This is a genomic window from Gemmatimonadota bacterium (assembly GCA_026387915.1).
GTDB lineage: Bacteria > Gemmatimonadota > Gemmatimonadetes > Gemmatimonadales > Gemmatimonadaceae > Fen-1231.
Genome location: JAPLKS010000009.1, coordinates 172,589 through 287,931, shown reverse-complemented (window position 1 = coordinate 287,931; position 115,343 = coordinate 172,589). Strand labels below are relative to the sequence as shown.

93 protein-coding genes, 4 tRNA genes, 3 rRNA genes and 1 pseudogene (2 of these 101 running past the window's edge) are annotated in these 115,343 nt (G+C 63.8%); 87 read left to right on the top strand and 14 right to left on the bottom strand.

The window, feature by feature from the left end; translation table 11 throughout:
• The 7 genes from NTZ43_05460 to NTZ43_05430 all read left to right on the top strand — a co-directional run.
• Window positions 1-3,016: the 3' portion of a SusC/RagA family TonB-linked outer membrane protein gene (locus tag NTZ43_05460; protein MCX5766654.1), read on the top strand. Its footprint begins 8 nt before the window's first position; 3,016 of the gene's 3,024 nt are visible here — the last part of the coding sequence; its start codon lies beyond the left edge, outside the window; it ends in the stop codon at window positions 3,014-3,016.
• Between the two features lie 35 nt (window positions 3,017-3,051).
• Entirely contained in the window at window positions 3,052-4,350 is a 1,299-nt protein-coding gene (locus NTZ43_05455) for a RagB/SusD family nutrient uptake outer membrane protein (protein ID MCX5766653.1), read from the top strand.
• A 72-nt stretch (window positions 4,351-4,422) separates the two neighbouring features.
• Window positions 4,423-6,315, top strand: coding sequence for a CocE/NonD family hydrolase (locus NTZ43_05450; GenBank protein MCX5766652.1), 1,893 nt, complete (start codon window positions 4,423-4,425; stop codon window positions 6,313-6,315).
• Window positions 6,312-7,892 carry a serine hydrolase gene (locus NTZ43_05445; protein MCX5766651.1) on the top strand — a complete coding sequence of 527 codons (1,581 nt, stop codon included), beginning with the start codon at window positions 6,312-6,314 and terminating at the stop codon, window positions 7,890-7,892. The genes NTZ43_05450 and NTZ43_05445 overlap by 4 nt, the downstream gene beginning before the upstream one ends.
• Before the next feature lie 41 nt (window positions 7,893-7,933).
• On the top strand, window positions 7,934-11,230 hold the full coding sequence (locus tag NTZ43_05440) for a PDZ domain-containing protein (protein ID MCX5766650.1): 3,297 nt from the start codon (window positions 7,934-7,936) through the stop codon (window positions 11,228-11,230).
• Window positions 11,227-12,900: an alpha/beta hydrolase-fold protein gene (locus tag NTZ43_05435; protein MCX5766649.1), complete on the top strand. Its 1,674-nt coding sequence runs from the start codon at window positions 11,227-11,229 to the stop codon at window positions 12,898-12,900. The genes NTZ43_05440 and NTZ43_05435 overlap by 4 nt, the downstream gene beginning before the upstream one ends.
• Before the next feature lie 14 nt (window positions 12,901-12,914).
• Complete coding sequence (locus tag NTZ43_05430; GenBank protein ID MCX5766648.1) at window positions 12,915-13,661, top strand: hypothetical protein; 747 nt, start codon at window positions 12,915-12,917, stop codon at window positions 13,659-13,661.
• A gap of 126 nt (window positions 13,662-13,787) precedes the next feature.
• Here the strand turns inward: NTZ43_05430 and rpsT are convergent, their stop codons facing one another.
• Window positions 13,788-14,021 carry a 30S ribosomal protein S20 gene (gene rpsT, locus NTZ43_05425; GenBank protein MCX5766647.1) on the bottom strand — a complete coding sequence of 78 codons (234 nt, stop codon included), beginning with the start codon at window positions 14,019-14,021 and terminating at the stop codon, window positions 13,788-13,790.
• 223 nt (window positions 14,022-14,244) lie between these two features.
• Between rpsT and NTZ43_05420 the strand changes: the two genes are divergently transcribed.
• The 18 genes from NTZ43_05420 to groL all read left to right on the top strand — a co-directional run bounded on the left by NTZ43_05420 (window position 14,245) and on the right by groL (window position 32,965).
• Window positions 14,245-14,928 (top strand): site-2 protease family protein, encoded by a 684-nt coding sequence (locus NTZ43_05420; protein ID MCX5766646.1) that lies wholly within the window; start codon window positions 14,245-14,247, stop codon window positions 14,926-14,928.
• A complete protein-coding gene (locus NTZ43_05415) occupies window positions 14,925-15,662 on the top strand; it encodes a ScpA family protein (protein MCX5766645.1) in 738 nt (245 codons plus the stop codon). Before NTZ43_05420 ends, NTZ43_05415 begins: the two co-directional genes overlap by 4 nt.
• The gene (gene scpB / locus NTZ43_05410) at window positions 15,637-16,185 is read left to right on the top strand and encodes an SMC-Scp complex subunit ScpB (GenBank protein MCX5766644.1); all 549 of its coding nucleotides are present in this window, start codon (window positions 15,637-15,639) and stop codon (window positions 16,183-16,185) included. The genes NTZ43_05415 and scpB overlap by 26 nt, the downstream gene beginning before the upstream one ends.
• An 11-nt stretch (window positions 16,186-16,196) precedes the next feature.
• A complete protein-coding gene (locus tag NTZ43_05405; GenBank protein ID MCX5766643.1) occupies window positions 16,197-16,910 on the top strand; it encodes a pseudouridine synthase in 714 nt (237 codons plus the stop codon).
• A gap of 75 nt (window positions 16,911-16,985) precedes the next feature.
• The gene (locus tag NTZ43_05400) at window positions 16,986-17,924 is read left to right on the top strand and encodes a MoxR family ATPase (GenBank protein ID MCX5766642.1); all 939 of its coding nucleotides are present in this window, start codon (window positions 16,986-16,988) and stop codon (window positions 17,922-17,924) included.
• On the top strand, window positions 17,921-18,820 hold the full coding sequence (locus tag NTZ43_05395) for a DUF58 domain-containing protein (GenBank protein MCX5766641.1): 900 nt from the start codon (window positions 17,921-17,923) through the stop codon (window positions 18,818-18,820). Before NTZ43_05400 ends, NTZ43_05395 begins: the two co-directional genes overlap by 4 nt.
• On the top strand, window positions 18,817-19,773 hold the full coding sequence (locus NTZ43_05390) for a hypothetical protein (GenBank protein MCX5766640.1): 957 nt from the start codon (window positions 18,817-18,819) through the stop codon (window positions 19,771-19,773). The genes NTZ43_05395 and NTZ43_05390 overlap by 4 nt, the downstream gene beginning before the upstream one ends.
• The gene (locus tag NTZ43_05385) at window positions 19,773-20,762 is read left to right on the top strand and encodes a VWA domain-containing protein (protein MCX5766639.1); all 990 of its coding nucleotides are present in this window, start codon (window positions 19,773-19,775) and stop codon (window positions 20,760-20,762) included. The genes NTZ43_05390 and NTZ43_05385 overlap by 1 nt, the downstream gene beginning before the upstream one ends.
• Window positions 20,759-22,432, top strand: coding sequence for a VWA domain-containing protein (locus NTZ43_05380; protein MCX5766638.1), 1,674 nt, complete (start codon window positions 20,759-20,761; stop codon window positions 22,430-22,432). The genes NTZ43_05385 and NTZ43_05380 overlap by 4 nt, the downstream gene beginning before the upstream one ends.
• Complete coding sequence (locus NTZ43_05375) at window positions 22,429-24,552, top strand: hypothetical protein (protein MCX5766637.1); 2,124 nt, start codon at window positions 22,429-22,431, stop codon at window positions 24,550-24,552. Before NTZ43_05380 ends, NTZ43_05375 begins: the two co-directional genes overlap by 4 nt.
• A 40-nt stretch (window positions 24,553-24,592) precedes the next feature.
• Entirely contained in the window at window positions 24,593-26,350 is a 1,758-nt protein-coding gene (mutL, locus tag NTZ43_05370) for a DNA mismatch repair endonuclease MutL (protein ID MCX5766636.1), read from the top strand.
• Complete coding sequence (gene miaA, locus NTZ43_05365; GenBank protein ID MCX5766635.1) at window positions 26,325-27,248, top strand: tRNA (adenosine(37)-N6)-dimethylallyltransferase MiaA; 924 nt, start codon at window positions 26,325-26,327, stop codon at window positions 27,246-27,248. The genes mutL and miaA overlap by 26 nt, the downstream gene beginning before the upstream one ends.
• Window positions 27,245-28,372: an N-acetyl-alpha-D-glucosaminyl L-malate synthase BshA gene (gene bshA, locus NTZ43_05360; protein ID MCX5766634.1), complete on the top strand. Its 1,128-nt coding sequence runs from the start codon at window positions 27,245-27,247 to the stop codon at window positions 28,370-28,372. Before miaA ends, bshA begins: the two co-directional genes overlap by 4 nt.
• On the top strand, window positions 28,369-29,184 hold the full coding sequence (locus NTZ43_05355) for an undecaprenyl-diphosphate phosphatase (GenBank protein MCX5766633.1): 816 nt from the start codon (window positions 28,369-28,371) through the stop codon (window positions 29,182-29,184). The genes bshA and NTZ43_05355 overlap by 4 nt, the downstream gene beginning before the upstream one ends.
• Window positions 29,177-29,923, top strand: coding sequence for a biotin--[acetyl-CoA-carboxylase] ligase (locus tag NTZ43_05350; protein MCX5766632.1), 747 nt, complete (start codon window positions 29,177-29,179; stop codon window positions 29,921-29,923). Before NTZ43_05355 ends, NTZ43_05350 begins: the two co-directional genes overlap by 8 nt.
• On the top strand, window positions 29,920-30,693 hold the full coding sequence (locus tag NTZ43_05345) for a type III pantothenate kinase (protein MCX5766631.1): 774 nt from the start codon (window positions 29,920-29,922) through the stop codon (window positions 30,691-30,693). The genes NTZ43_05350 and NTZ43_05345 overlap by 4 nt, the downstream gene beginning before the upstream one ends.
• Before the next feature lie 308 nt (window positions 30,694-31,001).
• A complete protein-coding gene (groES, locus tag NTZ43_05340) occupies window positions 31,002-31,304 on the top strand; it encodes a co-chaperone GroES (GenBank protein ID MCX5766630.1) in 303 nt (100 codons plus the stop codon).
• A 26-nt stretch (window positions 31,305-31,330) separates the two neighbouring features.
• Window positions 31,331-32,965 (top strand): chaperonin GroEL, encoded by a 1,635-nt coding sequence (gene groL, locus NTZ43_05335; protein ID MCX5766629.1) that lies wholly within the window; start codon window positions 31,331-31,333, stop codon window positions 32,963-32,965.
• A 235-nt stretch (window positions 32,966-33,200) separates the two neighbouring features.
• Here the strand turns inward: groL and NTZ43_05330 are convergent, their stop codons facing one another.
• The 7 genes from NTZ43_05330 to NTZ43_05300 form a co-directional block, all read right to left on the bottom strand.
• A complete protein-coding gene (locus NTZ43_05330; protein ID MCX5766628.1) occupies window positions 33,201-33,839 on the bottom strand; it encodes a carbonic anhydrase in 639 nt (212 codons plus the stop codon).
• A 74-nt stretch (window positions 33,840-33,913) separates the two neighbouring features.
• Complete coding sequence (locus tag NTZ43_05325) at window positions 33,914-34,255, bottom strand: PilZ domain-containing protein (protein ID MCX5766627.1); 342 nt, start codon at window positions 34,253-34,255, stop codon at window positions 33,914-33,916.
• Window positions 34,256-34,303: 48 nt separating this feature from the next.
• Complete coding sequence (locus tag NTZ43_05320) at window positions 34,304-35,110, bottom strand: MBL fold metallo-hydrolase (GenBank protein ID MCX5766626.1); 807 nt, start codon at window positions 35,108-35,110, stop codon at window positions 34,304-34,306.
• Window positions 35,107-36,309, bottom strand: a complete 1,203-nt coding sequence (locus NTZ43_05315; GenBank protein MCX5766625.1) for a putative sugar nucleotidyl transferase — start codon at window positions 36,307-36,309, stop codon at window positions 35,107-35,109. The genes NTZ43_05320 and NTZ43_05315 overlap by 4 nt, the downstream gene beginning before the upstream one ends.
• Window positions 36,306-37,343, bottom strand: a complete 1,038-nt coding sequence (locus tag NTZ43_05310; protein ID MCX5766624.1) for a sugar phosphate nucleotidyltransferase — start codon at window positions 37,341-37,343, stop codon at window positions 36,306-36,308. Before NTZ43_05310 ends, NTZ43_05315 begins: the two co-directional genes overlap by 4 nt.
• Complete coding sequence (locus tag NTZ43_05305; protein MCX5766623.1) at window positions 37,340-37,729, bottom strand: response regulator; 390 nt, start codon at window positions 37,727-37,729, stop codon at window positions 37,340-37,342. The genes NTZ43_05310 and NTZ43_05305 overlap by 4 nt, the downstream gene beginning before the upstream one ends.
• Before the next feature lie 25 nt (window positions 37,730-37,754).
• Window positions 37,755-38,108 (bottom strand): roadblock/LC7 domain-containing protein, encoded by a 354-nt coding sequence (locus tag NTZ43_05300; protein MCX5766622.1) that lies wholly within the window; start codon window positions 38,106-38,108, stop codon window positions 37,755-37,757.
• Between the two features lie 108 nt (window positions 38,109-38,216).
• Here NTZ43_05300 and NTZ43_05295 point away from each other — a divergent pair, with 108 nt between their 5' ends.
• Genes NTZ43_05295 through gatB form a run of 7 tightly spaced genes read left to right on the top strand, consistent with a single transcriptional unit; the run spans window position 38,217 to window position 46,668 of the window.
• Window positions 38,217-38,816 carry a hypothetical protein gene (locus tag NTZ43_05295; protein ID MCX5766621.1) on the top strand — a complete coding sequence of 200 codons (600 nt, stop codon included), beginning with the start codon at window positions 38,217-38,219 and terminating at the stop codon, window positions 38,814-38,816.
• The gene (gene serS, locus NTZ43_05290) at window positions 38,816-40,090 is read left to right on the top strand and encodes a serine--tRNA ligase (GenBank protein MCX5766620.1); all 1,275 of its coding nucleotides are present in this window, start codon (window positions 38,816-38,818) and stop codon (window positions 40,088-40,090) included. Before NTZ43_05295 ends, serS begins: the two co-directional genes overlap by 1 nt.
• A gap of 3 nt (window positions 40,091-40,093) precedes the next feature.
• A complete protein-coding gene (locus NTZ43_05285; GenBank protein MCX5766619.1) occupies window positions 40,094-41,236 on the top strand; it encodes a HAMP domain-containing sensor histidine kinase in 1,143 nt (380 codons plus the stop codon).
• Window positions 41,233-43,500 (top strand): UvrD-helicase domain-containing protein, encoded by a 2,268-nt coding sequence (locus NTZ43_05280; protein ID MCX5766618.1) that lies wholly within the window; start codon window positions 41,233-41,235, stop codon window positions 43,498-43,500. Before NTZ43_05285 ends, NTZ43_05280 begins: the two co-directional genes overlap by 4 nt.
• Window positions 43,500-43,808 (top strand): aspartyl/glutamyl-tRNA amidotransferase subunit C, encoded by a 309-nt coding sequence (locus NTZ43_05275; GenBank protein MCX5766617.1) that lies wholly within the window; start codon window positions 43,500-43,502, stop codon window positions 43,806-43,808. Before NTZ43_05280 ends, NTZ43_05275 begins: the two co-directional genes overlap by 1 nt.
• Entirely contained in the window at window positions 43,805-45,244 is a 1,440-nt protein-coding gene (gene gatA, locus NTZ43_05270; GenBank protein MCX5766616.1) for an Asp-tRNA(Asn)/Glu-tRNA(Gln) amidotransferase subunit GatA, read from the top strand. The genes NTZ43_05275 and gatA overlap by 4 nt, the downstream gene beginning before the upstream one ends.
• On the top strand, window positions 45,241-46,668 hold the full coding sequence (gatB, locus tag NTZ43_05265) for an Asp-tRNA(Asn)/Glu-tRNA(Gln) amidotransferase subunit GatB (GenBank protein ID MCX5766615.1): 1,428 nt from the start codon (window positions 45,241-45,243) through the stop codon (window positions 46,666-46,668). Before gatA ends, gatB begins: the two co-directional genes overlap by 4 nt.
• On the opposite strand, the gene NTZ43_05260 is transcribed toward gatB, so the two are convergent.
• Entirely contained in the window at window positions 46,641-47,609 is a 969-nt protein-coding gene (locus NTZ43_05260) for a zinc dependent phospholipase C family protein (protein MCX5766614.1), read from the bottom strand. The two genes, gatB and NTZ43_05260, sit on opposite strands and share 28 nt — an antisense overlap.
• Window positions 47,575-48,036, bottom strand: a complete 462-nt coding sequence (locus NTZ43_05255) for a hypothetical protein (protein ID MCX5766613.1) — start codon at window positions 48,034-48,036, stop codon at window positions 47,575-47,577. The genes NTZ43_05260 and NTZ43_05255 overlap by 35 nt, the downstream gene beginning before the upstream one ends.
• A 107-nt stretch (window positions 48,037-48,143) precedes the next feature.
• On the opposite strand from NTZ43_05255, the gene murA reads away from it, so the two are divergent.
• The 18 genes from murA (at window position 48,144) to NTZ43_05165 (ending at window position 66,600) form a co-directional block, all read left to right on the top strand.
• On the top strand, window positions 48,144-49,439 hold the full coding sequence (gene murA, locus NTZ43_05250) for a UDP-N-acetylglucosamine 1-carboxyvinyltransferase (GenBank protein ID MCX5766612.1): 1,296 nt from the start codon (window positions 48,144-48,146) through the stop codon (window positions 49,437-49,439).
• A gap of 5 nt (window positions 49,440-49,444) precedes the next feature.
• On the top strand, window positions 49,445-50,158 hold the full coding sequence (locus NTZ43_05245) for a polyphenol oxidase family protein (protein ID MCX5766611.1): 714 nt from the start codon (window positions 49,445-49,447) through the stop codon (window positions 50,156-50,158).
• Window positions 50,159-50,300: 142 nt separating this feature from the next.
• Entirely contained in the window at window positions 50,301-50,777 is a 477-nt protein-coding gene (locus NTZ43_05240; protein ID MCX5766610.1) for a hypothetical protein, read from the top strand.
• Between the two features lie 9 nt (window positions 50,778-50,786).
• Window positions 50,787-52,127 carry a transcription termination factor NusA gene (gene nusA / locus NTZ43_05235; protein MCX5766609.1) on the top strand — a complete coding sequence of 447 codons (1,341 nt, stop codon included), beginning with the start codon at window positions 50,787-50,789 and terminating at the stop codon, window positions 52,125-52,127.
• Window positions 52,127-52,450 (top strand): ribosomal L7Ae/L30e/S12e/Gadd45 family protein, encoded by a 324-nt coding sequence (locus NTZ43_05230; GenBank protein ID MCX5766608.1) that lies wholly within the window; start codon window positions 52,127-52,129, stop codon window positions 52,448-52,450. The genes nusA and NTZ43_05230 overlap by 1 nt, the downstream gene beginning before the upstream one ends.
• Before the next feature lie 18 nt (window positions 52,451-52,468).
• The gene (infB, locus tag NTZ43_05225; GenBank protein ID MCX5766607.1) at window positions 52,469-55,324 is read left to right on the top strand and encodes a translation initiation factor IF-2; all 2,856 of its coding nucleotides are present in this window, start codon (window positions 52,469-52,471) and stop codon (window positions 55,322-55,324) included.
• Window positions 55,324-55,695 (top strand): 30S ribosome-binding factor RbfA, encoded by a 372-nt coding sequence (gene rbfA, locus NTZ43_05220; protein MCX5766606.1) that lies wholly within the window; start codon window positions 55,324-55,326, stop codon window positions 55,693-55,695. Before infB ends, rbfA begins: the two co-directional genes overlap by 1 nt.
• Window positions 55,655-56,599 carry a tRNA pseudouridine(55) synthase TruB gene (truB, locus tag NTZ43_05215; GenBank protein ID MCX5766605.1) on the top strand — a complete coding sequence of 315 codons (945 nt, stop codon included), beginning with the start codon at window positions 55,655-55,657 and terminating at the stop codon, window positions 56,597-56,599. Before rbfA ends, truB begins: the two co-directional genes overlap by 41 nt.
• Window positions 56,599-57,543 carry a riboflavin biosynthesis protein RibF gene (gene ribF, locus NTZ43_05210; protein MCX5766604.1) on the top strand — a complete coding sequence of 315 codons (945 nt, stop codon included), beginning with the start codon at window positions 56,599-56,601 and terminating at the stop codon, window positions 57,541-57,543. The genes truB and ribF overlap by 1 nt, the downstream gene beginning before the upstream one ends.
• A 108-nt stretch (window positions 57,544-57,651) precedes the next feature.
• The gene (secD, locus tag NTZ43_05205; GenBank protein ID MCX5766603.1) at window positions 57,652-59,295 is read left to right on the top strand and encodes a protein translocase subunit SecD; all 1,644 of its coding nucleotides are present in this window, start codon (window positions 57,652-57,654) and stop codon (window positions 59,293-59,295) included.
• Window positions 59,295-60,215 (top strand): protein translocase subunit SecF, encoded by a 921-nt coding sequence (secF, locus tag NTZ43_05200; protein MCX5766602.1) that lies wholly within the window; start codon window positions 59,295-59,297, stop codon window positions 60,213-60,215. Before secD ends, secF begins: the two co-directional genes overlap by 1 nt.
• Before the next feature lie 96 nt (window positions 60,216-60,311).
• A complete protein-coding gene (locus NTZ43_05195) occupies window positions 60,312-61,088 on the top strand; it encodes a TatD family hydrolase (protein MCX5766601.1) in 777 nt (258 codons plus the stop codon).
• A 12-nt stretch (window positions 61,089-61,100) separates the two neighbouring features.
• Window positions 61,101-61,484 (top strand): RidA family protein, encoded by a 384-nt coding sequence (locus tag NTZ43_05190; GenBank protein MCX5766600.1) that lies wholly within the window; start codon window positions 61,101-61,103, stop codon window positions 61,482-61,484.
• Window positions 61,485-61,491: 7 nt separating this feature from the next.
• Window positions 61,492-62,550, top strand: coding sequence for a selenide, water dikinase SelD (gene selD / locus NTZ43_05185; protein ID MCX5766599.1), 1,059 nt, complete (start codon window positions 61,492-61,494; stop codon window positions 62,548-62,550).
• A gap of 17 nt (window positions 62,551-62,567) precedes the next feature.
• A tRNA-Sec gene (locus NTZ43_05180) sits at window positions 62,568-62,664 on the top strand.
• Window positions 62,665-62,792: 128 nt separating this feature from the next.
• The gene (locus tag NTZ43_05175; GenBank protein ID MCX5766598.1) at window positions 62,793-64,664 is read left to right on the top strand and encodes a PAS domain S-box protein; all 1,872 of its coding nucleotides are present in this window, start codon (window positions 62,793-62,795) and stop codon (window positions 64,662-64,664) included.
• 154 nt (window positions 64,665-64,818) lie between these two features.
• Window positions 64,819-65,685, top strand: coding sequence for a response regulator (locus NTZ43_05170; protein MCX5766597.1), 867 nt, complete (start codon window positions 64,819-64,821; stop codon window positions 65,683-65,685).
• A gap of 276 nt (window positions 65,686-65,961) precedes the next feature.
• Window positions 65,962-66,600 carry a hypothetical protein gene (locus NTZ43_05165; protein MCX5766596.1) on the top strand — a complete coding sequence of 213 codons (639 nt, stop codon included), beginning with the start codon at window positions 65,962-65,964 and terminating at the stop codon, window positions 66,598-66,600.
• On the opposite strand, the gene NTZ43_05160 is transcribed toward NTZ43_05165, so the two are convergent.
• Entirely contained in the window at window positions 66,597-67,361 is a 765-nt protein-coding gene (locus NTZ43_05160; protein MCX5766595.1) for a UDP-2,3-diacylglucosamine diphosphatase, read from the bottom strand. The genes NTZ43_05165 and NTZ43_05160 overlap by 4 nt on opposite strands.
• Window positions 67,362-67,421: 60 nt before the next feature.
• On the opposite strand from NTZ43_05160, the gene NTZ43_05155 reads away from it, so the two are divergent.
• The 7 genes and pseudogenes from NTZ43_05155 to NTZ43_05125 all read left to right on the top strand — a co-directional run bounded on the left by NTZ43_05155 (window position 67,422) and on the right by NTZ43_05125 (window position 74,123).
• Window positions 67,422-67,847 (top strand): thioesterase family protein, encoded by a 426-nt coding sequence (locus tag NTZ43_05155; GenBank protein MCX5766594.1) that lies wholly within the window; start codon window positions 67,422-67,424, stop codon window positions 67,845-67,847.
• A gap of 32 nt (window positions 67,848-67,879) precedes the next feature.
• Window positions 67,880-68,386 carry an LptE family protein gene (locus tag NTZ43_05150; protein ID MCX5766593.1) on the top strand — a complete coding sequence of 169 codons (507 nt, stop codon included), beginning with the start codon at window positions 67,880-67,882 and terminating at the stop codon, window positions 68,384-68,386.
• A complete protein-coding gene (locus tag NTZ43_05145; GenBank protein MCX5766592.1) occupies window positions 68,380-68,733 on the top strand; it encodes a hypothetical protein in 354 nt (117 codons plus the stop codon). Before NTZ43_05150 ends, NTZ43_05145 begins: the two co-directional genes overlap by 7 nt.
• 47 nt (window positions 68,734-68,780) lie before the next feature.
• Window positions 68,781-69,233: pseudogene (rfaE2, locus tag NTZ43_05140) on the top strand (D-glycero-beta-D-manno-heptose 1-phosphate adenylyltransferase).
• Window positions 69,223-69,945, top strand: coding sequence for a ribonuclease PH (gene rph, locus NTZ43_05135; GenBank protein MCX5766591.1), 723 nt, complete (start codon window positions 69,223-69,225; stop codon window positions 69,943-69,945). Before rfaE2 ends, rph begins: the two are co-directional and overlap by 11 nt.
• A 61-nt stretch (window positions 69,946-70,006) precedes the next feature.
• Window positions 70,007-70,708, top strand: coding sequence for a non-canonical purine NTP pyrophosphatase (locus tag NTZ43_05130; GenBank protein MCX5766590.1), 702 nt, complete (start codon window positions 70,007-70,009; stop codon window positions 70,706-70,708).
• 268 nt (window positions 70,709-70,976) lie between these two features.
• A complete protein-coding gene (locus NTZ43_05125) occupies window positions 70,977-74,123 on the top strand; it encodes a glycosyl hydrolase (GenBank protein MCX5766589.1) in 3,147 nt (1,048 codons plus the stop codon).
• Window positions 74,124-74,203: 80 nt separating this feature from the next.
• Here NTZ43_05125 and NTZ43_05120 read toward each other — a convergent pair whose 3' ends face one another.
• Complete coding sequence (locus tag NTZ43_05120) at window positions 74,204-74,980, bottom strand: DUF1028 domain-containing protein (protein ID MCX5766588.1); 777 nt, start codon at window positions 74,978-74,980, stop codon at window positions 74,204-74,206.
• Window positions 74,981-75,215: 235 nt separating this feature from the next.
• On the opposite strand from NTZ43_05120, the gene NTZ43_05115 reads away from it, so the two are divergent.
• The gene (locus NTZ43_05115) at window positions 75,216-76,673 is read left to right on the top strand and encodes an amidohydrolase family protein (protein MCX5766587.1); all 1,458 of its coding nucleotides are present in this window, start codon (window positions 75,216-75,218) and stop codon (window positions 76,671-76,673) included.
• Between the two features lie 37 nt (window positions 76,674-76,710).
• On the opposite strand, the gene NTZ43_05110 is transcribed toward NTZ43_05115, so the two are convergent.
• Window positions 76,711-77,832 (bottom strand): di-heme enzyme, encoded by a 1,122-nt coding sequence (locus NTZ43_05110; GenBank protein MCX5766586.1) that lies wholly within the window; start codon window positions 77,830-77,832, stop codon window positions 76,711-76,713.
• 303 nt (window positions 77,833-78,135) lie between these two features.
• Here NTZ43_05110 and NTZ43_05105 point away from each other — a divergent pair, with 303 nt between their 5' ends.
• From NTZ43_05105 to NTZ43_05025, 17 genes are all read left to right on the top strand, one after another.
• The gene (locus NTZ43_05105; GenBank protein MCX5766585.1) at window positions 78,136-81,102 is read left to right on the top strand and encodes a TonB-dependent receptor; all 2,967 of its coding nucleotides are present in this window, start codon (window positions 78,136-78,138) and stop codon (window positions 81,100-81,102) included.
• 31 nt (window positions 81,103-81,133) lie between these two features.
• Window positions 81,134-82,483: a RagB/SusD family nutrient uptake outer membrane protein gene (locus tag NTZ43_05100; GenBank protein MCX5766584.1), complete on the top strand. Its 1,350-nt coding sequence runs from the start codon at window positions 81,134-81,136 to the stop codon at window positions 82,481-82,483.
• Window positions 82,484-82,570: 87 nt separating this feature from the next.
• Window positions 82,571-83,278: a carboxypeptidase regulatory-like domain-containing protein gene (locus tag NTZ43_05095; protein MCX5766583.1), complete on the top strand. Its 708-nt coding sequence runs from the start codon at window positions 82,571-82,573 to the stop codon at window positions 83,276-83,278.
• Between the two features lie 52 nt (window positions 83,279-83,330).
• Window positions 83,331-85,904 (top strand): prolyl oligopeptidase family serine peptidase, encoded by a 2,574-nt coding sequence (locus tag NTZ43_05090; protein ID MCX5766582.1) that lies wholly within the window; start codon window positions 83,331-83,333, stop codon window positions 85,902-85,904.
• A gap of 59 nt (window positions 85,905-85,963) precedes the next feature.
• The gene (locus NTZ43_05085) at window positions 85,964-88,324 is read left to right on the top strand and encodes a DPP IV N-terminal domain-containing protein (protein ID MCX5766581.1); all 2,361 of its coding nucleotides are present in this window, start codon (window positions 85,964-85,966) and stop codon (window positions 88,322-88,324) included.
• Window positions 88,325-88,421: 97 nt separating this feature from the next.
• Window positions 88,422-88,495 (top strand) — tRNA-Pro (locus NTZ43_05080).
• Window positions 88,496-88,546: 51 nt separating this feature from the next.
• Window positions 88,547-88,620 (top strand) — tRNA-Arg (locus NTZ43_05075).
• A gap of 34 nt (window positions 88,621-88,654) precedes the next feature.
• A tRNA-Lys gene (locus tag NTZ43_05070) sits at window positions 88,655-88,727 on the top strand.
• A gap of 329 nt (window positions 88,728-89,056) precedes the next feature.
• Entirely contained in the window at window positions 89,057-90,370 is a 1,314-nt protein-coding gene (locus NTZ43_05065) for a PAS domain-containing protein (protein ID MCX5766580.1), read from the top strand.
• Window positions 90,371-90,785: 415 nt separating this feature from the next.
• A 16S ribosomal RNA gene (locus NTZ43_05060) occupies window positions 90,786-92,315 on the top strand.
• A 279-nt stretch (window positions 92,316-92,594) separates the two neighbouring features.
• A 23S ribosomal RNA gene (locus tag NTZ43_05055) occupies window positions 92,595-95,543 on the top strand.
• Window positions 95,544-95,692: 149 nt separating this feature from the next.
• Window positions 95,693-95,809: ribosomal RNA gene (gene rrf / locus NTZ43_05050) — 5S ribosomal RNA — on the top strand.
• The 16S, 23S and 5S rRNA genes sit together here, the layout of an rRNA operon.
• Before the next feature lie 152 nt (window positions 95,810-95,961).
• A complete protein-coding gene (gene era, locus NTZ43_05045; protein ID MCX5766579.1) occupies window positions 95,962-96,843 on the top strand; it encodes a GTPase Era in 882 nt (293 codons plus the stop codon).
• A gap of 1 nt (window position 96,844) precedes the next feature.
• The gene (locus NTZ43_05040; GenBank protein ID MCX5766578.1) at window positions 96,845-97,015 is read left to right on the top strand and encodes a Trm112 family protein; all 171 of its coding nucleotides are present in this window, start codon (window positions 96,845-96,847) and stop codon (window positions 97,013-97,015) included.
• A 1-nt stretch (window position 97,016) separates the two neighbouring features.
• Window positions 97,017-97,994 (top strand): PorV/PorQ family protein, encoded by a 978-nt coding sequence (locus NTZ43_05035; GenBank protein ID MCX5766577.1) that lies wholly within the window; start codon window positions 97,017-97,019, stop codon window positions 97,992-97,994.
• 335 nt (window positions 97,995-98,329) lie between these two features.
• Complete coding sequence (locus NTZ43_05030) at window positions 98,330-99,031, top strand: hypothetical protein (GenBank protein ID MCX5766576.1); 702 nt, start codon at window positions 98,330-98,332, stop codon at window positions 99,029-99,031.
• A gap of 85 nt (window positions 99,032-99,116) precedes the next feature.
• A complete protein-coding gene (locus NTZ43_05025) occupies window positions 99,117-100,112 on the top strand; it encodes a diguanylate cyclase (GenBank protein ID MCX5766575.1) in 996 nt (331 codons plus the stop codon).
• Between the two features lie 160 nt (window positions 100,113-100,272).
• Here NTZ43_05025 and NTZ43_05020 read toward each other — a convergent pair whose 3' ends face one another.
• Window positions 100,273-101,028: a hypothetical protein gene (locus tag NTZ43_05020; protein ID MCX5766574.1), complete on the bottom strand. Its 756-nt coding sequence runs from the start codon at window positions 101,026-101,028 to the stop codon at window positions 100,273-100,275.
• A 22-nt stretch (window positions 101,029-101,050) separates the two neighbouring features.
• Between NTZ43_05020 and NTZ43_05015 the strand changes: the two genes are divergently transcribed.
• The 12 genes from NTZ43_05015 to NTZ43_04960 form a co-directional block, all read left to right on the top strand.
• Window positions 101,051-101,314 carry a hypothetical protein gene (locus tag NTZ43_05015; GenBank protein MCX5766573.1) on the top strand — a complete coding sequence of 88 codons (264 nt, stop codon included), beginning with the start codon at window positions 101,051-101,053 and terminating at the stop codon, window positions 101,312-101,314.
• Between the two features lie 125 nt (window positions 101,315-101,439).
• Window positions 101,440-102,541, top strand: a protein-coding gene (prfB, locus tag NTZ43_05010) for a peptide chain release factor 2 (GenBank protein ID MCX5766572.1) whose coding sequence is annotated in 2 segments (ribosomal slippage) — window positions 101,440-101,505 and window positions 101,507-102,541 — 1,101 coding nt in all. Because the reading frame shifts where the segments join, the coding sequence is not laid out codon by codon here.
• 109 nt (window positions 102,542-102,650) lie between these two features.
• Window positions 102,651-104,147 (top strand): lysine--tRNA ligase, encoded by a 1,497-nt coding sequence (gene lysS, locus NTZ43_05005; GenBank protein MCX5766571.1) that lies wholly within the window; start codon window positions 102,651-102,653, stop codon window positions 104,145-104,147.
• The gene (locus NTZ43_05000) at window positions 104,147-105,397 is read left to right on the top strand and encodes an ABC transporter permease (protein ID MCX5766570.1); all 1,251 of its coding nucleotides are present in this window, start codon (window positions 104,147-104,149) and stop codon (window positions 105,395-105,397) included. Before lysS ends, NTZ43_05000 begins: the two co-directional genes overlap by 1 nt.
• A gap of 8 nt (window positions 105,398-105,405) precedes the next feature.
• On the top strand, window positions 105,406-106,158 hold the full coding sequence (locus NTZ43_04995) for an ABC transporter ATP-binding protein (protein MCX5766569.1): 753 nt from the start codon (window positions 105,406-105,408) through the stop codon (window positions 106,156-106,158).
• A complete protein-coding gene (locus NTZ43_04990; GenBank protein MCX5766568.1) occupies window positions 106,159-106,644 on the top strand; it encodes a UvrB/UvrC motif-containing protein in 486 nt (161 codons plus the stop codon).
• Entirely contained in the window at window positions 106,641-107,726 is a 1,086-nt protein-coding gene (locus NTZ43_04985) for a protein arginine kinase (GenBank protein ID MCX5766567.1), read from the top strand. Before NTZ43_04990 ends, NTZ43_04985 begins: the two co-directional genes overlap by 4 nt.
• A gap of 31 nt (window positions 107,727-107,757) precedes the next feature.
• The gene (locus tag NTZ43_04980) at window positions 107,758-110,259 is read left to right on the top strand and encodes an ATP-dependent Clp protease ATP-binding subunit (GenBank protein ID MCX5766566.1); all 2,502 of its coding nucleotides are present in this window, start codon (window positions 107,758-107,760) and stop codon (window positions 110,257-110,259) included.
• 80 nt (window positions 110,260-110,339) lie between these two features.
• Window positions 110,340-112,763, top strand: coding sequence for an outer membrane protein assembly factor BamA (gene bamA / locus NTZ43_04975; protein MCX5766565.1), 2,424 nt, complete (start codon window positions 110,340-110,342; stop codon window positions 112,761-112,763).
• 12 nt (window positions 112,764-112,775) lie between these two features.
• A complete protein-coding gene (locus tag NTZ43_04970) occupies window positions 112,776-113,438 on the top strand; it encodes an OmpH family outer membrane protein (protein MCX5766564.1) in 663 nt (220 codons plus the stop codon).
• A 41-nt stretch (window positions 113,439-113,479) separates the two neighbouring features.
• Entirely contained in the window at window positions 113,480-114,517 is a 1,038-nt protein-coding gene (gene lpxD, locus NTZ43_04965) for a UDP-3-O-(3-hydroxymyristoyl)glucosamine N-acyltransferase (GenBank protein MCX5766563.1), read from the top strand.
• Window positions 114,514-115,343, top strand: the 5' portion of a protein-coding gene (locus tag NTZ43_04960) for a bifunctional UDP-3-O-[3-hydroxymyristoyl] N-acetylglucosamine deacetylase/3-hydroxyacyl-ACP dehydratase (protein MCX5766562.1). Its footprint extends 442 nt past the window's final position; 830 of the gene's 1,272 nt are visible here — the first part of the coding sequence; it begins with the start codon at window positions 114,514-114,516; its stop codon lies off the right edge, out of view. The genes lpxD and NTZ43_04960 overlap by 4 nt, the downstream gene beginning before the upstream one ends.

Sequence of the window (115,343 nt, the reverse complement as noted above, 5' to 3'; positions counted from 1 at the left end):
GATTATTCACCAGTTGTTCCTGCGGAGAGCGTCCCGAGTAGCGTGGATGCTCCTCGGCGTGTTGCAGCTGACGTGGGCGCCCAGCGTCCTGCCGGCTCAGGGCACGGCGGTCGGCGCGATCGCCGGCGTCATTAAGGATGCACGCACGCAGCAACCCATCGCCGGCGCCACGATCGGCGTCGAGGGGACGCTGATTGCGGGCGCGACCGGGACTGACGGCCGCTATCGTCTGGCGAACGTGCCTACGGGCGCGCGTTTTGTGACGGTGCGTCGCATCGGGTACACGGGCACGCGCTCGTCGGTGACCGTTGCTGCCTCGCGTGACGTGACGCTCGACGTCGAGCTGCAGCCGGCCGCGATCTCCCTCGATCAGGTCGTTGTGACCGGTACGGCCGGCGGCGAAACGCGTCGTTCGATCGGCAACTCGGTGGTGACCATCGACGTGTCAGACGCCCTCGGGAAGTCTGTCGCGCCGAGCCTCAGCAACCTCCTCGCGGCGCGCGCGCCTGGCGTGGTGGTGGCGACCGGCACGTCGCGCCTCGGCGCGTCGCAGGCCATTCAAATTCGCGGGCGCTCGAGTTTGTCGCTCGACAACTCTCCGTTGCTTTACGTGGACGGTATTCGCGTGAACAGCGCGACCGGCCTTGGCGTGGGCGCGGGCGGGTTTTCGGCGCAGGGTGGCTCCGTCGGTGGGCGTCTGAACGACATTAACCCCGAAGACATCGAGAGCATCGAAATCATCAAGGGTCCGTCGGCGGCGACCATCTATGGAACCGAAGCCGCCAACGGCGTCATCCAGGTCATCACCAAAAAGGGCGCTGCGGCGGGCAAGGCGCACTGGAACTTCCAGATCAAAGCTGGCTCGCTCGATTTTACCGATGCGGGCAACCGCATCAGGACCAACTATTTCAAGGACGCCACGGGCACGATCATTCCGTGGAATGGCGTCAAGCAGGAAGCGGCGCGCGGCACGCCGCTCTTCAATACGGGCACGACCCGTGATTACACGGCCGCCGTGTCCGGCGGCCGCGACGGCATCTCCTATTATGTGTCCGGCGATTTTGAGAACGACCAGGGCATTGAGGCAAATAACGCGCTCCGTCGATTCACGACGCATGCCAACCTCAATGTGGTGGCGACGCCGGAGCTCGTGCTCGCCACGAGCCTGAACTTTGTCAATCTCAACGCGCACCTCGGCACGGACTTTGGCGCGTCGGCAATGCTCGGCGCCGAAGCGGGGCATTCCTCGCTCTTCCCAGCGGGGCGCGGCTTCTACCCGAACTGGCAGCCTGGCGTCGCGCAGAAGCTGTGGGATAACTCGCAGGCGGTCAATCGCTTCACGGGGAGCGAGACGATTACGCATCATCCGTTCTCGTGGCTCACGCAGCGCCTTGTGGTTGGCCTCGACCAGACGAACGAAGACGATCGCGACCTCGAGCGGTTCGCGACGCCCGATTTGTCGGCTGGGCTTTCCCCGTCAGCGGCGGCCGGACGTATCGCGCAGACGCTGCGGAACTATTCGTATATCACGGGCGATTATTCCAGCACGGCAACGGCCAATATCACGCCGACGATCAGCTCGACGTCGTCGCTCGGTCTTCAGTTCTATCGCACGGAGTTGAACATCAGCACCGCCGGTGGCCTCTCGTTCCCGGCACCGGGCGTCGAGATGATTTCCGCCACCGCAACGCCGATCACGCCGACGCAGAGCTACACGCTGAACACCACGATCGGCGGCTATTTCCAGCAGCGGTTCGGCTGGCGCGATCGCGTCTTTGTCACCGCGGCGGTTCGCGTGGACAACAACAGCGCATTCGGCAGCGGATTCAAGTGGGTCACGTATCCCAAGATTAGTGGGACGTGGGTCGTCAGCGAGGAGTCGTTCTGGAAGGCCAATAAGTGGGTCGACGCGCTGCGTCTGCGTACTGCCTACGGTGAGTCAGGCCGCCAGCCGGCCGCATTCGCGGCCCTCCGCACCTTCACGCCGGTGCAGGGCCCCGGCGGCACGAACGCCGTGACGCCAGGCTCTATCGGCAACTCCGGTCTCAAGCCAGAGCGTGGCAAAGAGTTCGAAGTGGGCATCGAGGGCAGCCTCATGGGGCGGCTCTCTTTCGACCTGACCTATTGGACCAAGAAGACCTTCGACGAAATCGTCGCCCGCGGCATCGCGCCGTCGAGCGGCTTCGCTGGCACGCAGTTCTCCAACTTGGGTCAAGTCGATAACAGCGGCGCCGAGTTGTTGCTGACCTATCAGGCGATGAGCCGCAAGAATGTTGATTGGCAGATCACCTACTCCATCAGCACCAATGGCGACATCATCAAGAGCCTCGGCGGCGTGCCCTCGCTGGTGACCAGCGAGGGGCAGTTCAATGTGATCGGCTATCCGATCGGCGGCTTGTGGTCACGTCGGGTAGTGTCGGCGGACCATGATGCCACGACCGGCTTTGCGACGAATGTCCTGTGTGACGGTGGCCCGGGGAAAGCGTCGGTGGCCTGCGCGACCGCGCCGTTCGTGTATTTGGGTTCACCGACCCCCGCGCGTTCTGGGTCGCTCGGCAACACGCTGACGTTGTACAAGCGTCTGCGTCTGTACGCGTTGGTCGACTTCCGCAGCGGCAACCGTTTGGTGAACGCCGTCGACAAGATTCGCTGCCAGGGACTTGCGGGCGCCGGTTTGTGCGACGTCAACTACAACCCCAAGAACTACCCGGCGACGTATGTGGCGGCGGCGAACATCTCGGCCTACAGCGCCCAGATGGGCGACGCCTTTATTGAGGACGGCTCGTTCGTGAAGTTCCGCGAACTGTCGGCCACGTATTCGTTCCCAGATTGGCTGCCGGGCCTCTCGCGCGCGTCGATGACGCTGGCCGCACGTGAGCTGCACCTCTGGAGCAAGTATTCGGGAATCGATCCTGAGGTCAACTCCGCCAATGCCGCAACGTCGATCACCACCCAAGATCAGGGATTGGTGCCGCCGTTGCAGCGCATTTTGCTCACGCTGAACTACAAGTTCTAACCATGCGCCCACACATCATTCGGAGACTGCGCACGATGACCCGCATCTCGCACCGTTCGCCCGCTCGCCAGGCGCTTGCCCTTGCCGCCGTACTGGGGCTTGGGGCTGCCATGGCGTGCAGTGAACTCACGACTCTTAAGCAGGAAAACCCGGGCCAGCTGTCCGCGTCGACACTGTACGTGCCGGCCAACGCGCAGCTGCTCGTGAACGGCGCGATCGGCGATTTTGAGTGCGCCTTCTCGCGCTACGCCGTTGGGAGCGGTGTCTTAATGGACGAACTCTCCAACGCGATCTCGAGTTCGAATACGTTCGACTATGACCGCCGCACGCTGCCCAGCAACTCGGGGTACGGTACGGCGAGCTGCGCCAGCAGCCTTCAGGTTCCTGGTATCTACACGCCGCTCTCCACCGCACGCGCGTCCGCCGATACCGTCGCAGCGAAACTCGAAGCATGGACTGATGCGCAGGTGACCAATCGTACCAAGCTCATTGGTCAATCCTATGCGTATAGCGGCTATAGCCTCGTGCTGCTCGGCGAGGGGATGTGCTCGGCGGCGATCAACGTCGGACCGGAGATGACGCCGGCGCAGCTCTTTGCCGAAGCGAAAATTCGATTCGACAAGGCGATCACCGCCGCGACGACCGCCGGTGACGCCGCGACGATCAGCCTCGCGACCATGGGACGCGCGCGCACGTTGCAAAACCTTGGGAGCCTGTCGGCTGCGGCGGCCGATGCAGCGAAAATCACGGATGCAAACTACGTCGCCAATATTTCCGTTGATGCGACGAACGCGCGGCGCCAGAATGCGGCCTACGTGACGACCGTGCTGAACTTCTTCTTTACGGTCGATCCGTCGTACCGTGGTCTGACCTTCGGCGGAGTTGCTGATCCCCGGGTTTCCGTGGTGAATAGTGGCAAATTAGGTACGACCGGTGGTGCGGTGTGGCAGGCGAGCAAGTCGCTCACCGCGACGTCGCCCATGGCCATCACGCGCTGGGCGGAGTCGCAGCTCATTCAGGCGGAGAATGCCGTCTCGACCAACAACCTGACGTCGGCCGTGGCATTCATCAACGCCTTGCACACAAAGGCCGGCATCCCGGCGTATGACGGCACGGGGCTCACCTCGGCGCAGGTGTTGGCGCAGGTCATTGAAGAACGTCGTCGCGAGTTCTTCCTTGAGGGACACCGGCTCGGTGACATTCGACGGTACAGTATCGAGCTCAGCCCCGCCTCGGGCACGCTCTTCCCGAACGGCGGTACCTATGGATCGCAGTCCTGTTTCCCTCTGCCAGATGTTGAGCGAGTCAACAATCCCAACTTCGTAAAACCGTAAGTATCGTAAGACGGGCGCGGCGGAAGGACTCGCCGCGCCCGTCTTGCGTTCACCCTTCTGCTCCAGCGACACATGCCTAGGATCCCCGTCGGCGTCGCGCGGTTGGTGTTCGCCGCTCTACTCGCCGTGACCGCCGCCGGCTCCGCCCGCGCGCAGGCTCCAAGCGTTGGCGATACAGTGCCGAACGCCGCCTGGTTCGACCGACGCGAAGTGATGATCCCGATGCGTGACGGAGTCTCGCTCCACACGCTCATCTACACGCCCAAAGCGAACACCACGGATCTCCCCTTTATTCTCACGCGCACGCCGTACGGCATTGCCGGCGCTGGGGGCAGCTTTGCCACCTCCTACGCGGAACTGGCGCGCGAGGGCTACATCTTTGTTTACCAGGACAATCGTGGTCGCTTCACGAGCGAAGGACAGTTCGTGATGCTGCGCCCGCCACGCGACAAGAGCGATCCCAAAGCGGTCGACGAAGCGAGCGACACCTGGGACACCATTGAGTGGTTGCTCAAAAACGTTCCCCACAACAACGGCCGCGTCGGGCAGCTCGGCGTCTCGTATCCGGGTTGGCTCACCGTGATGTCGATGCTCGATCCGCATCCGGCGCTCAAGGCCGTGTCACCGCAGGCCTCACCCGCGTCGATGTTTCTCGGGGACGACTTTCATCATAACGGCGCGTTCCGTCTGAGCTACGGGTTTGAGTATGTCGCCATGATGGAGGCGAGCAAGACGATTACACCGTTCGCCTTCGATCAATACGACAGCTACAAATGGTTTCTCGATCTCGGGCCGCTGTCAAACGTGCCGGCAAAACTCAACGGCTCGCTCCCCACGTGGGGGAACTTTGCGAGCCATCCCAATTTCGACGCCTTCTGGCAGCGCGAGTGGGTGACCAAGTACCTCACCCGCGTGACCGTGCCGACGCTCAGCGTCGCCGGCTGGTGGGACCAAGAAGATTTCTATGGCGCGGTGACCATCTACGAGGCACTCGAGCGCTTCGATACCAATCACCAGAACTATCTCGTGGTGGGCCCGTGGAACCACGGCGGGTGGCGCGGCGCGAGTGGACAGAAGCTCGGTCCCATCGACTTTGGAGCGCCCACGGCGCGCGAGTATCGCTCGAGGATTGAAGCGCCCTGGTTTGCCTACTGGCTCAAGGGGAAGGGAGAACTTCACCTCGCCGAGGCCACGGTGTTCGAGGCCGGCGCGAATGCGTGGCGGTCGTACGAGAGTTGGCCGCTCAAAGCCGGCGTGACGCAGCGGAAGCTGTATTTCGGGCCGGCGGGCGCCCTGTCGTTCAACGCCCCAGCCGCGAGCGCCACGGCCGCGTATGACGAATACATCAGCGACCCCGCGGCGCCCGTGCCGTATCGCGCTCGTCCCATTGTGGCATCGCTTGGCGGCCGCGGCTCGACCTGGTCCACCTGGCTCTCCGACGATCAACGCTTCGTGCAAGACCGCGTGGACGTTGCCGCGTGGGAGACACCCGTTCTCACAGAAGATGTGACGCTCGGCGGATCGATCGCCGCACACCTCTTTGCGTCCACCACCGGCAGCGATGCCGACTGGGTGGTGAAGCTCATTGATGTGCTCCCCGAAGGGAACGCGGCCGACCCGAAGATGGGCGGTTTTCAGTTCATGGTGGCGAACGACGTGTTTCGCGGGCGCTTCCGCGAGAGCTTCGAAAAGCCCAAGGCCCTCGTGCCGGGCGCCGTGAATGAATTCACGATTGACCTGCACACGCAAGCGTATCGGTTCCTGAAGGGGCATCGCATTCGCGTGCAGGTGCAGAGCAGCTGGTTCCCGCTCATTGATCGCAACCCACAGCGCTTCGTGCCCAACATCTTTGAGGCCAAGCCGACTGATTTTATTCGCGCGACGCAACGCATCTGGCGGGCGCCGGGCCGTTCATCCTATGTCGAGTTTCCAGTCGTTTCCAACCGTACCGGAGCCACACCATGATTGCGAGTCGTAAAGTTCCCAGCGGGCGCGCCTGCGCTCGGCTGTTGCACGTGATGATGGTGGCGGTGCTCGTCGCTTCGAGTGCGGGAGCGCAGTCGAAGGCCGACAAGGTCGCCGCGAAGGCCGCGAACAAGGCCGCGCCGAAGGTCGATCTGGTGGCATTCGACGCCCTGGTGGCCAAAGCCGCAAAAGCGTGGAATGTACCGGGGCTTGCCATTGCGATCGTGAAAGACGATTCGCTCGTGTTCGCCAAAGGCTACGGTGTCCTGGAGCGCGGCAAGCCGACGGTGGCCGACGAGCATACCCGCTTTGCCATCGGCTCCACCACCAAGGCCATGACGACTGCGGCGCTGGCCATGTTGGTGGACGAAGGCAAGCTGAAGTGGGACGACCGAGTGATCGACATTCTCCCCGATTTCCGCCTCTATGATCCGTGGGCGACGCGTGAACTCACTGTTCGTGACATCCTCACGCACCGCAGTGGCCTGCCGGGTATTGACCTGCTCTGGTTGCGCGGCGACCTCACGAACGCTGAGATGATCACACGGCTTCGCACGGTGAAGCCGTCGTCATCGTTCCGTTCGAAGTGGGAGTACCACAACGTTGTCTACTCCATTGGTGGCGCGATCGTGGAGAAGCTGTCGGGGATGTCGTGGGACAAATTCGTCAGCACCCGCATCTTTGCGCCGCTCGGCATGCGCGAGTCGATTCCGCTGGTGTCGGGAATCGCCGGGCAGCCGAATGTTGCCGTGCCGCACGGGATGGCGCGCGACAGCGTGCAGGTCGTGCCGGTCCGAAGCACCGACGCCGTCGCATCGGCCGGATCGGTGTGGTCGAGTGTGAGCGATATGTCGCGCTGGATGCGCTTTATGCTCGACAGCGGCCGTGTGGGATCGAATCGGTTGATCGCGCCCGCGACCTTCCGCGAAATCGTCGCGCCGCAAATCCGCGCGCCGATGTCGGAGTATCCCGCGCTGCGGCTCGCCAATCCGAACACCTTTTCCTACGCGCTGGGCTGGTTCGTCCAGGACTATCACGGCTCCACCGTTTGGATGCACACCGGTAGCATCGACGGAATGAGCGCGATCATCGGCCTGATGCCGGACCAGAAGATTGGCGTGTATGTGCTCGCCAATCTTGACCACGCCGAGTTGCGTCACGCGCTGATGTATCAGGGCTTTGATCTCTTCACCGGTGCCGCTTCGCGCGACTGGAGCGGGGAACTCCATACCCTGTTCGACGAAACCGCTCGGGCGCGTCAGGCGGCGGTGGCGTCGGCGGCGGCTGCCCCAACGGCGCCAGCGGTTCCTTCGTTCCCGTTGGAACGCTACGCCGGCACCTATTCGGACTCGACGTACGGCGCGGTCACGGTGACCGTCGCGGACGGCGTGCTCCACGCCAAGTACGGCCCGCTCGATTTTGGTGCGCTCGATCCGGCGCCGCACGATTCCTTCCGTGCGCGCGCAACGGCACGTACGGTCGGTGGTTCGGCGCTCGTGTTTCTCCCCGACGGCGCCGGTGGCGTTGCGTCGGTGCGCGTGTTGGGTGTTGCCTTCCTCAAACAACGGACGAAGTGAACTGGCCTCGGCCAGTCACTCACTTCATTGGAGAATTCTGCATGACTAGCAATACACCAAGGCTCACGCGCGCGCTGCTGATCTTGCTCGCGTCGTTGGTCGTATCACCCGCGTCTGCGCAAGGCACGCGGTTGCTCAGGCACCCCTCCGTGTCCAAGGACGCCGTGGTGTTCGCCCACGGCGGTGACATTTGGGTGTCGGCGCGGTCGGGCGGCGACGCTCGGCGCCTCACCTCGACCGTCGACGTGGAGTCCGAGCCGCACTTTTCGCCAGACGGCGCGCTCGTCGCCTACAGTGCGACGATCAACGGAAATATGGATGTGTATGTCGTGCCAACCGCAGGCGGTGACGCACGCCGCCTCACGTTCCATCCCGGCAACGACAACGTGCGCGGATGGACGCCCGACGGAAAGGCCGTGATTTTCGCCACAGAGCGCACCACGGCGCCGGGATCGTCGTACACGCAGTTGTATCGCGTGCCGGTCGAAGGTGGTCTGCCTACGGCGCTTCCCGTTCCGAGAGCGTGGCACGGGGCGTTGTCACCCGACGCCAAGAGTCTCGCGTACGATGAAATCCCGCAGAACTTCGTGCCGGCGTGGTACGAGGGCAGCCAGTGGCGTCGCTATCGTGGTGGCCGCGTACATCCGATTCGGGTGATGACGCTTGCCGATCACGCGGTCGCGAAGTTGCCGTGGACCGACAGCAATGATCACGATCCCATGTGGATCGGCAACACCATTTACTTCATCTCGGATCGCGATAACGTTTCGAACTTGTTCTCGTATCGCACCGACACCAAAGCCGTGAAGAAGCTCACGAACTTCACGGACTTCGACGTCATGAACGCAAGCGCCGGTCCCGACGCGATTGTGTTCGAGCAGGGCGGGTACGTGCATCTGTTCGACATCGCGAGTGGTCAGGCGCGCCGTCTCGCCATCACGGTGCGGGGCGACATGCCGTGGGCGCGGGCCGGTGTCCGCAATGTGGCGAGCGCCATTCGCACCGCCGCGCTGTCGCAGACCGGTGTACGTGCGGCGTTTGAGTCACGGGGCGACATCTTCACTGTGCCGGCCGACAAGGGCGACGTGCGCAACATCACGCACTCGTCGGGCACGCATGATCGCGGTCCCGCGTGGGCCCCGGATGGTGCTCGTCTCGCGTGGTTCTCTGACGCCACCGGTGAATATCAGCTGATGATCGGCGACCAAGCGGGCCTCACCGCGCCGCGCTCCATCGCGCTGCCCACGTCGGCGTACTTCTCAGAAGCCAACTGGTCCCCGGACGGCAAACAGCTTTCGTTGATTGACAATCATTTGAACCTGTGGACGATGGACGTCGCCTCGGGTCGCTTCACCAAAGTCGATTCCGACACGTACCCAGATCAGGGGCGCGAGATGACGCCGGCGTGGTCGCCGGATTCTCGCTGGCTCACCTACTCGAAGGGCACTGACAGCCACTTCCGCGTGGTCATGCTGTACAGCCTCGCCGAAGGCAAGCCGCACCAGATCACCGACGGCTTGAGCGATGCGATCACACCGGTGTTCGACGCGGGCGGTCGTTATTTGTACTTCCTCGCCAGCACCGACATTGGGCCACGCACCGGCTGGCTCGAAATGAGCTCCATCGATCGGCCTATTCGACGCTCGCTCTACATCACGTTGTTGCGAGCGTCTGATCCATCGCCGTTGCTCCCAGAGCGCGGTGACGAGCCGGTGGTCGCCGCTGCCGAGCCCCGCGCACGTGGCGACAGCGCTGGTGCCGCGGCGCGGCCGAGGGCTGACAGTGCCGCGAGCATTGACCTTGCAAAGATTGACCAGCGGATTCTCGCGCTTGCGACGCCGGCCGGCGATTACTCAGCGTTGACGGCGGGCCCCGCCGGCAGCGTCTTCTACGTCGAAGCGGCCGCACCTGGTGCGCCTGCACGGCTACACAAGTTTGACCTCAAGGCACGCGCGCCCATGCCGTTCATGGATGGCGTACGCAGCTTCGTGGTGAGTGGCGATCGCAAAAAGCTTCTGTACATGAGCGGCGCTGGCGCCGGTGCGCGTTGGGGCGTGGTGGGAACGGCCGCACCGGCCAAGGTGGGGGACGGTGCGCTCGCGCTCGCCGCGATGCAGGTCAATCTCGATCCGCGCGCCGAGTGGGCCAATATCTTCCGCGAAACGTGGCGCATTCAGCGCGAGTATTTCTACGACGCAAAAATGCAGGGCAACGACTGGAACGCCGTCTACGAGCGCTACGCCTCCTGGCTACCGTCGGTGGACCATCGCGAAGACCTCGGCTACCTCATTGCGATGACCGGTGGCGAACTCACCGTTGGTCACTCCTATCTCAGCGGCCCAGGCGATAACGGGGCGACCGCGCCAGTCAACGTGGGACTCCTCGGTGCCGATCTTGCGCTTGAAAACGGGCGCTATCGCATCACGCACATCTATTCGGGTGAGAACTGGAACCCGGAACTCCGCGCGCCGCTCAGTGCGCCCGGCATTGATGTGCGCGAAGGCGACTACCTCCTCGAAGTAAACGGTGTGCCGCTGGCGCCGCCGACCAATCCGTACGCTCCGTTCGAAGGGCTCGCGGGGCGGCAGGTGGTGCTGCGTGTGGCGCGGTCGGCCACCGGTGAGGGGTCGCGTGTGGTGACCGTCGTTCCGATTGCCTCCGAGGAAGGGCTCCGGACACGCGCCTGGATCGAACACAATCGCCACGTGGTGGATTCGTTGTCGAAGGGCGTCCTCGCGTATGTCTGGCTGCCCAACACGGGTGGCCCAGGCTACAGCTACTTCACGCGCTACTTCTTTGCGCAGCAGGACCGTCAGGGCGCGATCATCGACGAGCGGTACAACCACGGCGGTATGGTGGCCGATTACATCGTCAATGAACTCGATCGCAAGGTGATGGGGTGGTTTGCACAGCGCGACGGCAAGGTCGTCACGTCGCCGGCGGCTGGTATCTTCGGGCCGAAGGTGATGCTGATCAACGAGTCGGCGGGGTCGGGTGGCGACGCGCTGCCCTACATGTTCCGCGCGCGCAAGATTGGCACGATGGTTGGCACGCGCACCTGGGGCGGACTCGTCGGGACACTCGGCACCCCGCAGACCATCGACGGTGGCGGCATCACGGCACCGGCACTCGCATTCTACGACACGCTCGGAAAGTGGTCCGTGGAGAACGAGGGCGTCCCACCGGACATTATGGTGGAGAACGGTGCGGCCGAAGAGCTCGCTGGGCGCGATATGCAACTTGAGCGCGCCGTGCAGGTTGCGCTGGAGCAGTTGGCCAAAAATCCAGTGAAGAAAGTCGCACGCCCGGCGCCAATCGACCGGACGCGCAAGCCGTGAGGTTCAGCACAAGCATCGCCGCACTCGCCCTCGGGGCGGGTGCGGCGGGTGCGCAGTCGCCGCGTTTCTCGGTGACGGTACCGGCCTCGGTGCACGCCGGCGCGCTCACCGGTCGCCTCGTGATTGCGATCGCCAAGACAGCACAACCCGAACCGCGGCTCGCGCTTTCACTGCGCGGGCCGCTCGTTGTTGCGGTGGACCTCGAACAGGTCGCGGCGGGGGTGGCGACCGGTGTAGACGCGAAAGCCGTCGGATATCCTGGCGGCCTCGCCACGCTTCCGCCCGGCGACTATTTCGCGCAGGCAGTCGTCAACGTGTACGAGCAGGTGCACCGAAGCGACGGCAAGAATATCTGGCTGCACATGAACGATGGAACGATTGAGTTCTTTAGTGCGGCAGAGGGCAATCTGTATAGCGACGTCGTGCCGATGCACGTCGGCTATGGCGGCGTCATTCGCCTCGACGTCTCACACGTAATTCCGGCGGCGCCAAAGTTGGTGGACACCGACTGGGTGAAGCACGTCACCTTCCAGAGCCCGATGCTCACGAAGTTCTGGGGGCGCCCAATCTTTCTTCACGCCTCGGTACTGCTCCCCAAAGGGTACGCCGAACATCCCAACGTCCGGTATCCGAGTGTGTACGCGCTGGGGCATGGCACCACGCCCTTCTCATTCTCCACGCGTCCGCCGACCCCTCCAGCGGGCGCAGCTGCAGGCCCCGGCCCCGCTGGCGGCATCAATCCAAATACAGGGCTCGAAGGCGGCTACGCGACATACACCGCGTGGAATGGTGACGCCTTTCCGAGAGTGATTGCCATCACCCTTCAGCAGCAAACGCCGTACTTCCCCGATTCATATTCGGTGAACTCCGCCAACAACGGCCCGTACGGCGATGCGGTCACACAAGAGATGATTCCGTTTCTCGAGGAGAAATTCCGCATTCTTCGCGAACCGTGGGCGCGTCATCTCGAGGGTGCCTCCACGAGTGGCTGGCAGACGTTGGCGTTAATGCTCCAACACCCCGACATGTTCGGCGGGGCGTGGGTGCTCCAGCCCGATCCCATTGATTTCACGCGCTATGGCATGGTGAATGCCTATGCCGACTCCAACGCGTTCTCGGTACCGCTCGGTCCCTTCCTCTCCACCGAACGCTATTTCCAGCGAACGGGCGACGGCCAAGGGCTCTACAGCACGCGGCAGCTCAGTTTGTTCGAAGACGTCCTTGGCAGTCACGGGCGTGCCGCCTTTCAGCTCGAAGCGTGGGAGGCCGTGTACGGTCCGGTGGGGGAGGACGGCTATCCCAAGCCGCTCTGGAATAAGCAGACGGGCATTATTGACCACAGCGTCGCGACATACATGCGCGATCACGGGTTCGACCTGCGCGCCTACGCCGAGGCCAACTGGCCAGCGCTCGGACCAAAGGTGCAGGGGAAACTGCACTTCTTTGCCGGCGATATGGACGATTACTGGCTTAATCTGGCCGTTTACAAATTCGAAGAATTCGCCAAGCGAACGACCAATCCTGTGTCCGATGCGGAGTTCACCTATGGGCGCCCTATGAAAGGGCACTCGTGGCACGCGTGGACCTGGGCGCAGTATGTCCGGCTGGTTGGCGAAGCGTTGAAGGCCCACATGCCAACGGGCGAGGAATCGCGCCGCTGGATCTACTGATCAGGAGTAGCCCCATGCAAGACCGGCTCGAGCGGGACGTCAAATTCCTCAAGCGCTATGCCGTCGTCTCGACGTTGGCGATCACGGTGCTCGTGGCCTCCGCGTTTTCGCGTGATGGGGCGGGGCGCCATGAGAAGTTCACGGAGATTGATGTCGAGCGCATCAACGTCGTCGAGCCCGACGGCAACTATCGGATGGTGATCAGCAACCGGCCGCGCTCCATCGGCCCCGTGTACAAGGGCAAGCCGTTCGGCTACGCCGGCGGAGGGCGACCGGGCATCATCTTCTTCAACGATGAAGGCACGGAGAATGGCGGACTCACCTTCCAGGGGCGGAAGCTGCCGAACGGGACGTATCAGGCGTCCACGCATATGTCCTTTGATCAGTTCAATCAGGATCAGGTGCTGAACTTGGACTACGCCGATCAAAACGGGCTGCGTCGCGTGGGATTCTCTATTGCCGACCGCCCCGACCTCGACATCAAGGATTTGGTCGATGAGCGCGACTCGCTCATGCGCATAGCCGACACGGCCGTGCGCTCCGCCGCGGTCCGAAAGTGGGCCTCGCCGCGCAATGGCATCCCGATGGTGGCGCAGCGGCTGTTCCTGGGGCGCGACCCCGCCAAGAGCGCGGTCCTTGACCTGTCGGACCGGTCCGGCAAACCGCGGCTCCGCCTTGCGGTCGATTCGCTTGGCAACGCGAAGGTCGAGTTCCTCGACGCGGCGGGAAAGGTGACCTACCGTATTCCGAGCGCGCCGTAAGTCCGCACCCGGTTCTTGGCTGCGAGTCTCGCGGGCCCCGTGCGGGACACAGGCGGACTGGGGCGGGCAGCAAAAAGGGCCGCGACGTATTCGTCGCGGCCCTTTTGCGGTACAAGCAACCGAAGACTACGCCTTCTTCGCGAGCCTGGACTTGTTGCGCGCGGCAGCGTTCTTGTGGATCAGCCCTTTGCGGGCGGCGCGGTCAAGCAGGGAGGCAGCGGTCTTCAGCTGCTCGGGAGTCGCCTCAGACGACTTGGCGGTCTTCAGCGCGGTGCGCAGCGTGGAACGCTGGGCGCGATTGCGCACGGCGGCCGCGCGCGACTTCCGCATATTTTTTTTCGCGGACGCAATTCTCGGCACGGAACAATCTCTCAAGTAAGGTGATGCCGCGCGATCATCTGGCCGCACAGGCACTAACGTAAAACACGCCCGCACGGAGCACGGACGAGAATCAGAAGCCTACAGCCGGCAGGGGGGAAAGTCAAGGCGCACAACGGTTTTGACTCTCGGTGCCCCCACCCCTAACTTACTGCTCGACTGCCCGAGAGGGCCTCTTTTTTCCGCCGCCGACCCACCGCGCCTTTTGGACAAGTTCCAGCTCTTTCTTCTCGTCGCCCCGGTCCTGCTGTTCTCGATGGTGGCGCACGAGTATGCGCATGGGTACGCCGCGCTCCGGCAGGGGGATAATACCGCCCTGATGCTCGGGCGGCTGACGTGGAACCCCGCCAAGCACATCGATCCGGTGATGACGCTGTTGTTGCCCATCATCACCTATTTCACCATGGGTTTCGCCTTTGGCGGGGCCAAACCGGTGCCCGTCAACCCGCGCCTGTATCGAAACTTCCGCCGAGGCGATATCATCGTGTCATTGGCGGGAATCGTCACCAACTGCCTGCTGGCGGTGGTGCTGGCGGGCTTAGTGTGGCTGTTGGGGCTCGTGGGGCGGGCGCTCCCGGTCCTCAATAATACGGCCTCGCTGTTACAACTGGCTTTTATGTACGGCATCATGATCAACCTGATATTGGCGTCGTTCAACTTGATGCCCATTCCGCCCCTCGACGGTTCGCACGTGATGAAGCATCTGTTGCCGGCTCGGTTGGCGTGGAGCGATCAGCGCGTGTCGGGCTATGGGTTCCTGCTCTTGTTTGCGCTGCTCTCGTTTGGTCGCCCGGTGCTCGACTGGTGGATGACGCCCGTCCACTGGCTCAACGATGCCGCCATTCACACGCTTTCGCCTTACGTGCTGCTTAGCCCCTGGACGTCGTGACCAGCCCAACTGCCACTGCCACCGCTGACGCGGGATTCATGATCGAGCTGTCCGACTTCAACGGACCGCTCGACTTGTTGCTCTCGCTCATCCGCGACGAAAAGATCGACATCTACGACATCCCGATCGCGCACATCTGTCGGCAGTTCCTCGACCGAATCCACGCGCTCGCGCTCAACGAGGCCGCCGAATATCTGGAAATGGCAGCGCGCCTCCTGCGCATCAAGGCGCACATGCTCCTCCCGCGCCGTGAAGGGGAAGACACGTGGGAAGACCCGCGCGCCGAACTGGTGCGACGCCTGCTGGAATACCAACAGATGCGCGAAGTGGTCGACGTGCTCGAACGGCTCGGCGAGGATCGCCGCAACCGTTTTGCCCGCGCCTACTTTGCCGAACTCGCGCCGCCGCCGCAGGCACCGCTGGCGCTCTCACTGGCGGAACTGCTCACGGCCACCGACCGCGTGCTTCGGGCCGCGCGCAAGCCAACGCTGCACGAAGTCATTCCGCGCGCGCTCGACGTGGACGGTGCCATGCTCACCGTTCGTGCCGTGCTCCAACTGCGGGCCATTGCCCGGTGGCGTGATGTCGTGCGCGACGATGCCGAACCGTGGGAAGTGCTCTCCGGCCTCCTGGCCCTGCTCGAACTTGCCAAGCGTAGCGAACTGAAGCTTGCGCAACCCAAACCGTTTGCTGACGTGGAGATTCGACGTGAACTCGCTGGCGAAGCTGCTTGAGGCCGCGCTGTTCGCGAGTCCTCGGCCTATCCCAACCGAAGAACTTGCGACGCTCGACGCCGAGGCCACACCGGCCGCGGTGCAGGCCGCGCTCGAAGAATTGCGTGAGCACTACGACGTGGATGGTCACGGCGTGGAACTCGTGCAGCAGGGCGCCGGCTGGCAGGTGCTAACCCGTCCGGAATACACCGAGGCCATTGAACGCGCGCAGATGGCGGTGCGTCCGGCTCGACTCTCCGGCGCGGCGCTCGAAACGTTGGCGATCATCGCGTATCGGCAGCCGATTGGCCGCGCCGAAATCGCGGAGATTCGCGGCGTGGATGTGGGCGCCATTCTCAAGTCGTTGCTCGAGCGCGGGCTCATTGAAGTAAGCGCGCGCGGTGAAGGCTTGGGTCGCCCGTTGTTGTATGGCACGACCTCGCTCTTTTTGGAACAGTTCGCGCTGCGGCACCTCGAAGAACTGCCGCGCGTGGACGAACTCGCCATCGCGTTGCGCCGGGAGCCGCAAGCGCAACCGCAATGACCGCCGGGACTATGCGCATCCAGCGAGCCTTGGCGCGTGCGGGCATCGCGTCGCGTCGTAAAGCCGAAGAGCTCGTCGCCGCCGGCCGCGTGAGCGTCAATGGCGCCATCGCCCGCACCGGGCAGATCGTGACGCCCACCAAGGACACGATCCTGGTGGACGGCAAAAAGATCTCCGCGCCGCCGCCGGTCAAATGGTATCTGCTCTATAAGCCCTCCGGTGTGCTCACCACCGCGAGCGACCCCGAAGGGCGCGCCACGGTGTTTGATCTCGTGCCGGAGACGCCGGGGCTCACGTACGTGGGGCGGCTCGATTACATGACCGAAGGGCTGCTCCTGATGACCACGGACGGCGACGCCGCCCACGCCCTCACGCATCCGAGTACCGGCGTGGAGCGCACCTATGTGGCGACGGTGCGAGGCAACGCGCCGGCCGCCGTCACACAGGCGCGTCGCGGAATTGCCCTCGACGATGGGGTCGTGGAAATCACGAGCATCACGGCGACCCCGGCCGGCAATCGCACCTGGTCGCTGGAGATTACGCTCACCGAAGGGCGCAACCGCGAAGTCCGTCGCCTCTGCGAGGCGGTTGGCCTCGAAGTACTGCGCTTGATTCGCGTGCAGTTTGGCCCCATCACGCTCGGCAAGCTCGAACCGGGCGAGGTGCGCGCGCTCACGTCGAAAGAACGGCGCCTGCTCGAAGCCATGGCGCAACCCGTGGGGTAGTAGGGAACCGGGTCTCTGTCCACTTCTCTGGATTCTGATGTGACGCAAAAGACGGTTGGTGTGGTTGACCACACGATGATTCAACAGGTACTCGCCCAAGTGGCGCGGCGTGTCGTCGGCCAGGAACAGATGGTCGAACGGCTCCTCATCTCGCTCCTCACGGGCGGGCATGTGTTGCTTGAGGGTGTGCCGGGGCTCGCCAAGACGCTCACGGTGCGCACGCTCGCTGAGGCAGTGAGTACGACGTTCAGCCGCATTCAGTTTACGCCGGACTTGCTCCCCGCCGACGTGGTGGGCACGCAGATTTACGATCAGGGCACCGGCAAGTTCTCGGTGAAGCAGGGGCCCATCTTTGCAAACATCGTGCTCGCCGACGAAATCAACCGCGCGCCGGCCAAAGTGCAGGCGGCGCTGCTGGAGGCGATGCAGGAGCATCAGGTGACCATCGGCGGCACCACCTTTGTGCTCGAGGAACCGTTTCTCGTGCTCGCCACGCAGAATCCGATCGAGCAAGAAGGCACCTATCCGTTGCCGGAAGCGCAGGTCGATCGGTTTATGCTCAAGCTGCGCGTGGATTATCCCACACGCGACGAAGAAAAAGAAATCATGCGTCGGATGGCGAGCGGCGACACGATCACCGTGGAGCACGTGGCCACGCCGGCGCAGATCTTGTCGGCGCGGAAGCATGTGGCGCACCTGTTTCTCGACGAGCGTATTGTGGACTACATCGTCGATCTCGTGGCGGCCACGCGCCGTCCGGCGGAAGCCGGCATCGCGGACCTCACCAATCTTATTGAGTATGGCGCGAGCCCGCGTGCGACGATTGCGCTGGCGCAGGCCGCACGCGCGCACGCGTTCTTGCGCGGTCGCGGGTTCGTCTCGCCCGACGACGTGAAGGCGATGGCGCCTGACGTGCTGCGGCACCGTGTGCTGCTCACGTACGAGGCGGAAGCGGAGAACGTCACGAGCGATCAGGTGGTCGCTCGGGTGCTCGACGCCGTACCGTCGCCGTGAGCGGGGTCTCCCCTGACATCCTCCGGCAGGTCAAGCGCATCGAGCTTCGCACCCGCGGGCTCGTCAACGCGCGCTTTGTCGGCGAGTACCACTCGGTGTTCAAGGGGCAAGGGATGGAGTTCGCGGAGGTGCGCGAATACCAGCCGGGCGACGAAGTGCGCACCATTGACTGGAACGTCAGTGCGCGCATGCGGCGGTTGTACGTCAAACGCTATGTCGAAGAGCGCGAACTCACCGTACTGCTGATTGTAGACTGCTCGGGGTCGAGTCGCTTTGGCACGGGCGCGCGCGATAAGCAGTCGCTCGCGGCCGAGCTCGCGGCGGTGCTCGCGCTCACGGCCACGCGCAACAATGACCGCGTCGGGCTCGTGTTGTGTTCCGATCGCATCGAGCATGTGGTGCCGCCGCGCAAAGGACGGCGCCACGCGCTCCGTTTGGTGCGCGACGTCCTCGCGTGGCCCGCGACCTCGCGCGCGACCAACCTTTCGGTGGCGCTCGACTGGGCGGCGCAGGTACTCACGCATCGCGCCATCGTGTTCGTGATCTCCGATTTCGTGACACCGCCCATCGAGCGGCAACTCAAGCAACTCTCCCAGCGGCACGATCTCGTGGCGGTGGTGATGGACGATCCCGGCGAGCGTGAACTGCCCGACCTCGGCGTGGCGCGCCTCATTGACGCCGAAACGGGGCGTCTGCTGGAGATCGACACAAGTAATGCAGACGTGCGCGAGCGTTATGCTGCCACGCTGGCCGCAGAACGCACCAGTCGCCAATCGTTGCTCCGCCGGCTCGCCGTGGATGAGGTGATCGTGCGCACGGAGGCCGGCTACACGGAACCGTTGCTGCGCTTCTTCCACACGCGCGAAACGCGACTCAAGCGGCGGCGTCGCCGGTGAGTGGCTCGCGCCGGCTGGCGATGGTCCTTACGCTGTTGCTGCCCGCCGGCGCATCGGGGCAAGCCGCCGCGGCGCGCGCTGCACAGGTCACGGCCACAAGTTCGGCAGACACAGTCAGCGCCGGCCAACCGTTTGTCGTGGCGCTACACGTGCGTGCGCCCAAGAGCGCCATCATCAAGTTCCCCGCGTTGCCCGACAGCACCGACGCCATTGAGCCGATGGATCCGCTCTCCACCAACGACACGCCCGACGACGCGCTGCTCGACCGTACCGCGTCGTATCGTGTGGCCGCGTGGGATGTGGGGCGTCGCGTGCCGCACTTCGCTCCGGTTGTGGTCACGGTGGCTGGCGTATCGGTCAGCTACGAGGTGACCGTCCCCGCCGTCTTTGTCCTTGCCACGCTCCCCGCCGACTCCACGCTCCAGATAGCGCGTGATGCGCGCGATCCGATGTCGCTTCCAACGGGGTTGTGGCGCCTGTGGGTTGTGCTCGCAATTGTGGGAGGGCTCAGCTATGCCTACATGCGGCAGCAACGGGTTCGTCCTCCCAACGCACCGAAGGAACCGGATGCTTTTGTGGTAGCCTCCGCGGCGTTTCGCGCGCTCGAAGAACTCGCGCTCGCCGATGCTGGTGAGCACGGACGACACGTCATTGCGCATACGGACGTTCTGCGCACTTATCTCGCGAGACGGTTTCCTGAAGCCGTGGCCTCATTGACGGTGGTGGAGCTCCATCGCGTGCTCGCGCGCGCCGACTTTCCGGTGCTGCCCGAGCGACTCGCCACGCTACTGGATCGCGATGAAGATGTGCGCTTCGCCGAGTCGGTCATCAATCGCGCCGATGCCGTGATGCTTGCCGCCGAAGCCCGCGCGATCGTGCGCGATGTGGAAACGGCGCACGCGGAACGGCAGCGCGTCCGTGAACGGGGGCCGCAGCGCCCCGCGCGTCGCTGATGCGGTTTGGATGGTTTGACTTCGGCGAGCCGCTCTGGCTGCTAGCACTCCTGGTGCTGGCCCTCTGGCTCTGGTGGCGCCGCCGTCGCACGCCGGTCGCGATTTTGTTTTCGCGCGTGGAGGTGCTCGCTACGGGCCCTTCGACGGGGCGGTGGACGGCCCGCGTGTTACTGGCGGCTCGTGTGCTCGCGATTGCCGGCACGGTGATCGCCCTCGCGAGGCCGCGCGCGGGCGCGCGTGTCGAGCAGGTGAGCGGCGACGGCATCAGCATTATGCTGGCGATTGATTTGTCGAGTTCGATGCTGGCAGAAGACTTTCAGCCGCAGAACCGTCTGGAGGTCGCGAAGGATCGCGTGAAGCAATTCATTAGCGGGCGCGTCGTCGATCAAGTCGGGCTCGTCGCGTTCTCGGGCGAGGCGCTGACGCAGGTGCCGCTGACCATCGATTATCCCGTGCTCTTGGCAGCGGTCGACAACTTACAGCCGGGTCAACTCGAAGACGGAACGGCCATCGGCACGGCCATTGCCACCTCGGTGAATCGCCTGCGGGGTGCGCCAGGACGTTCCAAGGTGCTCATCTTGCTCACCGATGGTGTGAACAATCGTGGCACCATCGACCCTCGCACGGCCGCGCAGTCGGCGGCGGCGATGGGCGTGCGCATCTATACGATTGGCGTTGGTACCGAGGGCATGGCGCCGGTGCCAGTGGGGCGCGGTGTCTTTGGCCTGCGCTATGAACTGCGGCCGGTGGAACTCGACGAGCCACTGCTCGAGTACATCGCCACCACGAGCGGCGGGCGATACTTCCGCGCGCGCGACGGCCAGGCGTTGCAGCGCATCTATCAGCAGATCGACCAACTCGAGCGCTCTCCGATTCACGCGAAGCGGTTCGTGCGCTATCGCGAGCTGTTCCGGTGGCCACTGACCATCGCCCTCTTGGCACTCATGCTCGAGATCGGCCTCGTCGCGCTGCGGGGGCCGCTCCCATGAGCATCGGCTTCGATTTCCCGTGGATCGCGGTGGTGGCCGCTCTGTTGCCGCTTGGAACGGTGGCGCTCTTTACAATGGCGCAGCGGCGCCGGATGCAGCGCTTGGCGCGGCTCGGCGGCCCGGCTGCTCTAGAGCGATTGGCGCCTGTCGAGGCACGACGGTCGCCGCTTTGGCGCACCGCCCGTGTGGCGACGGCGGTGTCATTGATCGCGCTCGGTGTGGCGGGACCGCGGTGGGGGATGGGCACGGCGATCGTGCGTACGGAGGGCGTGGACGTGGTGCTGGCGATTGACGCGTCGCTCTCGATGCTCGCGACCGATGAACTGCCGAGCCGACTCGAACGCCTCAAGCGCGAAGTGCGCGTATTCCGCGCCGCGGCTCCCGGCAATCGCGTGGCCTTGTTGGCCTTTGCCGGACGAAGCTACATCCTCTCGCCACTCACGAATGACGACGGGGCGGTGGATCTGTTCCTCGACAACCTCGACCCCTCGGTCGTCGGCCAGCCCGGCACGGCACTCGCGCCCACCATCACGCAGGGTGTGGATCTCCTCCGTGCGGCGCGCGGCTCGGCGGGACGTGCGCTCGTGATCATGAGCGATGGCGAAGCATTTGACGATAAAGCCGCATCGCTTGCCGCCGCCCGCGGCGCAAGAGACAATGAGATTGCCATCGTGACGGTTGGTTTTGGAACTGAAGCGGGGGGGCAGATCCCCTTGGCCGACGGCTCCGCCGTTGTGCCAAAACGCGACGAAGCCGGGCAAATCGTCATCACGCGTTACGACCCCGCCATGCTACGCGACATCGCCGCTGCGGCGCAGGGCGAATTCATTCCGGCGGGAACCTCCGATCGCGGCACGCGCATCCAGCAAGCGTTGCGCCGACTCGACAGTCAGCAGCGTGACGTGCAAGAAGGGCGCTCGCGTCCGCTGCATCTTGTCCTGTTTCTCTTTCCTGCGCTTCTGCTGTTGCTCCTCGATGCGTGGCGCGCCGACGGCGGAACGTTCGCGCTCGCTCGCCGCTGGTTCCGTTTCGTGGCGCCCGTCGCGCTTCTCGCGCTTCTCACGCTACTCGTGCCGCAGGTCGTCGTCGCGCAGAGCGACCCCATGGATCACTTCAAGGCTGGACGATTCGTGCAGGCCGCGCGGGCATGGAAGCAGAAGATCGCCGAGGGCGACAAGCGCCCTGCAACATTGTACAACCTCGGCACCGCGCTCCTCGCTGCCGATTCGATCAACTCGTCCATTGACGCACTCGAACGCGCCGCATCAGCGCCCGATGCGTCCGTGCGGCAACGCGCGCTCTACAACCTCGGGTTGGCGCATCTTCGTCGTGCACAGCGCGGCGGTGCGGACGTCGACGCCGTGCGTGAGGCAAATGTCGCCGCCGCGGCGTATCGGACATTGCTCCTCCAGCGCAACGACGATGCCGACGCACGCTGGAACTACGAGCTCGCGTTGCGCGTGCGCCAGCAGAATGGCGGAGGCGGGAGTTCCAACAAAGACAATCAGCAACCGCAACAGCAGCGCTCGCGCCCTGAGGAACGGCAGGGGATGAGCCGTCAGCAGGCGGAGCAACTGCTCGCCGCGGCGCAGCGCGACGAAAAAGAATCGCAGGCCAAGCGCCAGCGGGGAACGCGTCAGGAGCGTGCACCGGGAGGAAAGGACTGGTGATGCTGCTCGCCGCACTATTTATGCTGCAAGTCGCACAGGGGTCGCGGGGCGCGCAGGTGCCGCTCCCCGAAGTCGTGACGCGTTCGCGCCTCGATCGCTCGCGCGGCGTGGACTTCCACGCGCTCGCGGTACCGGAAACCGTCTATGTCGGGCAGCAGTCCACCTATCAGCTCGGCGTGTTCGTTGACGCAGAAACGCGTCAGCGCTTGCGGCGGAATCCAGAGTTTGTGCCGCCAGAGTCTCGTGCGCTGCTAGCGTATGATCTGCCGGATCGTTCGGGCGGCTTCACTGGCACTATTGACGGACGTGCGATGGAAGTGCATGCGTTCCGCCGCGCGGTGTTTGCCCTGACACCGGGGCGCTATGAAATCGCACCCGCACGTCTCACCTACGCGCTCCCGCAGTCGGCCAGCTTTTTCAGTCGAGAAGAATCATTTTCGCTTCGCTCCGAGTTGGTAACGATTGTCGCGATTCCGGTGCCGGCGGCAAATCGACCCCCTGATTGGCTGGGCGCCGTTGGCGTCTGGCGGGCGTCGGTGAGTATGGACTCCAGTGCTCAGCGCTCGGGCGATCCCTACGTACTCACGCTCCGCATCGAAGGGCAGGGGAACGTCACCTTACTGGCACGCCCCGCGCTGGAGCTCGAGTGGGCGCACGTCGTGAAGGCCGACGAACGGGTGCGCGTCGATTCCTCTGGGGCACTCCTTCGCGGCGTCAAAGAATTCGACTGGCTTGTCACCCCCCAGATTGCCGGACTGCAGAAAGTGCCGGCGATTCGGTATCCCTTCTTCAATCCGTTCTCGCGGCAGTACGAGGTCACCGCAAGCGCCGTGCTGACCGTGCGTGCGACGGCAGGTGCGGCGGCCGCGGTCATGGATTCCACCGTCGCAGCGCCCGCTGAAGCGCCGCCTGCCGTCGATGGGCCGGTGCTACCGCTACGCCCGGAGCTCGGTGCGCCGTCCTCTGCGCTGTTGGGGCAGTCGGCGTTCGCCCGCGCGCTCTTTGCACTCGCTCCATTGCTCGCGGTATTAGCGTGGGGGTGGCGGCGTCCGCGTCGCCAGCGCAAGCCGATCACGCACGCCGAACGCCTCGCGGCGATGGCGCGCGATGGCGCCGCTCTGCCAGCAGAGATTCGCAATACCTTGCTCGCGGCGCTCGCGCAGCGCGTGCATGCTGACCCTGCTGCGCTAGCGCGACCCGGTGCATGGGAGCGAGCCCTCGCGTTAGAAGGCGTCTTGCCCGCGACAGCCGCCGACGTGGCCTCGGTGCTCGGCGCGCTCGACGCCGCCGCGTTTGGTGGAGACACCGATGTCGGGAGCGCAGCGCTCGCCGCGCGTGCACAGACGGTGCTCGCGAAAGTTGACGCCGAGGCGCGACGTCGCGTGCCACGACCACGTCGGCAGCACGCCACGGCGGCGCTGGTGCTCTTCCTCGCGTTCGCGGCGTCGGCGGCCGCACTGGTCGTCCAGAGCGGGGCTACGCAGTCCTTCGCGCAGGGCACGGCCGCGTATGCGAGCGGGGATGCCCGCCGCGCGGCGCGCTTCTTTGCGGACGCCGCCAAGCTCGAACCGCATACGGCAGCGGCGTGGGCCAACTTTGGCACGGCCTCGTGGGCCGTGAGCGACACAGGGAATGCAGTCCTCGGCTGGCAGCGCGCCCTACGGCTCGATCCCACGTCCGCCGATGTTCGTCAGCGACTGCTCCTTGTCCGCGCGCCGCAGGACGCCGGGCCGGCGCGTGTGCTGCCCATACCCGCGCCACTCCCCGCGCTGCTCGCTCTGGTCATCTGGTGCATCGGATGGGGCGCGTCCATTGCACAACTCTGGCGCCGCCGTCCCGCCCTTCGGTTGATGGCGCTGACGCTCGTCCTTGGTGGCGGAGCGACCACCGCCGCCCTCTCGTTTGAACGGAGTCTCGACGACCGCGGACTCGTTGTTGTGATTGAAGCGGACCCGATGCGCTCCCTTCCTGCCCTCAGTGCCGAGTCTGGTACCGCGCCGATCGTGGGTGAAGTGGGCACGGTGGAAGCGCGCCAAGGTGTCTGGCTGTTGGTTCGACTCGACGCCACGAGGGCCGGATGGATCCCAGCGGCGTCGACCGGCTCCCTCGCGCGCGATTGACCCGCCCTGTTCCCATCGGAAGATTTCTCTCGTGACCACCGTGCAACGCATAGCCGTCCTTCCTCCCGCCGTCGCCGACCAGATCGCCGCTGGTGAGGTGGTCGAACGCCCAGCGTCGGTCGTCAAAGAACTGGTGGAGAACGCCATCGATGCTGGCGCGAGCGCGGTGGATATCACCGTCGCCGAAGGCGGCCGCGCCACGATTCGGGTGAGCGACGATGGCACTGGCATGTCGCGCGAAGACGCGACGCTCGCCATTCAGCGACACGCCACCTCCAAGATTCGCCAGGCCGCTGATCTTGTTGGCGTCGAGAGTTTTGGCTTTCGCGGTGAGGCGCTTCCCGCGATCGGTTCCGTGTCTCGTCTCGAAATCGAAACCGCGCTCGACGACGGAGCCGGCACGCGCGTGCGCGTTGCGGGGGGCGTCCTCGCGGATGTCACCGATACCTCGCGACGTCGCGGCACCACGGTGACGGTTGAATCACTGTTCTTCAACACGCCAGCGCGGCAGAAATTCTTGAAAGGCGCGCGGAGCGAGTGGCGCGCCGTCTCCGATGTGCTCACGACCATGGCACTCGTGCGCCGCGACATTCGCTTTACACTCCAGCACGATGGCCGCGACGTCCTCACCCTACCGCCAGCGGCCACGCTGCGTGAGCGCGTGGCCGCTCTCTGGGGGGCCTCGCTCGCGGAGGCGCTCGTGGTGGTGGACGACGTCAGCGGTCCGGTGCGCGTCACCGGATTGGTGGAACGTCCCGCAGATGTTGGGCTCGTCAGCCGTCGCGTCTTTCTCACCGTCAATGGCCGCGCGGTGCGCGACAACGGCATCGTGCGCGCCGCTGAAGCGGCGTATCGCACCACCATCCCCTCTGGTGTTCGCCCCACCTTGCTGTTGGAGCTCACCGTCCCGGCGGGCGATGTGGATGTGAACGTGCATCCCGCCAAGGCCGAAGTCCGATTCCGCGAACGCTGGCCCACCGAGCGCGTGGTTGAACGTGCCGTCCGCCGAGCGCTCGGCACAGAAGAGAGCGTCGCCGCCTTCGGCGCGTTCAGCCGGCCGTCGACGGGCCCAGGCGACCTCGGCCGCCCACTCGAGATTGCCGATCTCCGCACGCCCCTCAGCTCCACGAGCGCGCCGCTCTTTGACGCGCCCCTTGATGACGACGGAAGCGGGGAATCCGCCTCGGGCAGCGATGGGCACACGGCGCGCGCCGCCGAACCGGCCATCGAGGTGCCGTCGCTCACACAGCTGCGCCGCACCTGGATGATGTTTGAACGCGAAGACGGACTCGTGCTCATCGATCAGCACTCCGCGCACGAACGCATTCTGTATGAGCGCTTCATGGGTTCGCTCTCGCGCGGCGAAGCGCCATCGCAAACGCTGCTCTTTCCCATGACGGTCCATCTCGCCCCCGCTGAGGCGGAGGCATTCGAAGAACATCGCGACCTGTTGGCGGGGCTCGGCTTTGTGGTTGAGGGCTTCGGCGCGCACACGATTGCCGTGCACAGTGTGCCGATGCCGCACCCGCGCTTCGACGCCGAACGCTGCCTGCGCGACACGCTCGCCTCACTCGCGGGCGATCGGCTCGGCAGTGGCCTGAGCCGGCACGAGCGGCTCGCCGCGACGGTCGCCTGCAAGGCGGCAGTGAAGGCCGGCGACGAACTCGCCAGCGCTGAAATGCGCGCGCTCTTCATTGCACTCGCCGGTACCACGCTTCCCGCGCACGACGTGCACGGGCGCAGCACCATCGTTCACATCGCCTGGGATGAGCTTGAGCGCCGCTTCGGCCGTCGCTGAACTCCGCATCATCTGCGGACCAACCGGCGCCGGCAAGTCCGCGATTGCAATGGCGCTTGCGGAGCGTCACGGTCTGACGCTCGTGAGCGCGGATTCGCGTCAGATCTACCGAGGCTTTGATATTGGCACTGCCAAGCCAACGGCGGCGGACCTTGCACGCGTGCCGCACGTGGGCATTGATGTCGCAGACCCCTCCGAACGGTGGTCCGCTGCGCGCTGGGCGGATGACGCGGAGCGAGCCATTCACGAAGTCGGCGCGGCGCACACCCTCGTCGTCGGCGGAACAGGATTGTATCTAAAGGCACTCCTGACGCCACTGTTCAACGCGCCGCCGCTTGATCCAACAGCACGTGCATCGCTCGACTCCGTACTCTCAACACTTTCCGTGGATGAACTCCGCCGCTGGTGTCGCTCGCTCGACCCCGCGCTCGCCGAGCTCGGACGCACTCAACTGCTCCGCGCCATCGAAACCGCGCTCCTGACCGGCGAGCGACTCAGTGAGTTACAGGCACGACTGGCACGCCCGCCGCGCTTTCGAGCGCAGTGGCTCGTGGTGGACCCCGGCCACGCGCTCGCGTCGCAACTCGAGCAGCGTCTCGACAGCATGCTCGCTGGCGGCTGGCCGGATGAAGTGCGTCAACTTGAGGCCACCGTTCCGCCCGATGCGCCAGCGTGGAATGCCTGCGGTTACAGTGCTGTCCGAAAAATGATGCACGGTGACTGCACGCCGGCTGAAGCTCGAGAGGCTATACTTGTGAGCACACGGCAGTACGCCAAACGGCAGCGCACCTGGTTCCGGCATCAACTGGAAGGACAACCCGTTGTCCGGCTGGACCCAGCGCTCGCCTCGGCTGTCGGGCTCGCTGATACGTGGTGGCGCACCGGAGATTTCTCGTGAAGATCGGCATCACCTGCTATCCCACCTACGGCGGTTCAGGCGCGGTGGCCACGGAACTCGGCATCGCGCTCGCGCACCGCGGGCACGAGGTGCACTTCATTACCTACCAGCAGCCCTTTCGTCTGCCGGTCTTCTTGCCGCGCGTCTTCTTTCATGAAGTCGACGTCAGTCGCTATCCGCTCTTCCAATATCCTCCGTACGATCTCGCCCTCGCCGTCCGCATGCACGAGGTGGTGATCAACGAAGGGCTCGACCTCCTGCACGTGCACTATGCCATCCCGCACGCCACCAGTGCCTGGATTGCCAAGCAGATGCTGCGCGACCAAGGGCGAGACATTCCCGTCATCACCACGCTACACGGCACCGACATCACTATCGTCGGACAGGATCACTCGTTTCACGCGATCACCAAGTTCTCCATTGAGAAGTCTGATCGTGTCACGGCCGTGTCGCGCTTCCTCAAGGACGAGACCATTCGGGCCTTCGGTTGCCGCACGGGCGAGATTCAGGTCATTCATAACTTCATTGATCCCGCCGTCTATAACCGCACGGCGCACCCGCCCGCGCTGCGTCAGCAGATTGGCGATGATCGTCGCATTCTCATGCACATCTCGAACTTCCGCCCCGTCAAACGGGTGCGCGACATCATTCAGATCTTCGCCAAGGTGCACGAACGGATTCCGAGTGTGCTCGTGATGGTCGGTGATGGTCCGGACCGTGTGGCCGCTGAGGAAGAGGCGCGCACCCTCGGTGTCGAGCACGACGTGCAGTTCCTCGGACGCATTCAAGATGTCGCGCCGCTCCTCGTGTCGGCGGATCTCTTTGTGCTCACCACCGATCGCGAATCGTTCGGCCTCAGTGCCCTTGAATCCCTTGCCTGTGGCGCGCCAGTCATCGCATACGACGCGGGCGGCGTGCGCGAAGTCGTCAAAGATGGCGTATCCGGCGCGTTGCGCCCGGTCGGTGATATCGACGCGATGGCCGCCGCGGCCTGCGATATCCTCGGCGATCCCGCCCGCTGGCAGACCATGAGCGATGCCGGCGTCGCCGACGCGCGTGCGCGCTTTTCGTCCGATCAGATTGTCGCGGAGTACGAAGCGCTCTATCAATCCGTCCTCACATGAACGATATCACCGTACTGCAAGCGATCATCCTTGGCGCCCTGCAGGGACTCGCGGAGTTTCTCCCGGTCAGTAGCTCAGCGCATTTATCGCTCGCGCCGTGGGCCTTTGGTTGGAAGGAGCCAGGTCTCGCCTTTGACGTCGCTCTGCACGTTGGCACACTGGTGGCGCTTCTCTGGTATTTCCGCGCCGAATGGCGACGGCTCCTTGTGGCCGCGTGGAGCATCGCCCGCACGCGCCGGCTGCAGACGCTCGACGACCATCGCGTGTTGTTCCTTGTGATCGCGACCATCCCAGGCGCCATCGCGGGCAAGCTGCTCAAGCATCAGGCGGAGTCGGTGTTTCGCACGCCGGCGCTCACGGCGACGGCACTTATTGCGATGGGCGCGATCCTCTGGCTCGTGGATGCACGCGCGCGCCGAGATCGTGTCATCGACTCCATGCGTTGGCTGGACGCATTGCTCGTCGGGTGCGCGCAGGCATTCGCGATTATCCCCGGCGTCTCGCGCTCGGGCGCCACGATCACCGCGGGTCGTGCGATGGGGTTCGATCGCACCAACGCCGCAGTCTTCAGCTTCTTGATGTCTATGCCGATCATCGCGGCCGCGGCCGCGCTCGAACTGCCGGCGGCCGTGCGCGAATCCGGCGTATCGCTTCCGCTGGTGGTGGGGGTGACCACCGCCGGCCTGAGTAGTTGGCTTGCCATTGCGGTGCTGCTCCGCTTCGTCAAGACACGCGGCTTCGCTGTCTTTGCCATGTACCGGTTCATCCTCGGTGCTGGCGTCTTCGCACTCTTGGCCCTTCGTGGTGGCTGAGACGTACGACGCGCGCAGTGCGGCCGATATTGCGACCGCCCTCGGCGTCGCTCACGTGGAGCTGTACGCGGAGGTGAACTCCACGATGGACGTGGCGCATCGCGCCGCCGAGGCTCAGGCCGTGGCTGGCACGGTGCTGCTGGCGGACCGGCAAAGCGCTGGCCGCGGCCGCGGCGGAAAGACGTGGGTGTCCGAGTCGGGCCGAGGACTCTGGTTCACTCTTCTCGAACGTCCTAGCACCCCCTCCGGACTCGACGTGCTCGCGTTGCGACTCGGATTGGCAGCGGCTCCCGTGCTGGAGGCCTTTGCCGACGCACCGGTGCGACTCAAGTGGCCCAATGATCTGTATGTTGGTGATCGAAAGCTTGCGGGCATATTGGTGGAGACGCGCTGGCGTGAGGCGCGCGTTGAGTGGGTGGCGATCGGCATGGGTGTGAATGTGTCGACTCCTCCTGAGGTGGCGACTGCCGCAGGGCTACGTCCCAACACCGATCGCGTTGACGTCTTAGCCAAGCTTGTGCCGGCGCTCCGCCGAGCCGCCGCAGAGCGCGGGCCGCTCTCCGCCATCGAGTTGGCAACCTTTGCGGTTCGCGATTACGCCGCCGGTCGGCCCTGTACCGCCCCCGCCGTCGGCGTCGTCCGCGGGGTGACGGATGACGGTTCGCTCGCTATCGTAACAGATTCCGGTGAGCAGTTCTTTCGCGCCGGTTCGTTGGTCCTCGCTGGAGACACGCCATGATCCTCTGCCTCGACGTGGGAAACACCGAAACGACCATCGGGCTTTGCGACGGACTGACCGTGCAGAGCCGCTGGCGCGTGACCACCGACCCCTCGCGCACGCCCGATGAAGTCTATTTTTGGTTGCGCGCCCTCCTCGACGCGTCCGGCGTGGATCGCGCCACGGTGCAGGGGAGCGCCATCGGTTCCGTGGTGCCCGCGGTCACCGCGCCCCTCGCTGACGCCTGCGAACGACTCTCGGGCTTCAAGTCGGTGATCGTCGATGCTCGTTCCAAACTCCCGATTACCGTGGATGTCGACGAGCCGCTCACCGTAGGCGCCGACCGTCTCATCAACACGCTGGCCGCCAGCCGACTCCACAAGCGCGACTGCATCGTCGTTGACCTCGGCACCGCCACCACCTACGACTGCATCACCGCAGACGGCGTGTTCATTGGCGGCGTGATTGCGCCAGGCGTGCAAGTGTCGGCGGAGTCGTTGTTCCGGCGGACGTCAATGTTGCCGGCCACCGAGATCGTCGCTCCGAAGAACGTGATCGGGCGGCGGACCGACGAGTGCATCCGCTCCGGAGTGGTGCTCGGTTCCGCAGAGTCGATCGACGGATTGGTACGCCGCATCAAGGCGGCCTGGCCACGCCCCGCGGTTCCGCTGGTGATCGCCACCGGAGGGCTCGCCGCCGCCTTCAAGCCGCTGTGCTCGGAGATTGAGCTGGTGGAGCCAGACCTCACGCTGGTCGGGCTGGCCATGGCGCACGCGCTGCTGGTTCAGTAGTCGCGCCACAGTCCCTCAGGCCGGGCGATATGCTCCCGCGTCGCACTGACCGCCGTATCGTGAAAATCGGCGGCATCGTCGGTCGGACCAGCCCAGCAGCCGTCACGGCAGGCTAGCTGCGCGGCCCCCTCTGCCAAATTGGCCGAATAGCCGTCGCTAATTCGTTGCAGCCGTTCAACTTGGCGCAACTTGAATGGCACACCCCCTGCAAGTATGTTTAGCTGTTGTTAGCACTCTCCCCTCGTGAGTGCTAACAGAAGAAGACCTTTCGTTTACCACTCGAACCACAAGCAGGAGGTAGCCACACTATGGCAACGAAGAACGCCTCGAAGGTCGCGCCGTTGGCCGACCGAGTCGTCGTCAAGCCGCTCGAAGAAGCGGAGCAGATGCGCGGCGGGTTGTACATCCCCGACACCGCCAAGGAAAAGCCGCAGCAGGGTGAAGTGGTCGCGGTTGGCCCGGGTCGCACCGAAGACGGCAAGCGCGTGCCGATGGAAGTGAAGGCCGGCGACAAGGTTCTGTATGGCAAGTACAGCGGCACCGAAGTGACCGTCGCTGGCGAACAGATGCTCATCCTCCGCGAGAGCGACATTCTCGCGGTCGTTTCCTGATATCCGTCCTCTGAGGGCAATAGACTATGGCTGCAAAGGAACTGCATTTCAACGTTGAGGCTCGCGCAGCGCTCAAGCGCGGCGTGGACCAGCTCGCCGAGGCCGTGAAGGTCACGCTCGGCCCGAAGGGTCGTAATGTCGTGATCGACAAGAAGTTCGGCGCGCCGACGGTGACCAAGGACGGCGTGACGGTTGCCAAGGAAATCGAGCTCTCCGATCCGATCGAAAACATGGGCGCGCAGATGGTGAAGGAAGTCGCGACCAAGACCAGCGACAACGCGGGCGACGGTACGACGACCGCCACCGTGCTGGCGCAGGCGATCTTCCGCGAAGGCCTCAAGAACGTGACGGCCGGCGCGAACCCGATGGCGATCAAGCGCGGCATCGACAAGGCCGTCATCGCCATCATCGAGGAGCTCAAGAAGATCTCCGTCCCGACGAGTGGCAAGAAGGAAATCGCCCAGGTCGGTTCGATCTCCGCGAACAACGACAAGGAAATCGGCGACCTGATCGCCGACGCGATGGAGAAAGTGGGCAAGGACGGCGTCATCACGGTTGAAGAAGCCCGTGGCCTTGAGACGACGCTCGAGACGGTGGACGGCATGCAGTTCGACCGCGGCTACCTCTCGCCCTATTTCATCACCGATCCGGACAAGATGGAAGCCGTCCTCGAAGACGCCTACATCCTGATCCACGACAAGAAGGTCGCGTCGATGAAGGATCTCCTCCCGGTATTGGAGAAAGTCGCGCAGACCGGCAAGCCGCTGCTCATCATCTCGGAAGATGTCGAGGGTGAGGCGCTCGCCACGCTGGTCGTGAACAAGATTCGTGGCACGCTCAAGATTGCCGCCGTGAAGGCCCCGGGCTTCGGCGATCGTCGCAAGTCGATGCTCGAAGACATCGCGGTGCTCACCAACGGCAACGTGATCTCCGAAGAAGTCGGCTTCAAGCTCGAAAACGCCGTGCTCACCGATCTCGGCCGCGCCAAGCGCATCGTGATCGACAAGGACAACACGACGATCATCGACGGCGCCGGCGACGAAGACAAGATTTCCGGCCGCATCAAGGAAATCGAAGTCGCCATCGAGAAGAGCACGAGCGACTACGACAAGGAAAAGCTCCAGGAGCGTAAGGCCAAGCTCGCCGGCGGTGTTGCGGTGATCAATGTTGGCGCCGCGACCGAGAGCGAGATGAAGGAAAAGAAGGCTCGCGTCGAAGACGCGCTGCACGCCACGCGTGCCGCCGTTGAAGAAGGCATCGTCCCCGGCGGCGGCGTCGCACTCGTGCGCGCGCAGGTTGCCCTCAAGGGCATGAAGCTCGATCACGACGAACAGATCGGCGTCGACATCATCCGTCGCGCCATCGAAGAGCCGATCCGCATGATTGTCTATAATGCGGGTGGCGAAGGCTCGATCGTCGTGGAGAAGGTGCGCGCCTCGAAGGACAAGAACTTCGGCTACAACGCCCTCACGGACGTGTACGAAGATCTCGTCGTCGCGGGCGTCATCGATCCGACGAAGGTGACCCGCACGGCGTTGCAGAACGCCGCGTCGATCGCCTCGCTCCTCCTCACGACGGAAGCGCTGATCGTCGAGAAGAAGGAAAACCACCCGCCGCAGATGCCGCAGGGTGGCGGCGGTGGCATGGGCGGGATGTACTAGCCCAGCGCTCGTAGCTGGGATGGAAAGAGGGGCGGCGCTTGTGCGCCGCCCCTCTTTTTCTCACAACGGCGAGTAGCCAGTCGACGGAAACGCCAAAACGGACAACGGTAAACCGTAAACGGTTGTCCGTTGTCCGTTATCCGTTGTCCGCCCCACCGCACGCAGTTCTACGCCCAGCCTGTTCGCAACGGTAAACGGTCTAGCGAAAACCGCCTACTGCTGTTGTCTTTCCCTCTCACGCCAGCGGTATCAACGCATCCGCCTTGTCGTTCCCATCCACTGCCGTCACCAACGACCGCAACAACCCGTCCCGCACGTCGAACACCGCGCCGTGCAACAACGGCGTCGCGTTGCGCGACCACGCCGTCTGCACCACTGGCGTGCGTGCGAGATTCACCACTTGATGCAACACGTTGAGTTCCACCAAGCGATTGAATCGGTCGTCCACCGTCGGCAAGTCGCGTAATTCATCACGGTGGCGGCGCTGTACGTCGCGCACATCGCCGAGCCAGTTATCCACCAGCCCGAGACCCTGGCCCTGGCCAGCGTCCATCGCGGCCTGCACGCCGCCGCAACCGTAGTGGCCCACCACGAGCACATGGCGCACGCGGAGGACTTCCACCGCGTACTCCAGCACCGACAGCACGTTAAGGTCAGCCGGAAACACCTGATTGGCCACGTTGCGGTGCACAAACATCTCGCCTGGCGCAGCGCCGGAAAGCAGTTCGAGCGGCACGCGGCTATCCGAGCACCCGATCGCCAAGAAATGCGGGGTTTGCGCACGCGAGCGTTCCAAGAAGAACGCCGGATCGTCGCGCGTCATGCGTTCGGCCCATGCGCGGTTGTTTTCGAAGAGGCGGGTCAGATTGAGCATGAGAGCACACGGTGAAGGTCATGCCACAAACAATGAGAGGCGGGCGGAAGTTCCGAACCGCACCGCAACCCGGCCTACGATGGCGCGCGAAAATCCGGATAGCTCGCAATCTGCCGCTGTTGCTCCATCACAATCACCTGCATCGGAATCCCCGGCGGGTCCAAGAGCAGCACGGCCTTGTGTTCGTCCACGCGCATGATCACCCCCGACACGTCCACCTCACGTCGATGGAACCGAATGGTACCCGCGAGCTCACTGTTCAGCTCCGGCATGGGTTTGTGGGGGATGCGAAACGCGACCCCTCGTTCGGAGGCGTCAATCACTTCGGCGGTCACGCCGCCGATGTTGAACTTCGGTCGGACTTTCGGTGGGTAATACACGCGGTAAAAATCGCGTTTGTTGTGGCCTTGGCTCATGTGGCGAAATATCGGTTTGGGGTCACCGTTTTTCGAGTCCCTGTGGCGCTAAATCGCCAACTCAAACTGCCGCGCTCCAGCGGAGGGGTCGCCGAACGGGCCGGCGGGCAGGTCCTGCGGTGCCGCGGTGACCCGCACGGCGCATCGTGCACGGCGGAGCATCCGCTCCACCGCGCTGGTGGCGTGCAGCGGCGTGTTGTTCGTCTCCGAGAGGTGCAGGAGCACCACGTCACGCCACCGCGCGCACGCGGCCGCCGCGAGCGCGTCCGCGCTCTGTCGGTTGCTCAGATGCCCGCGGTCGCTCGCCACCCGCCGTTGGAGGTGCAACGGGTAGGGACCGGTGCGCAGCATCTCCTCGTCGTGATTCGACTCGAGCATTACTAAGTCCAGATCGCCAAGCACCGCAGCGAGCGAGGGCGGCATGCATCCGAGGTCATGCGCCACGCAGGCGCGAAATCCGGTGCGCGTGTCGGTCGCCACCACCGCCGTTGGTCCTGCGGCATCATGCGGCACCGGCACCAGCGTGACCTCAATGTCGCCGATCACCAACGAGGCCCCTGCGGCAATCGCCGTGGACTGGCCGGCATCAAGATCGCCAATGCCGCCGAGCGTCTCAGCGCTGCCGTATACGGGCCACCGCCATTTGGGCACGGCCACGCCGAGTCCCCGAATGTGGTCGATGTGCTCGTGCGTGATGATCACCGCATTGATGGACTCGGGCGCCACGCCCGTCAGTGCGAGACGGCGCGCCAGCGTGCGCGCGGAGTAGCCGGCGTCAATCAAGAGGCGTGTCTCGCCGCTCTCGAGAACAATGGCGTTGCCTCGACTGCCGCTGCCCAGCGTCCAGGCTCTCACGCGCGGGGCTGGCTCCGCTGCCAGGCGGCGCGAAGGAGCGCGCGCCCGGCGTCATCTAGCGTGATATCACGGCGCGCCATCACGCGCGCGGTGACGCTCAAAAACTTCTCGAGTTCCCACCGCGCGAATGGCTCTTGCTCGCCCCACGCAAAGGGCGGCACGTACTTCGGCGTGATGCCTGAGCCAAACACATTCGCACCGGCGCCAATCACGCACCCAGTGGTCAGGCGCGACCCAATGCCGAGTTTGACATGATCACCAATAAACGATCCAAGACGCGGCATCCCGCTCGAGCGCACCCCCGACGGCGTCCAGAGCGCCACGTCGCCGTAGCTGTTCTTGAGATTGCTCGTGATCGTAACAGCGCCGAGGTTCGCCCAGCGCCCAATCACCGAATGTCCCACAAAGCCGTCGTGCACCTTGTTGGCGTGCCCAAAAAAAATCGTCGCGCTCACTTCACCATGAACGCGCGTGCTGGGCCCAATCGAACTGCCGGCAATCCGACCGCCGGCCACGAGCGCATCCACGCCGACGATGCATGGGCCCTCGAGCCGAGTGAACGCGGCAACGCGTGCGCCGGCCTGTACGAGTACGGCGCCGTACGTCGTGTCGAATAACACGTACGGCTCCACGTAGGCGCCGCGCGCCACGAGGGCATCGTGCGCGCCGAGGACTGCGGCGTGGGCCGGCGGCGCCTCCGCATCGCCGGCGAGCAGCGGAATGTCCGAGTGCAGCATCTCGCCGAGGTGCCGCGTCAAATCCCACACATCGTGCAGCCACCAGCCGCGGAGTTCGGCGCCGCCGTCCGTGGCGAGCGAGTCGAGACCCAACGAACCGTCGGCGAGCCGTTGCGTGTCGAGCGGTGCGGTGAGTCGCACCGCGGCCACTCGGCCGTCGCATCGCCACACGGTAGATCCCGCATCGAGGACGCCGTCGAGTGCCGCGGCAAAACGGGCATTCACGAGCAGGGTCCCAGCCTCGAGCGTCGTCGCGTGAATCGCGGGTGGGCCGTCGAACTCCGCGAACGTCGCGAGATGGGGCGCGCTCACAAACCCCGTGGCGCGCGCCGCGGCAACGCGCTCCCACCGTTCGCGGAGCAACGCGCCGCCCGCGCGGAGTTCGCCCACGGGCCGCGTGTGCGCAAAGGGTTCGAAGGCGCGCGCGGTCGCGTCGTCGTACAGCACCAGCCGCGCGGTCATCGGTGGCGCACGTGTTCGGGCAGGGAATCGAGCAGGGTCTTCAGATCTGCCGCGCGATCCACGGTGGTCACCAACGTGAGACCATTCGCGGAGACGACCACGAGGTCCTCAACGCCGTACAGCACAACGGTTGAGTCATCGGCATGCACCACATTGTTCCGCGCATCGCGTAAGTGCGTGGGGCCTGACACGGCGTTGCCAGCCGCGTCGCGTTGCCGCACCGACCGCAACGCCGACCACGTCCCGACATCGCTCCAGCCAAAGTCGCCAGCGAGCACCATCACGCGCGACGAACGCTCCAATACGCCAACGTCAATCGCAATGGATTTCACGGCGGAGAAGAACGCGGTCATCGACGTCGCCTGTGCGCGCGCCGCCGGCGCCACCTCAGGACAGTGCGCCTCGATTTCATCGAGCAGGTCGCCCGCGCGCCACGCAAAGATCCCTGAGTTCCAGAGGCAGCCCGCTGCCACCAACTCCACCGCGCGTTCACGCGACGGTTTTTCGATGAACCGCGCCACGCGCCGCACGGCACCGCGCACCACGGCACCGGGCTCGATGTAGCCAAGTCCTGGATCCGCGTGCTGCGGCACAATTCCCACCGTCACCAAGGCGCGCTCCTCGCGCGCAGCCGTGGCCGCCGCCAGCAGCGACGTCCGAAACGCCTCGACATCGCCAATGGCCCAATCAGCATGCACGGAGAGCATCACTGCATCGCGTCCACCGCGGCGCGCCACCTCAAGCGCGGCCCACGTGAGCGCCGCCGCGGTGCCGGCTGGCTTTGGCTCTGCGATCACATTCTCCGCGGGGAGTTCCGACAGCTCGCGCCGCACGGCGTCGGCGAGCGTCGCGTTGGTCAGCACGAGCGTCTGCGACGGCGGTGCAATCGTCGCGAGCCGCGTGATCGTGTCGCGCAACATCGAGAACTCAGAAATCAGCGGCAACAACTGCTTGGGGCGCTCAGGGGTGCTGAGCGGCCAAAAGCGCGAGCCAATGCCGCCCGCGAGCACCACAATCCAAGGGGTATCGGTCATGCGGGGGTGGAACCGGCGGCGCCGGTCAACTCCATTACCCGCGCTAGCAGGCGCTTGGGGCTAAAAGGCTTGGTCATAAAATCGGCGGCGCCAAGTCGCATGGCTTCGTCAAAGCGTTGGTCTTGGCCGGCCGCCGTGAGGATCATACAGGGGAGCTTCGCCCAGCGCGGATCCGCGCGCATCGCCGCGAGCACCTCGAGCCCCGTTTTGACCGGCATCATCAGGTCGAGGAGCACCAGCTCAATGTCGGGGTATTGCTCAAGGGCCCGTAATGCTTCGCCCCCGTCGTACACGAGGGTGACGCGGAACGGTCCCAGTTCGAGCTTGGTCTGAATGATGCGCCCAATGTGCGGCTCATCGTCGGCCACCAGCACATGATGGCTCACCGGCGGTTGCCCCGTCTGGTACGGCTCACACCAACGCCGCGATGTTCGCGCGATTCCGGCGCAGTTCGTACAACAACTGACCGAGGTCGGCGCTGGGTTGCACGAGCACCAGCAGGACGGCATCGGGGGAGAGGCACGACACCACGGCTAGGCTGTGCTCAAGCTCAAGGACAGCCGTCTGGAGCGCCCCGCGTTCGGCGGACGCCCCAAGCTCGTCCGCAAACTGGATGATGGACGGGACATGCGCCGCCACATGCTCGGCGTCGAGCCCCGGAACGACCTGGCTGTCAATCAAGAGGCCGTCGCGGCCGAGGATCACTGCCGCCTCGACCCCTTCGCGCTGCCGGATGGCGGCGACGAGGTCCCGAATCGTGGGCATCGCGGCTCCAGTGGAAAGGTTGACGAAGTGTACCTATCACCCGAATGAAGTCAAGCGTCTGATTCGCTTGAACTTGGACCCTCTTCTGGATACACTACTCTGCATCCGATGACCCAACACGCCTATACAGTTGTCGCTCCGCTTCGCCGGGCGACCCTTCTCTGCGCCCTGATCGGGGTTGCCGCGGCAGCTTCCGCCTGCTCCGATCCCTACGCGATGAAGGCACAGTACACCAACGCGACCCAGATTTTTGTGGTGCACGCCCTGTCGGGCTCGGCGCTCAATTTCTCGTCTGCGCTCTCGCTGCCAGCCAAGGCCACCACAAAAGTGGATGGCTCCTTCTCGTTTGATGTCGCGTTCGACCTCAACGCCAAGGGCGACGTCGTCTTCCTGCCGCCTCACACTGTTGGGGAGAACCCACTGGGGAACCGGCAGGTCGGCATCCAAAAGGCCACGACCACCTATGACTTGGTGACGTTGGCTCCGACCGCTGGCTACACGTACGACTCCGTGACCGTTGCCAAGCGCGGCGAGACGGTGATCGTGCAGGCCCCGTCGACCACCTGTAGCTTGTACGCGCTGCCGTATCTGTACGCCAAGGTCGTGGTCGATTCCATTGATCTGACCACGCGCACGCTGTACGGCCGCACGACGATCAACAGCAACTGCACCTTCCGGTCGCTCGAGGCCGGTCTCCCCACGAAGTAATGCACGATCCACGGATGGTGCGCGAGCAGGCCGACGCACTCCGCGACGGTATGCGTCGCCGCGGGAAGCTCGACGCATTGGGGCCGCTAATTGATCGCGCCGAAGCGCTCGACCGCGATCGCAGAACGGCCATTCAGGCGGTGGAAGAGCGGAAAGCCGCGCGGAACGCCGCCAGTCAGCAAGTGGCGCGTCTCAAGAAGGCAGGGGAGTCGGCGGACGATTTGGTGGCAAGCACCCGCGTGCTCGGCGAGGAAATCGCTCGCCTCGAGCAGGAGTTGGGCGCCGCGCAGAATGAGCTCGACGCGATTCTCCTCGAACTCCCCAATCTCCCGCTCCCCGAAGTTCCCGAGGGCGACGAGTCGCACAACACCGTGGTTCGCTCCTGGGGCGAGCCGCGCGCGGCCGAATCTGTAAAGCCGCACTGGGAAGTGGGCGAGTCGCTGCGGCTGATTGACCTCGCCGCTGGCGCCAAAATCTCCGGCTCTGGCTTTATCGTGTATCGCGGCATGGGCGCTCGGCTCCAACGCGCCCTCATGAACTTTATGCTCGACTTGCATACGGGCGAGCACGGGTACGACGAGCGCTGGGTTCCCCTGTTTGTGAATCGCGACTCGATGGTGGGCACGGGACAGCTGCCGAAGTTCGAGGAGGATATGTACGCCCTCCGCGACGACGCGCTCTTTGCCATTCCGACCGCCGAAGTGCCGCTGACGAACGTGATGCACGACGAGCTGATTGATGGCGCCCAGCTCCCGATTGCGCTCACGGCTTGGAGTGCGTGCTTCCGTCGCGAAGCTGGGGCCGCTGGTAAAGACACGCGCGGCCTGCTCCGCGTGCACCAATTCGATAAAGTCGAACTGGTGCGTTTTACGGCGCCCGAGGATTCCGCCGCGCAGTTGGAACTGCTCACCGGTCATGCCGAGCGCGTGCTCCAGTTGCTGGGCCTCCCGTATCGCGTGCTGTTGCTGGCGGCAGGCGACACCGGATTCTCGAGCGCCAAGACGTACGACCTCGAGGTGTTTGCGCCGGGCGTCGGCAAGTGGCTCGAAGTGTCGAGTTGCTCCAACTTTGGTGAGTTCCAAGCGCGTCGCGCGAATATCCGGTACCGCCCGGCGAAGGGTGAGAAGCCGCGATTCGTCCACACGCTCAATGGGTCGGCGCTCGCGTTTCCGCGCGTGGTCGCGGCCATTCTCGAGCACTATCAACAGCCCGACGGCACTGTCTTGGTGCCAGACGTGTTGCGCCCACTGCTCGGCACCGACGTGTTGCGCTAGCCCATGAAACGGAGCGCGCCGGTCGTCATTGTTGCGGTCGGCCTGCTGCTCGTGCTCGGGTCCTTGTTGTGGTACACCCAGTTGGTCGTCGGCCAGCTGCGGGAGGAATCAGCCACCGCTGGGCGGATGTATGCGCAGGCCTTCGGCGCGCTCGCTGATCCGCAGGGTGACGGTGCCGATTTCGCGCTCATCGATGTGACCAAGGGCATTGATCGGCTCGGCGTTCCATTGATCGTCACCGATCCTTCTGGTCGGCCGAGCGCCTCGGCCAATCTGCCGTTCGTCGCGTCTATTCACGATCCGCAGGTCGCAGACTACGTGCGTGAACTCGACCGCGCCAACAAGCCCGTGCGCCTTCCCGGCGGCGGCGCGGTGCACTTTGGCAACTCCAAGCTCGTGCGCGGGATGCGGGTGATTCCGGTATTGCAGGTCGCGATGATCGGCGTGCTGCTGATTACCGGCGTTGTCATTATGAGCACGCGCAATCGTGCCGACCGCGAAAGCGTCTTTGCGGGCATGGCACGGGAGTCAGCGCATCAGCTGGGAACGCCGCTCAGCAGCCTCAGCGGGTGGGTGGAGCTCCTGCGCGATCGCGACGACGCGATGGTGGTGCAGGCAGTGCCGCACATGATCAAGGACGTCGAGCGCTTGGAGCGCGTGGCGCACCGATTTGAGCGCATCGGACGACCGCCCAAACGCGAGCGGGTGGAGTTGGGCGCCGTTGCCGGCGATGTGGTGACCTACTTCTCGGCGCGGGTGCCGACACTCGCGCATCCCATCATCATCTCGCTCGAGAAGGGCGACGACCCTATCAAAATTGCCGGCGATCGGGTGCTGCTCGAGTGGGCCATTGAATCGTTGGTCAAGAATGCCATCGACGCGCTGGCGGGGCGCGGCGGGTCGATTGTGGTGAGCCTCACACCGGCCGCAGGGAGCGGTGTCCGGCTGCGCGTGGCGGACGACGGGCCGGGCATTCCCAAGGCGCTGCGGCGTAAGATATTTGCCGCCGGCTTCACCACCAAAGAGCGGGGGTGGGGGATTGGGCTCGCGCTCACACGGCGCATCGTCGAAGACAATCACGGCGGTCGTCTGGTTCTGGTGCCCTCCGACCGCGGCGCTGTATTCGACGTTATTTTGCCGGGATGACTCTCGCACACTCCGCCGGGCCCGCACTCAATCCGGCGCAGCAACAAGCCGTCGATCACACCGAGGGGCCGTTGCTCGTGCTCGCCGGCGCCGGTTCCGGCAAAACGCGCGTCCTCACCACCCGCATCGCGCGACTCGTGCACGAGGGTCACGCGCGGGCGTCGCAGATTCTCGCGGTCACGTTCACCAATAAGGCCGCAGGGGAGATGCGCGAGCGCATCACCCGCCAGCTCGGTGATCAGCCCGCCGGTATGTGGATTGGCACCTTTCACTCCATTGGCGCACGCTTTGTGCGCGCCCACGCGGATCGCGTTGGGCGCACCAGCGCATTCACCATCTACGACGAAGACGATACCCTCGCCGTCGCCAAGCGGCTGATGGAGCGTCACCGGATTTCGTCCAAGACGTGGGCGCCGCGCGCCATCACCGACGCCGTGTCGGAGGCGCGCAACGCGCTCGTGTCGCCGGAGGAATACGCCCGCCTCGCCTTCACGCCGCTCGCCAAGGCCGTCGCGCCGCTCTATGCGGACTGGGACGCGGCCTTCCGTGCCGCGAACGCCATTTCGTTTGACGACCTGCTCTGGCTGCCGGTGCAGATTCTCCAGCAGAACGCCGACGTGCTCGCACAGTGGGCGGGGCGATTCAAATTCGTGCTGGTCGACGAATACCAAGACACCAACCACGCGCAGTACGAGTTGATCCGTTTGCTCGCGAGTGTGAATCGCAACGTCGCGGTCGTGGGCGACGACGATCAGGCGATCTACGGCTGGCGCGGCGCCGACGTTCGCAACATTCTCGAGTTCGAGCGCGATTGGCCCGACGCCACCGTGGTGCGCCTCGAGGAGAACTATCGGTCGTCGCCGGGCATCCTCGACCTCGCCAATGCCGTGATCGCGGACAACACCGGCCGGCGCGGCAAGACGCTGCGCGCCACGCGTCCCGCTGGCGACCCCGTCACATTGCTGACGGCATTGGACGACCGCGACGAAGCCGATTCCATTGTCGAGGACATCCTCGCACGTACGTCGCGCGGCGGTACCACCGCGGCGGACATCGCCATTTTGTATCGCACCAACGCGCAGAGCCGTCCGCTCGAAGAATCGCTGCGGCGGCGCTTGGTGCCGTACCGCATTGTGGGCGCGGTGCGTTTCTACGATCGTCGTGAAATTCGTGATCTCGTCGCGTGGCTGCGCCTCGTCGCCAATCCGGCCGACGAGGAAGCCTTCCGGCGTGCCATTGGTGCCCCGCGTCGCGGCGTTGGAGATGCGACGGTGGAACTGCTCGCCATCGCCGCACGCGAGGCGGGGATCTCACTGCTCGACGCGGCGCGACGTCCCGAGCTGATCGGTGGGGCCCGCGCGTCCACGCGCGGCACGCTCGAGGAGTTTGCGGTGCTCTTTGAGGAACTCCGCGTCTTGGCGTCCGACGCCAGCGTCGATCGCCTGCTCGCCGAGATCGTCGATCGCAGCGGCTATGGCGACGCGCTGCGCGCCGAAGGCCCCGAGGGGCTCGAGCGCCTCGAGAACGTGGCCGAACTCATTCGCAGTGCGGCCGAAACGGTGATCGAAGATGGCGGCGAAGTTGGACTGCGGCCGTTGGATCATTTTCTGCAGCGCGCCTCGCTCGTTGCGGGACTCGACCAACTTGGGCCGGATGCCGACGCCGTAACGCTGATGACCTTGCATACCGCCAAGGGGCTCGAGTTTCCGGTGGTCTACATCGGTGGCCTGGAGCAGGGCCTCTTTCCGCTCAGTCGCTCACTCGACGACCCCGAAGCGCTCGAGGAAGAACGTCGCCTGTTCTACGTGGGCATCACACGCGCCGAACGAGTGTTGCAACTCTCGTGGGCGCGGAGCCGTCGTCGGAACGGTGAGCTGATGCAGTCGGTGCTCTCGAGCTTCATCTCGCCAGCCACCGAGAAGTTACTCACCCCCATCGCGACCATTCGCCTGCGCGCGAGTGGACGTAGTGCGGCCCTGCGTCCCGTGCGCGAGCCCACCGCGTGGGCCGATGACACCCCGCGGCTCGGCTGGCACGCCGATCGCGCCCGCGAGAAGCCCGTGGAGTTTGAGGAGATGTCGCAGGACGTGCCCGCGTTCGCCAAGGGCGAACGGGTGCGTCATAAAACATTTGGGTCGGGCACCATCGCAGAGTTCTCCGGCAACGGCCGCGATCTCAAAGTCACGGTGGACTTCGACGACGACGAAGTCGGACGCAAACGGCTCGTCGCAGCCTTCGCGGGGCTCGAGCGGGGATTCGAATAGTGAGCGTCTCTCGCGAGGACGTGCGCCATGTGGCGCAGTTGGCACGCCTCGGTGTGCCTCCAGAGCAACTCGACGCGCTCGTGGCAGAGTTGAGTGGGATTCTCGGTCATATGGACACGCTGCAGGGCGCGGATACGAGCGCCGTCAGCGCCGACGTAGACGCGCACCCAGGGCTCGTACGCCGGCCGGACGAAGGCCCCGCCACACCACTCGACCGCACCCGCGAGAGTTTTGCACCGCTCATGCGCGACGGATTCTTTCTCGTGCCGCGTCTGGCCACGCACGACGGCGCCGAGGAGGAGTCGTGACCGCGCCGTGGCTCGAACAGCGCGCCGCGGACATCGCCGCCGCGGTACGCGACGGACGCGTCACAAGCGCCGCGCTCACCGAAGCGAGCTTTGCCCGCGCCACGACCGTCGGTGCGGGGAAGGACGGTCTCAACTGCATCATCTCCGCGGATCGCGACGCATCGCTGCGCCAGGCAGCCGCAGCGCCGATGGGCGGCGCGCTCGCTGGCGTGCCCGTCGTGATCAAGGACAACATCGCGACCACCTTCCTTACCACGAGCTGCGGATCGAACGTGCTCGCAGGATACGTGAGTCCGTACAGCGCCACAGTGGTGGAGCGGCTACGCGCCGCCGGTGCGGTGCTCGTCGGTAAGTCCAATATGGACGAGTTCGCGATGGGCTCTTCCAACGAGCACAGCGCCTTTGGCCCCGCGCGAAATCCTATCGACCCATCTCGCGTGCCAGGCGGTTCGTCCGGCGGATCCGCCGCCGCAGTCGCGGCGGGGATTGCCCCCATCGCACTCGGCTCCGAGACCGGAGGATCGGTTCGACAGCCAGCGTCATTCTGTGGCATTGTCGGTGTCAAACCCACCTACGGCCGCGTCAGTCGGTTCGGCCTCGTCGCGTTCGCATCATCGCTCGACAACGTCGGCGTGTTCGGACGCACGGTAGATGATGCCGCCCTCACGCTCGAAGTGATCGCCGGCGATGATACGGCCCACGATTCAACGTCAGCGCCGCGCCCAGCGCCGGTGCTGCGTACCACCGACACCGACCTCACGGGCGTCGTCATCGGCAAACCGGTCGAATACTTTCCGTCGTCGCTCGCTCCCGAAATACGTGCGCACTGCGAGCGCGCACTTGATGCGTTGCGGGCCCGCGGCGCTACTGTGCGCGATGTGTCGTTGCCGCATACCGACTACGCGATCCCCGCCTATTACATCATTGCGCCCGCTGAGTGCTCGGCGAACCTCGCGCGCTTTGATGGGGTCCGCTACGGCCTCCGTGTGGACGGCGACGGCGTGCGCGCGATGTACGAAGCCACGCGCAGTCGCGGCTTCGGCGCCGAGGTCACGCGTCGCATTCTGCTCGGCACCTACGTGCTCTCGGCCGGCTACTACGACGCCTACTACCGCAAAGCGATGCAGGTGCGGGAGCTCATTCGTCGCGACTTCGATGCGGTGTGGGCGTCCGGCGTGCATGCGTTGTTCACGCCCACGGCACCCACCACCGCCTTTCCGATTGGCGCCATTTCAGATCCGTACGAGATGTACCTGAGCGACATCTTCACGGTCACGGCCAATCTGGCCGAGCTGCCGGCGATGTCCGTCCCCATCGGCCGCACCGACGCGCTACCGGTGGGCGGACAGATTCTCGCCGCCAAGTTCGACGAAGCCACGATGTTCCGAGTGGCGTACGCGCTAGAGCATGCGCTCGGCAAGGATGCGCACGCATGAGCGCCCATCGTTACGAAATGGTCGTAGGGCTCGAGGTGCACGTGCATCTCAAAACGCGCACCAAAATCTTCTGCCGCTGTTCGACCAATTTCGGCGACGCGCCCAACGCCAATACCTGCCCGGTGTGTCTCGCGCTCCCCGGTGCATTGCCGGTGCTCAATGACCACGCCGTGGAACTCGCCACGCGAGCCGCGCTCGCCCTCGAGTGCACTGTGTATGAGCGCTCGGTGTTCGCCCGCAAGAACTATTTCTATCCCGATCTCCCCAAGGGATATCAGATCTCGCAGTTCGATCGGCCGCTCGCCGAACGGGGACGCGTGGTGCTCCCTGACGGGCGCGCAATCACGATCACCCGCATTCACATGGAAGAGGACGCGGGGAAGTCCGTGCACGATCGCTTTGCCGGCTTCACGGCCATTGATCTCAATCGCTCGGGAGTGCCGCTCGTCGAAATCGTGAGCGAGCCGGAAATTCGCAGTAGCGCCGAGGCCGGCGCATATCTGCGCGCGCTGCGCGAGGTGTTGCTCTTTGCCGATGTGTCGGACTGCTCCATGGAAGAAGGTAGCTTGCGCGTCGATGCCAACGTGAGCGCACGACTTCCTGGCGAAACGGCATTTCGCACGCGGACGGAAATCAAGAACCTCAACTCGTTCTCGAATGTCGAGCGGGCGCTTGAGGTAGAGTTCGCGCGCCACTGTGCCGTGCATGATGCCGGTGGCGTGATCGTGCAGCAGACGATGTTGTTCGACGCTGGGCGCGGTACCGTGCGGCCGGCGCGTTCCAAGGAAGAGAGCCACGACTACCGCTACTTCCCAGATCCGGATCTCCCGCCACTCGTGCTCGCGCCGGCATACATCGCTGCGCACCGCGCGGCGCTTCCGGAGTTTCCCGCGGCCCGACGTGAGCGCTATCGCCGCGACTTCGGTATCACCGCCGCCGATGCGGAGGTCCTGACGGCCTCACGCGCCGTCGGCGATTATTTCGAACACACCGCTGCCGCTGCGGGCGACGGAAAGGCCGCCGCCAACTGGGTGACGGGAGAAGTCCTCGCCGCACTCAACGAAACAGGCGCCACAATCGACAGCTTCCCCGTGACGGCCGCACGACTCGGCGCGTTGATCGCCCTGGTTCGCGACGGCGTATTGAGTGGAACTGCCGCGAAGACCGTACTGGATACCATGCACCGCGATGCGGCCGACCCGCGGGCGATCGCCGAACGGGACGGTCTCTTGCAAGTCGGCGACGATGCACAGCTTCGTGCGTGGATCGACGACGTGTGGGCCGAACACGCCGACGAAGCCGCGCGATTCATGGGCGGCGAAGCGCGCTTGCAGGGCGTGCTGGTGGGATTCGTGATGAAGAAGTCCAACCGGAGCGCCGATCCCAAAAAGGTGAATCAGCTCTTGGCGGAACGCGGCAAGTAAAGCGGGTCGGTGAGCGCGCGCGCATAGGGCAGGGTCGCGGCCGGGAGTCCGAACTGCTGCGTGGCCTCTTCGCGCACGGCGTCCTCGCCACCGCGCCGCCGCGCGCCACGGCGCACCTGCTTGGCGGTGCGCAACGCGACGTCGCCTGAGGGATCCAGTGCAAACGGTTCCGACTTGGCGTCGCGCGAGAGAAAATCCATGATGAAGTCGTACGAGCGCGACAAATGCCCAGCCACCACCGGCTCTTCGAGGTCCCATCGGCTATTCTCGACGAGCACCGAGAACACCCGCTGCCAACTATCGGAGTCCGTGACCACTACCATCCCGCGAAAAATGCGGCGGTTGGTTGGCGTGCTAAAAATGGTGGGACTCAAAATGACGTCGAGGTGCTCGTCGCTGCGCCCGTGGTCGAGCCGAATGATGTCATGCGCCCGAGCGGGATAGCGTTCACTCAAGTGCGTCTCAAACCGACTCTCCCAATACGAGTGGCCGAGCGCCGTGGTGCTCGAGGTCACCGCCAACTGATGCGGCACAAAGTAATTGTGTGCCACCGCGTCGGCCGCGAGGTGCGCGAGGTAGCCAAAGGCAAACGCCTGTAACGGCTCATCGTTGGCACGTTCCAGAATCTCAAGTCCCACGGCCCACGAGTGACAATGGCGGCCGAATCGCGCGTACTTCTTGGCAATGCTCGTGTCCGCAGCGATCGAGCCGTAGAGAAAGTCCTGCGGATGGGCGCGGAGCAACGCCGCGATCGCAGGCGGCAACAACGCCGCCGTGCGCAACACCGCCTCGCCGAGCAGGATGTGCGTCCCAGGCGTCCAGGCAAAGGCGTCCGATGGCCACAGCACAAGCAACGCGACGGCGCACAGCGTCGCGGTCCCCCAGAACGGGAGGACCGAGCGCGACTTACTCTCCATCCGGCGGCGTAGAGTCGCTGCCACCGTCGGGCGACGCACCACCGTCACGCCGGCGACGCCGGGGCCGACGCTTCCGCTTGCGCAGTTCGTTGATCTTCTCGGCGCCCCACTCCACGCCGCTAATCGCCGAACCCGTCAAATCCGCCACCCGGTCCGCCTGATTGGTCACGCGGCCCACCAGCGAGTTGACGTCGTCGAGCCGACGTCCAAAATCTTCGAGCCGGCGCTCAAACGTGGCGTGCGCGCGTTGTACCGATCGGCGAACCGCCAGCAAGGCGACCACCAGCATCGCCACCAGAACCAACACGAGAATCGAGGTCAGTCCACCCGCCGTAAATACGAGCTCCTCGAACGGCGTGCGAATGGGGGGGAGCTGGCGAACCAAGATGGTGTCGCGGGCCGTCGTCGCGGCCTGCTCCAGAAGTGCCGGAAATGCGAGGTGAATCGTCATATCCTCGATAGTAGGTCGATGATCGTCACAGGGCAAGCAATCCCGTGCTTCCCCTGTGTCACGTCGGCGCAGTCACCCCACGATCGGATTCATTCTCGAGTGCTGCCATGAGCGCCGTCCAGTTCCTCGTTGAAGGCGGTCGCCGCCTCTCCGGCTCCATCCGGCCAAGCGGCAACAAAAACGCCGCGTTGCCCATTGTCGCGGCCACGCTGCTCACCGATCAGCCGGTGACGCTCACCAACGTGCCGCGCATTCGCGACATCGAAACGCTCGTCGAACTCGTCCGCACCACGGGCGCCGAGGCCGAGTGGACGGAGCGCAACACACTCCGCGTGCACGCGAAGAATGTCAGCGCGTCCTCGCTCGATCCTGTGATGTGCGCGCGCATTCGCGCCTCCATCCTCCTCGCCGCGCCGATGCTCGCGCGCTGTGGACGCGTGGAACTCTCGCCGCCCGGCGGGGACGTCATCGGCCGCCGTCGCCTCGACACGCACTTTCTCGCCCTCGAAGAACTCGGCGCCAAGCACGTGTTCACCGATCGCATCGTCTTCACCACGCAGGGACTGCGAGGCGCCGACGTCTTTCTCGATGAACCCAGCGTCACCGGCACCGAAAACGCGCTGATGGCCGCCGTCGCCGCCACCGGTACCACGGTGTTGCGGAACGCCGCCTGCGAACCGCACGTGCAGGATCTCTGCCACTTTCTCGTAGCGATGGGCGCCCGCATCGAGGGCATCGGCACCAACGTCGTCACCATCCACGGCGGCGCACCCCTCGGCAGCGCCACGCACGCCATCGGACCCGACCACATTGAAGTCGGTTCGTTCATCGGTCTCGCAGCGGTCACGCGCTCCGAACTGCGCATCGAGCGCGCGGGCGTCGAGCACCTGCGGTCCGTGCGCATGGGCTTTGACCGGCTGGGTATTCGCACCGTCGCTGACGGCGATGACCTAATCGTGCCAGCCGACCAATCGCTTGAGATTCAAAGTGACCTCGGCGGGCACGTGCCCAAGCTCGAAGATCAGCCATGGCCCGCCTTTCCCGCCGACGTGATGTCCATCGCCATCGTGGCCGCCACGCAGTGCTCGGGCATTATCCTCATGCACGAAAAAATGTTCGAGTCGCGCATGTTCTTTGTAGATAAGCTTGTGGGCATGGGCGCCCGCATTGTGTTGTGCGATCCACACCGCGCTCTCGTGGCCGGGCCCAGCGAACTGCGCGCCGCCACAGTGGAAAGCCCCGACATTCGCGCCGGTATGGCCATGCTCATTGCTGCGATGTGTGCGAAAGGGGAGAGCACGATCAACAACGTCGGGCAGATCGACCGCGGCTACGAACGCATCGATGAACGGCTCAATGCCTTGGGCGCCAATATCCGGCGCGTCGAGGCCCCGAGTCGTTGATGGGGGTGGCACCACTCGCGCCGCGCGATCACATCCCGGAGTTGGAGTCGCTCGGCGTCACCGCGTTTACCACCACGCGTGCCGCCGGCGACTTTGTGCTTGCTGAACCAACGCCTGCAGCGGACTGCGTCGCGCGCTGGGAGTCGCTGGCGGCATCACTCGAGCCGGCGGCCACACGACTCGCGAGTGCCAAGCAGGTGCATGGCACCGACGTGCTACTGCACAGCCCTGACTGGCTCGGTTGGCGCCGTGCCAATGGGGCGGATGGTCATCTCACCACCGCCCGCGGCTCCGCGCTTGCCGTGACCATCGCGGATTGCGTCCCCGTCTTTCTGGCCCATCCGAGCGGCCCGATTGGACTGCTCCACGCCGGCTGGCGCGGCACAGCGGACCGCATCGTCCCTCGCGCGCTCACCCAGTTTGCGGGCGCCGGTGTGGACGTCACGCAGCTCCACGTGCACCTCGGGCCAGCGATCTGCGGTCGTTGTTACGAGGTGTCGCCGGATGTCTTTGAGCGCCTCACCGGCTGGACCACTATCCGGCATCGCCACGTGGACTTGCGGGCCTTGCTGGCGGAACAGGCCAAGGAACACGGCGTGGCACGCGTGACGGCGAGCCCGTATTGCACCCGCTGCGACAACGACCGCTACTTCTCGCACCGAGCCGGCGATGCCGGCCGCCAGGTGGCCGTCATCGCCCAATCGGAGATCGCGCCATAAGGCCGAGCGGGGGGTGAGGGGGCTTGCTCCACCGCCTCACCGCCAGTATCATTGTATGTCTGACCGACGAGTCTGGACGCCGGCCGATGTGGGGGAAGTTCTCCCCACATTTTTTTGTCTCTGTTCCTATCGGTGACGTAACGTGAAGCAAGCGCTGGAACCCATTGTGGTTGCTGAACTTGACGCACTGGGAATGGACCTCGTGGAATTCCGCGTCGGGGGTTCTCGGAGTCGTCCGGTTCTCGATATTCGCATTGACCGTCGTGATCTCGAGAAGGTACAGGTAGGCGACTGTGAACGGGCGTCACGCGCGATCGAAGCCAAGTTGGATGCGTCGCCGGGCTTGGTGGATAGCCGGTACGTGCTGGAAGTGTCGTCGCCTGGCATGGAGCGCCCCGTGCGCAACATCGCTGAGTGGCGTCGGTTTGTAGGACGACGGGCCAGCGTCAAGAGCCCGCGTTTTGCGTCGGTGGGCGGCCGTGTCGAAGTCGACATTGTCGCCGTAACGGGAACGGACGGGCACGAGCAGATCGTGGTGCGCGACCTCAAAGGAAACGAACATCAGCTGGCGTTGGCGGACGTGCAGGAAGCCCGCCTCGTCTTTCACTGGAAACCGTAGGAGTTCTGGATGGCCGGTTCAACCGAAATCCTCAACGCGATTCGTGAGCTTGCGAATCTCAAGCAGATCGAGCGCAGCGAGCTGCACGAGCTGTTGCAGGATGGTATCAATGCGGCCCTCGCCAAGAAGCACGGCGTGACCGTGAACGCGGAAGTCGACATCGACGAGCTCAAGGGCGATATCAAAATCGTCCTGCTCAAGACGGTCGTCGAAACGGTCGAGGACCCCGCGCGCGAAATCATTCTGGAAGAAGCGCGGTTCGAGGACCCCGACTATCAGCTCGGCGACGTGATGGAAATTCCCGTCGACTTCGCGGAGTTCGGTCGTTCCGCCGTGCAGGCCGCCAAGCAGCGCATCATTCAGCGCGTCCGTGAAGGCGAGCGCACCAAGATTCGCGACGAATTCACCTCGCGGCAGGGCGACCTGCTGTCCGGGGAAATTCAGCAGATCGAGCGTGGCAAGATCGTCATCATGCTCAATAAGTTCCGCGAAGCCGAAGCCATCATTCCGTATCGCGAGCAGAACCATCGCGAGGATTACAAGCAGGGCGAGCCCATTCGCGCCGTGCTCAAGAAGATCGAGGAAACGCCCAAGGGGCCGCGTCTCGTGCTGTCGCGCGCCGACCCGCTCTTTGTGAAGGCGCTCTTCAAGCTCGAAGTGCCGGAAATTCAGCAGGGCATTGTCGAAATCAAAGCCGCCTCGCGCGAAGTGGGCAGCCGCACCAAGATCGCCGTCGTCTCGCGTGATGAGTCGATTGATCCGGTGGGCGCGTGCGTCGGGCTCAAGGGCGCGCGTGTGCAGGCCGTCGTGCAGGAACTCGGCGGCGAGCGCATCGACATTGTGCCGTGGTCGGCTGACCCGGAGCGTTTTGCCAAGCTCGCGCTCGCGCCCGCCAAGGTGGCGCGCGTGTTCAGCGACGCCGCGACCAAAACCATTCAGGCCGTTGTCGACGAAGACCAGCTCTCGCTGGCCATCGGCCGCAACGGACAGAACGTGCGCCTCGCCTCGGAACTCACCGAGTGGAAGATCGACCTGTACTCGAGCCGCGAATGGCTCGAGCGCGGTGGCGATGTGCCGCTCTTTGCGCCGTTGCCGGACGAAGACGCGGCCGATGTGCAGCTCAGCGAAATCGAAGGACTCCCGCCCGCCACGGTGGCGGTGCTCGAGGCCGGCGGCTATCGCACGCTCAACGACATCATCGACCTCGAGCGCGAGGATTTCCTCAAGCTCCCCGGCATCGCGCCGGAAGAGGCTGATCGCATCATGAAGATGATTGACGAACTCACCGACGACGAAGCAGACGACGTGGCCGCTGAGACGCCCGCCGCGCCCGACGCGCCGCAGGGGTGATGAACGACGCCAGTTGGAAGCGCGTGCTGGGGCTCGTTGGGCTTGGCGTGCGCGGCCGACTGGCGGTGGTGGGTGTGGATCGGGTGAGGGAGGCAGCGGGCAAGGGGACGCTTCGGCTGGCCATTGTGGCCGGCGACGCATCATCCAACAGCCGCGACAAAGTCGTGCCGCTCCTCACGGCAAAGCGGGTCCCGATTGTAGACGGAGCCGCCGCAGTCGCGCTGGGTGGCGCGACGGGGCGGGAAACGACGGCGGTGGTTGGCATCGTCGACGTGCAGTTGGCGAAGGGCATTCGCGCCATCGTCGATGGCGCAAATGCGTGATCGCATAACGGAGGTAGTTTGAGCAAGCTTCGGGTTCATGAGTTGGCCGCCGAGTTCGGCATTGAGAGCGACGAAGTCATCGGGATGCTTCGTGCACTCGATGTCGTCGTTCGTAGCCATCTGACGCCACTGACCGACGACCAGACGGCACGCGTGCGTGCGCGCTGGGAGCGCGAGAAGCGCGTACGCAGCGCCAAGGCCGCAGAGCCGTCGGCGACGCCCGCGCGTCGTCGGCGCACCACCGCGGCCGTCGATGCGCCTTCCGCTGAGGCCGAGGCGCCCACCAAGCCCAAAAAACCGGCAGCTCGTAAAAAGGCCGAACCGGCCCCCGAGCCCACGCCTGAGCCAGAAGCGCCACGTCCGGCCTCCACGCGTCGCCGCAAGGCAGACGTCGTCGTGCCGGAACCTGTCGTCGAGGCGCCCGCGCCCGTCGTTGTGGCTCCTGTTGCGCCCGAAGCCAAGGCACCGGCCACGCCGCCGACCACAGCTGCGTCTGCCGTTGAGGCCGTCGTTCCGCCAAAGGCCGCGCCGGTCGTCGAACCGCTGACTCCTGCCGCGCCGAAGGACGTTGCGCCGGTTGCCGTCGCACCTGTTGCGCCATCGGCTCCGGTTGCGCCGCCCGCTCCTGTTGCTCCGTCAGTTCCGTCGGCTCCTCCGGCTCCGCCGTCGGTGCCGTACTCGACGGGTTCGTCTGAGCCGTCCATGCCAAGCCGTCCGCGTCCTCGCCCGATCGTCCCTGGCGCGCCGCGTCAGCGTCCGGGTCAGGGTGGCGGTGGCAGTGGTTTGCCCTTCCCGCCGCGTCCCGTTGCCTCGGCGACGCCAGGGAGCGGCAGTGGTGGTGGCGTCTCGCGTCGTGATGACCGTCGCCCCACGGGCGGTGGCATGGGTGGACCGCCGATGGGAAGCGGTGCGCCGAGCTCTGGTCCGCGTCGCAAGAAGGGCAAGCGTGGGCAGGTCGATCAGGAAGCCGTGTCGGCCAACATCTCGCGCACCATGCGCCAGATGGGCGGACCGGTCGCCAAGCGTCGCGGCGGTCGCGATGACTCGGGGCGTGAAGAGCTCGAAGCGCAGCGCGCCGAGATGGCCGAGCGCGAGAAGAAACTTGTGCGCGTCAACGAGTTCATCACGGTCAATGAACTCGCCGACATTCTCAAGATTCCCGCCACGCAGATCGTCTCGTTCGCATTCAAGAGCTTGGGGCTGATGGTCACCATCAACCAGCGCCTTGACTTCGACCAGATCGAAATGATTTCCAGCGAGTTCGGCTTCAACGCCGAGCGCGAAGAAGATTACGCGGCCTCGCCAACAGAGGTCGTCAAGGACGCCGTCGAAGACCTCAAGTTCCGTCCGCCCATTGTCACCATCATGGGCCACGTGGATCACGGCAAGACGTCGCTCCTCGATTACGTCCGCAAGGCCAACGTCGTCGCCGGCGAAGCCGGTGGCATTACGCAGCACATCGGTGCCTACAACGTCACCGTCGCGGGCGAAAAGCAGATCACCTTCCTCGACACGCCGGGCCACGAAGCCTTCACGGCCATGCGTGCGCGCGGTGCGCAGGTGACGGACATCGTCGTGCTCGTCGTGGCGGCGGATGACTCGATCATGCCGCAGACCATCGAAGCCATTTCGCACGCCAAGAACGCCGGCGTGCCGATGATCGTTGCTATCAACAAGTGCGACCTGCCAGCGGCAAATCCGCTCAAGGTCAAGCAGGAACTCCTGAGCCACGGTGTCGTGCTCGAAGAGTTCGGCGGCCAAACGCTTCATCAGGAGATCTCGGCCAAGAAGGGAACGAACGTCAAGGAACTGCTCGAGCAGATTCTGCTCCAGGCCGAAATCCTCGATCTCAAGGCCAATCCCGATCGTCGCGCCACGGGCTCCGTGGTGGAAGCGCAGCTTGACGCCGGGAAGGGTCCGGTCGCGACCGTGCTCGTCCAGAACGGAACGCTGAAGGTCGGTGACGACTTCATTTGCGGACTCTTCTCCGGACGCGTGCGCGCACTGCTCGACGAGCGCGGCAAGATCGTCAAGAGCGCTGGACCGGCGATGCCGGTGCAGGTGCTCGGCATGACGGGAGTGCCGATGGCCGGCGATCAGTTCTTGGTGGTGGAAGATTCCATGGAAGCCCGCGAAATCGCGCAGCGTCGCGAGCGGCTCGACCGCGAAGCCAAGAGCCGTCGTACCGCCAAGGGGGCGGTGTCGCTCGAAGACTTTATGTCGCAGACCGGTGAGGGCGGCCAGAAGCGCACGCTCAAGCTTGTCATCAAGGCCGACCAAGGCGGCCCGGCGGAAGCACTCGCCGACGCGCTGCAACAGTTGTCGACGGCCGAAGTGCAAGTCGAGGTCATTCAGCGTGCGGTCGGCGCGGTCACCGAAGGCGATATTCTGCTCGCCAAGGCGTCCGGTGCCATCATCATCGGCTTCCACGTGCGCCCCGACACCAAGGCGCGTACGGCCGCTGAGCGCGAAGGCGTCGACATCAAGCTGTACAAGATCATTTACGAGGCCGTCGCCGATGTGCGTGCGGCGCTCGAAGGCATGCTGCGCCCGGATGAGAAGGAAGTCATCTACGGCGAAGCCGAAGTGCGCGAAGTGTTCAAGGTGTCCAAGATCGGCACCATTGCCGGTTCGTACGTGCGCAGCGGCGTGATCAACCGGCAGGGTCGTGTGCGCGTGATGCGCAACGGCGTCGAAGTGTACGACGGCACCATCGGATCGCTCCGTCGCTTCAAGGACGACGCCAAGGAAGTGAAGGACGGCTTCGAATGCGGTATCGGCATCGACAACTTCAATGACGTGAAGGTCGGTGACATGTTCGAGTGCTACCGCAAGGAATCGGTCGCTCGCACGCTCGACTCGCCGGGCAACTAGTGCCGCGCGATACGCGACGTCCCGACCGGGTCGCGGAGGCCGTACGCGAGGAAATCGCGGCGGCCTTGGCGGCTGGCGTGCGCGACCCGCGTGTGAAGGGGCTCGTCACTGTCACCGGGGTTGAGATGTCGCGCGACCTCGGATCGGCGATGGTGTTCGTGAGCGTGTATGGCACGGACGACGAAAAGACGACGACCATGGAAGGGTTACAGTCCGTGGCCTCGTCGCTGCGTGGCCCCGTGGGGCGCGCGCTCAAACTGCGACTGGCGCCGCACATCACGTTCAAGATGGACGACAGCATCGCGCGCGCGGCGCGCATCGAGACGCTCCTTGCCAGCGTCAAGCCCAAAGCCGACGAAACGCCCGAGTAAGGGCGCCGACGGCGTCCTGCTCGTCGACAAACCGGCGGGCGTCTCATCGCACGACGTGGTGAGCGTCGCACGACGTGCCCTCGGCGAAAAACGCATCGGCCACGGCGGCACACTCGACCCCTTCGCCACCGGCCTGCTCGTGCTGCTCGTGGGGCGTGCCACGCGATTGCTGCAGTACGTCAACGACGATCCCAAAGTGTACGAGGCCGTCGTGCGCTTCGGCGCCGAAACTGACACCGAAGATCTGCTCGGCGCCGTGACGCGCGAGGCACCGCTCCCCACACGCGACGCGTTGCTCGCCGCCGTGCCATCGCTCATTGGAGCGATCTCACAAGTGCCGCCGTCGTATTCCGCCAAGCGAATCAACGGTGAGCGCGCCTATGCCCTCGCGCGCGCCGGCATCGAGGTGAATCTCGCGCCCGTCACCGTGCAGATCCACGCGCTCTCGCTCTCGACGTTCGAGGAGCAGGAGGGTGGCGTCACGCAATGCGTGATGCGAGTGGAGTGTGGGGGCGGTACGTATGTGCGCTCGCTCGCGCGCGATCTCGCGCGGGCCGTGGGGAGTGCCGCGCATCTTACCGCGCTGCGTCGGCATCGGGCGGGGGTTTTTAGTTTGGCGCGCGCCATTCCGCTGGAACAGTTACAGGCCGGTGGCTCCACGAACCTCGCGCCCGCTGTGGACGCGCTCGAGGGGTATCCGCACCAGGCGTTGACCGCAGAAGAAGTCGTGAAGATCGGACGCGGCATCGATGTGCAAGCCCGTGTGGAAGGCCGTTACGCCGCGCTTCTCGACCCAGCCAGCGCCACGAGCGCGGGACAACTCGTGGCATTTGGCGAGCGCCGCACGTCCGAGCAAGGGGATCGCTTTCAGCCGCGCGTGGTGATGCGCGAACCGGCGGCGTAATGGATTGGCGCGCTGCGAGTGGCTTGCCGCCGAATATTCCCGGCACGGTGCTCACCATTGGCACCTTTGACGGGGTGCATCGCGGGCATCGGCTCGTGCTCGACTTGCTCGCCACGCGCGCGGCGGAAACTGGATTGCGCAGCGTCCTCGTGACGTTCGACTCGCATCCGCTCGAGATCGTGAACCCCGCGGCCGCGCCGATGCTCCTCACCACAGTCGAAGAAAAGAGTGAGGTGCTCGTGGAGAGCCGCCTCGATTACGCGGTGGTGTATCCGTTTACGCGCACACTCGCGGCCTACGACGCCACACAGTTTGTCGACGAAGTCCTCCTGCGCCGCCTTGGAATGCGCGAGCTGCTGGTCGGCTACGACCACGGCTTCGGACGCGGGCGCTCCGGTGACGCTGACGTCCTGCGCGAACTTGGTGCCTCGCGTGGCTTTCAAGTCACGGTGGTGCCGCCGGTGCAGGGGCGGGACGGCCGCCCCATCTCGTCCACGTCCATCCGTCGCGCCATCGCCGGAGGGGATCTCGCCCGCGCCACCGACGGCCTCGCCCGTCCATACGCCGTGAGCGGTTCGGTCACGCACGGCAAAGCGCGCGGACGGACCCTCGGCTTTCGCACGATCAACGTGGTGCGCGCCGCCGGGCGGAAACTGATGCCGCCAGAGGGGGTCTACGCCGTGCTGGTGCAGACCGGCACCGGCTCCCACGAGGGCATGGTGAACCTCGGACCACGCCCCACCTTCGACGACCCGGTGCCGATCCTCGAAGCGCACCTCTTCGATACCGACGGCGATTGGTACGGTCAGCGCGTCAGGATCGACTTCGTGCGCCGACTGCGCGATGTGACTAAATTCGCCAATGCCGAGGCGTTGGTTCGGCAACTGGGGGTGGACGAGCAGATGGCCCGCTCGGCGCTCCGGCAGGCGCGGGTTGGGCTCTAGCCACAACCCTATGCCACGAGCCAACATCGGCTTGACCATCCCTGGTACGGGCGCTACTGTTTAAGGCTCTCACAAAACCTGTTCTCTCACCACCTTTCCGGCTTCGGAATGTCGAACCTGAAGTACCGGCTGCTCACGATCGCGGCGCTTATCGTCGCCTCCGGATGGGCGCTCTTCCCGCGCCAGACTATCGAACGCGTCAAGCGTGCCGATGGCTTTGGCTATGATACGGTCAAAAAAGTCCCGCTCAAGCTCGGACTCGATCTCCGTGGGGGTATGCACCTCGCCCTCGAGATCGACGAGTCGCGCGGCGCCGTCGCCAACAAGCCCGAAGCGCTCGATCGTGCGCTGAAGGTGGTCCGCACCCGTATCGACCAGTTCGGCGTGTCCGAGCCGGTTGTGCAGAAAGTGGGCACCGATCGCATTGTCGTGGAACTCCCCGGCATTGACGATCCGGCTCGTGCCACCGACGTCGTGCAGAAGGCGGCCTTCCTCCAGTTCCAGATTACCGACAAAACCGGCGCGCTCGAAAAAGTGGCGCCGCGTCTCGACGGTATCATCAAGGACAAGAAGCTCGCCAAGGCTGCCTCGCCTGATGTGCGCGGCGACAGCGCCAAAAAGGGGAGCGAAATCAAATCGCTCTTCGCTGGCGCGGCGGATTCTGCCAAGAAAAAGTCGGCGGCCGACACGGCCACGACGGCGGCCAACGGACCCTTCGCACGGCTCATTTCGCCGGCGCAGTATCCGGGCTTCTACTACGTTGCCACCACCGATCAGCCCGAGATCGAAGGCTATCTCGCGAACGCTGACATTCAGGCGGCGTTGCCTCCTGGCAAGGTGCTCAAGTGGGGCGTCGACACCGTGAGCGTTGGGAATCGCTGGTTGCGCCCGATCTTCATGCTCGACGCGCGCCCGATCATCACCGGCGAGTACCTCACCGATGCCAAGCCGAACTCGGTGCCGATCGAAGGCACGGTCGTGGAGTTCCAGCTGAACAACGAAGGTGGGCGCCGCTTCAAGAACGAAACCGGCAAGCACGTCAACGACTACATGGCCATTGTGCTCGACGACCGCGTGATGAGCGCGCCCGTCATCAAGAGCGCCATCGGGACGCGTGGTCAGATCACGATGGGTGGCGGCGACCTGCAGGCCGCGCAGGATCTCGCGCTCGTGTTGCGCGCCGGTGCGTTGCCAGCGCCGCTCAAGGTGGCTGAGGTCCGGCAGATTGGTGCCAGCCTCGGTCAAGACTCCATCAACAAGGGTATTCTCGCCGGCGTGATCGCCATCGGTCTCGTCGTCGTCATCATGCTCGTGTACTACCGCTTCTCCGGCATGCTCGCCGTGGTCGCGCTGGTGCTCTATGTGCTCTTCACGCTGGCCGCGCTCGCTGGATTCGGCGCGGTGCTCACGCTGCCGGGACTCGCCGGCTTTGTGCTCTCCATCGGTATAGCGGTGGACGCCAACGTGCTGATCTTTGAGCGTATTCGTGAAGAGTTGGTGCACGGGAAGGCCGTGCGCACCGCCATCGACGAAGGCTTCCGCCACGCGATGAGCGCCATCATCGACTCCAACGTTTCGACGGCACTCACCGCCGCCGTGCTGTATCAATACGGCACCGGCCCGGTGAAGGGCTTTGCCGTCACCCTCCTCGCCGGCATCGCGGCGTCGATGGTTTCTGCCATCTTCGTCGTCCGCACCTTCTTCCTCCTCTGGCTGAGCCGCAATCGCTCCGCCGAGACGCTGAGCATCTGATGCTGCGCATCCTCCACGACACCAAGTACGATTTCATCCGCTGGTGGAAGACGGCCGTGGTCCTCACGGTCGCGTTTATCGCCATCGGCCTGACGTCGCTCGCCATCAAGGGCGGATTCGATTACAGCATCGAGTTCACTGGCGGCACGCTCATGCAGTTGCAGTTCGACAAAGCGCCAGATATCTCGGCGCTCCGTAACGCGCTCGATGCCGGCGGCCTAAAGGGCGCCGAAATCCAGCAGTTCGGCGACGCTCGCACCTACACGGTTCGCGTGCAGAGTGACGCCAGCGACAAGGCCGTCGACGCCGCCTCGCGTACGGTGCAGGCGGTCGTCGAGTCCGTTGTCGGCAAGGGAGCCTTCAAGGTCGGACGCGGTGAAGTCGTCGGCCCGCGCGTGGGTGCCGAACTGCGTCGCGGCGCACTCATCGCCATCCTGTTCTCCTTCGGCATCACGCTGCTCTACCTGGCGTGGCGCTTCGAGTGGCGCTTCGGCGTGGCGGCGGTTGTCGCCACGGCGCACGATATTCTGACCACAATCGCTTTCATGAAGATCCTGCACCTCGAGATCTCCCTGACGGTCGTGGCCGCGCTGCTCACCGTGATTGGTTACTCGCTCAACGATACGATCATCATCTTCGATCGCGTGCGCGAAAACCTCCGCAAGAACCGCAAGGAAGCGCTGTACGACACGCTCAACCGCTCGGTCAACGAAACGCTACCGCGTTCCATTCTGACCCACGCGACCGTGTTCGCCTCTACGCTGGCGCTGCTCTTTTTCGCCGGCGAAGTCATTCGTCCGTTTGCGTGGGTGATGGCGTTCGGCGTCTTCACCGGCACGTTCAGCTCCATCTACGTCGCGTCGCCGATCCTCCTCTGGATCGAAAAGAAGTACCCCCGCGCGATCGAAGGGCGGAAGTAGCGTCCGTCGAGTTGTCTTGCCCGCTGCACGCAGCGGGCGGCAGAGTGGGGGAGTGGCCATCGCCATTCCCCCGCTTTTTTATTCCGAAACATCCCTATGCGCTTTATTGACTCGCACACCCACCTCGCCGACCCCGCCTTTGCCGACGACGCACCGGCGGTGATCGCTCGTGCCCGCGAGGCCGGCGCGGTCGCACTCGTGGCCATTGGCGAGTCGCTGGCGGCCGCGGAGCGCGCTCGGCTGATTGCCGACGCGCATCCCGGTTTTGTGCGCTTTACCGCCGGCGTTCACCCGCACGACGCCGCCGAGTTCGATGCGGCGCGCGACATCCCGCTCCTCCGCGCCTTGATCGATGCTGGCGCAGTCGCGGTTGGGGAATGCGGGCTCGACTACCACTACGATCACTCCCCGCGCCCGTACCAGCGGCGCGCTTTTGCCGAGCAACTGGCGCTCGCCAAAGACACCAACAGGCCCGTGGTCGTACATACGCGCGAGGCGGAAGACGACACCGTCGCCATGGTGCGCGAAGCCGGCGCCGCAGGCATTCGCGGGGTGCTGCATTGCTTCACCGGCTCCCACGCGCTGGCCTACGCGGGGCTTGAGGCCGGATGGTACATTTCCTTCAGCGGCATCGTGACGTTCAAGAAGTGGGCCGATGACGAACTGTTGCGTCTCGTCCCCAATGATCGACTGCTCGTGGAATCCGACGCGCCGTACCTCGCGCCCGTCCCCAATCGGGGCAAGCGCAACGAGCCCGCCTGGGTCGCCCACACAGTCGAACGCGTCGCCGCCGCCCGGGGCGCCGAGCCTTCCGAACTCGGCGATCTGGTTACCGCGAATGCCCAGCGGTTGTTCGGACTTCACGAAGCATAAAAAGGAATCCCGATGAGCGTGCGCTACCTCCACACCGCCGATGCCCCAGAAGCGATCGGCCCGTATTCGCAGGCCACTGTTGCCGGCGGCTTTCTGTTTACCGCCGGACAGATTGCACTCGATCCCGTCACGATGCAGGTCGCGGACGGTGACGTGAGCGCGCAGGCCGAGCAGGTGATGAAGAATCTCAGTGCCGTGCTGAGCAATGCCGGCGCGTCGTGGGGCGAAGTGGTGAAGACCACGATCTTCCTCGCCGACATGGCGGACTTCGCCAAGGTCAACGAGGTCTACGCCAAGCACCTCGGCAACTCGCGCCCCGCCCGTTCCACGGTGGCGGTGGCCGGTCTGCCGCGTGGCGTGCGTGTGGAGATTGAATGCGTCGCCAAAATCGGCTGAGCAGGCCGTGACGCCTGACGACACGGGATTGGCGGCAACGCGCGACGACGTGGTACGTCTCACGGAGTTCGCGCGGTGCGCCGGCTGTGCCGCCAAGATGGGGCCCGGCGACCTCTCGCGCGCGCTAGGTGCGCTCGAGCGGCGCACTGATCCGCGTATTCTCGTTGGGCGCGAGACGTTCGATGACGCCGGTATTTTTCAGCTGACGCCAGAGCTCGCACTGGTGCAGACGGTGGATTTCTTTGCGCCCATCGTGGACGACCCGTACGACTTTGGTCGCGTGGCGGCCACCAACGCGCTCTCCGATGTGTTCGCGATGGGAGGCGAGCCGATTACGGCGATGAATATCGTCGGCTTCCCCGTGGGGCAGCTGCCGCTCGAGGTGCTCACCGAGATGTTGCGCGGTGGGCAGGATGCGGTGCACGAGGCCGGCGCGTTCATTGTGGGCGGCCACACCATCACCGACGAAGAGCTGAAGTACGGGCTCTCGGTGACTGGTACCGTGCATCCGCAGCGCGTCCTCACCAATGCGGGCGCGAAGGCCGGCGATGTGTTGGTGCTCACGAAAGCCATTGGCACCGGATTACTCAGCACCGCCGCCAAACGTGGTCTCCTCGGCGCGGCAGAAAACGCGGCGCTCGTGAAGTCGATGACAACGCTCAACGCGACGGCAAGTCGCGCCGCCGTCGCGCTGGAGTTGCGTTGCGCCACCGACGTCACGGGTTTCGGTTTGCTTGGCCATGCGTCCCATATTGCTCGGGCGAGCAATGTGACGCTGCGCATCAACGCCGCCGAGGTGCCGTTGCTCCCCGGAACGCGCGAGGCATTGGCCGTGCGCGCGACCACCGGTGGTGGACAGCGCAACGCCGAATATTTGGAACCGCTGGTGGATTTCGGCGGTACCAGCGCCGACATGCAAGCGATTCTGGTTGATCCGCAAACGTCCGGCGGACTGCTCGTCGCCATTCCCGAAGCGCGCGTCGCGGAGTATCAGGCGCGCGTGGAAGGCGCGGTGGTGATTGGCGTCGTATTGCCGCGCGGTGATCGCGCCATCGAGGTGCGCTGAGTGCCGCGCCCGTGCAGGGGAGTGTATGAAGCCTGGTGGCTTCCTCGGTCTTCAAAACCGATGCGACCTGACGACGTCGGGTTGGGTGGGTTCGATTCCCATACGCTCCCGCCAGCGGGTTGGTTATCAGTCGGGTGAGTCTTAGGCGTCTTGCGCTTGCGCGCTGCGACTGGAGTCCCCAATTATGATTCAGTTCATCTAGCACCGTTTCCCCCCGCAGGGATTTTCCTGGCAGGTGTTCTATGACGGATCCGCTGCTCTCTCTGCATCTCGCCGGCAACGCTCGGTCCGTGCTACGGCCAGTGTTGATCGCCACGATGCTCGGGCTTGCCGTTGTGCTCGTCGCGGCGAGCCTGTTCAACACGGTGACGACCGTCGAGCTCATGGCGCCGAGTGCACTGCTCGTTGCGACCGCAGCCACCCTGTACCTTCTCGCGCGTGGACGAGTCGCGGTCGCAACCTATGTGATGATCGGCGCGCTGCTCGGGACCGCGGTGGTCGGCTGCCTTGAGTACGGCTCCATCCGCTCCGTCACCAGCCTCAGCTTCGTGAGTGCCGTCGTCGTGGCCGGCGTGTTTCTCCAACGTCGCGCCCTCATCGGGACGATACTGCTCACATCAGCGCTCGTCGGCGCGCTGGTCGCCGGCGAGGCCAATGGGCAAATCGCCGCCATGCGCCGCCCGATAGGCTGGATCAACTGGTTGGTGTTCAGCGTCGCGCTCATCCTCGTCGGGTTGGTCGTACATTACGCGCATACGGTTGCCCTCGAGGCGCACGAGCGCTTGCAGCGGGAACTCGAAGAGCGCATAACGGCCGAAGCGAACACGCGGCGCGCGGATGAGCGGCTCCAACTCGCGATGGCAGCCTCCCGCCAAGGGTGGTTTGATCTCGACATCCCCTCGGGAACGGTCGTGGCCAGCGATCAGTATGCTCGGCTCATTGGGAGCGATCCCGCACGGCAAGACATGACCCTCCAAACATGGATGGCGAACATCCATGCGGACGACCGGGCGGCCGTGCTCGCGGCCTTCCACGAGTGTCTCACCACAGGCGAGACGCGGCAGATGGACTACCGGCTGCGCACGCGCACGAGCCCGCCGGCGTGGATGTGGATCCGCTCCATCGCGCAGGTAGTCGAGTGGGATGAGCAGCACCGTCCACAGCGCATGACCGGCACGCACGCCGACCTGTCCGAGCAGATGCGCGCCAGCGAGGCCCTGCGCGAAAGTGAAGCAAAGTTCCGTGCCGTGGTGGACGTCACTCCCAGCGGGTTAATCATTCACGATGATGGGTGTTTGATTTACGCCAACGCCGCGGCCGCGCGCATTCTCGGCGCTGAGAGCCCCGACCAGCTGCTCGGGCGTTTCACGAAGGACTTCGTCCGCCCCGAGTCTTGGGCGATGGTGCAGGAGAGAATCCGGTCGGCGCAGGAATCCGGTCAACCAGCCCCGCCCGCCGAGTTCGTGTACGTCCGGCTCGACGGCACTCCAGTGGAAACGGAAAGTGTCGGCACGGCGATGACGGTTTCGGGCAAAACGCTCGTGGTGGTGCTCTTTCAGGACATCACCGAGCGAAAGCGAGTGAACGCCGCGCTACGCGAAAGCGAAACGCGCTACCGCTCGCTCTTCGAACAGTCTGGCGACCCTATCCTCCTGCTGGAGATCATACCAAACGGTCCCCCGATCATCCGGGACGCCAACCGCGCGGCGTTCTCCACGCACGGATATTCGCGCGAGGAACTCGTCGGCGCGCCCGTCACCATACTGGAACCTGATTTTTCGGCGGAGGCGCTCCAGCATCGGCAGCAACAAACACGCGCCGCCGGCTCGATGATCTTCGAAACGCGACACCGCCGCAAGGATGGTTCGGCCTTTGATGTAGAGGTGCGCGTCACCGAGTTCATGATGCACGGCACGCGCATGGCGATTAGCACCGAGCGCGACATCACAGAGCGCAAGGAGTCCGAGGCGCAACGGGCGTCCCTCGAAGCACAACTGCGGCAGGCACAGAAGCTGGAGTCGGTCGGGCGGCTAGCCGGTGGCGTGGCGCACGACTTCAACAACATGCTGGGCGTGATCATTTGGCTTCGCCGATCTCAGTACGCGACGGCTTGATCCGGGTCATCCAGTCCTGGCAGACCTCTCTGAAATCAGCGCCGCCGCGCAACGTTCGGCCGACCTCACGCGCCAACTTCTGACGTTCGCCCGTAAACAAGCGGTCGCGCCCGCGGTGCTGGACCTCAACGGTGAGGTGGCCCGGTCAAGTCGCATGCTCGAGCGACTCATCGGCGAGCACATTCAGCTCGAGTGGCATCCCGGCGACGGCCTGTGGCCTGTTTTTGCGGATGCCTCGCAGGTGGACCAGATCATTGCCAACCTCTGCGTGAACGCGAAGGATGCCATCGCCGATGTCGGCACCCTCCGCATCGCGACCGAGAACTGTGTGATCGACGACGAGTTCGCTGCCGCGCACGCGGATGCTGAGCCGGGAAGGTACGTCCGGCTATCGGTCAGCGACACGGGGCATGGCATGAGCAACGATGTCATGGCCCACATTTTCGAACCATTCTTCACCACCAAGGGGGTGGGAGAAGGCACAGGGCTCGGGCTCGCCACCGTGTACGGCGCCGTTCGGCAGAATCACGGGTTTATCACCGTCTCAAGTCGTGTGGGGCAAGGCAGTGTTTTTGAGATTCATTTGCCGCAGTACGAGGGCGCACGTAACGTCGAGTCCGTGGACCATGCGGACGTCGTGTCCGCGCGCGGCCATGAGACAATCCTTGTGGTGGAGGATGAAGCGAGCCTCTTGCGGCTCACGACGAGAGTGCTCGAGCATTCGGGCTACGCGGTACTCACCGCGAGCAGCCCGGCGACGGCGCTCGACCTAGCGAAGGCGCATGCGGGCGATATTCACCTGCTACTGACGGACGTGGTGATGCCCGGCATGAATGGCGGGAGACTCGCCAGCGCCGTACGCGCGCATCGCCCGAACATACAGTGGCTGTACATGTCGGGGTACGCTTCCGATGTGGTCGGTGACGGCGAGCCGTTCGATGACGCAACCCGCTTCATCGGCAAACCCTTTAGCACGGCTGCCTTGACCGCCAAGGTGCGGGAGGTGCTGGACCGCGTCTAGCGTGCGGAGCGACCGGTTGTCTCGCCACCGCGCAGGTCCGTCAGCGGGGGGCTCGACCGTCCCGCCACCACCGATGATAGATTGGGATTGGCGGTCAAGCACGAGGTTTATGGACTCTCAAGACGGCTGGTTCCTGAAATGAACGGTGTGTTCGATTCCGCTCCGCTCCCGCCAGCGGGTACGGTTCTCGTGAGTGGCAGGGTACCCGTGGCGTACCCGTTTGAAGCGCGTACGAGCCGCAGGGCTCGCGTCTTGGCGATCGCATTCCTCGCTTGCGTGGCCACCGCCAGCCCCGCTGAGCTTCCTGCTCAGCAGAAAGACACCGTTAAGGCCGCTCCCGCCACCACCAAGCCCCCGGCCGCTCCCTCGCCCTCACGCGCCCCCTCAGGAGCCCCTGAGGGCCCCTCGCGCGCCGGCACGGCCGCGTCGCCCTCTCGGTTTGTGGTCGGCGCCCCCATTACCCCCAAACGGGCCTTCCTCTACTCCCTGATGCTCCCAGGGCTCGGCGAGGCCTCGCTGCAGCGATACAAGACGGGGGCAGGGTTCTTCTTGGTGGAGGCGCTCGCGCTCTCCATGTACCACCGCTCCACTGAGGACCTGCGCATCGCCAATGCCTATCGCAGCGACTCGGCCGCCAGCACCTACGCCACCGATCCGAGCACCGGAGTCCCCACGCTCTCCGGTGGATTGCCGGTCGTGAGCACCCGCGTGAAGTCGGGCTTCACCGACGATCTCATCAAAGCGCGCAAACTACAGAAAGAAGACTGGTTCTTCGTCCTCGTCTTCAATCACCTGATCTCAGGCGCCGACGCATTTGTGGCGGCGCAACTGTTCGATCTCCCCGCCCACGTCTCACTCCGTGCCGTGCCGCAGCGCGGTGGCGGCGGCATCGGCGTGAACGTCGGGTTTCGCTAGGGGCGACGCGCGAGCGCGCTGCGCACCGTGACGGCGTCGCCGTCCAGTCCGCAGAGCTCCACCTGCGCATCGGTCACCCGCAGAAAGGTGGGCTCGTTCAAGAACGCTCCGGTATTGGCATACACGCTGCCGCCCGCGCCGCGCGCCAGCGCCGAGACGTGCGAGTGTCCAAACAGATACAGGTCGAGCGACGTCTCCGCGGCGAGCCGCGCCTCGGCCACTCGCACCAACCCAGCACCACCGTCGCGCGGACGCGTGTTGCGACTGGTGTGTGAGGTCATCATGGCCAGGCGCGTTGCAAAATCAGGATGCAACAGATGCTGAAACGCCCACACCGACCACGGATGCCGGAGCACGGAGCGCAGCTTCCGATACGGGGCATCTTCACGCTCGCGGAGCCCGTCCCCATGCTCAATGAGAGTGCGCCAGCCGGCAATCTCCCCGCGCCACGGGCCCACGTGATACGTCACCCCAATGTCGCGGGTGAGCACCTCGCCGCCCCAGCAATCGTGGTTCCCGGCAATCCACAGCACCGGCACCCCAGCATCCACGAGCGCCGCCAGCGCTCCCAAGACCCGAATGCCACAGCGTGGAATGACATGTTTCCACTCAAACCAGAACTCAAAGAGATCGCCGTTGATCACCACCGAGCCGGCCTCCGAGCGTGCGCGGTGCAACAACTGCACGAGCGCGCGCTCGTTTTCGGCGCTCGCCGCGCCTAGGTGCGCGTCGGCTATCACATAACAGGGGGTCGGCAGCATCCCCCAGAACCTAGTCGCCGCTCGTTATCTTTACCACAGACCCCCTAGCCTTGGGCCGCGATGCCGTCCACCAGCGAGTTGCGCGTTCGATACGCTGAAACAGACCAGATGGGGGTGGTGTATCACGCCAACTACCTCATCTGGTGCGAAATTGGCCGCACTGATCTCATCCGCAAACTCGGCATGAGCTACGCCGAGATGGAGCAGCAGGGTGTGATGCTCGCCGTCTCCGATGTGCAGCTGCGCCTGCACGCCAGCGCGCGATACGACGACCAGATTCGCGTCGAAACGCGCTTAGTCGGCGCCCAGTCGCGCGGCGTCACCTTTGCGTACGACATCACCCGACAGCCCGACAACACGCGTCTCGCGACCTGTCGCATTTCTCTTGTTTCGCTCAACGGCGACGGCCGAACGGCCGCCATGCCAGCGCCGGTGCGAGCCCTGCTCGGCGCCGCCGTCGAGCCTGACGCCGGAGCCGAGCGTTGACGCCACGCCATTGCCGTCCAACATTCACGACTATGCGACGTTTCACTCGGCTCGTATTCGCGGCCGCGCTCGTCTTCGCCGCCGCGAGCTGCCGCTTTCCGTACGGCTTCAGTGGCGGCGGTCTTCCGACGGAGATCCGCACCGTCGCCGTGTTGCCGTTCGATAACGAAACGGCGAGCGCCGACCTGCCGCGCGAAATCAGCGAAGGGCTACGGAAAAGCATGTCCTCGCGCCTCGGTCTGCGCGACGCCACCGAAAAAAACGCTGATGCCATCGTGCGCGGTGTGATCACCAAGTTCAGTATCGATGATCCCGTGGGATTCAGTGCGAACCCCAACGCCGCCACCAGCGCACGGCGCCGTCTCTCCATTTCGGTGGATGTCGAGATCTACGACCAGCACAAGCAACGCGTGCTCTGGAGCAAGAAGGGCGTGACGGCGCAGGGGGAATACCCCGAAAATGGCGAGGCCGCCGGCCGTAAGCAGGCCGTCGAGCGTCTCATCACCGAGATTATCGAGGGGGCACAGTCGCAGTGGTAGCGACGCGGCGGGGCGTAGCGAGACTCGGGTGCGTCGCGGCGCTGCTCTTCGTCGGCGCCGTGGCGTACTTCGCCGTCAATATCGGCCGGGTCGCGCTGGGCTACTATCGTTTTGAAGATCGTATGAAGCAGGAAGCACGGTTCGCTGCCAAGCGGACGGACGCCCAGATTCGCGATCGGCTCATAGCGTTTGTCGATTCGCTCGGCCTCCCAGAGGGTGCGCAGCATGTGCATGTGCGCCGAGTCGAACACGTGGTGTACATCTGGTCCGATTATTATTTGCACGTCGAGTTGCCGGGCTATGTGCGCGAATTGCGTCTCTCTCCTCAGGTCTCGGGGGCTTTTTGACCAACCGAACGCCAGCGCCCGATCCAACCCGCAAGGTTTTTTCTTGGGCGGCCGCGGCACAGTGGCGCGCCGACGCCGAGCGCAACGGCGAGCTCGTCGTCTTCACCAACGGCGTCTTTGACTTACTGCATCCTGGGCACATTGATGTGCTCCGCGGCGCGCGCGCAGAAGGGCATCGGCTCGTCGTCGGCCTCAATAGCGACGCCTCGGTACGTCGCCTCAACAAGGGGCCCGAGCGCCCCGTGCGCTCGCAGGACGAGCGCGCCTATGTACTCGCCGCGCTCGAGCTCGTGGACGCCGTCGTCATCTTTGACGAAGACACCCCGCTCGCGCTCGTCGAAACGCTCCAACCCGACGTCATCGTCAAGGGCGGCGACTATGCGCCCGACACCGTCGTCGGCGCCACCGTCGTGCGCGCGCGCGGCGGGCGTGTTGTCATCATCCCGATCACGCCGGGACATTCTACCACTGCAACCGTCGAGAAACTCCGTGGCTCCTGATCCTCGTCCGCGCGGCCGTGCGCCGCTCTCCCTGCGCCCTATCTCCATCGAGCGCAGCGCCGCGCCCTACGCGGAAGGGTCGTGCCTCATTGCCTTTGGCGACACGCGCGTGCTCTGCACCGCGAGCGTCGAAGACGGCGTCCCTGGATGGAAGAAGGGGAAGGGCGAAGGGTGGCTGACCGCTGAATACGCCATGCTCCCGCGCGCCACACACACACGCTCGCCGCGCGAACGCGCGCAGGTGGGGGGGCGCACGCAAGAAATCCAGCGGCTCATTGGCCGCAGCGTGCGCGCCATGCTCGATGATTTCAAATGGGGCGAGTTCACCGTCAAGCTCGACTGCGATGTGTTGCAGGCCGACGGCGGCACACGCACCGCCGCGATTACCGGCGCCGCCGTGGCTGTCGTGGATGCCTTTCAGTGGATGGTGACCACCGGCCGCATCAAGACGTCGCCGGTCAAACGCCGCGTGGCCGCGGTGAGCGTCGGCGTGATTGACGGCGAAGTGCGCACCGATCTCGAATACACCGAGGATGTGCGCGCCGACGTGGACATGAACGTCGTCATGAGCAGTGAAGGCCGTTTCGTAGAAGTGCAGGGGACCGGCGAGCACGGCACCTTTGGCCGCGACGAAATGGGCGCGCTGATCGACGCCGCCGTAAAAGCCATCGGCGAACTCGACGCCGCGCAGCGCCACGCACTCGGCGTGTGATCGGCGACACGCGCGCCGAACGCCACTGTGCAGCGATCGGTGAAATGTGGGTGAACCGTTAGTGAGCGGTTTTCGGCGCCCAATGATCGTCGCCACGCGCAGCGAGGGAAAGATGCGCGAGCTTGTGCCGCTTCTCGAAGCGGCGGGATACGAGCCGCGCTCGCTCAGCGACGTGGGGATAGACGAACAGGCGGATGAAGCGGCCATTGAAGCGTTCGACACCTTCGAAGAAAACGCGCGCGCCAAGGCGCACTACTTCGCCGCACGCGCCGGCGGCGCGTTGGTGCTCGCCGAGGATTCTGGGCTCGAGGTCCATGCGCTTGGCGGCGCGCCAGGCGTCCGCAGCAAGCGGTGGTCGATGGATGCCGCCGCGCACCGTGCCGCAGCAACGCACGATGCGATGCCTCAACAGGACGCGACGCGTGCCGTGCCGCTCTCGGGAGCGGCGCTCGATGCGGCCAACAACGAGGCGTTGCTCGCGGCGCTACGAGACGTTCACGACCGCAGCGCGCGGTACGTGTGCGTCGCTGTCGTGGTGGATGGCGACCAAGAATACGTCGCGCGCGGCGAAGTGGCGGGACACATCTCGGACACGGCGCGCGGTAACTATGGATTTGGTTACGATCCATTCTTCGAAAGCGTGGAGCTGGGCATGCGGTTCGGCGAGGCGACGGCTGCGCAGAAAGCCGGTGTGAGTCATCGCGGAAAGGCGGTGCGCGCGGTGCTCGCGCTGCTCGCGTCGGCGGCGCACGAGCCGAGCTGAGGCCGCACGTCCGGTGGAGTGAAGGCGGTCGTCGGTGATTGCGCGAACGGGAATGCGACGTTAGTTAGGGTGACTCACGAAACGCACCCTAACTGGTGGATCCATTCAAATGCACAGGCTTTCTCGTGTGAGCGCCGCGCTGCTTGTCGCCGTGGCCGCGCCGGCCGTCGCTCAGCAATCAGGAAAACCGGCGTCAAAGCCGGGTGTGGCTCCAGCCGTGAGCACTCCGGCGGTCGCTGCGCCTAGGGCGGCGGAGTTACTGAAACGTTTGCCCTGGCGATCCGTCGGCCCAGCGAATAACGCGGGTCGTATCTCGGTTGTCACGGGCGTGCCAGGGAATCCCCTCATCTATTTCGTCGCCGGCGCGAACGGTTCCATTATCAAGACCACCAACGGCGGCACGACTTTCACGCCGGTGTTCGACGATCAGTCCGCGGGCTCCATCGGTGCGATTGCCGTCGCCCCGAGCGACCCGAACGTGGTGTATGTGGGGACCGGTGAGGGAAATCCGCGCAACAATGCCTCGGTGGGTGACGGGATGTATAAGTCCGTCGACGGCGGTGAGCATTGGACCCATATCGGCCTCGAGAAGTCGGACAAGATCGCACGCATTGTGATCGATGGCCGCAATCCGAACATCGTCTTCGCATGCGCACTCGGCCGTGAATGGGGGCCGAGTGAGGAACGCGGCGTGTTCCGCACCTCGGACGGCGGTGCAACGTGGACCAAGGTGCTGTATGTCGATCCGCAGACGTCCTGCTCAGACCTCTCCGCGGATCCCAACAACAGCAACATCTTGTATGCGGGGATGTACACGTACCGCCGCTGGGCGTGGCACCTGGAGTCGGGAAGCGGAAATACCGCCGTCTATAAATCCGTGAATGGCGGTGCCACGTGGGAGCGCCTCTCCGGACCGGACAAGCTGCTCGGACTTCCGCGTACAGCGATGGACCGAATCGGTGTGGCGGTGGCGCCGAGCGATCCGAACATCGTCTACGTCATCAGCGAAACAAAGGACGAGGGCGAGCTCTGGCGCACCGATGACGCGGGGCAGTCGTGGCGCGTCGTGAATCGCGATCCGAACATCAATTTCCGGCCCTTCTACTACGCGGATATTCGCGTGGATCCCGTCAACCCGAATCGCATCTTCTCGCTGGCGGGCGGACTCTATTTCTCTGAGGACGGCGGCCGGAACTTTCGCACCATCGCCCGCGATGTGCATGGGGACCATCAGGCGATGTGGATCGATCCGGTGGATCCGCGCTATATCCTGAGCGGCAGCGACGGCGGGTGGCAGGTGAGTCGAGATGGCGGCAAGAACTGGGACGTGGTCAATACGTTCGCCTTCACGCAGTTCTACCACATCAACTACGACATGCAGGTGCCGTATCGGGTGTGCGGAGGATTGCAGGACAATGGCAACTGGTGTGGCCCCAGCAACTCACTGAGCGGGCAGGGCATTCGACCGGCCGACTGGCACACCGTGAGCGGCGGTGACGGGTTTTTCACCGTGCCCGTGATCGACAAACCCTGGATGGTGTTCAGCGACGCGCAGGGTGGGATGCTCAATATCACCGATACGCGAAGTGGTGTACAAAAAACGATCTACCCGTACCCCAATCGCGTCGGCTCGGTGGGCGACGCAATGATCGGGCATAAATATCGATTCAACTGGAACTCGCCGATTGCGCTGTCGCCGCAGAACTCCAACGTCGTGTATTTCGGCGGCAATGTCCTGTTTCGCTCGCGGAATCTCGGGCAGAGTTGGGATGTGATCTCCCCGGACCTCACGACCAACGACCCAAAGAAACAGCAGTCGTCCGGCGGTGAGATCGTGGTGGACAACACCGCCGCGGAGTTTCACTCGACGCTGCTCAGCATCGCCCCGAGTCCGGTTGATAGCAACGTGATCTGGACGGGGTCGGATGACGGGAATGTGCAGGTCACGCGGGACGGCGGGCGCACCTGGAGCAACGTGTTTGTGAACGTGCCAGGCCTCAAGCCCAATGCCTGGATCGCAACGGTCGAAGCGAGTCACTTCGATGCTGGCACGGCATACGTCACGGCCGATCACCATCAGGACGACGACTACGCGCCGTACGTCTACGCCACGTCCGACTTTGGCAAGACGTGGAAAAGTATCCGCGGCGATCTGCCGGATCGTGCGTGGTGGACCCACGTGGTGCGCGAGGATCCACGCAACCGGAACTTGCTCTATGTGGGAACGGAGGCTGGTGTGTGGGCCTCGTGGGATCGGGGGCTGCACTGGCAGTCGCTGCGCGGGAGCCTTCCCGTCGTACCGGTGCGCGATATGCAGATTCATCCACGCGACAATGATCTGCTGCTCGCCACGCACGGTCGTGGTCTGTACATCCTGGACGACCTCACGCCGCTGCAACAAATCACCGACGCGCAACGTGGCACTTCGGTGCTGTTTGACCTTCGTCCCGCCATCCGCTGGAACATGTGGAACCGCGACGGAAATCTCGGACAGCGACGGTGGGCCGGCGACAACCCGCCGAATGGGGCCATTATTTCCTATTACCTGAATGAGCAGCCGGCCGCTGAGGTCAACGTCGAGATCGCTGACCAAAGCGGACGTGTGGTACGCAGGTTCCGGCGCGTCCCTGATGAAGCTGGTGTAAGCCGAATCACCTGGGACCTTCGGTATGACGCCGCCCCCGGAGTATCGGGCGGGCGTGGCGGTGGACGCGGCGCAACAGCCGCGGCGCCGACCGACACCTCGTTGCAGGGACTGCGCGAACGCCGCCGCGCGGCCGCCGCGCGCGACGGCGGCGCGGGTGAGGAGGAAAACTTCTTTGGCCCCTCGACCACAGCCGTGCTGCCTGGTCGATATGCCGTGACACTGGTGGTGGGCGGCCAGCGGCTCACGAAGTCGATTGACGTACGCAACGATCCGCGCGTCGAGATGGCGCCAGAGCAGGTGGCGCTGCAACACACCGTCGCACTGCAGGCGCAAGCGACGCAACAACGCATCGCCCGCGTGATCGGTGGGGTGGACGATCTTGTTCGCCAACTCGGAGCGCTGCAGGCGACAATGCGCGCGGCCCCGCGCGATAGCACCGTGGCCGCCGTACTTCTCGAGGCGGAAGGTACCCTGCGCGACCTGCGGCACTTCCGCGATTCCGTGCTAGCGCGTCCGCTGCCTGGGCTGGGTTACCGGCAGTATCCTCGACTCAGCGAGGAGGCGCAGACCATCAGCGGGATGGTGGCACGGCCACAGTGGCCGGTCACCGAGGGTGAGAAATTGCGCACGGGTGAACTCAAGACGGAAACGGACGAGGCGCAAACACGGCTCGACGCGCTCATCCGCACACGCATTGGCAAGATCAATGAACTGCTCAAGGGGTCGCAGCACGTGCTGACGCCCCAACCGCCGCGCATCGTGCCGTAGCGCGTCGCGCTACGCAACCAAGCCAGAAACGAAACGGGAGCGGCGCCAAGCGGCGTCGCTCCCGTTTCCTGTTTTGCATGTCAGCAGCCGGGCGTCTTCCGTCGCGCCTCGGGGAGCTCCACCAGCCGCTTGAGTTCCTTGATCGGCTCCGGGCTGTCGTCCACTTGGAGCCGCAGGATCACGTCATTGTTCACCCACACACCGCAGCCCTTCTTCTTGTGGACAATGAGCAGCGCGGCGGATTGCATGCCGCGCTTGTCTCCACCAGCGCGCTGACCGCCTTCCAATGCCGCGACGAGCCGGTCCGCCAGTCGTCCGCCGGTTCGCTCGAACGCAGCGACCATGGAATCCACTACCGCCGAGCCAGCGAGGATGTTGCCCTGTGCGGTGCACGTATGCGGTGCAGCACATGATTTGTGCCCAGCCCAATCGGTCGCCTTCGGCCCCGTGTAAGCGAACAGCGTACCCTTGGCGTCGAGCACCGCGAACTGTCGTCCTTCCTTGCTCCAATCGGCCGGTCTCGGATCCGGATCTGCCGCCCACACGCGCCGCACCACCTGCTCGGCGCTGACTCCTTGCCGCAATAGGGCGAGGGCCTGCGGGCCGTAGCTCACATCAACGACCGCCTGTGTGGCCGCAATGCCCACGCCGGCCTCTGCCCACAGCACGCCGTTGCCAACAGAGAAAACTCGGGATTGTACCGCGCCCCCGATCTCGCCCGTCGCAGGATCCATCGCAAGGATCGAGAAGGTTCCGGTCGGCCAAGGAAGTGTGTCAGCATACACCACGCGTTTCGCGGGCTGTGCGCCAGCGGAAACGGTGAACAGGGCGATCGCGAGAAGCGATTTGAACGACATGCGGGAACTCCGGCACAGGAAGAGAGCAAAACCATCGTGGAAGAAATGAGCGAGTCACCCGCCCCATTGGAGCACGTCGCTGACGCCGGTGGGGAAGCGGATGCGCCTATTGTACGACGCATTCGGCGGCGCGGCCAGTCGTCGAGATTAGCGACGGCTGTTGCCTCGGCACGCGAGGGGCGCGAGGTTCTGCAGGCGACTCGCCTCGGATATTTCCACTCAGTAGGAGCACGCGATGCACTCGTTTCCGTTCCCGAAATCCATGACCGCCCCTGCGAGAGCACTCGTGCTGTTGGTGGCTATTGTCGCGGCTGGCACGAAGGCGAATGCCCAACCGCGTCCCCGTGTCACCGACGAAGTACGGCCATTCATTGCCGTGGACGCGCCGATGGTTGCCCTCACACATGTGCGGCTGATTGACGGGACGGGGGCCGCGATGAGCAACGACCAAACGATCGTCATCGACGGCACGCGCATCATCGCGGTTGGCCCCAGCACGACGACCGTGATTCCGGCGCAGGCGCAGATCCTCGATCGCCGTGGCTTCACGGTAGTGCCGGGCTTCGTCGGGCTGCACGAACACACGTATTTCGGCGGGGTACAGCGCCTCACCCAGATGAGCACGAGTGCGCCGCTGCTCTATTTGGCCTTCGGCGTAACGACCGCGATGACGGCGGGAAGTCAGTTGCCCTATCATGAACTCAGCATGCAGCGCGCGATAGATGCGGGGCGCACGCCTGGCCCGCGGCTCCTCATCGCAGGACCGTACCTCGACGGGCCGGACGCGCGGAATCCCATGACGCGCGCCCTCACATCCGACCTCGAGGCACAGCGCGTGGTCGGTTACTGGGCCGATGAGGGCGTCACGTGGGTAAAAGTGATGGGCAATATTTCGCGCGCCCGCATGGGAGCGGTCATCCGCGCCGCGCACGCGCGCGGTGTGCGCGTCACGGGGCACCTGTGTTCGGTGTCGTTTGCTGAGGCCGCCGAGCTGGGCATTGATGCGCTCCAGCACGGGTTTATTACGGCGAGCGAGTATGTGCCCGGCAAAAAAGAAGACGAATGCCCACCGGACAATATGCGCGTGCAAAGCAATGTCGATGTGGGAAGTGAGCCCGTGCAAGCGTCGATCCGCGCGCTCGCCCGTCGGGGCACGCCCGTGGTGTCCACCCTTGGCGTCTACGAGACCTTTGCGCCGTCACGATTTGTGATGGATACCGCTGCGCTCGCGATGCTCGCGCCGGACACGCGTCGCGAAGTGGAAGAGGCGAATGCGCGGTTGGGAAGCGCCGGCGGCTTGACCGTATCATCGCTGCTCCTCCAACGCATGATGCGTTGGGAACGCGACTTTGTGGCGGCGGGAGGTTTGCTCGGTGCTGGCTGCGACCCGTGGGGCACAGGCTACCTCCCGGGCTTTGGCGATGTTCGCAACTTCGAAATGTTTCGAGAGGCCGGCTTCAGCCCAGAGACGGCCATTCAGATTATGACCTACAACGGCGCCCGCATTCTCGGAATGGAGCGTGAGGTCGGTGCCGTGACGGTCGGGCGACAGGCCGATCTCGTGCTCGTGCGCGGGAATCCTGCTCTCTCGGCGCGCGACCTCTATCAGGTGGAGTTGGTGTTCCGTGCCGGCGTGGGATACGACTCCCAAAAACTTCGCGCGGCAGCGCGCGGACTCGTGGGGCTTCGGTAGCTCCCCCAACGTGCGGCCGCACGCCGCGTGGGCGACATCAGGGCACGAGCCACGGATTCGAGAACGCCGGATTGGTGAGGAAGGTGGAATCGGTCAGTGACCGCAGGAACGCAATCAGATCGGTGCGCTCCGCTGGGGACAGTGGGAATCCGCCCACAAGTGGGCTTTTGAATGGATTCGTGCTCCCGACGCCAGTGTGCGCGCCGACCGTGATCGTACGCCCGCCCGCCGCGTAGTGTGTAATCGCATCGTCGAGCGTGGCAACCGAACCGTCGTGCATGTACGGATACGTCACGTCGATATTGCGCAACGAGGGCACCTTGAATCGTCCCATATCTGACGGCAGGTGGGTCGTAGCGAAGAGTCCGGTGTTCGGCGATGGATATGTGCCAGCTCCGTCAATGTTGTAGAGCCCCGTGTTGAAGAACGACGGGTCGCCCAGCGTCGAGCCAACCCCACGAGCGGCGTTCGAGAACAGCGGCCCCGCATGACATTCTGAGCAGCGCAGTCGCGCACTAAAAAAGAGCGTCGAGCCGCGCTGTGCCGGCACCGACAGCGCGCTGGCGTCTCCCGCCACGAACCGGTCGTAGGGCGAGTTACCCGAGAAGAACGTCCGCTCAAACGACGCGATCGCGCGGGTGATGTTGTCCACGGTCACTGGATCGGACTCCGCAGGAAACGCAGCAGCGAATTGCGTCACGTAGAGCGGCACGCTGCGCAGGCGCTCAATCAGAACTGTTTCTTGTCCATGCAGCCCCATCTCGACCGGTGACTCGCCGAACATCGGAATCAACGCCTGCGCTTCGAGCCGCCGTGTCGTCAGGTCTGACCAACCGAGCACGGCCTGGTACATGACGTTGGCGAGCGCCATGCTGTTACGCGGATGCACGATGCCGGTCGACCCCAAGGGCAGATTGCGCGCATCCGCAAACGCCTTGGATTGGCGGTGGCACGACGAGCACGCCATCGACTGATTGCCGGAGAGCCGCGTATCGTAGAACAGGCGCCGGCCGAGCGCGACGCGCGCCTCCGACATCGGGTTGTCGGGCGGGATCAGTGGCGACGGAAACGACGTGGGTACCTCCCATCCCGAGCCACCGGTGGATCGCCGGGGCGAGCTGAAGAGGTCCGAGCAACTCACCGCGGTGAATGAGAGCATGAGAATCACCGTCCACGAGGCCGCGCCGATGCGCGAGCCACGTGAGGCCAGGTCAACTCTTGTGCGCGGATGCCGTGTCAGACCTGACAGCTCGGTTTCCGCTCTACGCAACGTCAAGCGCGCCATATGGGCCATATGGGATGAATGTGCTCGCGTATGCACAATATGCAACTCTGCGGAAAGGCGGAATTGCGGAGGAATTCTCTCCCTTCTTGACGTCAGGGTGATGTTCTCGTAATGTGTTGCTCTGATGTTACGGAGAAAAACATTTCCGTTCGTACGCTACCGACTACCGGAGGCCTGATGCATCTGCCCAAACGCCCCTACGCGAGCCGCTTGTTCGCTCGGGCGGCTCTCGCACTGCTCGCACTGTTCACCGTCGCGGGTTCAGCATCGGCGCAAGCCGGCGCGATGACCGGCGCCGTGGCCGGCACGATCCTCGATGCAGCGACCAAGCGACCGCTCAGCGCGGTCAAGCTGCAAATCGTCGGAGAACAGTACGGCGTCGGGAGTACCGACGAACGCGGTCGCTTTATGATCCGCGGTATTGCGCCGGGGCAGCGTGTGATGCGCGCGACCCGAATCGGCATGAATCCGATTTCGCAAACGTTGGCGATCCGCGCGGGCGACACAACGCGCGTGGATTTCCAAATGAGCGAGAGTGCGGTTGAACTGTCGCAGGTCGTGGTGACCGGCACCGGTGGTGCGGTCGAAAAACGGCAAGTCGGCGCCTCCATCGGAACGGTCGATGCGGCGGCGATGACCGACCAGATGGCAGTCAATGACGTCGGTCGTCTCCTCTCCGCTAAGGTCACTGGCCTTCGCGCGACGACGGTTGGCGGCGGTGTCGGCTCCGGCCAGGACATCCGCATTCGCGGCACCGCGTCGCTGTCGCTGAGTCAGCGTCCGGCGGTGTATATCGACGGTGTGCGCTCGGACACGCGCGCAACAGAATGGTTCGGCGGCGGCGCATGCTGCTCCTTCGGCGGCGGCGCTTCCACCGACCGACTCGGCGATCTCAACCCCAATGACATCGATCGCATCGAAATCCTGAAGGGCGCCGCGGCGGCGACTCTCTACGGATCTGAGGCGACCAATGGCGTCATCCAGATTTTCACGAAGCGCGGCCGCACGGGCGAACGTCCCACGGAATGGAACCTCAGCTTGGGAACCGGGTTCGGCGAACTGCGGCATAATATGCCGACGACGACCTTCCCACAGTTCGTCGGTACCGATGGCACGCGCGCGCTCGATGCGAATCAATCGCTGATCAAGAAGGGCCCGTACGAGGCATTGGATCTCAGTGCGTCGGGCGGCACGGTGCGCAGCACCTACTTCTCGTCCTTGCAGTTTTCCAAAGAAGTCGGCTCGATCCAGCCCAACGACCAGACGAAAGCCTCGCTGCGTCTCAACCTGTCGTTCACGCCGAACGACAAGTGGACCATCGAAACCAAGTCGGCCTACACCCGCAACCTGATCAATGAGATCCAGGCGGGTAACAACTGGACGGCCCTCCTCGGCAACGCCATCAATGGCAACCCGAGAACGGCCACTGCATCGCGCCCGTACGGCGAGGCGTGGGTGCCGGTGAAAGACATTGAGACGATGACCACGCAGTCCGACGTCGATCGCTGGTCGGGTAGCTTCACGGTCAGCCACGCGACGATGGTCGGCATGACCAATCGCGTCACGGTCGGCCTCGACGCGACCAACGATCACAAGAATCGTTTCTTCCCGTATGTCGGCGCCTTTGGACCGGCCGGCGTCACGAACGGCCAGAAGAATCTCGGCATTCGTAACTACAAGTCGTACACCGTCGACTACCTCGGCCAGTACACGTCCAAGCTGCCCTTTGGTATCGAGTCCAACCTGTCGTGGGGCAGTCAGGCCTTCTGGGACATCGAAAGCTTGCTGATTTCCGTCGGCAACACCTTCGCGGGTCCCGGTGTGAACTCGATCAGCTCTGCGGCGACGACCCAGGCGTCCGAGTCGTACACGGAGACCGTGAACATCGGCTTCCTCGCGCAGGATCGTTTTTCGTGGCGCGACCAGTTGTTCGTGACGCTCGGGCTGCGCATGGACGGCAACAGCGCCTTCGGCAAGAACTACGGCTACAAGAAGTATCCCAAGATGGACGTCTCGTACGACATGACCAGGGGCGGCTATCTCCCGACGTGGATCAGTTCGGCCCGCGTTCGTAGCGCCATCGGTCAGGCCGGCAAGATGCCGGGGCCGTTCGATTCGTTCACGAGCTATGCCTCAACGCCGGTCTTTACCTCCGGCATCGGCATTGTGCCGCTGAACCCGGGCAACGCGGATCTGCGTCCCGAGCGTTCCACCGAGACGGAGTTCGGGTTCGAGATGGGCTTCCTGCAGGATCGCATCGGCCTCGAAGCCACCGTGTACTCACAGGTGACGAGCGATGCCATCGTCCCCAAGTCCTTTCCGCCCTCGGCCGGCTTCACGACCGCGAGAAGCATCAACATCGGCGAAGTGCAGAACCATGGCTGGGAGGCGGCGGTTAACTATCGTGTCTACGCCACCGGCAAGGCCGAATGGACCACCGGTGTCAAGCTCGACGGAAACAAGAACAAGATTACGAACCTCGGTGGCGTAAAGCTCGGCAACAATAGCTTCCGTCTGAACTATCCGATTGGCGGCGTCTGGGATCGCGTCCCGACCGGATACTCTGTCGTAAGCACTGGCACGAGCCCGCTCGACAGTAAGCCGTGCCCGAGCTATGGCTGCCCGACCACCACACGCGGCGACACGGCGATCTATCTCGGGCCAGGACTCCCGACGTTCAACGCATCGTGGTCGAACCAAGTGCGGTATGGGGCGTTCACCTTCTCCATGCTGATGTCCATTGAAGACGGGGCGATTTTCAGCAACGGCGATCGCGCCTATCGTATTCGTCAGGGCGGGTCCGACGAATACTTGGGCGCCCTCGGCGCCGGCGGCACGAGAACCCTCAAGGCTGACTCCATCGCCCAGTGGGCGAGCATTCTGAACTATTACGACAGCCGGAATAGCGTGCGCCTGCGCGAGCTCTCCATGGCGTGGTCGGTGCCGGAGGCCTTCTCCACACGGCTCGGACTCGGCACGTCCACGATCACCTTGACGGGTCAGAACGTCTGGTGGTGGGATCACTGCAACTGCACCGATCCCAATACGAACTGGGCGGGTGCGAGTTCATTCGGGTTCGCGGGCGGCTTCCTCATGCAGCCCTCGCCCCGCTTGTTCCGTATGCAAATCAAGACGCGTTTCTAAATCCGCCCCACTCATCTCAACGAGAATAGACATGAGAATCCAGAACAAACGGGCCGGCGTCGGACGCGTAGCGCGTCATGCGATGATGCTGGCTGTGCTGGTCGTCGCTCCGGCCTGTAAGGGAATCCTAGATGTCCCAAATCCACAGGCGTTCGGCAACGATGCGCTCAATAACTCGGTGATCCTCAAGACCGTCACCGACGGCTCCGAAGGGTTGTTGCACCAGGCGCTTGATGACTACATCGTCGCCACGGAGTTGCTCGCCGATAATATGACGTCCACCTCCACGTGGATCGACTGGGAGGACATTGCGTTCGGACGTCTTCGCCACGACTGGGCGACCGCTGGCACTTTTTCGGGCACACAGGATCAACTCTTGCGCGCGCGCTTCGCCGCGCAGAGCGCAGCCGAACGTGTGCAACTGGTGCTAGGCACCGCGGCAAGCTCGAGTGCGCTTCGCGCACAGGTGCTCGCCGTAGATGCGATCGCCGACTTGCTGCTCGGAATGGGGTATTGCGAATCTCCGCTAGCGTCAGGGACGGCGCGTGCGCCCGACTCCGAAGTCTTCAAGCAGGCGGTCACCAAGTTCACCGCAGCGATCGCGGCGGCGCAGGCCATCAGTGGAGACGCGGCCGCCCGCACCAAATGGACGGCCGTCGGGTACGCCGGTCGCGCGCGCGCCAACTTGCTCGCCGGCAACTTCGCGGCGGCCGGAAGCGATGCGGCTCAAGTGCCAGCTGGATTTGTGTACAGCGCGATCTATGCGGAAGGCGCGGCGTCCACGCAGAGCTGGACTGGCAATCAGTTCAATCAGAACCGCAACCGCTCCGGCGGTCTGCGTGAGATGTATCAATCGCGTGTGCACGTGATCGATTCGACCTCGTCGTACGAGGCCTACCTCCGTGACTGGTCAGACCCCACGCGGGATGACCCGCGCATGGCGGTGATGCGTACGGCGAACCAACTCGGCGTGAATAACCGCATCCCGTACTATGGCATTACCAAGTACGCGAGCCGGTCCGCCCCGATTCGGATGTTCTCGAGTGTTGAGGCCATCCTGATTCAGGCGGAAGTGGCGATGCGTGCCTCGGACTTCACCACCGAAGCCAACCTCCTCAACGGTCTTCGCGCCCGGACCGGCGTTGCGCTCCCGCCGATGGCCGTGCCGGCTTCCGCTGCCGCTGGGCAAGCGGCGCTGCTCAACGAGCGGATGGCCGAACTGTTCGTGGAAGGGCATCGTTTGCAGGATCTCGACCGCTTCAATCTCACGGGCGCTCTCCTGGGCCCTGGGCGTGCGACCAAACTCCCGCTTTCGCGCACGGAAATTCTCGCGAATCCCAGCATGAAAGACGGCGGTGGGAGCTGCCCGAGGATTTCCTGATCCTTCGGCTTCATTGACGGTACGGGGCAGGCCGAGCGGTTCGGCCTGCCCCGTTCCTCTTTTCACACATAAAGAGGGGTGCTCCGCATGGGTGTTTGGCATCACCAGTTGATTGGTCCCGTAGTACCGGTAAGCCGGCGTGCGTTTGTGGCCGCGTGCGGCTCCGCGGGGCTCACGGCGCTCGTAGCCGCGTGTCGTGGTGGGAGTGGCGACATCACCCTGCCGGCCGGCAAAGGCACGGTCAGCGGGCAGGTGACGGACCTGCAAGGCAATCCCCAAGCGAACCTCGGCGCGCTCACCTTGATGTACGGCAGCGGGCACCACGTCGGCATGCGCGCCACGGCAGATGCGAATGGCCGCTTTTCATTCCCCGCGCTCTCTGCGGGGCGGTATCAAGTGCGCTTCGATGCGCCAGGGCTGGCGGCGATCCCGGATCCGTTCGAGAATCCCGTGCGATTCACCGTGACGGCAGGAACGGATACCTTCGTCCCCGTGAAGGTGCAACGAGGGAACTACACGCAAAATCTCGTCGAGATCTATATCGGCGACGGGTTCTTCCAAGAACAACCAGACGGAAAAGAAAACGGCGAAGTGGTCGTGAAAGTCGGCACGAATATTTGCTGGTACAACGTCGACGAGAAGGTACATACCGTCACCGGCGGCCCCTGGGGGGACACCGGCGACATGATCGAATCCGAAGCGTATTTCTGGACAGCAACCACGCCGGGGACGTTTGCATACCGGTGTAAGTACCACCAGCCACAGGAGCAAGGTGTGCTCCGAGTTTTACCGTGAGCGGACTCGCCCACGCGCAGCACGCGTCTTCACCATCAATACAGAGCGTCTGATGACTCGAAGTCTCGCCCACAACCGACGCGCGGCCAGTTGGGCGCACATCGGATTGGCACTGATCGCGGCGCTCCCAGCCCTGCTAGGCGCGCAGCAGACCATCGATCGGTGGCTCGTGCTGGGTCCGTCCCCAGTCGTCGCACCCTTCGGCGCGCGGAGCGATTCCGCCTTGCTCGACGCGACACGCCCCAACTTCTCCACGGCCTGGCCGGCCGCAGGAAACAGCTGGTCCTCGCCTCGTGGACCCGCGCTCTCGTGGGCGCCGGCAACGGGGACCGTCGGGGCAGGCGAGGGGCTGTTCGCCGCCGCCTACGTCAGCGTTGATCGGTGGACACGCATTGCATACACACTCACCGGTGGCGACGAATCATCTCGCCGACTCTGGATTGACGGTCGTCGCGCCGTCGGCGGCACCGCGAATCTCGCCACGGGAAAACACTTCGTACTCGTGCAGCGAATCGGTGCGGCCGCGACTGCCGCGCAGCCGCTGACCCTCACCATGACGCCAGCCGTGCAGGGGGGGGCGCTTTCCGTCAGCCTCGATCCACGGCACGCGCCAACCTTTCGTGAACTGCACAATGTCGTCGCGGTCGCCGACGTGCGCCTCGACGATGACGCGCGCTACGTCGCCGTCGTGTCGCGTTGGCAGGATGCCGAAGCGGACCGGGCCGCGAGCGCAATGGAAATTCGCGAGGTCAGCAACGGCCACCTGTTAGGCGAAGTCCGCAGTGGCAGTCCGCGCGATCCCGTCTGGTCGAAGCAAGGCCGACGCCTCGCCTTCCTCGTGGACGGTGATCGCGCCGACGCGGGTGGTGTGGACATCATGGCGTGGGATCCGGCCACCGGTGTCACAAAGCGCCTGCTGCGTGCTGAACCCGCACGTTCACTGGTGGGTTGGTCGGCAGACGGCGAGTGGCTGTACTACATCGGCACCGCCGCACCGGTGCAGCCCGACATGCCGAAGCCGGGTGAGGCACGACGCCTCACGGAAGTGTGGCAGCGCATGGACGACTCACCGCTCAAGCCGCATCTATTCGCCGTCAACGTGCGTCAAGGCACGCGCTTTACCGTGGTTGGCGATTCGTCGTTTGGCGTGTCAGGCGCCACGCTCTCGCCAGACGGGCGGCTGATTGCGTACGCGAGAAATGCGTACAGTAATGTGGAGCGCCCGTGGTTACACGCTGAAGTCTGGACGGTGGACGTTGCGACGCTCGTTGCGACGCGCGTACTCGACTTGACGAAAGAATCGTTCAGCGCGCCCGCAGCCATCGCGTGGTCTCCAGATTCCCGCGCCATCGCGTTCTGCGCCAGCACGAAAGAACTGCTGCGCACGGAGTCGCCCACCTTCTCGGTGTACGAAAGCGCACTCTTTGCCACGCGGCTCGATCGGCCGGCCCTTGTACATCTCAGCGACGCGTTCGTCCCCAACGTCGGGGGCGGGCTTGGCTGTTCACGCCTTCACTGGAACGCCAAGGATGGGCGTATCTATGTGCCCGTCGATGCCGGCGCGCGCACCGTGCCCGCGCGTACGCGCCGGGCGGTCACCTCAGCGCTCGAATCCACCACGCTCGAAGTCATGGCGGTGCCGGGTGATGTGGTGACTGGCGCTGACGTCGCCGCCGGCACCATGGTCCTGGCAATTGAAAATCCGTCATCCCCCGCGTCGGTCCACCGCATGGATCTCGCGACCGGCACGACGTCCGCGCTCGCGCAACCCAATGCGAATGCACTCGACGGCCTCGACATGCCCGCCGCAAAGAACTGGAGCTTCAAGAACACGCGTGGCGAGGATATTGAATCGTGGTACTGGCTCCCGCCAGGATTCGATTCCACCCGGACGTACCCGATGATCGTGCATTACTACGGCGGCACGCTGCCGATGAAAAAGAACTTCGAAGAACGCTTGATCTGGTTCGCCGCCAATGGATACGTGGTGCTCTTCATGAATCCAGCGGGCACGCCGGGCTACGGACAAAAGTTCGCGGACTATCACATCAATGACTGGGGTTTTCCCGCAGCCACGGACATCATCGAAGGCACCGAGCGATTCACCGCGACACACCGATATGTCGACGCGCAGCGCGTCGGGAACTTCGGCCATTCGTACGGTGGCTTCATGACCATGCACGTGCTGACGCGAACAAAAATCTTCCGGACCGGCATCGCGATTGCCGGCATCAGCAACATCGCGAATTATTGGGGTGCAGGCGCGTCAGGGTATAGCTACACCGATGGAACCTGTCCCGGCTGCTACCCCTGGAACCGCAAAGACGTGTATGTCGATCGCTCCCCGTTGTTTCAGGCCGACAAAATCACGGCGCCGATGCTCCTCATACACGGAACCGACGACTCCAACGTCGTCCCCACCGAATCAGAACAATTGTTCACGGCACTCCGAATGCTCGGACGCGAGGTCGAACTCGTGCGCGTGAAAGGTGAAAATCACGGAATCAACTCGCGCCCGAGCGTCGAATACCTGCGGGACGCAATGTTGCTCGAGTGGTTTGATAAACAACTCAAGGGGCAGCCAGAAGCGTGGGCGGCGCGATGGGCGCCCGCTCCCAAACGCTAATGATCGCCGTCCGTTTGCACACGTCTCCTGTCTGTTCACCATCTTCTTGGCACCACATCATGAACTCGGCGATTCGTTTTCGTCATGCCATACGGCAGCTCTCCTTCGCGCTCATCGCTGTTGTCGTCGCCGGTCCGCTCCGCGCACAAGTCGGGTCTACCGACTATGCGCGCGCGGAGTCGATGCTCGGGTGGAATGCCGCCGAGTTGGTGATAGATGACGCGGTCGTGCCGCACTGGACCGCCGTCGATCGCTTTTGGTACCGCAACCGCGGCATCAAAGGATATGAGTTTCTCGTCGTCGAGACCGCGACCGGTGCCAAACGGCCGCTCTTTGACAACGCACGTATCGCGGCCGAGCTCTCGCTGCGTGCAGACACTGCGCTGGATCCCACGAAGCTGCCGTTCCGCGATTTGTCGCTCTCGCCCGATGCGCGGTCCGTGCAGGTTGAGCTGTCCAAGCGAAAGTTCTGGACCTGTGACATCGTGGCCTACAAGTGCAGCGGCCCCGATTCCATTCCGTGGCGCCGCGTGAGCGAAGTCCGGTCGCCCGACGGAAAATGGGTGGCCTACCAACGCGCCGGTAATCTTTTCGTGCGCGCGGTCGGTGGCGGGGAGGAGACGGCGCTTACCACTGACGGCACCGAAGATTTCGGCTATGCCATCGCCAATGTGGGCTGTTGCCAACAAGTCACGAACGTTCGTCAGAAAACGGAACTGCGGCCCTACGTGCTCTGGTCGCCGGATTCCAAGCGACTCGTCACACATAAGTGGGATCAGCGCAACGTCCGACTGATGCATCTGCTTGAGGTGAAGTCTCCCGCCGCCGTGCTCCATAGCTACCGGTACGCATTGCCCGGCGATTCGGTCGTGCCAACATTCGAGTATCACATCTTCGACGTGGAGCGCCGCACCAACGTGCGCGTGAACACGCCACCAATCGACGCTGTCAATACCTCCTGCTGCTGGCTGAGTACCGATTCCGTGTGGAAGGATGTGCGATGGGGGGCAGGGGGGAGTGAACTCTTCTTTACCGTCGGAAAACGCGGCTTCCACGAACTGTCGCTCTTGTCGGCCGATGTTCGCACGGGCGCGGTGCGCACGGTACTCGCCGAGCGCGGAAAGACGTTCGTCGAAACAAACCAAAACTCCGGCGGTGTTCCGAACTGGCGCCCCATTGCGACCAATCGTGAGATCGTATGGTGGTCGGAGCGTGACGGGTGGGGTCACCTCTATCTCGTAGACGCGGCCACCGGAGCGATCAAAAATCGGATCACCAGCGGCGACTGGATGGTCAGCGATCTGCTCTGGATTGATGAAGCACAACGGTACGCGTACTTCACCGCCCGCGGTCGCGAGGCCGGGCGTGATCCGCTGCTCCGAATGCTGTACCGCGCACATCTCGACGGCTCAGGCGTAGAACTGCTCACGCCCGAGAACGCGGATCACGCGATTTCGCTCGCCCCAGACGGCAAGTCGCTCCTCGACGTGTATTCGCGTCCCGATTCCACCCCCGTATCGGTTCTGAGGCTCCCCACCGGCGCTGTCATCAAAGAGTTGCAGCGCGCCGACATCAGCCGTCTCGCCGCCACAGGCTGGACCATGCCCACTCCGTTTCGCGCCAAGGCACGGGACGGCCAAACTGAACTGCTCGGCTTGCTCTTTCGTCCATCGAAGATCGTGGCGGGACGGAAGTATCCCGTCATCGATTACATCTACCCCGGCCCGCAGATCGGCTCCACGGGTGGGCGGCAGTTCACGGTGCAGCCGGGTGGCGAGGCGCGTGCGCTCGCTGAACTCGGCTTCTATGTGGTGCAGGTTGACGCGATGGGTACGCCCGGGCGCTCCAAGGCCTTCCACGATGCCTATTATGGCAACATGGGGGACAACGGCATCCCCGATCAAATCGCGACCATCAAGCAACTCGCGGCGCGGTATCCGGAAATGGACCTCGACCACGTCGGCATCTTCGGTCACTCCGGCGGCGGGTTCTCGTCGACGGACGCGCTGCTCACCTATCCGGAGTTCTTTAAAGTCGCCGTGTCGAGCGCCGGCAACCACGATCAGCGGAGTTACGATTTTACGTGGGGCGAAAAATATCAGGGGCTGCTCAAGAAATTGTCGGATTCCACCGACTCCTTCGACTCGCAGTCCAATTGGCGCAAAGCGAAGAATCTCCGAGGGAAACTGCTCCTCGCCTACGGCACCCTCGATGACAACGTGCATCCCGTGGCCACCCAACTGGTGATCGATGAGCTCATCAAGGCCAATAAGGACTTTGATCTGTTGGTCATGCCGAACCGCAATCACGGATTCGCGGCGGAGCCCTACATGATTCGCAGAACGTGGGACTACTTCCTCCGGAACCTCGCCGGCGCTGTGCCGCCGGAGGGATACGTGATCAAGCCTCGCACCCCGTAAGTGGGGGACTCCGTCGGCGCGTGCGTGGCACGAGAGTATCGCGCGCGCCGACGGTTGACCCACGCCGCACTACCTACTAACATTCGCACTCGGTTCGCGGGGCGTAGCGTAGCCCGGTATCGCGCCTGCTTTGGGAGCAGGAGGTCGCCGGTTCGAATCCGGCCGCCCCGACTGACGCGAGACTGAGATTGGACGAAGGTGTGGTGACTCGTTTCCGACTAGGCGCCAGTAGCTCAGTTGGATAGAGCGGGAGCCTTCTAAGCTCCAGGTCGGGGGTTCGATTCCTCCCTGGCGCGCCTTGCGGTTCCGCGGTTGTAAATGTTCGAATGCGCGCCCTTAGCTCAACTGGCAGAGCAAGTGACTCTTAATCACTAGGTTGTAGGTTCGATTCCTACAGGGCGCATTGCGAAAATGCGCATGCCGCAACGATCGCCCCGACACCTCAAGTGTCGGGGCGATTTTGTTTGTAGTCCCCTCCGAATGAGCTACAGCCCACGAGCGGCAATAGGGCAAAGTGTCCCGCTCTTGACACCTTGTCCTACCGAAAGGACCGCAGTCGGGGCCAAATGTCCTAGTCAACGACACGGCGCAAGGGTGCTTCCCAATGAAACCAAGTCGTTCGTAGTTTGCGAAACTCTGGCACATGCCTTGCTGAAGTAACCAGAGAGTTTGGCCGATAATAGTTGGGATCGCCGAGATCCTCCCCCGCCTGTTTCTGGAGCACCGCACCCTGTGAGCCGCGTCGATATCTCCACCTCCAGATTCCAGATGGGCCGTGTGTTCAATCACGGTCCCGATGTGACGCGACTGGCGGTGCTCGCGGCTCTCGCGCTCGTTGTCTTGCAGGCGGCCTCGCTTTGGATGGTACGCGAGAGCTATTGGGCCTCCGCGAATCAATCCGAGATCGTCCGGCAAGTGCGTGAAATCGAAGCGTGGAGTCGCGTGCGCGTCGATGCGCTGGCACGGTACGTCGTGAGTGCAGACGAGGGGAAGCCGGCCATCGACAGTGCGAACCTGGGGCTGGCCGCGGAGCAGGATACACTCGCGATGCTGGCCGTGAGTGTACCGGAAATCCGCATCCGCCTTCGGGAACTGAAGTCCGCGTTCGGAGCCTACGAGCGGCATATTGTATCGCCCTCACTTGTTGGGCAGAGCGTGGTGGATACCGACGGGCGCTATGCCGCGGCGGTTCAGCACGCGCTGGATGAGGTAATGCACGAAGCGGAGCTGTCAGAAACGCACGACTTCGAGCGCTACCGGGCTGGCGCGATCCTGTTTGGCCTCGGGTCGTTGCTCCCGATCGGTATACTGCTCTTGCTCATGCGCCGGCTCGGCGTGCTCTCCGACAAGCAGGGCGAGCAAGTGTTGACGCAGCAAGCGTCGCTTGAACGTTCGGCGGGCGCGCGCCTAGAGCACGACCACGAAAAATCACGACTCGAGTCGATGCTTTCGCGCACTGCCGCGGAGCGCGACGTGTTCCGCAAGCAGTCGTCGGAGCACCAGATGCAGGCGGTCCGTGAGCGCGTGCTCTACGAGACGGCGGCAGCGGATTCCCCAGCGGCCATCGGCCTGTTCGACGCACGGCTCTGCTGCGTACGAGCGAACCCCGCGTTTGCCGCCTACTATGGCGTGATGTCTGCGGATCCGATCGGCCGTTCGGTCGAAGAATTGTTGCCGATGATCGGCGCCGAGCTGGCGCCGGCATTACGAAAGAAAGTGGAAGCGCCACTCTTTGGTGAAGCGATCGACCCGCGCCGCGGTTTTACGGTGCCGCTCGAGTTCAACGGTCGCCTGCACGAAGCGCGCTGCCATGTGTTGTTGAGCGAAGTCGGCGAACTGCGTGAGATTACCGTGGTGGTCGTGGAGAAGCACGCCAGCGTCGCCGCGCGCCGAGAGGGCGCTGACGGGCGTGCGGTCGGTGCAACCGGTGCGCCCGAGCCTCAGGCCGCGATCGCGATGATGCGCGCCCACGAGGCGTTTACCGTGGTGCGTGGCGGCATCGAGTTCCTCGAGGAAGAACCGGCTCGTCTTGCCCAGGGTTTGTAGGCGGTTACTGGTCGCGAAGATGCGTGCGGCTGGGGCTTGCATTCCAGTGCGCAACTAGGTAAGCTGAGATCCCCGCACGAAACTCCTCAGGATGTGCGGTGGTCACTCGCAGAAAGAGTAGTGCTGCGAGCGGGTCAGGGGCGAAAAAACTTTCGAAGAACAACTCGAAAAGCCCTTGACAGCCAGGTAACACTGGTGTATTCTTGGGGGCTGGCGCGGAAAGCGCCTCGATGTAGAGCTTTTTGAAAATTGAATGTGAGATCAAAAGGATGTGCGAGGCGATCTCTATGACCCGTGTCCTTTCAGGGGCACGGCGAGAGGTTAGACCTGAAAAATTTATTGTGATTCCGAATACCGCTGTCACGTTAGTGATAGCGTGACAGTGTTTGTTCGGAGAGCTAATCAAATCTTTGAATCATTGGAGAGTTTGATCCTGGCTCAGGACGAACGCTGGCGGCGTGCTTAACACATGCAAGTCACGGGGGCCCGTAGCAATACGGGCAACCGGCGAACGGGTGCGTAACACGTGAGCAATCTGCCGATCTCTGGGGGATAGCCGGCCCAACGGCCGGGTAATACCGCATACGATCATCGAGGGGATTCCCTTGGTGATGAAACCTCCGGGGGAGATCGAGGAGCTCGCGACCTATCAGCTAGTTGGCGGGGTAACGGCCCACCAAGGCATCGACGGGTAGCTGGTCTGAGAGGATGGCCAGCCACATTGGGACTGCGACACGGCCCAGACTCCTACGGGAGGCAGCAGTGGGGAATATTGCGCAATGGACGAAAGTCTGACGCAGCGACGCCGCGTGAGGGATGAAGCTTTTCGGAGTGTAAACCTCTGTTGCCCGGGACGAACATCCTCTTTCGAGAGGACTGACGGTACCGGGTGAGGAAGCACCGGCTAACTCTGTGCCAGCAGCCGCGGTAATACAGAGGGTGCGAGCGTTGTCCGGAATCACTGGGCGTAAAGGGCGCGTAGGTGGCTGGGTAAGCGTGCGGTGAAAGTTCGGGGCTCAACCCCGAATCGGCCGTGCGGACTGCCTAGCTCGAGCATAGTAGAGGCAGGTGGAATTCCGGGTGTAGCGGTGGAATGCGTAGAGATCCGGAAGAACACCGGTGGCGAAGGCGGCCTGCTGGGCTATTGCTGACACTGAGGCGCGACAGCGTGGGGAGCAAACAGGATTAGATACCCTGGTAGTCCACGCCGTAAACGATGGGCGCTAGGTGTGGGAGGTGTCGACTCCTCCCGTGCCGAAGCTAACGCATTAAGCGCCCCGCCTGGGGAGTACGGCCGCAAGGCTGAAACTCAAAGGAATTGACGGGGGCCCGCACAAGCGGTGGAGCATGTGGTTTAATTCGACGCAACGCGAAGAACCTTACCTGGGCTTGACATGCTGGAGAAAGCTCGCAGAAACGTGAGCCCCTCTTCGGAGCTCCAGCACAGATGCTGCATGGCTGTCGTCAGCTCGTGTCGTGAGCTGTCGGGTTAAGTCCCGCAACGAGCGCAACCCTCACCTCCAGTTACCAGCGGGTTATGCCGGGGACTCTGGAGGGACTGCCGGTGCCAAACCGGAGGAAGGTGGGGACGACGTCAAGTCATCATGGCTCTTACGTCCAGGGCTACACACGTGCTACAATGGCACGGACAGAGGGTCGCCAACTCGCGAGAGTGAGCCAATCCCCAAACCGTGCCTCAGTTCGGATTGTAGTCTGCAACTCGACTACATGAAGCTGGAATCGCTAGTAATCGTGGATCAGCTACGCCACGGTGAATACGTTCCCGGGCCTTGTACACACCGCCCGTCACGCCATGGAAGCTGTGAGCGCCCGAAGTCAGTGTCGGAACCCGCAAGGGACCAAGCTGCCTAAGGCGAGCGCAGTGACTGGGGCGAAGTCGTAACAAGGTAGCCGTAGGGGAACCTGCGGCTGGATCACCTCCTTAACGGAGCTGCGAGTAGGCCCATTGGTGGTAACACCGGTGCGGCACGAAAGCGCTACCGATTTTGTCGCTCGCCTCGTACATCCGATCTCACATTCAATTTTTTATAGCAGGCTGGCGGCCGCTCCCGAGTGGAGAGGCTGCGCAGGACTCAGCTATTTGACAACGGATGTGGGTAGTGATCGTGGGATAACGAATCACACAGTGACGCAATTTTGATCAGCAGTACCGATTAGATTGTTCACTCGTTGTAGATCGCGCGTGCTCTGCTTGAACCATTGTGGTCAAGCGAGCGAAAGCAAGTGGAGGATGCCTGGGCACACGAAGGCGACGAAGGCCGTGGTAAGCTGCGATAAGCTTGGGGGAGCGGCACACACGCTATGATCCCAAGATGGCCGAATGGGGCAACCCGGCCAGGAGCGATCCTGGTCACTCCGCAAGGAGAGCTAACCGAGGGAACTGAAACATCTAAGTACCTCGAGGAAAGAGAAATCAACCGAGATGCCCAAAGTAGCGGCGAGCGAACTGGGTAGAGCCCAAACCGAGGTCCTTGTGGCCGCGGGGTTGTAGGACCCACAGACGCGTAGCGAGAAGCCAGTCGAAGTCCCCTGGAACGGGGCGCCATAGACGGTGATAGCCCGGTAGGCGAAAGCGATGGACGCTGCGTAGTGGAGTTCCTGAGTAACGCCCGACTCGAGTAATCGGGCGTGAAGCTGGGGGGACCACCCTCCAAGGCTAAAGACTCTCGTGTGACCGATAGTGAACGAGTACCGTGAGGGAAAGGTGAAAAGCACCCCTGTGCGGGGAGTGAAATAGATCCTGAAACCACTTGCTTACAAGCGGTAGGAGGTTGGGCGTCACTTCGGTGGCGTCACGACTGACTGCGTGCCTTTTGCATTATGATCCGGCGAGTTACTACTCAGCAGCGAGGCTAAGCTGGTATCCAGCGGAGCCATAGCGAAAGCGAGTCCTGAAACGAGGGCGCGAAGTTGCTGGGTGTACGACCCGAAGCCAGGGCGATCTACCCATGAGCAGGGTGAAGCTGCGGTAACACGCAGTGGAGGCCCGAACCGGTGTGGGTTGAAAACCGCTCGGATGACTTGTGGGTAGGGGTGAAAGGCCAATCAAGCCTGGAGATAGCTGGTTCTCCCCGAAATCTATTGAGGTAGAGCCTCGAGGCGTGTATACAGGAGGTAGAGCGACTGGATGGGCGCGGGCCGGCGTAGCTGGTACCAAACTCAACCAAACTCCGAATACCTGATATATGGACCTCGGGAGGCAGTCGCTGAGCGATAATGTCCAGCGGCGAGAGGGAAAGAACCCAGAGCCACAGCTAAGGCCCCGAAGTGGCCGCTGAGTATAGCGAAGGATGTGTTCGTGCCGTGACAACTAGGAGGTTGGCTTAGAAGCAGCCATTCCTTTAAAGAGTGCGTAATAGCTCACTAGTCCAGCGTGAATGCGCCGAGAATGGTCGGGATTAAGCGGCCCGCCGAAGCTTGGCCTTCTGACTTTGTCAGAGGGGTAGGGGAGCGTTCTGCACTGCAACGAAGCGGCGGTGGAAACCAGCCGTGGAGCGTGTAGAAGTGAGGATGCCGGAATGAGTACGCGCAAATGCGGGTGAAAACCCCGCACACCGTAAGCCCAAGGATTCCTGCGCCATGGCAATCAGCGCAGGGTGAGGCGGACCCTAAGACGAGGCCCCAGAGGCGTAGTCGATGGACAGCCGGTAAATATTCCGGCCCCGTCTGCAATGTGTTAACAACTGCTAAGGGACCCAGAAACGAAATGCATGCGGCTTTGTGGATGGCCGTTCAAGGGTGTAGAGCAATCGAGACCTGAGTACGAGAGTGCGGGGCAACCCAAACTCAAGATGCGTGGAGTCGGCTGGCAAGAAAAGCTTAGTCAGGGAATGTTGCAGACGTCCGTACCGTAAACCGACACAGGTGGGCAAGGCGAGTAGCCTAAGGTGAACGAGTGAAACCGGGTCAAGGAACTCGGCATAATGATCCCGTAACTTCGGAAGAAGGGATGCCGTAGAGGGTGTAGCGTACAGCGAAGCTCTCTATGGTCGCAGATAATCGGCCCAAGCGACTGTTTAGCAAAAACACAGGTGTGTGCCAAGCCGCACAAGGCGCCGTATACACACTGACTCCTGCCCGGTGCCGGAAGGTTAAGGGGAGATGTTAGCCGCAAGGCGAAGCATTGAGCCGAAGCCCCGGTAAACGGCGGCCGTAACTATAACGGTCCTAAGGTAGCGAAATTCCTTGTCGGGTAAGTTCCGACCTGCACGAATGGAGTAACGACTTGGGCACTGTCTCGACCCGGTGCTCGGCGAAATTGCAGTCTCGGTGAGGATTCCGAGTCCCCGCGACAGGACAAAAAGACCCCATGCACCTTTACTGCAGCTTGCCATTGGACGTCGCACGTGACTGTGTAGCATAGGTGGGAGCCGTTGAGCCCCAGGCGCTAGCTTGGGGGGAGGCAACAGTGAAATACCACCCTGGCTCGTGTAACGTCCTCACCACGTACTAGCAAACCTAGGCTGGGACCGTGGCAGGTGGGCAGTTTGACTGGGGCGGTCGCCTCCGAAAGAGTAACGGAGGCGCGCGCAAGGTTCCCTCAGCGCGGTCGGTACTCGCGCTTTAGAGTGTAACGGCATAAGGGAGCCTGACGGTGAGACCGACGGGTCGAGCCGCCACGAAAGTGGGCCGTAGTGATCCGGTAGCCCGGTGTGGATCGGCTATCGCGCAACGGATAAAAGGTACGCTGGGGATAACAGGCTTATCGCGCCCGAGAGTTCACATCGACGGCGCGGTTTGGCACCTCGATGTCGGCTTATCACATCCTGGGGCTGGAGAAGGTCCCAAGGGTCCGGCTGTTCGCCGGTTAAAGTGGTACATGAGCTGGGTTCAGAACGTCGTGAGACAGTTCGGTCTGTATCCGTCGTGGGCGTTGGAAGATTGAGGGGCGCGGACTCTAGTACGAGAGGACCGAGTCGGACAGTCCGCTCGTGTCCCGGCTGCACCGCCAGGTGCACCGCCGGGTAGCGATGACTGGCACAGATAACCGCTGAAAGCATCTAAGTGGGAAGCTGTCCCCAAGATGAATCTTCCCTGGGAGCTTGACTCCCCTAAAGGGCCGTGGGAGACCACCACGTCGATAGGCCACACGTGGAAGGCGAGTAATCGCTTCCGAGCGCAGTGGTCCTAATCGCCCGTGCGGCTTGACTACTCCCCCTGTTTTTACAGGGGTGAATCACCAACCGCAGAGCATTCGCACGATCTCAAGTCCTGCCCTCCCGGGCAGGCACATGGATTCGAAACATCCTATGATCACTACCCATACTCCGCTGTCAGTTTGACAACGTTTTTACACAAAACGCTGGCGACTAGAGCGTAGGGGCCACACCCGTTCCCATTCCGAACACGGTCGTTAAGCCCTACAGCGCCGATGGTACTCCGATCGAGAGATCGCGGGAGAGTAGGCCGTCGCCGGCACCTCTTGAAGGCCCCAGCCCTTACCGGCTGGGGCCTTCTTTTTTTCCCACCACTCTGTTCCCATTTCGATCCGCACCACCTCAGCACCACCTCCGCTACTGCTCTGCTCGACCGGCCCGTTCCTACGCCGGCCTCCCAATCGTCCTTATTCGATGACTACGCGCGCGGGAATCGTCACTGTTGCCGGCCGGCCGAATGCCGGTAAATCGACGCTGCTCAACCGACTCGTCGGCACGCAGCTCGCCATTACCAGCCCAAAGCCCCAGTCCACGCGCGATCGCATCGTTGGCATCCTCTCCGACGACACCACGCAGATCGTCCTGCACGACACGCCAGGGCTCCTCCAGCCGGAGTACGCCCTCCATAAAGCCATGCAGGCGTCCGCGCTCCAGGCGCTCCAAGACGCCGACATCATTGTGCATGTGGTGGACGCGGGCAGTAAAATCGAATCACTCGCCGAGGCAGCCGGCTTTCCGCCTCATCGAACGCCAAAGGCGCCGGTGATTCTCGCTCTGAACAAAACCGACTCGCTCTCCAAGGGAAATCGCGCCGGGCTCGAGGCCGATTACCCGAGCGCCGAGTTCATCTCCGCGCTCACGGGCGACGGGATCCCAGACCTTCTCAGTCGTATCCGCGCGATGCTGCCGGTGCACCCGTTCTTCTACGACGCCGAAGATCTGAGCACCCAGCAAACCCGCTTCTTTGCCGCGGAGTTCATTCGCGAAACTGCGCTCGAGCAGCTCTCTGATGAAGTGCCGTACAGCATCGCGTGCGAAATTGAAGAGTTTCGGGAAACGCGCACGCCGGTATACATTCGAGCGGTTCTGCACGTAGAACGCGACAGTCAGAAGCGCATTCTGATTGGGTCGGGTGGGGCGCGTGTGAAATCGATCGGCAAGGAAGCTCGGCGCAAGATCGAGCAGCTCATTGGCGGTCAGGTCTACTTGGATCTCTGGGTGAAGGTGCTCCCGAACTGGCGACGCGATCACGCGGCGCTCCGGCGTTTGGGATACAAAGTTCCCGAAGGAGAATGACATGGCGCTTGCCTCGCCGTTGCTCGCGATTCTCGTCTGCCCCAAATGCAAAGGACCACTCGCGTATCGAGAAGCCGACTCGGCGCTCGACTGCCTGGCCTGTGCGTTGCGGTATCCGGTGCGCGACGACATCCCCGTGATGTTGATCGATGAGGCCAAGCCGCTCGCGTAGCATGTGCCGCTTGCTGCGCGCGCTCCTGGTGTGCGGCGGATTCGCTGCGCTCGGCGGCGCGCGCTCGGCGTTGGCGCAGGACGTCACCAAAGAAGGGGCGGCGTTCTTAGTGATGCCGGTGGGCGCTCGGGCTGTGGGCGTCGGGCAATCGGTGGTTGCCTCGGAGATTGGCGGCACGGGGATCTGGTGGAATCCGGCGTCCATCGCGCGGATACGACGTCCCGAACTCACGCTCGACTATTCGCAGACGTCGCTCGGGGTGCAGGGGATTGCGATCGCTGGCGTGTATCCGGCCGGCCTCGTGGGTGTGGTGGCGGTTGGCGCCTATCTCCTTGACCTCGGCGAACAAGAAGCGACCGATCTCTACGGCACGATTGGTACGATTCTCCCGCGCGACCTCGTGCTTGGCGCGTCGTATGCGGCCACGATTGGGCGCCGAGTGTCGGTAGGCGTTACCTATAAACTTGTGCAACAGCGCACCGACTGCACCGGGTCGTGCGGTAATCTGCCGCTCTACGTGGCGTCGACCAACGGCGTGGATGCGGGGCTGCAGGTGGCCGTGGATTCGGCGCGCCGGTTGGTGCTTGGCGCAGCGCTGCGCAACGTGGGGTTCAACCTGCAGGTGAACGACGTTCCGCAGGCGGATCCGCTTCCATTGCGGCTACACCTCGGGGCGCGTTATCTGGTGCCGTGGGTGGAGCGCCGAGTGCAGGGGGCCACGTTGGCTACGGTGGCGGAAGTGATGACGCACCCGGCCGACCGGAAAGTGCAGGTGCGAGCTGGAGGGGAATTCGCGTTGCAGAATAAATATTATCTGCGGGCGGGCTACGCGATGGGAAGTGGCGAACTAAGTGGTGCCTCGGTGGGGGTGGGGATTCGTCGCGCGGGGCTGGCGATGGATTTTGCTCAGTCCTTTGGCGACGGCACCACCGATCGACAGCGCTCGCCGACTTACCTGACACTGCGGTTCGGATTCTGATGTCCACGTTCACGCGCAGATCGGGCTGGTCGGGGGCGATCAGGTGCCTCGCGTTGCTGTGGAGCTGCGGCGCGCCGGCTCTCGGCGCGCAGTCCGCAAATGTGAGCCGAACCGCTACAGCGTCCGCGATTTCCTCCGCGACTTCGTCCGCTATTCCGACCGCAAGAGCAACAGCAGCGGATTCGCTGCTGAATGCTCGCGGGGCGGCGGATTCGTTGGCGACGGTGCGTGGGGCAGCGGCATTGCTGCGGCGTCCCTTTAATACATGGAACCTCGCCGATACGACGGATCGCCCGTCGAACGCATTGCCATCGATTCGCGCCAGGAGCGGATTTTTGGCACGGCGCGATACGTCGTGGTGGTTGCCGCTGGCATCGTTCGTAGTGCCCGGGAGCGGGCAGCTGTTGCTCGGGCAAAATCGCTTTGTGGCGTACTTTGCCGCCGAAGGCTACGCGCTCTTTGGGTATTTCAACGAACGGGCGGAGATGTTGCGCGAGCGCGATCGCTCGCAGGGGCTGGCACGTGATGTGGCGCGTGCGCTGTTCGAAGGCACGAAGCCCGTGGGCGCGTGGGCGTACTACGAGGAGATGGAGAAGTACGTCGAGAGCGGCGTCTACACGCGCCAGCCGGGTACCGTGCTTCCTGAAATCGACCCCGAGACGTACAACGGGTGGCTCTGGCAACAGATGCGGAACACGTACTGGAAGAATCCGAATGTAGAGCCTGACCATCTGTCGTCGGCGTACGCGAACTCCATTAATGAGTACAATCGTCGATCGATCAAGCCCGAGTTTCGGTGGTCGTGGCGCAACGCGCAGCTTGAGCAAGACATCTATCGGCGTGCAATTCGCAACAAGAACCAGGCGAACCGCGACGCGAATCTCAACCTGCGCTTGATGCTGGCCAACAGCATGCTGTCGATGCTCGACGCGTTTGTGACGCTCCGGGTATCAGGCCGTTTTGGGGCAGTGGGGGAGGAGAGCTATGTCACCGCCACGTTGCCCTGGGCGCCCTTTGGGCGTCCTTCTCCGAGATAGGCTGTCGCAAGTTCAAGCGGGACAGTCGTTTGACACGTTCCTGACGTACCGCGTATCTTGCGACTGACCCCTTCCCCCCAACGCATTGGCGCTAGCGACTGCGGTAATTCTTACGCCGGATGATCAGCCACTCCCCGAAATCGTGCGGAGTTGGCTGGACGCTCGGCGTTTGCAGTCTATTGTCCTGCGGACGGCGGATGAATTGATGTCGATTGCGTTCCGGAGTCGCCCGCGGCTGGTGCTGATTGATGCGCGCGGCGGGCCGATTGAGTCGTTGACCGCCTGCCGGCGCATCAAGTCTGATTCCTTCACGGGAATCGTGCCGGTGGTGGTCACCACGGTCAATGAGGACATTTCGTTTGCCGCGGCGTTTGATGCGGGGGCAGATGAGGTGTTTCGCGAGGGGGTGTCGCCGGCAGAAATGCTGTTGCGTCTCGACGCGTTGCTGCGGCGATCTGATCGCGACACCTTCGTGCATCCCTCCACGCGCCTGCCGGGTGCGATGGAGATTGAGTTGGACATTGCGCGGCGTCTAGAGGCGGATGAGTTCTTTGCCGTCTGCTACGCCGACTTGGATCACTTCAAGGAATACAACGACCGGTACAGCTATTACGACGGCGACCGGGTGATTCGGATTCTCTCGAAGATTCTGCACGATGTTGTAAAAGGCACCTGCGGCGAGGCTGGGTTCGTGGGTCACATTGGCGGCGACGATTTCCTCTTTGTGATGCCGGTGGATGAACTGCAGGAGACGTGCGCCGAGATTATCGGGACGTTCGATGCGCTGGTGCCCTTCCAGTATTCGGAACAGGATCGTCGCGCTGGGTATTATTTTGGTAAGGACCGTCGTGGCCAGCTGCACAAGGTGCCGCTGATGACGGTCTCCGTCGGCGTCGTGACCAACGAGCGGCGGAAGTTCACTCATGCGGCGCAAGTCAGCGAGTTGGCGACAGAAATGAAGAGTTACGCGAAGACGCTGCCCGGGTCGGTCTTTACGATTGATCGACGCAGCGATAACCACGACAACGAACTTCCGACGGTGCATACGTCGGCTGAGCAGCGTGCGGGGGATGGCTTGTGAACGTCACCTGTCCGGATTGTCGTTCTGTCTTTCGGGTTGACCCGGCCAAGGTGCCGATCGGCGGCGTTCGCGCGCGTTGCTCGGTGTGTGGTGGGGTGATTCCGGTGCATGAGCCCGACGCGGCGCTGGCTGGTGCGAGTGGCGCGCTGTCGGGTTCGGACTATTCGCGTGTCGCGGCTCCGGCCGCTCCTGCGGTTTCTGCGATTTCTTCGGCTCCGCCGGCGGCAGTGGGTGGGGGCGCGCGCTCGAGTGCGACCCTTTTGGCCTCGGCCTTCGGTTCGACCGCCGACGAGAGTGAGGCGGCTACTGAGGTGTTTGAGGAGGCCTCGCTTCCCAATCTGACCGCTCCAGCGTCACCGCCGGCACCGTCGTTTGCTCCTCCAGTCGCACGTGCGGCGATGGCCCCGCCTCCTCCGAGTGCGCCGGTCATACCGCCCCGGGCTCCGGTTCCGCCGCCGATGCCGCCGCCGATGCCTGGGGCAGCGACCGGTCCGCGTCCTATTTCGCCTTTGGGGGGCGCCACGCCCCCGAGGCCCATGAGCCCGCCATCGGGGCCGACGGCTTCGCCGCGTCCGACGACGGTACCAGGGATGCCCGCCGCGCCTCGTCCGGCCTTCGCGCCGCCCGCTCGTGGGCCGATGGTGCCCCCGATGGCCCCGCCGATGGCCCCGCCGATGGCCCCGCCGGTGAGGCCGCCAATGATGCCGGCGATGGCGGCTCCGTTGGTGCCCCCGATGACACCGCCGGCCGCACCAGCTGCGCCGTCAGTTGTGCCTTCGGTTCGCGCCTCTGAGGCACCCACGCCGCCGCAGTCGATGGCGCCGGTGCCGCCGGTGCCGCCGGTGCCGCCGGTGCCGCCGGTGCCGCCGGTGCCGCCGGTGACTCCAGTGCCGCCGCGTCCTTCGGGCGCGATCACGGAGGAGGGGACGGGGAAGCGTGTGATCAACCCGTTCCTTGCCAACGACCCGAATCAGCGGGCCAAGCGGCTCGCGAGGGCTCTGGTGAGCGATATGGTGACCTACCTGCCGCAGAAGCGGGAGGAGGGCATTCGGAACGGAACGCTGAAGCAGCTCTTCCGCGAGGAAATCAAGAAGAGCTACGAGGAATATGTGGATCAGGTCGGCAAGGAGTTCGCCGACACGACGACCCACTTTCAGGATGCCTTGAACGACGTGTTGGCGGGCGGGAAAAAGATGTTCTAACCCCGCCGCTGACGCGGGATTGCACTAGAGTCGGGTGCGCCACGCCGTTAGCTTTCTCTGTGTCCGCGAGCCGTTTCTCCGATTGGCGGAGAGCGGCTCGTTTTGCACCTCCTCGACCGACCCCGATGGCTGAATCTGATCGCACGAAATCGCTGAAGCTCGACCAGTCGAGACTCGCGGAGTTACGGAGGTTCCTTTGACCTCGACGGCAAGCGCGACGCGCTGACCCGTCTTGAGGCGGAGATGGCCGATGGCGGCTTCTGGGGGAATCAGGAGCACGCGAAGGAAGTGGTGTCGAAGGTCAAAGCCCTGAAGGTGTGGGTGGACCCATTCGACAAACTCTGGGGCCGTTCGCAAGCAGCGCTCGAGATGGACGCGTTGCTCGATGCGGATCCGGACCCCGATATGATCGCCGAAGTCGAGAGCGAAGTCGTGGCGATTCGGGACGAGGCGGACGCATTCAAACTGAAGTCGCTCCTGCAAGGGGCCGACGACTACCGCGATGCCCAGGTCGAAATTTCTGCCGGTGCCGGTGGCACCGAGGCGCAGGATTGGGCCCAAATGCTGATGCGCATGTACACGCGCTGGGCGGAGCGTCGCGGTATGACGGTGGAAATTCTCGACATGAGCGACGGCGAAGAAGCGGGCATCAAAGGCGCCGTGCTTGAGATCAAGGGGCTGTACGCGTACGGATTTTTGCACCCCGAAGCGGGCGTGCATCGTCTCGTGCGCATCTCACCGTTTGACTCGCAGGCGCGCCGTCACACGAGCTTTGCGTCGATCTTCGTGTATCCGGTGGTGGATAACGAAATCAACATTGAAATTCGCGACGAAGACGTGAAGATGGATGTGTTCCGCGCGTCGGGTGCGGGTGGGCAGCACGTGAATAAAACCAGTTCGGCCGTGCGCTTGACGCATATCCCGTCTGGCATCGTGGTGACCTGCCAGCAGGAGCGGAGCCAGGGTAAGAATCGCGCGACCGCTATGAAGCAGCTCAAGAACCGCCTCTACCAACAAGAAGTGGAAAAGCAGGCGGCCGTCAAAGCAAAGCTCGACGCCAATAAGCAGGACGTGAGTTTTGGTAGTCAGATTCGGAGTTACGTTTTTCAGCCGTACACGATGGTCAACGACCATCGCACGGAACTCAAAATCACCGACGTACAAAAAGTGATGGACGGGGCGATCGATCCGTTCATTGAGGCTTACCTCAAACAGCAGGGTTCGTGATGAGGACCGCGGCGTGACCGACAAGAGCCAAAAAGCCGAGAGCCAGAAAGCCGAGAGCGTCAAAGCCGAGAGCCAAGAAGCCGAGGGTCGAGACGACCTCAACTTCGTGATGCTCGCGCGTCGCGAGAAACTCGACGCGCTGGTGGCGCAGGGTGTGGAGCCGTTCGCCTACGGGTTTGAGCGCACGCACTTTGCGGCCGACGCGGTGGCGCTCCTCCCCGAGGGGAGTGAAGCGGAAGGTCCGGTGGTTCGCGTGGCGGGGCGTGTGGTGGCGTGGCGCGCCCACGGCAAGACGACGTTCGCGCACTTGGGCGATGGGAGTGGCCGCGTGCAGCTCTACTTCCGTAAGGACGGGCTCGGCGACGCAGTGTTTGCCTTGCTCGATCACTACGACCTCGGCGACATCATCGGTGTGAGCGGCCCGCTGTTCCGCACGCGGACTGGGGAAGTGACGGTACGTGTGGAGAGCGTGCAGATGTTGGCGAAGTCGCTCCGTCCGTTGCCGTTTGGCAAGGAAGAAGTGGTGGACGGCAAAACGGTGCGTCACTCGGCGTTTAGCGACGGCGAGATGCGCTCGCGTCAGCGCTATGCCGATCTCGCGGTGCATCCCGAAGTGCGCGCCCTGTTTCGGGCGCGCTCAAAGATGACCACGTCGATTCGCACCTTCCTTGACGGACGCGACTTTCTCGAGGTTGAGACGCCGGTGTTGCAGCCGTTGTACGGCGGGGCAGCGGCCAAGCCGTTTGTCACGCATCACAACGCGCTCGACATGCCATTGTTTTTGCGCATTGCCGACGAGCTGTACCTGAAGCGGCTGAGCGTTGGCGGGTTCGACCGCGTGTATGAGATCGGACACGACTTCCGGAACGAAGGGATTGATCGCACGCACAATCCCGAGTTCACGATGCTCGAGTTCTATCAGGCGTATGCGGACTACACCGACATGATGACGCTCGTCGAAGCGCTGCTCATCTCGGCGGCGGGCGCCGTGCGTGATGCGCTCGCGGGGAGCGATGTGAGCGATGCCATTCCGGCGCGCGACCAAGCGGTGCTGGCTGGTCCGTTCCCGCGCTTGGAGTGGTTGCCGTCGCTCTCGCAGGCGCTCGGAGTGCCGGATGTGACGGCCATGAGCGACGCGGAGCTGCGCAAAGCCGCCGAACGCATTGGCGTGCAGAATGTGGGCGGGTTGTCGCGTCCGAAGGTGATGGATGAGCTCTTTCAGTTCCATGTGGAGAGCAAGATCGATCGCCCGACCTTCGTGATTGACTATCCCAAGGAACTGTCGCCGTTGGCGAAGCCCAAGCGCGGGAATCCTGAACTCACGGAACGGTTTGAGTTGTTTGCGCGTGGCAAGGAGCTGGCGAACGCCTTCAGCGAGCTCAACGATCCGATCGACCAGCGAGCGCGCTTCGAAGCGCAGGCGCGCCTCAAGGCCGCCGGCGACGAAGAAGCCACGAATGTGGATGAGGATTATCTGCGCGCCATGGAATACGGCATGCCCCCAACGGGCGGCGTTGGCATTGGGCTCGACCGGTTGTTTATGTATCTCACGGACACGCAGCACATTCGTGACGCGATTCTCTTTCCGACCATGCGGCCGGAGTAATGCTTTCGCTCGAGCTGGCCATTGCGTGGCGCTATCTGCGCAGCCGGCGCGGCTCGCGGTTGTTGTCGTTTATTAGTGTCATTGCAATTGGCGGTATTGTTGTGGGCGTGAGTGCGTTGGTGGTGATTATTGGCGTGATGAATGGCCTGCAGACGGATTTGCGCGACAAGATTCTCGTGGGGAGCCCCGATGTGCGGGTGCTCACTTTTGGCGACGAACTGCGCGTGCCCGGCTGGCGGAAAGCGCTCGCCACCGTCGCGCAGCAACCGGGTGTCGTGGCGGTCGCCCCGTTTGTGTCCACGCAGGCGTTGGTGCGCGGCGCGAGCAGCTATCAGGAGGGCGCGTCGATCGGAGGCATTGAACCATCCGGCACGCGGTCGCAGGATGTGACGACCATCCGCGAGCACGCCATCATGGGCGACTTTCGATTCGAGACGAAAGACGGCAAGCGCCGCGGCGCGGTGGTGGGGAAACTACTCGCGAATCGCCTGAACGCGTTTCCTGGGACCAAGCTGACGTTGCTCTCGGCGGCCAATCTCCAGCCGAATGCCGTCACCGGCGGCTTTGTGCCGGCGTATTACGAGGTGGAAGTGACGGGCGTGTTCGAGACAGGGATGTATGAGTACGACAATTCATACATCTACCTTGATATGGCGATTGCCCAACAAATAGCCGGACTCGACACCGCGGTGACGGGACTCGAAGTGCGCACTGCTAATCGCGAGGCCGCGACGGCCGTGGGCGACACGATTGCCGCCGTGCTCGGCTTCCCGTACCACACCGTCACCTGGCGAGAACAAAACAGCGCGCTGTTTAGTGCGTTGCGCCTTGAGAAACTGGGGATGAGCGTCATTCTTTCGCTCATCATTATGGTGGCGGCGTTCAACGTCGTGAGTACACTCACGATGGTGGTGCGAGACAAAACGCGCGAGATCGGCATTTTGAAAACGATGGGGCTGCCGTCGCTCTCGGTGCGACGGATATTCCTTGTGCAGGGACTCGTGATTGGCATGGTCGGGACGGGGCTTGGGCTGTTGATCGGCGTGGTGACGAGTGTGGTGATTGATCGGTATCGCCTGATCGCGCTGGACCCGACCATCTACTTCATTGATCACCTTCCAGTGCATTTGCAGCTGTTCGACACGGCGCTGATTGGGATGCTCGGCGTTCTGGTCGCGGGGCTCGCCACGTTGTATCCGGCGGTGCAGGCCTCGCGGCTCTACCCGATTGAGGCGATCCGCAGCGAATGAGCGACGAGATGACGCTCCCGCCCGCACGCGCCGCGAACGATCACGTCGTGGACGCTCCGGCGGTGCCCGTGCTCGAGGCGCGCAACGTATTCAAGACGTTCCACGGCGGCGACGGTGCCGCGGTGCGGGTGCTGGAAGGCGCCAGCATTACCGTGCGTCGTGGCGAGATGGTCGCTATTATCGGCGCGAGCGGTGCGGGTAAGAGCACGTTGCTCCACGTGCTCGGTGCGCTCGAGCGGCCGACGAGCGGTGAGGTGTTGCTCAATGGCGAGCCTGTGGCCGCACTCTCGGACGAAGTGCTCGCGGAGCGGCGGAATCGCGGGGTGGGATTTGTGTTTCAGTTCCATCATCTGCTCAAGGAGTTTTCGGCCCTGGAGAATGTGATGATGCCGCTGCGCATCGCGGGGCGGCCTGATGCGGCGTCGCGGGCGCGTGCGGAGCAGTTACTCGAGCGGGTCGGGTTGTCGCATCGGCGCCATCATCGGCCGTCCGAACTGTCGGGCGGTGAACAGCAGCGCACGGCCGTGGCGCGGGCGCTGGCGATGCAACCGGGGTTGCTCCTCGCCGACGAGCCGTCGGGCAACTTGGACCATATGCACGCCGAGTCGCTGCACGACCTGTTTGCCGAACTGGCTCGGGAGCTCTCGCTCGGGCTGGTGGTGGTCACACATAACCGGGCGCTGGCGGCGCGAGCCGACCGTGTCCTGCTATTGGAAAGCGGTCACCTAGCCGATAATTCAAGCAACCAGGGTGCCGTCTGAATGCTTTGCGATCAATGCAAGGAACGCGATGCCGTGTTGAATCTCACGCAGATCGTGGAGAATGCGGTGACGCAGCTCCACCTGTGTGAGAAGTGTGCGGCTGAACGTGGAATCGAAACGACCGTTACGGCGCCGACGACGCCGCTCGGCGAGTTCCTGCAGGCCGCGCAACAGCAAGCGGCGCAGATGGCGGGAGATGCGGCGCGGTGCTCGTACTGCGGCACGTCACTCCGCGACTTCCGCGCGAGCGGGCGGCTGGGGTGCGCCCAGTGTTATGGCGCGTTCGAGCACAGCCTGCGCGATTTGTTGCGGCGGGTGCATGGCAGTTCGAAACATGTCGGCCGGCAGTACCGCGCGCCGTCGGACGAAGCCGTGGACCGGAATACCACGTTGACGGATCTCCGCACGCAGCTCCAGCATGCGATTCGGCAGGAAGAGTTTGAAACCGCGGCGACCTTGCGCGATCAAATCCGGACGCTCGAATGACGCTCGATCTTTCGCTGTTGCCTGAGGGCGGTATCCCGTGGCTCGCCGCGAGTGGGGAGCATGCGGACATCGTGTTGTCGTCGCGCATCCGGCTGGCGCGCAATGTGGCAGGCTATGCGTTCTCGCCGCGGTCGCGCGACGGCGAGCGGTTGCGCGTGCTGCAGCAGGTGCGCGATGCCGTGCCGAAGGTGAGCAGTCTCGCGCACAGCGTCCTCGTGCGGGTCGATGAACTGACGCTCACGGAACGTCAGGTGTTGCACGAGCGGCACCTGGTGAGCAAGGAGCTGGCCGGGTTGGACGCATCTGGAGAGCCGCGGAGCGGCGCGGCCGTCCTGGTGTCCGACGAAGCCGGGGTGATGGTCAACGAAGAAGACCATCTGCGGTTGCAAGTATTTCGGTCTGGTTTTGACCTCGGCGGCGCCTTTACGGCGGCGCAGCGCTTGGACCGTGAGCTCGGCGAGCAGGTCCCGTATGCGTTTCATGCCGAGTTCGGGTTTTTGACGTCGTGCCCGACGAATACGGGAACCGGAATGCGGGCGTCGGTATTAATCCACTTACCGGGTTTGGTGCTGACGCAGGAGATTGCGAAGGTGCTCCAGGGGCTCCAGCAGATGGGGCTGACGTACCGAGGGTTGTACGGGGAAGGGAGCGAGGTGGTGGGGAATTTCTTCCAGATCTCAAACCAGACGACGCTCGGGCGGGCGGAAGATGAGCTCACCGAGCACCTCTCCCACGTGGTGAAGCGTGTGATCGAGCAGGAGATGGAGGCACGGCGTGTTCTCCTGCGAGATGCTGGTTATATTATAGAGGACAAGCTCTGGCGCGCGTTCGGGACGCTGCGGCATGCCCGCAGTCTGCCGTCGGACGAAGCTATGAACCTGTTGAGTGGGTTACGGTTGGCGGTGGGGCTGCAACTGATGACGGGCCTCAGTGTATACACCCTCAACAAGCTCCTGATTTTGAGCCAGTCGGCGCATTTAGCCCACGAGGCGGGGCGTGCGCTGACGGAAAGCGAGACCAGTCTGGCACGGGCCAAGTACGTGCGAGAGGTGCTCGCCAACGAAGCGGGGTTGGCCGGCTGACGCCGCGCCTATCTCACCGACCGGGGACACGATGAGCGGCTATAACTTCACGGAACGGGTCCGGAAAGTTCTCTCGATGGCGCGCGAAGAAGCGGCGCGTCTTCACCACGAGTATGTCGGCACAGAGCACATTCTGCTCGGCCTCATTCGTGAGGGAGAGGGCGTTGCGGCTGCGGTTCTGCAAAATCTCAACGTCGACCTCGACGACATTCAGCAGAAAATCGAAGAGACCGTGAAGATGGGGAAGGCGGCGCAAGCCACCGGCCCGGATCTTCCGTATACGAGTCGTGCCAAGAAGGTGCTCGAACTCGCGATGGGCGAAGCGCGCGAGTTGAACCATAGCTACGTGGGTACCGAGCACTTGCTGCTCGGGCTGCTGCGCGAAGAGAAGGGGATTGCGGCACAGGTGCTCACGGATGCGGGCGTCAATCTCGACGCCGCGCGTTCCGAGACGTTGCGTCTGCTCGGCACGGCGGAGCCGCCGCAGGGTGGTACGACAGGTGCTGGGAGCACGGCGAGCCCGTCGGCGACGCCGACGCCCGCCAAGGGCGAGAAGAAGTCCAAGACCCCCGCGCTCGATCATTTCTGCCGCGACCTGACGCAACTGGCGACCGAGGGGCAGCTCGATCCGACGATCGGGCGCGCCAAGGAAATTGAGCGCGTGATGGAAGTGCTCACGCGCCGCAAGAAGAACAATCCCGTGTTGATTGGCGAGCCGGGGGTGGGCAAGACCGCGATTGTCGAAGGGCTCGCGCAACTCATCGCGAATGGCGACTGCCCAGACTCCCTGCGCGACAATCGGGTGCTCTCGCTCGACATGGCCGCGGTGATTGCCGGTACGAAGTATCGCGGACAGTTCGAAGAGCGGCTTAAGGCCGTCATGAATGAGATCGCGCAGAACAAGAACGTGGTGCTGTTCATTGACGAACTGCACACGTTGGTTGGCGCGGGCGCGGCCGAAGGGGCCATTGACGCGAGCAACATGCTCAAGCCCGCGCTCGCGCGCGGCGAGCTGCAGTGTGTGGGTGCCTCCACGCTCAACGAATACCGCAAGTACATCGAAAAAGACGGCGCCCTCGAGCGTCGCTTTCAGACGGTGGTCGTCGAGCCGCCGTCGATCGAAGAGACCGTTGAGATTCTCAAGGGGCTGCGCAAGAAGTACGAAGATCACCATCGCGTGACAATTCCCGACGAGACGTTGGCGATCGCGGCCAAGCTCTCGGAGCGCTACATCACCGATCGGTTCCTGCCGGACAAGGCTATCGACGTGATTGACGAGGCTGGCGCTCGCGCTCGCCTTGGCGCGCAGGTGCCGCCGCCGGAAGTCGCGGAACTCAAGGCGAAGCTCGACGCGGTGAACGCTGAAAAGGACGCCGCCGTGCGCGATCAGAACTTTGAACGTGCCGCCGCGTTGCGCGACAACGAACGCGAGCTCCAAGGCGATATCCGTACCCGTCAGGAAGAGTGGGAGAAGCGTCGGCAGTCGTTCCGCCCGGTGCTCGGCGAGGAAGAGATCGCGTTCATCGTCAGCCGGTGGACGGGGATTCCGGTGACGCGCCTGCAGGAAGCGGAAACGGCTCGCCTCCTCAACATGGAAGAGGTCATCCACAAGCAGGTTGTGGCGCAGGAAGATGCGATCAAGGCGATTGCGCGCTCGATTCGGCGGAGCCGTGCGGGGCTCAAGGACCCGTCGCGCCCGATTGGGTCGTTCATTTTCTGTGGCCCGACCGGCGTGGGCAAAACGGAACTGGCCCGCGCGCTGGCCAAATTCCTGTTTGCCGACTCGTCCGCGCTGATTCGCGTGGATATGAGCGAATACATGGAGAAGTTCTCGGTGAGCCGCCTCATTGGCGCCCCCCCGGGCTATGTCGGATACGAAGATTCGGGCGCCCTGACCAAGGCTGTGCGGCGGAAGCCGTATAGCGTGGTGCTGCTCGACGAAATCGAAAAGGCGCATCCGGACGTGTTCAATATCCTCCTGCAGGTGCTCGATGAAGGGCACCTCACGGACAACTACGGGCGCGTGATCGACTTTAAGAACACGGTCGTCATCATGACGTCTAACGTCGGCGCGAAGGACATTACCAAGAACCGCACCCTGGGCTTTGGCGCGGCGGACAAGCGCGGATCGTTCGACAAGATGGCGGAGAAGGTGAAGGAGGAGTTGCAGCACGTATTCAACCCCGAGTTCCTCAACCGCCTCGACGACGTGATTGTGTTCCATCCGCTCAGCGAGGAGCATATCAGCCAGATCGTGTCGATTATGCTGCTCGACGTGCAAAAGCGCCTGAAGGAGGAGGAACTGTCGCTCAAGATGTCGGACGCGGCGGTGGCCTTCCTGGCCAAGCACGGATACGACGAGAGTTATGGTGCCCGGCCGCTGAAGCGGGCCATTCAGAAGTGGATCGAGGACCCCCTCTCAGAGAAGATTTTGCTGGCCGAGTTCCAGCGCGGGGACGAGATCGAGGTGGACGTGGCCCCGGACGGGGAAAAGCTCGAATTCAGGACCCCGGCGAGTTCCCCGAAGGCGTAGGGCACTGGGGGGCCGGAACTTACGGGGCCGGAAGGGGTTACATCCCCTTTCGGCCCTCTTCCGTGTTATATTTTCAAGCTATGCAGAAACTCACGCTGGCTGCCCTCGCCATGGCGATGGTGGTTACACCGCTCGTTGCCCAAGAAGACGTTGTGGGTCGATGTGCCACCCCAGACTCGATTGCCGTGTCTGGGAATAAGCGCATCCCCGCCACGACGATTTTGTTGGACGCCGGGCTGAGCCCCAAGGTGCCGTTGAACGCACCGGCGGTGCAGCGTGCGATCAAGAATCTTTTTGCCGGTGGCCAGTTCGAGGCGAACATCGCCATTTCCTGTGCGGTGACGCCTGGTGCGACTGGAATGGCAGTGTATACGATCCAAGTCAACGAGCGCCCGATCCTCGACTTTGTCGACGTGACGGGCCCGAAGGCCGTGTCGATCGGTGATGTGCGCGGTGTGGTGGATCTCCTCATTGGCCGCGCCATCGATCCTTCGCAGGTTGCGCGCTCCGTGCAGCGCATTGACTCGATTTACCAGGGCGCCGGTTTTACGCTGGTGCGTATCCGGCCCGAGACCACGTTCGTCGCGGACAATCACGCGACGGTGATGTTCAAAGTGGACGAAGGCCGACGCCTCGCGATTTCCGGCATTCAGGTGCACGGCAACTCGGCAGTGCCGGCCAAGACCATCGCCAAGTCGATGAAAACCAAGCCCGAAGGTTTCTTTTTCTGGCAGGGTGGTCGCTTCGATCAGGAAGCCTATGCGCGAGATGTGGGCGACACCATTCCGTCGCTGTATTTCAACAAAGGCTACATCGATTTTCAGCTCCTCAAGGACACCATCATTGTGGACCGCGAGCGCGGAAAGGGGCTCGTCGATCTCACGTTGACGGAAGGCAAGCAGTACAAGGTTGGCTCGTTCGAGGTGACCGGTAGTAAGCGGTTCTCGAGCCAGGAAATTGGCCGGTTTTTCCCGTTCAACAACACGGCGCCCACGCTGCAGGAACGCGTGAAGGCGCTGGTGGCGCGTAAGTCGGCCGTGATGAACGTGTTTGACCAATCGGTGTGGGAAGACGCGACCTCCAAGGTGCGCCAGGCGTACGGCACCGAGGGCTACATCTACGCGCAGGTGCGCCCGATTGTCGACCGTCAGCACTCGGCGACGGGCGACGTGGTCAACCTCCGATGGGACGTGCAAGAAGGTTCGCCGGCGATCGTGAACCGCATCGAAATCATCGGCAACGATTACACGCACGAAAACTGCATTCGCGATCAAATGGTGATTATCCCCGGCGGCGTGTTCAATCAGGACGCGCTCATTCGGAGCTGGCGCAGCATTCAGAATCTCGGATTTTTTGAGACGCTGCCGCCTCCCGAGACGCGCCAAGCCAATGATCAGGGCGACGTGGATGTCATTTTTAAGGTCAAAGAGAAGCGCACCGGTAACGTGAACTTCGGCGCCTCGATGGGGCAGGGCACGGGGCTCGGTGGGTTCATTGGTCTTGATCAGCCCAATCTGTTCGGCAAGTGCAAGCGTGGATCGCTGAACTGGCAGTACGGCCGGTACATCAATGATTTCCAGCTGTCGTACACCGATCCGGCCATCAAGCAGTCGCTGATCTCGGGCACGCTCTCGGCGTATCGCTCGCAGTCGCGCTACACCATTGCGGACCTCGGGCAAACCACGCGGACCGGCGGTTCGTTGCGCTTCGCGTTCCCCTTTATGAAGTCCCGCTACGCCCGCGTTGGCGTGTCGTACGGCGCTGAGGCCATTCGCTATGGCACCGATGGCCTTCTTGGGTCGGTGACGACCAACCAGTGCGCTGGGTGTATTCGCTCGACGGTCGGCGTGGACATTTCGCGCGATACGCGCATTGAAATTCCGTTCCCCACCGACGGCATGCTGCAGAGCTTTAACGCGCAGTTCAACGGCGGCCCGCTCGGCGGCACTGCGTCGTTCCAGCGCTACACCACGGAGTTCAAGACCTACACCACGCTCGCGCGGTTCGGCGGTGACAAACCTGGCACGCAGCCGATCAAGCTGGTGGCGGGCATTTCGCAGCGGGCCGGCTTTGTGTTTGGAAATCCCGGACCGTTCTTCTCGTCGCAGTCGTTCTCGCTTGGCGGCGTGCAGTACGGCGAGCCGTTGCGTGGATATCCCGAGTTCTCGATTACCCCGTACGGATTCAACGGCGGGACGAGTACGACATCCGCGACGCGATTGTCGTTCGGCAACACCTTCTTCTCGGCGAATGCCGAAGTGGGTTTGCGGTTCAGCGAACAGTTCTACGCCAGCTTCTTCTATGACGCCGGCAACCTCTGGCTGCGTCCGCGGGACTTCAATCCCACGCGGCTCTTCCGGGGTGCAGGCATCGGCGCGTCGGTCATCTCGCCCCTGGGTCCGCTGGGACTCGACTGGGCGTATGGCTTCGACCGCGTTGACGCGAGTGGCAAACCCGATCCCAAGTGGCAGTTGCATTTCCGTCTCGGCCAGTTCTTCTACTAAACCGGAGCATCAATGTCTTTGTTCGTCCGGGCGCTCGGCGCCGTCTCGTTACTTACCCTTGTTGCTGCGCCGTTGGCCGCTCAGAGCGCCGCGCCCAAGTTCGCCTACGTGAACAGTTCGCAGATCATGGCGACCGCTCCTGGGCGTGCGCCGATTGATTCGCAGCTGCAGAAAGAAGTCACGGTGCTGCAGGACTCGGTCAAGAAGATGAACGATGAGCTCATGGCCAAGTACGCCGCGTTCCAGAAGTCGGGGCCGACGCTGACCGACAAGCAGAAGGAAGTGAAGGTCAAGGAACTGCAGGACGGCCAGGCCGCGATGCAGACCAAGCAGCAGGAGTTTGAGGAGCGCATGCAGCGCCGTCAGTCGGAGCTCGTGCAGCCGCTGCTCGACCAGATCAAGCTCGTGCTCGAAGATCTGCGCGTGGAGGGTGGCTACACGTTCATCTTTGACGTGGCGTCGGGTGGAGCCGGTATTGTGGCCGCGGACAAGAACCTCGACATCTCCGATCGGGTGAGCGCCAAGTTGCGCACGCTGCCGATTCCGACGATGGCGAAGGGAGACGGTAGCAAGCCGGCCGACAAGAAGCCGACCGTTGGCGCTCCGATGTCTGCGCCGACGGGCGTGAAGCCGCCGGCCGCTGGCGCGCCGCCGAAGAAGCCGGCCGGCGAGTAAGCCGCCCGGATCGCTCCGGTCTCGACGCGGTCCCCCACCGTATGACCACCGGGTCACCTCCTGTGCTGACCGCCGCGGCAATCGCCGAGGCGGTCAGTGGCACGTTGGTGGGTGACGCGCGGGCGGAAATTCATGCGGTGGCATCGCTGGACCGTGCGACCTCGAACGACCTGAGTTTCTTTGCGGCGGCCAAGTATGCGCCGTCGTTTGCGGCGTCGAATGCCGGGGTGGTGCTGGTATCGCCCGAACTCGCGGAACTCCCCGGGCAGTGTGCGGCGCGCGTGATCGTGGCCAATCCGCATGAGGCGATGCTTGCCATGTTGCCACGTCTGTATGCCGTGGCGGAGCATGCGCCGGGCGTGCATGCCACGGCGGTGATTTCGCCGTCGGCACGGTTGGGGACGGATGTGCGTGTGGACGCCTATGCCGTGATTGGGGACGATGTCGTGCTCGGCGACCGCGCGTGGATTGGGTCGCTCGTGGTGGTGGGGAACGGCGCTCGCATCGGTGCAGACACCCATCTGTATCCGCACGTGACGGTCTACGACCGCACGATCATTGGCGACCGCTCGGCCATTCACAGCGGCACGCGACTCGGCAGCGACGGGTTCGGCTATGTGTATCGCGAAGGCGTGCACCAGAAAATTCCGCACGTCGGCCGCTGCGTGATTGGGAATGACGTCGAGATTGGGGCGAACTGTTCGATCGATCGCGGCAGCATCGACGACACGGTCATTGGCGACGGGACGAAGTTCGATAATCTGGTGCACATTGCGCATAACGTCCGGATTGGACGTTTGTGTTTGATCATGGGGCAGGTGGGCGTGGCGGGAAGCACGCATATTGGGGACGGCGTCATCTTTGCTGGTCAGTCTGGTGTCGGCGGGCATTTGAAGGTTGGGTCGGGCGCGCGCCTTGCGGCGCAAGCTGGCGCGATTCGTGATGTGCCGGCCGGTGAGACGCTCAGCGGATTCCCGGCGCGTCCGCATCGCGAGTTCCTGCGAGCGCAGGCCGCACTGGGGCGACTCGCGGCGATGATCAAGCCGCTGGAACGCCTCCTCGGCAAGGAGCGCGAGTGACCGCGCGTCGGACGATCCGGCACGCCGTGACGCTCGAGGGCGTCGGTCTGCATTTAGGGCGTCCCTGTCGCTTGACCTTCGTGCCAGCAGAGACGGGGCGTGGCATTGTGTTTCGTCGCACCGATCTCGCTGGTGCACCGGAAACTCCCGCGCACGTGTCGCGCGCCATTCTGAGTGAGCGGCGCACGCAGCTCGGTGAGGGCGATGAGGGGCTCCACACGGTGGAGCACGCGTTGGCGGCGGTGGCTGGGTTGGGCATCGACGATATCATCATCGAAATGGATGCCGCCGAACCGCCGATTCTCGACGGCAGCGCGCTGCCATTTTTTGAGGCGCTCACGCGCGCTGAGATCGTAGAGCATGGTGGCACGGTGGAGGTCCTGCGGCTGCGCGAAACGATTCGCGTGGTGGATGGCGACTCCGTGTACGTGGCGCATCCTGCCGAGCAACTGGAACTCGACGTCAGTATCGAATTTCCCCATGCCCTTGTTGGCGCTCAGCGCGGACGGTGGGTGGTTACCGCGGATTCGTTCGCGAACGAATTGGCGGCGGCCCGTACCTTCGGCTTTATGCGTGAAGTTGAGATGCTACGCTCGCGCGGGCTGATTCAAGGTGCGTCCACGGACAATGCCGTGGTGCTCGACGACCACGGCGTGGTGGGCACGTCGTTACGCTGGCCGGACGAGTTTGTGCGTCACAAAGCACTCGACTGTGTGGGCGACCTCGCGCTGGCCGGCAAGCGGGTGCTGGCGCGCATTGTTGCGACCAAACCCAGTCATCGCGGTACTGTTACCCTTGTGCGCGAGCTCCTCGCGCACGCTCAACG

Coding starts and splice junctions, on each gene's coding strand:
- NTZ43_05455 (MCX5766653.1), top strand. CDS start 3,052: ATGACCCGCATCTCGCACCGTTCGCCCGCTCGCCAGGCGCTTGCCCTT.
- NTZ43_05450 (MCX5766652.1), top strand. CDS start 4,423: ATGCCTAGGATCCCCGTCGGCGTCGCGCGGTTGGTGTTCGCCGCTCTA.
- NTZ43_05445 (MCX5766651.1), top strand. CDS start 6,312: ATGATTGCGAGTCGTAAAGTTCCCAGCGGGCGCGCCTGCGCTCGGCTG.
- NTZ43_05440 (MCX5766650.1), top strand. CDS start 7,934: ATGACTAGCAATACACCAAGGCTCACGCGCGCGCTGCTGATCTTGCTC.
- NTZ43_05430 (MCX5766648.1), top strand. CDS start 12,915: ATGCAAGACCGGCTCGAGCGGGACGTCAAATTCCTCAAGCGCTATGCC.
- NTZ43_05405 (MCX5766643.1), top strand. CDS start 16,197: ATGCGCATCCAGCGAGCCTTGGCGCGTGCGGGCATCGCGTCGCGTCGT.
- NTZ43_05400 (MCX5766642.1), top strand. CDS start 16,986: ATGATTCAACAGGTACTCGCCCAAGTGGCGCGGCGTGTCGTCGGCCAG.
- NTZ43_05385 (MCX5766639.1), top strand. CDS start 19,773: ATGCGGTTTGGATGGTTTGACTTCGGCGAGCCGCTCTGGCTGCTAGCA.
- NTZ43_05380 (MCX5766638.1), top strand. CDS start 20,759: ATGAGCATCGGCTTCGATTTCCCGTGGATCGCGGTGGTGGCCGCTCTG.
- NTZ43_05355 (MCX5766633.1), top strand. CDS start 28,369: ATGAACGATATCACCGTACTGCAAGCGATCATCCTTGGCGCCCTGCAG.
- NTZ43_05345 (MCX5766631.1), top strand. CDS start 29,920: ATGATCCTCTGCCTCGACGTGGGAAACACCGAAACGACCATCGGGCTT.
- groES (MCX5766630.1), top strand. CDS start 31,002: ATGGCAACGAAGAACGCCTCGAAGGTCGCGCCGTTGGCCGACCGAGTC.
- groL (MCX5766629.1), top strand. CDS start 31,331: ATGGCTGCAAAGGAACTGCATTTCAACGTTGAGGCTCGCGCAGCGCTC.
- NTZ43_05330 (MCX5766628.1), bottom strand. CDS start 33,839: ATGCTCAATCTGACCCGCCTCTTCGAAAACAACCGCGCATGGGCCGAA.
- NTZ43_05325 (MCX5766627.1), bottom strand. CDS start 34,255: ATGAGCCAAGGCCACAACAAACGCGATTTTTACCGCGTGTATTACCCA.
- NTZ43_05315 (MCX5766625.1), bottom strand. CDS start 36,309: ATGACCGCGCGGCTGGTGCTGTACGACGACGCGACCGCGCGCGCCTTC.
- NTZ43_05310 (MCX5766624.1), bottom strand. CDS start 37,343: ATGACCGATACCCCTTGGATTGTGGTGCTCGCGGGCGGCATTGGCTCG.
- NTZ43_05300 (MCX5766622.1), bottom strand. CDS start 38,108: ATGCCCACGATTCGGGACCTCGTCGCCGCCATCCGGCAGCGCGAAGGG.
- NTZ43_05295 (MCX5766621.1), top strand. CDS start 38,217: ATGACCCAACACGCCTATACAGTTGTCGCTCCGCTTCGCCGGGCGACC.
- serS (MCX5766620.1), top strand. CDS start 38,816: ATGCACGATCCACGGATGGTGCGCGAGCAGGCCGACGCACTCCGCGAC.
- NTZ43_05285 (MCX5766619.1), top strand. CDS start 40,094: ATGAAACGGAGCGCGCCGGTCGTCATTGTTGCGGTCGGCCTGCTGCTC.
- NTZ43_05280 (MCX5766618.1), top strand. CDS start 41,233: ATGACTCTCGCACACTCCGCCGGGCCCGCACTCAATCCGGCGCAGCAA.
- gatB (MCX5766615.1), top strand. CDS start 45,241: ATGAGCGCCCATCGTTACGAAATGGTCGTAGGGCTCGAGGTGCACGTG.
- NTZ43_05255 (MCX5766613.1), bottom strand. CDS start 48,036: ATGACGATTCACCTCGCATTTCCGGCACTTCTGGAGCAGGCCGCGACG.
- murA (MCX5766612.1), top strand. CDS start 48,144: ATGAGCGCCGTCCAGTTCCTCGTTGAAGGCGGTCGCCGCCTCTCCGGC.
- nusA (MCX5766609.1), top strand. CDS start 50,787: ATGGCCGGTTCAACCGAAATCCTCAACGCGATTCGTGAGCTTGCGAAT.
- NTZ43_05230 (MCX5766608.1), top strand. CDS start 52,127: ATGAACGACGCCAGTTGGAAGCGCGTGCTGGGGCTCGTTGGGCTTGGC.
- ribF (MCX5766604.1), top strand. CDS start 56,599: ATGGATTGGCGCGCTGCGAGTGGCTTGCCGCCGAATATTCCCGGCACG.
- secD (MCX5766603.1), top strand. CDS start 57,652: ATGTCGAACCTGAAGTACCGGCTGCTCACGATCGCGGCGCTTATCGTC.
- secF (MCX5766602.1), top strand. CDS start 59,295: ATGCTGCGCATCCTCCACGACACCAAGTACGATTTCATCCGCTGGTGG.
- NTZ43_05195 (MCX5766601.1), top strand. CDS start 60,312: ATGCGCTTTATTGACTCGCACACCCACCTCGCCGACCCCGCCTTTGCC.
- NTZ43_05190 (MCX5766600.1), top strand. CDS start 61,101: ATGAGCGTGCGCTACCTCCACACCGCCGATGCCCCAGAAGCGATCGGC.
- NTZ43_05175 (MCX5766598.1), top strand. CDS start 62,793: ATGACGGATCCGCTGCTCTCTCTGCATCTCGCCGGCAACGCTCGGTCC.
- NTZ43_05170 (MCX5766597.1), top strand. CDS start 64,819: ATGCTCGAGCGACTCATCGGCGAGCACATTCAGCTCGAGTGGCATCCC.
- NTZ43_05160 (MCX5766595.1), bottom strand. CDS start 67,361: ATGCTGCCGACCCCCTGTTATGTGATAGCCGACGCGCACCTAGGCGCG.
- NTZ43_05155 (MCX5766594.1), top strand. CDS start 67,422: ATGCCGTCCACCAGCGAGTTGCGCGTTCGATACGCTGAAACAGACCAG.
- NTZ43_05150 (MCX5766593.1), top strand. CDS start 67,880: ATGCGACGTTTCACTCGGCTCGTATTCGCGGCCGCGCTCGTCTTCGCC.
- NTZ43_05120 (MCX5766588.1), bottom strand. CDS start 74,980: ATGTCGTTCAAATCGCTTCTCGCGATCGCCCTGTTCACCGTTTCCGCT.
- NTZ43_05115 (MCX5766587.1), top strand. CDS start 75,216: ATGCACTCGTTTCCGTTCCCGAAATCCATGACCGCCCCTGCGAGAGCA.
- NTZ43_05110 (MCX5766586.1), bottom strand. CDS start 77,832: ATGCTCTCATTCACCGCGGTGAGTTGCTCGGACCTCTTCAGCTCGCCC.
- NTZ43_05105 (MCX5766585.1), top strand. CDS start 78,136: ATGCATCTGCCCAAACGCCCCTACGCGAGCCGCTTGTTCGCTCGGGCG.
- NTZ43_05100 (MCX5766584.1), top strand. CDS start 81,134: ATGAGAATCCAGAACAAACGGGCCGGCGTCGGACGCGTAGCGCGTCAT.
- NTZ43_05095 (MCX5766583.1), top strand. CDS start 82,571: ATGGGTGTTTGGCATCACCAGTTGATTGGTCCCGTAGTACCGGTAAGC.
- NTZ43_05090 (MCX5766582.1), top strand. CDS start 83,331: ATGACTCGAAGTCTCGCCCACAACCGACGCGCGGCCAGTTGGGCGCAC.
- NTZ43_05085 (MCX5766581.1), top strand. CDS start 85,964: ATGAACTCGGCGATTCGTTTTCGTCATGCCATACGGCAGCTCTCCTTC.
- era (MCX5766579.1), top strand. CDS start 95,962: ATGACTACGCGCGCGGGAATCGTCACTGTTGCCGGCCGGCCGAATGCC.
- NTZ43_05040 (MCX5766578.1), top strand. CDS start 96,845: ATGGCGCTTGCCTCGCCGTTGCTCGCGATTCTCGTCTGCCCCAAATGC.
- NTZ43_05035 (MCX5766577.1), top strand. CDS start 97,017: ATGTGCCGCTTGCTGCGCGCGCTCCTGGTGTGCGGCGGATTCGCTGCG.
- lysS (MCX5766571.1), top strand. CDS start 102,651: ATGCTCGCGCGTCGCGAGAAACTCGACGCGCTGGTGGCGCAGGGTGTG.
- NTZ43_05000 (MCX5766570.1), top strand. CDS start 104,147: ATGCTTTCGCTCGAGCTGGCCATTGCGTGGCGCTATCTGCGCAGCCGG.
- NTZ43_04995 (MCX5766569.1), top strand. CDS start 105,406: ATGACGCTCCCGCCCGCACGCGCCGCGAACGATCACGTCGTGGACGCT.
- NTZ43_04990 (MCX5766568.1), top strand. CDS start 106,159: ATGCTTTGCGATCAATGCAAGGAACGCGATGCCGTGTTGAATCTCACG.
- NTZ43_04985 (MCX5766567.1), top strand. CDS start 106,641: ATGACGCTCGATCTTTCGCTGTTGCCTGAGGGCGGTATCCCGTGGCTC.
- NTZ43_04980 (MCX5766566.1), top strand. CDS start 107,758: ATGAGCGGCTATAACTTCACGGAACGGGTCCGGAAAGTTCTCTCGATG.
- bamA (MCX5766565.1), top strand. CDS start 110,340: ATGCAGAAACTCACGCTGGCTGCCCTCGCCATGGCGATGGTGGTTACA.
- NTZ43_04970 (MCX5766564.1), top strand. CDS start 112,776: ATGTCTTTGTTCGTCCGGGCGCTCGGCGCCGTCTCGTTACTTACCCTT.
- lpxD (MCX5766563.1), top strand. CDS start 113,480: ATGACCACCGGGTCACCTCCTGTGCTGACCGCCGCGGCAATCGCCGAG.